Raw genomic sequence first — 95,909 nt, forward strand, 5'->3', positions numbered from 1 at the left:
TCACCCGGCGCGGTGCAGCATTTTTACAAGCCGCAGACTGCATTATTTATGCGGGCAGTCTGGTCAACCCGGCGCTGCTGGGGCTGGCAAAGCCGGACTGTACCATCTACAACAGTGCCGAGATGACGCTGGAGCAGGTACTGGACGTGATGCGCCGGATGGAAGCCGCAGGTAAGACCACCGTGCGTCTGCACACCGGCGACCCCTGCCTGTACGGTGCCATCCGAGAACAGATGGATGCACTGGACGCAGACGGCATTTGTTACGATGACACCCCCGGTGTTTCCAGCTTTTGCGGCGCTGCCGCTGCACTGAACGCCGAGTATACCCTGCCCACAGTCAGCCAGACGGTCATCATCACCCGCATGGAGGGACGCACCCCCGTGCCGGAGCGGGAAAGGCTGGCAAGCCTTGCCGCACACGGTGCGACCATGGTGATTTTTCTGTCCATCGGGCTGATCGATAAGGTGCAGGCGGCGCTTTTGCAGGGTGCGTACAAACCGGAAACGCCCGCCGCCGTGGTGTACAAGGCCAGCTGGCCGGAAGAAAAAATCGTGCGGTGCACGGTTGGTTCTCTGGCAGAGAGCACCCGCGCGGCAGGCATTACCAAGACGGCGCTTATCGTAGTGGGAGATTTTCTCGGCACACAGTACGAGCGCAGCAAGCTGTACGACCCCGCCTTTACCACCGAGTTCCGCAAAGGAGAGCCGGTATGATCTGCGCCTACCTTGCCTTTACGGATACCGGCCTTGCGCTGGCAAAGCGCCTTGCCGCTGCCCTGCCCGGCAGCGTTGCCCGGTGCGGGCAGGATGGCACTTCTCTTGCAGAATGGACAGGCGTGCAGTTTGTGCAGTCGGATGCGCTGATATTTGTAGGCGCTGCGGGCATTGCGGTGCGGGCTATCGCTCCCCACTGCAAGAGCAAGACCACCGACCCTGCTGTGGTGGTGGTGGATGAATGCGGGCGGTTTGCCGTGCCCATTTTGTCCGGGCATCTGGGCGGCGCAAATGATCTGGCGCGGACCATTGCCGCTGTATGCGGTGCTGTGCCGGTGATCACCACTGCTACCGATGCCCACGGCATTTTTGCAGCGGACGAGTGGGCAAAGCACCAAAACTGCATAGTGCTGGAACCGGAGCGTATCAAGCTGGTCAGCGGCAAGTTACTGGCAGGACAGCCGGTCTATTACTGGGCAGATATCCCGGTAACGGGCACTGCGCCCGCCGGGTTATTCCCGGCAGAAGCCCCGGAAAAAGCCGACCTTGCACTCACCCTCTGCCCCACCGGGCAGGCGCTGCATCTTGTGCCGCGCATCGGGGTGCTGGGCATCGGCTGCAAGCGGGGCACAAGCGCTGAAACGCTGGAGGCCGCCTTTGCCGCCTTCTGCGCCCGACACGGCCTTGCTGTGCAGGCAGTTACCGCCGCTGCAAGCATCGACCTGAAGCAGAACGAGCCGGGCTTGCTGGCCTTTTGTCAGGCACACGGCTGGCCGGTGCGGTTTTACACTGCCGCACAGCTGCGCAGCACGCCCGGGCAGTTCACCCCCTCCCCTTTTGTACAGAGCGTGACCGGGGTGGACAATGTCTGTGAGCGGGCAGCGGTGCTGGACGCGGGCGGTAGCCTGTTTTACCCCAAATTTGCCTGCAGCGGCGCAACCTTTGCGCTGGCGTGCAGGCCCTTTGCCCCGGACTGGAGGTGGCAGAATGGTTGACGTGATGGAAATTGATATCGACCGTCCCGAGAAGGTGGTCTATGTCGTGGGGCTTGGCCCCGGAGAGCCTTTTTATATGACCCAGCAGGCTGCGAACACGCTGGAAAGCGTTGACGCCATCTGTGGGTATAAGGTTTATCTTGACCTCATCCGCGATGAATTCCCCTGCGAGGAATACTATTCTACCGGCATGACGCAGGAGCTTGCCCGCTGCCGCTGGGCGCTGGAAAAAGCAAGCACCGGCAAGCGGGTGGCGCTGGTCTGCTCCGGCGATGCCGGGGTGTACGGCATGGCAAGCCCCCTGCTGGAACTTACCCCGGACTACCCGGACGTTGCCGTGGACATCGTGCCCGGACTGACCGCTGCCCTCAGCGGCGGGGCGGTGCTGGGTGCACCGCTGGCGCACGATTTCTGCGTTATTTCCCTTTCCGACCGGCTGACCCCGTGGGAGGTCATTGAGAAGCGGCTGACCTGCGCCGCCATGGGAGATTTCTGCGTTGCGCTGTACAATCCCTCCTCCAAGGGCAGGCCGGACTATCTGGCAAAGGCGGTGCGCATCCTGCTGGAAAACGGCAAAAGCGCCGACACCGTCTGCGGCCTTGTGCGCAACATCGGCCGGGATGGTCAGACCGCCCGTGTTCTGAGCCTTGCCCAGCTGGAAAGTACAGCGGTGGATATGTTCACCACCGTTTACATCGGCAACACCGCCACAAAGCAGCTGGGCGGTAAAATGGTCACCCCACGGGGGTACCGCAGATGAAGGCAGTGGTTTTCAGCGGCACCACCGAGGGGCGGGTGTTCTCCCGGCAGCTGGCGGCACTGGGCGCACAGGTGCTGGTCAGCGTAGCCACCCCGCTGGGTGCGGAGGAGCAGGGCGAAGCGGACGGCATCACTGTGCACTGCGGGCGGCTGACCCCCGAGGAAATGACCGCTCTTTTGCAGGGCGCTGTGCTGTGCGTGGACGCCACCCACCCCTACGCGGTGGACGCCACCAAAAACATCCGGGCTGCGTGCGCAGCTGCCGGGGTGGAGTATCACCGGCTGCTGCGGGAAGAAAGCCCGCTGCCCGCCGGGAGCATGGTGTTTGCCACCGCCGCCCACGCCGCCGCGTTTCTGGCCGGGTGCAGCGGCAATGTGCTGCTGACCACCGGCGCAAAAGAGCTTGCCGCCTTTGCGCCGCTCAGCCCGGAGCGGCTGTTCCCCCGGGTGCTGCCCACGCGGGAGGGCATTGCTGCCTGTGAGGCCGCAGGTGTTCCGCACAGAAACATCATTGCCATGCAGGGGCCTTTCAGCTATGCGCTGAACTGCGCCTTGATGAAGCAATTCTCCATCCGCTATCTTGTCACGAAGGACGGCGGTGCTGTGGGCGGCTTTGCCGAAAAGGCACAGGCCGCACAGGACACCGGCGCACAGCTGATCGTGGTGCGCCGCCCGGCTGAAAACGGACAAACTGCCGCACAAATTCTGGCACGCTGCAAGGAGGTTCTGGTATGATCTCTCTGATCGGAATGGGCTCCGGCTGCCCGGAAAGCCTGACTGGGCAAGGGCTGGCTGCGCTGCAAGGCGCAGGGCTCATCCTTGGGGCAAAGCGCCTGTTGGAGCATTTACCGGCGGGGTGCACTGATCACTGCAAAGCCGTGTATAAACCGGAGGATATCCTTGCGTGTTTGGCTGCGCAGCCGGATACGGACACCGCTATTTTGTATAGCGGCGACACCGGGTTTTACTCCGGTGCGGCAAAGCTGCTGTCCCTGCTGCGGGCCATGGGATACTCTGTCCGGGTGCTGCCCGGGCTTTCCAGCGTGCAGCTTTTAGCCGCCGCTGTGGGACGCCCCTGGCAGGACTGGAAGCTGGTGTCTGCTCATGGCCGCGCCTGCGACCCGGTAGCCGAGGTTTTGGCGCATCCACAGGTGTTTTTCCTCACTGGCGGCGGGGACACCCCTGCCACCCTTTGCGCCAAGCTGACCGCTGCCGGGCTGGGCGCTGCCCACACCCTTGTGGGCGAAAACCTAGGCACTCCGGCGGAAGCCATCCGCTTTGGCCTTGCCCGGGAGCTGGCAGCGCAGAGCTTTGCACCGCTGAGTGTATTGCTTATCGAGCGGGAAGCCCTGCCGCCCCGCCGCACGCCCGGCCTGCCGGACGATGCTTTTATCCGGGGTGCTGTGCCCATGACCAAACAGGAGGTGCGCGCCGCCGCGCTGGCAAAGCTGGCAGTTACCCCCACGGACACCCTATGGGATGTGGGCGCGGGCACTGGCAGCGTAAGCGTGGAGCTGGCGCTTGCCGCCCATGCCGGACGGGTATATGCCGTAGAGTGCGACCCGAAAGCCTGTGCGCTCATTGAGAAAAACCGGGAGAAATTTGCAGCCTATAATCTGACCCTGATCGAGGGCAAAGCCCCTGAAGCTTTGGACGCACTGCCTACACCGGATGCTGTATTCATCGGCGGCACAAAGGGCAATATGGACGCCGTTATAAACGCTGTGCTGCACAAAAATCCAGCCGTGCGGCTGTGCATCGCCGCCATTGCGCTGGAAACACTCAGCGTCGCCGTGGCTGCTCTGACCGCCCACGGCCTTGCCGCCGAGGTGACACAGATTTCTGTCAGCCGCACAAAAACGGCGGGCAGTCTGCATCTGCTGATGGCCAACAACCCGGTATTCCTCATTACGGGGGCACGGACATGATGCAGTTTCTCATCGCCGCGCCGCGCTCCGGCAGTGGCAAGACCACCGTCACCTGTGCAGTGCTGACCGCGCTGCAGCGGCGCGGAGCTGACCCCTGCGCCTTCAAATGCGGTCCGGACTACATCGACCCTATGTTCCACCGCAGCGCGCTGGGGGTGGAAAGCCACAATTTAGACCTCTACCTCTCTGCCCCGGATACGGTGCGCACACTTTATGCCCGGTATGCCGCCGGGCACGGCGCTGCCGTATGCGAGGGTGCCATGGGCTTTTACGATGGGCAGGGGCTGACCACCCGCGCAAGCGCCTGGGAACTGGCCGACACGCTGGCACTGCCGGTGTTGCTGGTGGTGCAGCCAAAGGGGGCAAGCATCACCCTTGCCGCCGAGCTGCGGGGGCTTTTGCAGTTCCGCACACCAAGCCATATCGTGGGCATTCTGCTCAATGATTGCTCTGAAGCCTTGTACAAAACGCTGCGCCCGATGCTGGAAGCCGAGGCCGGTCTGCCGGTGGTGGGGTATCTGCCCCATCTGCCGGGGTGCGCCATTGAGAGCCGTCACCTTGGGCTGAAAACCGCCGGGGAGATCGTTGACTTGCAGCAAAAGCTGTCGCAATTAGCCGATGCCCTTGTACTGGACTGGGCACAGCTGGCGGCGCTGACCGACCGCCCCGCCCCGGCTGCGCCGCTGCTTGCCGCACCGTGCGCACCCGCCGTCCGCATTGCTGTAGCGCGGGACGAAGCCTTCTGCTTTGCCTACGCCGAAGCGCTGGATGCCTTGCGGGATGCGGGTGCGGAACTTGTGTTTTTCAGTCCGCTGCGGGACGCCGCTCTGCCGGAAAACATCGGCGGGCTGTATCTGCCCGGAGGTTACCCAGAGCTGTACGCCCGGCAGCTGAGCGAAAACTGCGCCCTGCGTGCTGCTATCCGGGACGCCGTGCAAGAGGGTCTGCCCACTGCTGCCGAGTGCGGCGGTTTTCTGTACCTAGGGCAGGCGCTGGAGGGTGTGGACGGCAAGGTTTACCCCATGGCTGATGTGCTGCCGGGCAGCGGGCACAACGCCGGGCGGCTGGTACGCTTTGGCTATGCCGCTATGACGGCAAAAGCCGACAGTATGCTTTTCCGCGCCGGAGAAGCGTTTCCCATCCATGAATTCCACCACTGGGATTCCTCTGAGAATGGTACAGACTTTTCTGTGTGCAAAACCGAAAAAAGACAGTGGGAATGCGGCTTTGCAAACGCGCATTTGTATGCCGGTTTCCCGCATCTTTACTGGGCGGGCACTGCCCTGCCCCGCCGCTTTGTACAGGCGGCGCAGCACTTTTTGAAACACAAAGGATGACGAAAATGACCGAAGCTGAACTGATGCAGCTGCTTGCTGCCATCACCCCGCCGGACGAAGCCGCCCGCGCCGCCGCCCACGCCCACTGGGCAAGCCTTGCCAAGCCCTTGGGCGGGCTGGGTGCGCTGGAGACGCTGCTGGAAGATGCCGCCGCGCTGACCGGCAAGGCGCAGTTTGATTTTTCCCGCCGGACGGTGGCGGTGCTCTGCGCAGACAACGGCGTAGTAGCACAGGGCATAAGCCAGACCGACCAGAGCGTGACCCGCACCGTAGCCGAGAGCCTTGCCGCGCGGCGCACCAGCGTCTGCCGGATGGCGCAGGCGGCGCACTGCGATGTGCTACCGGTGGATATGGGCATATCCGGTGCACCGGTGCCCGGCGTGCTGGACCACCGCATTGCTGCCGGAACTGCGGACTTTACCAAAGGCCCTGCCATGACCCGCGCCGAAGCGGTGGAGGCCATTGGCCGGGGCATCGCCCTGACCCGGCAGCTTGCCGCCGAGGGCTACGGGCTGGTGGCTACCGGCGAGATGGGCATTGGCAACACCACCACCTCCAGCGCCGTAGCCGCCGTGCTGCTGGCACAGCCGGTGCAGACCATGACCGGGCGCGGTGCGGGGCTTTCCGATGCAGGGCTTGCCCGCAAGGTGGACGCCATCCGGCGGGGTATTGCCTGCAACAATCCCGACTCTGATGACGCCTTGGACGTACTGAGCAAGCTGGGCGGTTTTGATATCGCCGGGCTGTGCGGGATGTTTCTGGGCGGGGCGCTGGCGGGCGTACCCGTGCTGATGGACGGCTTCATCAGCGGGGTGGCGGCGCTGTGCGCCGTGCGGCTGTGTCCGGCAGCAGCCAAGGCCGTGTTTGCCAGCCACTGCTCCACCGAGCCCGCCGCCCGGCTGGTGCTGGAAGCGCTGGGCAAAACGCCCCTGCTCACCGCCGGGCTGCATCTGGGCGAAGGCACCGGCGCAGTGGCCAGCATCCCGCTGTGGGACATGGCACTGGCAGTGTACGAGGGGTGCTATTCCTTTGCGGAGGGCGGCATTGCGCCGTATACGCCCCAATGCTGACGCTGGTGCTGGGCGGCGCTGCCAGCGGCAAAAGTGAATACGCCGAAGCCCTTGTGCTGCGCTGCGGTTTGCCGCGGTATTATCTGGCCACCATGCAGGTGTGGGATGCCGAGTGTGCTGCCCGGGTGGAAAAGCACCGCAAAATGCGCGCTGCAAAGCAGTTTGAGACCCTCGAGTGCCCGCTGCATTTAGAGACGGTGCATTTGCCCCGCAGGGGTACCGCACTGCTGGAGGACTTGGGCAACCTGACCGCCAACGAGCTGTACGACCCCGCCGGGGCGGGCGATGCCGCCGCCGAGCACATTTTGCAGGGGCTGGAGAGCCTTGCCGCGCAGTGCGAAAACTTGATCGTTGTTTCCAACGAGGTATTCAGCGGCGGCGCGGACTATGCCGGGGATACCGACCGCTATCTGCTGGCGCTGGCACGGGTGAACAACGCCCTTGCCGCCCGGGCAGACGCCGTAGTGCGGGTGGTGTGCGGCGTCCCTGTCTATTATAAAGGAGTGGAAAAATGATCGTTTTGCAGACCATTGCGGTGGCCTTTGCCATGTTTTCGGCGGTGCCAGTGCCGCAGTTTGCGTGGAACGAAAAGAATATGCGGTACGCGCTGTGCGCCTTTCCGCTGGTGGGGCTTTTATGCGGGGTGCTGTGGTGCGTGTGCGGTGTGCTGCCGCTGCCCGCCCCGGCGCGGGCGGCAGGGTTCTGCCTTGTGCCGGTATGGGTGACCGGCGGCATCCATCTGGATGGCTACGCCGACACCTGTGACGCCCTTGCCAGCTACGGCGACCGGGAAAAGAAGCTGGAAATTTTAAAGGACCCGCACTGCGGTGCCTTTGCGGTCATCCGCCTGTGCAGCTATTTTGCGGCTTATCTCTGCCTTGCCGCCTGCGTGCAGTTCACGCCCCGGGTGGGTGCGCTGTGGACGCTGGCGCTGGTGCTGGAACGGGCACTTTCCGGCCTTGCGGTGGCGGCCTTTCCCATGGCAAAAAACACCGGCCTTGCCCACACCTTTGCCTGTGCCGCTGACCGCAAAGTCGTGCGCAATGTGCTGACGGTGCTCGCAGTTCTGCTTTGCGGTGTGTTACTGGCTTTAGGCGGCGGGGCACTGGCAGCAGCTGCAATTTTGCTGTTTTTGTGGTATCACCATGTAGCCGTGCAGCAGTTGGGCGGCATTACCGGCGATCTTGCCGGGTGGTTTTTGCAAAAGACTGAGCTTTGGATGCTGGCGGCGCTGTGCGCCTGCCAATGGGGAGGGCTGTTATGATCCTGATCACCGGGCCGCTTTACAGCGGCAAGCGTACCTTTGCCCGCACCCTGCCCGGCCGCTGCATCGCGGATGCGCAGCAGCTTGCCGCCGGGTGCAAGGACAATGCGGAGCTTGAGAAACTTGCGGACAAATTATCCGCTTATGATATCGTGCTGTCCACCGAGGTGGGCGGCGGTGTGGTGCCCATAGACCCGGCCGAGCGTGCCGCACGGGAAAACGCCGGGCGGCTGGCCTGTCTGCTGGCGGCGCGCGCTAAGTGCGTAGTGCAGATGTTCTGCGGCATCCCCACCGTTTTGAAAGGAGAATTGCCGGAATGCTGATCTATTTATTGCGTCACGGCTTGACCGAATACAACGCCGAAAAGCGCTATCAGGGGCAGCGGGATATCCCGCTTTCTGCCGCCGGGCGCGCTATGCTGTGCCGGGCGGATATTTCCCCCAAGACCGTGTACATTACCCCTCTTTGCCGCACCCGGCAGACCGCCGAGGTACTGTTCCCGGGTGCAAAGCTTGTGGAAACAGACGGGCTGAAAGAGATGTGCTTTGGCAGCTTTGAGGGGAGAAACTATATTGAAATGGAACACGACCCGGACTACCTTGCATGGGTAGCCGCCAACTGCGAAAGCCCCTGCCCGGACGGCGAGACCAAGGCTGCTTTTTGTGAGCGCATTTGCGCGGCTTTTTCCGCACTGGTGGATAAAGCTCTTGCGGACGGCGAGGAGATGCTGGTCATCTTAGCCCACGGCGGCACCCAGATGGCTGCCATGGAACGCTATGCCCTGCCCCACAAGGATTATTATGAATGGTGCGCTCCCAACGCAGGCGGCTTTGTGCTGGATGCCAAGGACTGGACTGCAAAGCGGGTGCTGCATCTGGTAAAGACCGTACAGTACACGAAGGAGGCACGGGAATGATCGGCTACGCGGTACTGGGCGGCTTTGTACTGGACGCCATTTTCGGCGACCCTGCGTGGCTTCCGCATCCGGTGGTGTACATGGGCAAGGCCATCTCTGCGCTGGAAAAAGGGCTGCGTGCCCGCCTGCCCAAAACGCCGAAAGGCGAGCTTTGGGGCGGGCGCATCTTGGCCTTTTGCTTACCGGTGGGCACCTTTGCGCTCACAAGCCTTGTCTGCACGGGCGCTGCCGCCTTGCACCCGCTGCTGGGGCTGGCAGTACAGATGTTCTGGTGCGGGCAGGCACTGGCGGCAAAGGGGCTTGTGCAGGAGAGTACGAACGTCTACCGGGAGCTGACAAAGCCCGACCTGCCTGCCGCCCGCATTGCCGTGAGCCGCATCGTGGGACGGGACACGCAGGCGCTGACCGCCGAGGGCGTGACCAAGGCGGCTGTGGAAACGGTTGCCGAAAACGCCAGCGACGGGGTGATCGCACCGCTGTTGTATATGCTGCTGGGCGGCGCACCGCTGGCGCTTACTTATAAAGCCATCAACACCATGGACAGCATGGTGGGCTACAAAAACGAGCGATATCTGCACTTTGGGCGTGCGGCGGCAAAGCTGGACGACATTGCCAACTACCTGCCCAGCCGCATTGCCGCCCTGCTGTGGGTGGCGGCTGCTGCCCTGACCGGCAACGATGCCCGCAATGCGTGGCGCATCTGGCGGCGGGACCGCCGCAACCACGCCAGCCCCAACAGCGCCCAGACCGAGAGCGCCTGCGCCGGTGCGCTGAACGTGCAGCTTGCCGGGCCCGCCTATTATTTTGGTGAATACTACCCTAAGCCCACCATCGGCGATGCCGTGCGTCCCATTGAGCCGGAGGATATCCGCCGCGCGGACCGCATGATGTACGCCGAAAGCCTGCTGGCGCTGGTGCTTGGGCTATTGATACGAGGTATTTTATGATGCAGCTGGTACATGGCGGCGACTGGGCCGGTTACCGGGCGCAGTACGGACAGGATGCGCTGGACTTTTCGGCAAACGTCAGCCCGTTGGGATTGCCGGAGGGGGTGGCAAAGGCCATTACTGCCGCGCTTGCCACCGCCGACCGCTACCCCGACCCCCTTTGCCGTGCTTTGCGGGCAAAGCTGGCAGTGCACGAGAAGGTGCCCATGGAGCACATCCTCTGCGGCAACGGTGCAGCAGACCTGATCTTCCGGCTGGTGTGGGCGGCAAAGCCCCGCACCGCGCTGCTGCCCGCCCCTACCTTTGCGGAATATGCCGCCGCGCTGGAAACCGCAGGCTGCACCGTCCGGCGGCATTTTCTGCGGGAGAGCGAAGATTTTGCAGTGACGGAAGCATTCATTTCCGCTGTGGACGAGGACACCGACATGGTATTCCTCTGCCAGCCCAATAACCCCACCGGGCAGCTGACGCCGCTAGCACTGGTGGAGGCGCTGCTGCACCGGTGCGAAGCTTGCGGTGCGCTGCTGGTGGTGGACGAGTGCTTTCTGGACTTTCTGCCGGAAAGCGAAGCGCTAAGCGCCAAAAAGCTGCTGGCAAGCCCCTGCCTCGTCATCCTGAAAGCCTTTACAAAGCTGTACGGCATGGCCGGGGTGCGGCTGGGCTACTGCCTGTGCAGCAACATCGCCCTGCTGGAGAAAATGCAGACAGCCGGGCAGCCGTGGGCTGTCTCCAGTCTTGCACAGGCAGCGGGGCTGGCGGCGCTGGACGAGACCGCCTATGTAGCCCGGGTGCAGGCGCTTATTGCGCAGCAGCGTCCCATTTTGCGGGACGGGCTACGTGCACTGGGGCTGCGGGTGCTGGATGGCAGCGCGAATTATCTGCTGTTTCAGGCACCGGAAACGCTGGGCGATGCCTTGCAGCCGCGCGGCATCGTGCTGCGCGGCTGCGGCAATTACCCCGGGCTGGACAGCAGCTGGTACCGCACCGCCGTGCGCACCGCGCCGGAAAACCAGCAGCTCTTAAAAGTCTTACAGGAGGTGCTTGCATGAGCCGGGCAAAATGCATTATGGTACAGGGCACGATGAGCGGTGCGGGCAAAAGCCTGCTGTGCACCGCGCTGTGCCGTATTTTTGCACAGGACGGCTACCGGGTAGCCCCCTTTAAAAGCCAGAACATGGCGCTGAACAGCTTTGTCACCCGGGACGGGCTGGAAATGGGTCGGGCACAGGTGGTGCAGGCACAGGCCGCCGGCATGGAGCCGGATGTGCGCATGAACCCCATTCTGCTCAAACCCAGCAGCGATGTAGGCAGTCAGGTCATCGTGAACGGCGAGGTGCGCGGGCAGATGCCCGCAGCCGCCTACTTCAAGCTGAAAAAGAGCCTGATCCCGGACATTTTAGCCGCATACAATAGTCTGGCCGAAGAGGTGGACATCATCGTTATTGAGGGCGCGGGCAGCCCGGCAGAGATCAACCTGAAAGCGGACGATATCGTCAACATGGGGCTGGCAAAGCTGGTGGATGCACCGGTGCTGCTGGCGGGAGATATCGACCGGGGCGGCGTGTTTGCGCAGCTATACGGCACGGTGGAGCTGTTGGAACCCGCCGAGCGGGCACGCATCAAAGGGCTGGTCATCAACAAGTTCCGGGGCGATGCTGCCATCCTGAAGCCCGGCCTTACCATGCTGGAGGAAAAGACCCATCTGCCGGTGCTGGGCGTTGTGCCCTACCTGCGGGTGGACATTGAGGACGAGGACTCCCTCTCCTCCCGGCTGGAAAGCAACACCGCCGTCAAGCCGCTGGACGCTGCCATTCTGCAGCTGCCGCATATCTCTAATTTTACGGATTTTATGCCGCTGGAGCAGCACTCGCTGCTGAGCGTGCGGTATGTGCAAAGCCCCCGGCAGCTGGGCGCGCCGGACGTGGTCATTCTGCCGGGCACAAAAAACACCATAGATGACCTGCTCTGGCTGCGGCAGTGCGGGCTGGAAGCTGCGGTGCAAAAACTGGCGGCTTCCGGCACGCCGGTGCTGGGCGTGTGCGGCGGTTACCAGATGCTGGGCGATACTCTTGCCGACCCGGAGGGCACTGAGAGCGGACGCAGCCAGACCGTGCGCGGGCTGGGGCTGCTGCCCATCCAGACTGTGTTTACGGACGCAAAGCACCGCACGCAGGACACCGCCACCGTCACCGCGCCACAGCTGGCGGGGGTTGCGCTGACCGGCTACCAGATCCATACCGGGCGCACCACGGTGCGGGGTGTGCCCTTCTGCCGCCTTGCAGACGGCAGCGCCGAGGGCTGCGTAAAGGACAACGTGGCGGGCACTTATCTGCATGGGCTGTTCGATACCGGAGAGCTGACCGAAAAGCTGGTGCAGCTGCTGTGCAGCCGCAAGGGCATCTCCCCTGCCGATGCACCGCTGCTCTCCATGGCAGAGTACCGTCAGCAGCAGTTTGACCTGTTGGCCGACGGCGTGCGCCGGGCGCTGGACATGAACGCCCTGTACGCCGCCATGGGACTGGAAAGGAGGAGCACCGTATGACCCCGCAGCACCATCTGCCCGCCGACATCGAGCGGACGAGCCTTTCTATCATCACCGCGGAGCTGGACGCAATGGGTCTGACCCCGCCGCCGGAGACTGCCGCTGTGGTCAAGCGGGTGATCCATACCACTGCGGATTTTGACTACGCCCGCAATCTGCGCTTTACCCCCGGCGCAGTAGCGGCGGGCGTGGCGGCGCTGCAAGCCGCTGCGCCCATCGTTACCGACACCAACATGGCGCTTTCCGGCATTACAAAGCCGGGCCTTGCGCGGCTGGGCGGCACCGCGCTGTGCTACATGGCTGACCCGGAAGTGGCCGCGCTGGCAAAGGCCAACGGCACTACTCGGGCGGTGGCGTCCATGCAAAGAGCCGCCGCCGAGCATCCCGGTGCCATCCTTGCGGTGGGCAACGCCCCCACAGCGCTGCTGACCATTGCCGACCTGATCGAAACCGCCGGGCTGCGCCCTGCGCTGGTCATCGGGGTGCCGGTGGGCTTTGTGAACGTGGTGGAGAGCAAGGAGCGGCTGTTTGCCGTCTGCACCGCCCACGGCGTGCCCGCTATTGTGGCCATGGGGCGCAAGGGCGGCAGCAATGTTGCTGCTGCCATCTGCAACGCGCTGGTGTATTCCGCCGCCGGGATGCTGGACCCCACCGACCGGGGATGGAAATAATATTTTTATCGTTCGCGTTCAAAGCGCTCTGCGGAGCGCTTTGAACGCTTTTTTCAGCCAATTTTCCCCTAGTGGGGTATATTTTTATTGGCTTGTATGGTATACTCGGCTTAGTTCAACAAATCGAAATTTGTAGAATTAGTAAATCTCGATTTTGGGAAATACAAAAATGTGTCTCATTATGGTTTTAATGCGGTTTGTAAGGAGAAACAATATGATAGGGTTTGTTATATGGTCACTTTTGGGAGTGTTTATAATTGGATTAGGAATAAAAGATATGTTTTCTAAGAATCCCGTTGGATTCTGGGCTAATACCGAAACAATAAAAGTAAAAGATGTGAAAGGTTACAATCGTGCGAGCGGACTATTGTTTATAATCTATGGAATCATTTTTGTTATATTAGGAATTCCGCTGTTAGAAGGTCAAAATACACCATACGTCCTGTTGTCGGTTATTGGTGTGATGGTGGAAACAATTGTAATTATGGCTGCTTATAGTTTAGTTATCGTTAAAAAGTATGAAGAGAAGTAAATAACTTCCAGTTTGTCGCACTCATTATTTTTCTTTCTTGTATAAACGGGATACCGGAGCGTCCGCAGACGCTCCGGTATCCCGTTTTTATCCATAATTCTTCTCTTTTATCTGCGGCTGCGCGCCGGGTGGCGGTGGAGGGCGCAGTAATAGCCGAAGGCGGTGCCGCACAAGCCGCCTACGATGTGCATAAAGTTTGCCACGTTATCGTGCACAAAGATGATATCGTACACCTGCTGGCCGAAGTACAGCGCCGCCACCAGCAGCATGGTGACCGGGATGCCGCCGGAGAAGCCCGCCAGCGAGGAGAGCATGATGAGCATGAACACGATGCCGGACGCACCCAGCAGCCCTGTGTTGGGGAACAGGATGCATTGCAGCACACCGGTGACCAGCGCGGTGAGCAGAATGCCCTTGAGCAGCGGGATGCTGCCGTATTTTTCCTCCATGGGCGGGCCAACCACCAACAGCAGCAGCATATTATTGAGAAAATGCTCCCAGTTGGCATGGCCCAGCACATGACCGAACAGCCGGATGTAGCCCAGCGGGTCCCGCCACGAGGAGCGGTACACGCAGAACAGGTTCATGGTGCTCCAGCCGTTCGTCCAGCCATCTGCCAGCAGCACCAGCATGGACAGCAGAAAAAAGGTAAGGATCACCGGAGAGTTATACTGGAGCTCCAGCTTCAGCTTGATCTTTTTCGTAAACAGTCATTCCCTTCACAGTATTATCGGCTTTACCCTCTGGTTTGCACCCAGTATGCGCCCATGCTCTGGCCGGGCTGGTTCGTCACTTCATCGTTGAGGTACGCCGCAAGGCCGCAGGCTTCCGGTTGCCAGCGGAGCGCGGCTTCCACCGTGGGGTACTCCACCTCGGCGTACCAGAACGCTGTGGGCAAGCCCTCGTCCACATGGTTCACCTCCAGCACCGCGCCGTCCGGCAGACGGTAGCTCCGGCGCACCTTTTTGATCAGGGGTTTGCCAATGATCTTTTCCTCCAGCTGCACAAACAGGTCTTTATCGATGCTGCGCTCGATCTCCTCCCGTGCCAAGCCCCCTGCGGACTTGAAGCAGAGGATATAGTCGGTGCTGCCGCCGGTCAGTGCTTCCTCCCGGATGCGCACCGTGGGCTGCACGCTGATATAGCCCTGCCGCATGGTGAATTCTTCCTCAAGGGGCAGCCCCTCCGGCCAGCCGGTCACCATCCATTTGCGTTCGATCTCCATAGCGTTCTCTTCCTTCCGCAAAATTTTGTATTTATTCTACCATATTTTTATGTTATGATAAAGAGCAGAACGAGCATCATTTTGCGCATTCTTAGTTGAAGGAGCATTTTATGAAAAGCGAACGCACTTATCCTGTATATAAAGTCAACAAGCACGCCGAAGGGCTTTTGGTGGGCGGGCACCCCTGGGTGTACGAGAACGACATTCTGGAAGCCCCCGGCACCGAGCCGGAAAACGGCACGCTGGTGGATGTGGTCAGCCCCAAGGGCGCATACCTCGGCACCGGTTTTCTCTCGCTGCAAAGCAAGATCCGGGTGCGGCTGATCTCCCGCAACGCCAACGATACCTTTGATACCGCCTTCTGGCGGCGCCGGGTGGAGTACGCATGGGCTTACCGCAAGACCGTGCTGGAGCCCGCCGACCTTTCCGCCTGCCGCTTCATTTTTGGCGAGGCAGACCAGTTCCCCGGGCTGACGGTGGACCGGTTCAACAACGTTCTGGTCACCCAGACTTTGAGCGTGGGCATGGAAAAGCTGAAGCCGGTGCTCTTCCCCCTGCTGGCCGAGGTACTGCGGGCAGACGGACAGACCATTGACGGCATCTACGAACGCAACGATGAAGCCCTGCGCGCCAAGGAAGGGCTGGAACAGAACAAGGGCTGGTTTGCCCTGCCCGGCGAGAGCCACCCGGAAACCACCCAGACCGAGATCTGTGAAAACGGCGTGTACTACCATGTAGACTTTGAAAACGGGCAAAAGACCGGCTTTTTCCTTGACCAGAAATACAACCGCCGGGCTGTGGCACGCCTTGCCGCCGGGCACACCGTGCTGGACTGCTTTACCCACACCGGCAGCTTTGCCTTGAACGCTGCCAAGGGCGGGGCTGCCCGGGTGACCGCCGCCGACATCAGCGCCGAAGCCATTGCCATGGCAAAGCGCAACGCCGAGCGCAACAACCTCGACAACATGGATTTCCTCTGCGAGGACACCTTTGCCCTGCTGCCCCGGCTGGAAAAGGAGGGCCACCCCTACGACTTTATCATTCTGGATCCCCCTGCCTTTACCAAGGCGCGCCGCACGGTGGAGAACGCCATGCGCGGCTACAAGGAGATCAACTACCGCGCCATGAAGCTGCTGCCCCGGGGCGGGTATCTGGCCACTGCCAGCTGCTCCCACTTTGCTACCGAGGAGCTGTTCATCAAGATGCTGCGCGCTGCCGCTAAGGACGCCCACCGGCAGCTGCGGCAGATCGAGGTAAAGCAGCAGGCACCGGATCATCCCATTCTGTGGGGCGTGCCGGAAACGAATTACCTCAAGTTTTTCCTGTTTCAGGTCATCTGACGCTTTTATAATAAAGAACAATTACAGCGTTCTGCGCACATTCCGACTGAAAAAGGCTGTCCTGAAAGGGGCTTTTCTCCCGTAAAAGTCATACCAATCGCGGTTGTTCCAAAAATACGGGATCGTGTTTGTACAGAATCGTCAGTTTTGTCAATTGCCTTTTTTGCCCGCAAAGACTATAATCTAGCCATAGACAGCAACGGCGCTGTGGGTCACCTCCTGACTCGCAGCGCCGTTTTTGTTAAGATGTAAGCAAGCTTTGGGTTTCTGCATTGCGGCAGACCCAAGGCGAAAAAAGTAAGATCAAGTAAGGAGTAGGATTTATGGCAGCAAATGTTATGGAGATCTACGGCAGCAAGGTCTTTAATGAGCACGTTATGAAGGAGCGCCTGCCCAGCGCTACTTACAAGAGCTTGAAGAACACCCTGCACAAGGGTGCTCCGCTGGATATTGAGGTGGCAAACGTTGTCGCCAGCGTGATGAAGCGCTGGGCTATGGAGCTGGGTGCTACCCATTACACCCACTGGTTCCAGCCCCTGACCGGCATCACCAGTGAGAAGCACGATGGCTTCGTCAGCCCTGTGGGCGACGGCACCGCCATCATGGAGTTCTCCGGCAAGGAGCTGGTACGCGGCGAGCCCGATGCTTCCTCCTTCCCCTCCGGCGGTCTGCGCGCTACCTGCGAAGCACGCGGCTACACCGCATGGGACCCCACCAGCTACGCCTTTGTGAAGGATGACGTGCTGTGCATCCCCACCGCATTCGTCAGCTACACCGGCGAGGCTCTGGATAAAAAGACTCCCCTGTTGCGTTCCATGAACGCACTGTCCGGTCAGGCCGTCCGCATCCTGAAGCTGTTCGGCAAGGATGTGGACTACGTTTCCACCACCGTTGGCCCTGAGCAGGAGTACTTCCTGGTCAAGAAGGAGGATTACGAAGCACGTCAGGATCTGATCCTCACCGGCCGCACCCTGTTCGGCGCTCCCTCTGCCAAGGGTCAGGAGCTGGAGGAGCACTACTTCGGTGTCATCCGTCCCGAGGTTTCTGAGTTCATGAAGGAGCTGGACGAGGAGCTGTGGAAGCTGGGCGTGCCCGCCAAGACCAAGCACAACGAGGTGGCTCCCTGCCAGCACGAGCTTGCTCCTATCTTCGATACCACCAACGTAGCCATCGACCACAACCTGCTGACCATGGAAATGATGCGCAAGATCGCCCCCAAGTACGGTCTGGTCTGCCTGCAGCACGAGAAGCCCTTTGAAGGCGTGAACGGCAGCGGCAAGCACAACAACTGGTCCATGAGCACCACCCACGAGAACCTGCTGGATCCCGGCGACACCCCCATGGAAAACCTGCAGTTCCTGATCTTCCTGGCCGCTGTCATCAAGGCTGTGGATGAGTACGCCGATCTGCTGCGCACCTCTGTGGCCACCCCGGGCAACGATCACCGTCTGGGCGCAAACGAAGCACCTCCGGCCATCATCTCCATCTTCGTAGGCGAGGAGCTGGAAGCCGTCATCGATGCTATCGCATCCGATTCTCCCTATGCCGGCCCCGTCAAGATGAAGATGGATCTGGGCGTGGATGTTCTGCCCAAGTTCAGCAAGGACACCACCGACCGCAACCGTACCTCCCCCTTCGCCTTCACCGGCAACAAGTTCGAGTTCCGTATGCCCGGCTCTGCCGAGAACCTGAGCGACTGCAACACCATCCTGAACACCGCTGTTGCCAAGGAGCTGAAGGGCTACGCCGACGAGCTGGAGGGCGCTGAGGACTTTACCAGCGCAGCCATCGCTCTGGTCAAGCGCACCATCCGCGACCATCGCCGCGTCATCTTCAACGGCAACGGCTACACCGCCGAGTGGGAAGCCGAGGCAGCCAAGCGCGGCCTGCCCAACAAGAAGAATACCCCCGCTGCTCTGCCCGCACTGGTCGAGCCCAAGAACATCGCCCTGATGGAGGAGTTCGGCGTGCTGACCAAGGTGGAGATGGAAAGCCGCTACGAGGTGGAGATGGAGCACTACTCCAAGATCATCAACATCGAGGCTCTGACCATGCTGGAGATGGCCCGCAAGCAGCTGCTGCCCGCCATCAACGCCTACATGAGCGAGGTTGCCAACACCGCCGCCTCCAAGCTGGCTGTCAGCGAGCACATCAGCGTGCGCAGCGAGACCAAGACTTTGGAAAAGCTTTCTTCTGACGCCGATGCCATGAGCGATGCCATCGACACCCTGCAGGATGCCGTGAATGCCGCAAAGGCACTGCCCACCGAGAGCGAGAAGGCCGTTGCCTTCCACGATAATGTTCTCCCGGTAATGGACGCCCTGCGTGCCGCTGCCGACGATGCCGAGACCATCTGCGGCGAGGATTACTGGCCTCTGCCCAGTTACAGCAAGATGCTTTACTACGTCTGATAGTCTCCTGACAACGTAAAAAATAAGCATCCGCCGGCTGCCGGATCAATTAGCCATTCTCCTTTTCCTATTTCTTACACCAGCCCAAAGACCTGCTCCCTTTTTGAGGGCAGGCCTTTGGGCGTTTTACTTGAAATGAATTTTTTGTAAGGGGGGTTATTTATGAGCTATTCCACCCAACAGGATATTCTGGATTTCGTGGAGGACAACAACGTCAAATTTGTGCGCTTTGCCTTCTGCGATATTTTTGGCACCCAGAAGAACATTGCCGTGCTGGCCAGCAACCTGTCCAAGGCGCTGGAAGAGGGCGTATGCTTTGACGGCAGCTCCATTGCGGGCTTTATGCATGTTGAGGAAAGCGACCTTGTGCTGCGGCCGGATCTTTCCACCGTGACCATCCTGCCGTGGCGTCCCACCGAGGGGCGGGTGATGCAGTTCTTCTGCGATGTGGAAAAGCCGGACGGCGCATCCTTTGGCGGCAACTGCCGGGGCTTTTTGCGGGATGTGAACCGCAAGTTCAAAAAGCTGGGGCTTACCTGCAACGTGGGTACCGAGTGCGAGTTTTATCTGTTTGAAAAGGACGACCGCGGCCGTCCCACCTGCATTCCCATCGACTTTGGCGGATATTTTGACGTTGCGCCGCTGGATGCGGGCGAAAACCTGCGCCGGGATATCTGCCTGACCATGGAGCAGATGGGCATGGCACCCCAGCACAGCCACCACGAGAGCGGCAACGGCCAGAACGAGATCGACTGCCGCTACGCAGGGCCGCTGAAAACCGCCGACAACGTAATGACCTTTAAGCAGATCGTCCGTGCCATTGCCATGCGCAACGGCCTGCACGCCAGCTTTCTGCCCAAGCCCCTGCCCCAGCAGGCCGGCAGCGGGCTGCACATCAACCTCTCGCTTTACATGGACGGCAAAAACCTGTTTGAGGGCGATATTGCCCCGGACAGCGTAGCCGGCAGCTTTATGGCAGGTGTGTTGGCACACAGCCGGGAGCTGACCGTGTTCACCAATCCCCTGCCCAACAGCTACCAGCGCTTTGGCTGTGACGAAGCGCCCCGCTATGTGAGCTGGAGCCGCCAGAACCGCAGCCAGCTGGTGCGCATCCCCATGGTCAAGGGCGACAGCTGCCGCATGGAGCTGCGCAGCCCGGACCCCGCCTGCAACCCGTATCTGGCCATTGGCCTGATCCTTGCCGCCGGACTGGACGGCATTGAAAAGCGCATGGTGCTGCCCCCGCCGGTGAACCGCAACCTGTTCGATGCCGCTGAGGCCGAGGGACTGGGCCTTGAGACCCTGCCCGCCACCCTTGAGGAGGCGGTGCAGGTTGCCGAGGAGAGCGAGTTCTTGCGCAAGGTGCTGCCGGAGGGGCTTTCTAAACGCTATTTCTCGGAGGAGCTCAAGCGCTGCGCCGCATTGCGGAGTGCGCCTGACCAGGCCGAGCACGAGCGCGTCTACTATTTTAACGCCATCTGATCCCTGCCTGCGCAGGAGAAAGGAGTGCGGAAAATGGGACGCGCACTGATCGTAAGCGCCGGTGCCAACTCCAACGAGTATATCGCCGCGCGACTGTCCGAGATGGGTTACAGCCGCCCGGTGATCATTCCCAGCGGAGCCGAGGCGCGGCGCAGAATGTCGGAATCTGATTTTGAGTTGATCGTGGTCAACGCTCCCCTGCCCGATGAGTTCGGGCACGAATTGTGCATCACCGCTGTGGAGCAGACCGATGCCGGTGTGGTCTTTCTGGTAAAGGCTGCACAGTCCGAGCAGCTGCTTGCCCCCTTGAACGAGCAGGGGGTGCTGCTGCTGAGCAAGCCCTTCACCACCCCGTTGTTTTTGCAGGCCATGCACATGGCGGCTGCCGGCAACCACCGTCTGCAGCGTCTGCGGCAGGAGAATGCCCGCCTGCAGGACAAGATCGGGCAGCTGCGGCTGATCAGCCGGGCAAAGTGCTGTCTGGTAGAGCACGCCCACATGACCGAAGCCGAAGCGCACCGCTACCTTGAAAAACAGGCCATGGACACCCGCCGCGACCGCGCCGAGGTGGCGCAGGAGGTGCTGGAGGAGTACGCTGACAGAAGCGAATAATAAGCAGGGCTTCGCCCCGCACCCGCCGGGAAAGGGGTGCGCCGGGAATGAGCCTTTTATAGGAGAGTTTTATTTTACGACAGAGGAAGGTATATTTTTATGGCAAAATTTATTTTTGTGACCGGCGGCGTGGTCTCCGGTCTGGGCAAAGGCATTACTGCTGCATCTCTGGGTCGGCTTTTGAAGTGCCGCGGCCTGAAGGTGGCCAGCCAGAAACTGGATCCCTATGTGAACGTGGACCCGGGCACCATGAGCCCCTTGCAGCACGGCGAGGTGTTCGTGACCGATGACGGCACCGAGACCGATCTGGATCTGGGACACTACGAGCGTTTTATCGACGAAAACCTGAACAAATACTCCAACCTGACCACCGGCAAGGTATACTGGAACGTGCTGAACAAGGAGCGTCAGGGCGCTTATCTGGGGCAGACGGTGCAAATCATCCCCCACATCACCAACGAGATCAAGAGCTACATCTACAATCTGGCCTCCTCCACCGAGGCGGACGTGGTCATTACCGAGATCGGCGGCACCACCGGCGACATCGAGAGTCAGCCCTTCCTTGAGGCCATCCGTCAGGTGGGTCTGGAGCAGGGACGGGAGAACTGCTGCTTCATCCATGTGGTGCTGGTGCCCTACATCTCCGGCTCGGACGAATACAAATCCAAGCCCGCCCAGCACTCGGTCAAGGAGCTGCAGGGCATGGGCGTAAGCCCCGACATCATCATCCTGCGCGCAGACGGCAGCGTGGGCAGCGATATCCGCCGCAAGATCAGCACCTTCTGCAACGTCAAACCGGAGTGCGTCATCGAGAACCTGACCATGCCCAGTCTCTACCAGTGCCCGCTGATGCTGCACACCAACGGTCTGGACGATGTGGTGGTGCAGCAGCTGCATCTGGATGTTCCCCCCGCCGACCTGACCGAGTGGAAGCAGGTAGTCTCCCGCATTGCCACCCGCAGCAAGACCTGCACCATTGCACTGGTGGGCAAGTACGTCAAGCTGCACGATGCATACCTCTCGGTGATGGAAAGCTTGTACCACGCCGGGTTTGAGAACGACAGTCAGGTGGAGATCCGCTGGGTGGAAAGCGAGGATCTGACCGATCAGGCTGCCTGCAAGGAAGCTTTTGCAGACGTGGACGGCATCATCGTGCCCGGCGGCTTTGGCGACCGCGGCATCGAGGGCATGATCCAAGCCGCCCAATACGCCCGCGAGAACCATGTGCCCTGCTTTGGCATCTGCCTTGGTATGCAGATCATGGTCATTGAATTTGCCCGCAATGTGCTGGGCTACAAGGACGCTAATTCCAGCGAGTTCACCCCGGACGGTGCCCACAACGTCATCTCCCTGATGCCGGATCAGCAGGGCAACATTCCCAAGGGCGGCACCATGCGTCTGGGCAAGTATCCCTGCACAGTGGCGCCCGGCACCAAAATGGCCGAGTGCTACGGCGAGAGCGAGATCTGGGAGCGCCACCGCCACCGCTATGAGTTCAACAACGACTTCCGGCAGGAGATGCAGGACGCCGGGCTGGTCATCTCCGGCACAAGCCCGGACGGCCATCTGGTGGAGACGGTGGAGCTGCCCGGTCGCGACTTCCATCTGGGCGCACAGTTCCACCCGGAGTTCAAGAGCCGCCCCAACCGCGCACATCCCCTGTTCAAGGGCTTTATCGCCGCTGCGCTGCGCTACCGCGCTGCCGCCCAGCGGGATATGCTGCATCTGTAATAGCATAATATAACGGCAAGGCCGCAGCACAAAATACCGTGCTGCGGCCTTGCTTTATGTAAGACAATTTTAAATGCCTTCCGCGCCGTCCTGTCTGGCGTGGTTTGCCTGCTTATTCTCGTACATCCGCTGGTCGGCGATGCAGCGCACCTGCTGCACGTCCACGCTTTCGGCGGGGTACAGGGCGTAGCCGCAGCTGGCACCCACGCTCACGGTATTGCCGTCGATCTCGTAGGGCACGGCGATCATCTCACAGATCATGTCCATCTTGCGGGCGCAGGTCTCCTGCGTCATCGGACCGAGCAGCAGCAGGGCGAACTCGTCACCACCCAGACGGAAGGCGTAATCCCGGCTGCGGATGCAGCTCTGCAGCCGCTGGGCAACGCCCTTCAGCAGCTCATCGCCCACATCATGGCCGTAGGTATCGTTGACCGGCTTGAAGCGGTCCAAGTCCATATAGAACAGCGCAAAGGGCTGGCTGTGCTGCTCCAGCACGGTCAGTACCCGGTCAAAATAGCGCTTGTTCAGCAGGCCGGTCAGGCCATCGGTGTTGGCAAGGCTTTGCAGCAGGTGCTGCTCTCCCATATCCTGCACGATCATCATCACGCGGGTCAGGCGGTCGCCCTTCCACGCCATGGGAACCACCGTCATCATGAAAAACGCGCTTTTATCGCGGGCGGCGTATTCCAGCTTGAGGGAGTCGTTGTCCGTTTTGATCAGCCTGCGCAGATTTTCCGGTGCCAGCATCTGGGTGATCTTGGCGTTTTCGCTGTCGGTCAGCACCACATACTTGCGCGATATCTGCTCCAGCAGCTGCTGGTAAGAGCCCTCCGGCGGGTACAATGCTTCTCCGTGCCGCTCGTAGTACTGGTAACGGTCGCGGTCCAGATCACACACTGCAAAACGCTCCACAACGCGCGCCATGCCCGCAAACATCATATCACTCTTTTCCCGGCGGCGCTCCAGCTCCCTGCGGCGGTTGCGCTCCGCGTCACGCTGGATCTTTACCACGCCTGCCATGATCAGAAGCCCCAGCAGCGCAATGACTAAAATGGTAGCGTTTTGCACCCGGCGCATCCCGGCATCCACCACCCCGGTGGGCACGATGCCGATGATGCTCCAATCCAGAATGCTCAGCGGCTGATAGATCAGGTAATATTTCTGCCCGTTCATGGTGAACAGCACACAGCCCTCGCCGCCCTGCGGCAGGGTCTGCACCATGGTGTCATAGTAGGGCTTATCCACACGGGCGTTCTGCTGCAAGTAATCAAACAGGTTGGTCATCTGCTCGGGGATCTCGGTCTTTGTCTCGGTGGAAAGCACCACATCGCCGTTTGAACGCACAATATAGCAATCGCTCTGTCCCTCATAGACCATGCTGCCCAGCAGCTTTTCCAGCACGGCGTTGTCGTAGCTGACCGCCAGCGCCGTATAGGTGGTGTCACCCAGCTGCAAGGGCTGTTCCATAGGCATGGCAAACATGATCTTACGGACGCCCTGACTAGAGGTGTAGCTGGTGATCACCGGCTCGTTTGCAGTATACAGCTCCTCAAAAGCCGCCCTCATATGCTCTGCTGTGCCCTGCCGCCCGGCGGTGGTCCAGAACTCGCACTGCTCGTTGAATAGGTAAAAATCTGTGTACTGCCATGTAGCCTTTTGGGCAATATACTCCTGCCACTGCCCCTCCTGCTCTCCCCGCTCCGCAAGGGCACCCAGATAGCTGTCCCAGTCGGTCAGGATGTTCCAGTTGCGCTGCGCAAACATGGTAAAGGTCTTGGCAGACTGCCCATAGGTGGAAAGCAGGTTTTCCGTGCTTTCCTGATAGATCTGCTCCTGCGTATAATCAGTGTAAACAAGGATGCCGACCAGCAGTGCCAGCAGCATCCCCGCTATGAGCAGGATATTTTTTCGTTTCTTCATCATAAGGCTGTTTCCTCCGACTGCCCCGCAGCCAGACCCCTTCACAATACGTTCTTCCAAAGGCTTTATCCTGAAGCGCCATGCACAAAGTTCCGCAAAAGTGCACAAGCGCCGCGTGTCAGCTCCCATATAAACCGACACTATTCCTAATAATATTATACCATCCCGCAAAAGAGCCTGTCAACACATCCCCGGGGCGATTCGTGTCGTTTCAAGGGCGATTCACGCAGATTTGCCCTGTAAAGCTTGCAGACTTTTTGCAGACTTTCGGATAGCAAGTAAGTGCAAATATCAGTTAGTATTCGATAGTATTTGATAAGCCGCAAATACAAAAAATCCGCATGAACACTGATTTTTCCAGTATTCATGCGGATTTTCACGTTATGCAGAAGAAGGGACTTGAACCCTCACTCACAAGGAACTGGTGCCTAAAACCAGCGTGTCTGCCATTCCACCACTTCTGCTCATAGAAAAAAGGCAAGTCAAAAACCGACTTGCCTTCTGGTGCGAGGGAGGGGACTCGAACCCCCAAGGATAAACCACACGCACCTCAAACGTGCGCGTCTGCCAGTTCCGCCACCCTCGCATACCTGTTGTACAGTTCTCCGGTTTTTGAGGTAGAAAACCGTTGGTGCGGACTGCTTGCATATAGTAACACATTTCCGGCAATTCGTCAAGTGGTTTCTTTGTTTCTCATAAGTTTTTTTAAGTTTCATATCTATAATAGCAGCGCAACGCGCGCGCAAAGGCAGCTTTCCGGGCAATTTCACAGGTCATTTGTGCGCGGAAAGCCTGTTTGCGGCGCTGCGCCCAGAGCAAAGGAGGGGTGTTTGTATATGAAACTTTTTGTGCGGCGCACCGGCGGGCGCATCGGGCTATGGGGCGGGCTGCTGGCAGCAGCACTGGCAGCGTTTGCGGCGGGGTGGCTGGTACCGGTACGCGCACCGGCGGGCTGCAAGCTGAACGAGCTGACCGCCGCGCCGGACTTCAGCCCCTTTTCCCCTGCTGCGCCGGTGGTGGCTGCATCCGATGCCGGTACGCCCGCAGCCCCTTCCCTGCCGGAAAAATGGGTCTGCCTGACCTTTGACGATGGTCCCAGCAAGACCACCCCGGAGGTGCTGGCGGCTCTGGATGCCGCCGGGGTGCACGGCACCTTTTTTGTGGTAGCTACCGGCTACAACGAGAAATATCTGCCTTTGCTCACGCAGGCCGCTGCCGCCGGGCATCAAATCGCGCTGCACTCTGCCTCCCACGAATACAGCGACATCTACCGCAGCAGCGCCGCCTACTGGAAGGATATCACCCTGCTGAAGGAGCGCATTGCCCCCTATGTGGACGCCGAGAACATCCGGTACCTGCGCTTTCCCGGCGGCAGCACCAACACCGTGAGCCGCCGCTACGGCGGCAAGGGGCTGATGCCGCAGTTGAAAACCGAGGTAGAGCAGCGCGGCTGGCAGTGGGTGGACTGGAACGTCTGCGCCGAAGACGCCGTGGGCGGGCACCCCAGTGCAGATACCATCTACCGCAATGTGGTGCGGGAGACCGGCGAGCAGACCCATTGTGTGGTGCTGATGCACGACTCTGCCACCACCCGCACCACCGCCGAGGCACTGCCGGATATCATCCGGTGGTATACAGACAACGGCTACACCTTTTTGACCGTAGCCGAGACGCTGCCGCTGGGGTAACGCGCCTTATAGCCACTTTTCAAAGCAGCGTCCCAGCAGCACTCCGGCAGAGACCAGCACCGCCAGCCAGAGCCAGCCTGCACCGCCGGTGACAAGCCACCCCGCCGCCATAATGGCGGCAAAGGTGCACACCGGCGGCACAGCGATGCGCAGGATGCGCAGCAGTTTCTCCCGCCGGGGCGGCAGTCCTGCGTCCAGCTGCTCGGGGTGCATGGCATCGCAGCAGATCTCGTCCCGGTATTTGCCCGGGTTGCGGTAGGCTTTATATGGAATGCCATCCAGCGAGAACTCCGGGTACATCCCCTCTTTGGTCAGGGTGAACTGTATTTCCTTTTCCTCTGCATAGGTCTGCAACGCCGCCGTAAACTCCTGCGGGGTGTTGATGCTGCCCTGCGGGATAAAGAAAAAGTGCTTTTGATGCTGCACCTGCGTCAGCGTGCAGTAATCCTGCAGCCAGCCGGAGAAGAAGCCCTGCTGCGGGGCGGGGCTTTCCATGCGGGTCAGGCAGGCGTCCACGTCCAGCGTGTCCATCTGCGGAGCCTGCCGGGCAAGGTCGGCGCAGAACTGCATGGCTGCCGCCAGCTGCGCCGCCTGCTGCTCCAGCACGGTCTGCTGGGCTTGCAGCGCCTGTTGCAGGGGCTGTTCCCCGCGCAGTACCGCTTTGATGGTAGGCAGCGGCACATCCAGCATCCGCAGCATACGGATAAGTTTAAGCGTGCGGACATTCCCAGCGGTGTAATCGCGGTAGTCATTGCCCTGCCTGCGTGCCGGTGTGAGAAGCCCTTCTTTTTCATAAAAGCGGATGTTCGGGGCGGACACGCCGCTTTGTTCGGAAGCCTGTTTGATGTTCATTTGCTTCACCTCCGCCCTTACATTACACCTTAAAGCCAGTTGAAGGTCAAGGCTTTTGCGCAAAAAAACCGAGCCGCCGCACAAAAATGTGCAGGCAGCTCGGTTTTTTAATGCAAAATATCCGTCAGCGCGGGGGATCAGTCAGCAGACTGGCAGAACACAGAGAAAGTGCGGTAAGCCATGTACAGGTCGGTCTTATGGATGACCTCGAAGGGAGAGTGCATGGACAGCACGGGCACGCCCAGATCCAGCACCTTGATGCCGCGGTTTGCCACATACTTGGCAATGGTGCCGCCGCCGCCCAGATCCAGACGACCCATCTCGCCGATCTGCCATGCCACGTTGTTGGCATCCAGCATACGGGTGATGTCGCCCACCAGCTCGGCGTTGGCGTCGCTGGCAGAGCTCTTGCCGCGGCTGCCGGTGTACTTGAAGATGGCAATGCCGCGGCCGGCGTAGGTGCCGTTCTGCTTCTCAAAGGCGCTTGCCCAGCTGGGGTCGTAGGCAGCGGTCACGTCCGCAGACAGGCACACGCTGTTGCGGAAGGCCAGGATATCGTCCTGACCGGCAGCGCGGCAGAGCAGCTGCATAAAGTGGAACACATACATACTCTGCATACCGGTCACGCCGTCGGAGCCGATCTCTTCCTTATCGGTCAGCACGCAGATGGTGGTGTGCACAGGGTCCTTGGTCTCGATCTCGGCCAGCAGTGCGGGGTAAGCATCCACACGGTCATCGTGGCCGTAGGCACCGATCATGGAGCGGTCAAAGCCCACATCGCGTGCCTTGGCAGCGGGCACGACCTCGATCTCGGCGCGGGTGAAGTCGCGCTCGGTGATGCCGTACTTCTGGTTCAGCAGGATGAGGGTGTTCAGCTTGACAGCCTCCTTGACGTCCTCTTCCTCCACGGTGTCAGAGCCGATGAGCACGTTCAGCTCCTCGCCCTTGATGCCCTCGCTGAGCTTGCGCTCGTTCTGCTCGGCACCCAGATGGGGCAGCAGGTCGGTGATGCAGAACACGGGATCGTTCTCGTCCTCACCAATGGCAAAGTTGACGCTGGAGCCGTCGGCGCGGGTGAACACGCCGTGGATGGCCAGCGGGATGGTAGCCCACTGGTACTTGCGCACACCGCCGTAGTAGTGGGTGCGGAAGTAGCTCATGTGGTCAGACTCGTACAGGGGGTTGGGACGCAGGTCCAGACGGGGGCAGTCGATGTGGGCGATGACCAGACGGAAACCCTCCTCATAGGGCTTCTGGCCGATGGTAGCCGCCACAACAGCCTTGTTCTCCTGAATGAAGTAGACCTTCTCGCCGGGGGCGTAGGCCTTTTTGGGCTCAAAGGCCTTGTAACCGGCAGCCAGCAGCATCTGCTCGCTGACAACGGCAGCCTCGCGCTCGGTCTTGGCGCTGTCCATAAATTTCTTGTAGCCCTCGGCAAAGGCAGCAGCCTTTTCCTTTACATCTGCCTGCTTGTCGGCAGCGTATTCGGGGGTGTAGAGCAGCTTTTCGGCGTACTCTTTTGCAGTAAGTTTCTCACTCATGATTTTTTGCTCCTTAACTTTTTATCATTGACCTGCGTACAGACGCTGATAGGTCTGGTAGCAGGCGGTGATCTTGTTGACGTAGTGGTGCATCTGGTTATAGGGGAAGCCCTGCAGCGTTTCCCCGTCTGCGGAGTGTTCCTCCATTTGCAGCAGCTGATCCACCGTGCCCCAGCCGCTGTGGTAAGCCGCTGCCGCCGTGGATACATCCCCTTTGTAGCGCACCATACACAGGTGCAGGTAATAGCACCCAAAGCGGATGGCGGTATCGGGGCTGTACAGGTCTGCAAAGGTCAGCGGCTCGTCCGGGGCAATTTTGCTGCGCAGCCAGAGAAAGGTCTCCTCAGTCATCTGCATCAAGCCCCGGGCATCCACGCTGGAGGTAGCCTGCGGGTCAAAGCCGCTTTCGGTGCGGATAAAGGCGTAGACTAAAAGCGGATCCAGCTCGTAGGCGGCTGCCCATTTTTCCACCAGCTGCTCGTACTTGCGGGGGTACAAAAGCCGCTCTGCCCGGTTGCACAGGGGCGGCACGGCACACACCGTAAGCACCACAGCCAAGCACAACGCAGCCAGCCGCAGCACCAGCTGACGGCGGCGCTGCTGTTTGCGGCGGCGCAGCTTTTCCCGCGCGGCGCGGCGCTCCCGGGCGGCGATGGGGTCGTAGGTTTTTTCGTAATTTTGTTCGTTCAAGGTGCTGCCGTCACGCCCCCTTCTGCCTGCAGCTGCTCACACAGGCGGGCGGCTGCGGCTTGCAGCGCCTCCAGCCCGGCGTCGTTGTGCAGGGTGTAGTCCGCCTGTGCGGTCAGGGTCTGTTCCGGGGTCTGGGCGTTCAGGCGGCGGGCAGCCATCTCCGGCGAGATGCCGTCCCGCGCCACGATGCGCGCCACGCTGGTCTCAAAGGGCGCGGTGACCACGCACAGGCGGTCGCACTCGGCCTGCGCCGCCGTGCCCACGATGACCGCACCGTCCAGCACAAAAAGGGGCGCTCCAGCGGCCTGTGCCGCCTGCTTTGCCGCGCGGATGCGTGCCACGATGGCGGGGTGGGTCAGGCTGTCCAGCGCGGCCTTGCCCTCCGGGGTGGCAAAGGCACGGTCAGCCAGCAGGCGGCGATCCAGCGTACCGTCCGGGCGGAGGATTTCCCCGCCGAACCGCGCCGCAAGCTGCGGCAGCAGCGGCGAGCCGGGCAACAAAATTTCCCGGCTGAGCTGGTCGGCGTCGGCCAGCGGCACGCCGTGGGCGGCAAATACCGCCGTGACCGTGGACTTGCCGCAGCCGCTGCGCCCCGTGATGCCTAAAGTTATCATAGGTCGATCACCCGGAAGGCGGCGGCGCGGATCAGGCGGTTGTACACTGCCATGGACAGGCCATCCTTCTGCGGGCAGCGGGCGTAGACCACGCCGTCGCCCTGCTCATCCAACGCCCGCAGGGAGCGGAAGATGTGCTTTGCCTGATCGGCACCGTCCCCCTCGCGGCCGTATTCCACGCAGGGCACATCCAGCTTTGCGCTTTCGCCGGTAAAGCACAGGCAGCTGGGGTTCTCGTTTTTATGGGCGTCCACATAGGCTTTGAACTGCTCAAAGGTGCCGTTGAGCAGGGTCACATCGGCCTTGGGGGCGTAGTGCTTATACTTCATGCCCGGGCTGCGCACCACAGCGCCCTCCGGCAGCTTTTCCAGAATGGCCTTGGACACCTCTACCTCTTCGCCGAGGGCGCGTTCCAAGTCCTCCAGCGTGATGTGGCCGGGGCGGAACAGGGTGGGTTTCTCCCCCACCACCGACACCACAGTGCTCTCCACACCCACATCGCACTCGCCGCCGTCCAAGATCAGCGGCAGGCGGCCGTCCATATCGGTGAACACGTCCTGTGCGTTGGTGGGGCTGGGCTTACCGGAAAGGTTTGCGCTGGGGGCGGCAAAGGCGCAGCCGCTCTGCTGGATGACTGCCCGCGCCACCGGGTGGCTGGGCATACGGATGCCCACGGTATCCAGCCCGGCGCAGCATTCATCTGCCACCTCCGGCCCGCGCGGCATGATGATGGTCAGTGGGCCGGGGCAGAAGGCTGCCATCAGCAGCTGGGCGCGCTCCGGCACCTCGCTGACAAGGCCCGGCAGCATCTCCGGCCCGGTGACGTGGACAATGAGGGGGTTATCCTGCGGGCGTCCCTTGGCTACAAAGATATTGCGCACCGCCGCGCCGTTGCGGGCATCGGCGGCAATGCCGTAGACCGTCTCGGTGGGCAGGGCTACAAGCTGTCCCTGCCGCAGCAGCTGTGCGGCCTCGGCGACTCCTGCTTCATCGGCAGGTAAAACTCTGGTTTTGATTTCCATACGAATCATCGTTCTTTCTATCTGTAAAGTATAGTTGCTTGTCAGGCTTTTCTATCGTTTTACGGTCATTCTGCATCTGCTGAACCGGCGCTTATCCACCCAGCTTTTGCAGCTTTTCGGTCTGCTCGCGGGTGGCAAGGGCGTCGATCACCTCGTCCAGATTACCGTCCATGATCTTTTCCAGATTGTGGACGGTCAGGCCGATGCGGTGGTCGGTGCAGCGATCCTGCGGGAAGTTGTAGGTGCGGATCTTCTCGCTGCGGTCGCCGGTGCCCACCTGCCCCTGACGCTGGGCGTTGATGGCGTCCTGCTGCTCCTTCTGCTTTTGCGCAAGCAACCGGCTGCGCAGGATCTCCAGCGCCTTATCCTTGTTCTGGAACTGGCTGCGCTCGTTCTGGCACTCCACCACCGTACCCGTAGGGATATGGGTCACACGGATGGCGCTGGAGGTCTTGTTGATGTGCTGACCGCCCGCACCGGAGGAGCGGAAGGTGTCAATGCGCAGATCCTTCATGTCCAGCGCAAAGTCTACCTCCTCTGCCTGCGGCATTACCGCCACGGTGGCGGTTGAGGTGTGGATGCGGCCTTGGGTTTCGGTCTCCGGCACACGCTGCACCCGGTGCACCCCGCTCTCGTACTTGAGGCGGTTATACGCACCTGCGCCGTCCACCGAGACGATGGCTTCCTTTACGCCGCCAAGCTCCGTCTCGTTCAGGTTGAGCACTTCCAGCGTCCAGCCGCGGTTCTGGGCGTACATGGTGTACATCCGCAGCAGACTGTGGGCAAACAGGGCGGCTTCCTCGCCGCCGGCACCGCCGCGGATCTCCATGATGACGTTTTTGCCATCGTTCACGTCCTTGGGCAACAGCAAAATTTTGAGATTATTTTCCAGCTTTGCCACATCTTGACTTTTTTCGCTGATTTCCTGCTGTATCATCTGCTTGAAGTCCGGGTCAAGTGTTCCGGACTCCTCCAGCAGAGCTTTGGCCTGCGCCAGATGATCCAGCGCGGTCTGCCAGTCCCGGTAAGCCTCCACCACCGGCTCAGTGTCGTGATACTCCCGCATCAGCTTGCGGAACAGTGCCGGGTCGGCGGCGGTATCGGGCTGGTTCAGCCGCATGGAAAGCTCCTCAAAGCGGCGGCAGACCGCATCCATCCGGGAAGAAATATCTTGCATTCTTGCAGTTCTCCTTACAAATTCGTTCCGGTTCGGGTGCGTTGGCTGCGCTACTGCGCACTGCCGGGCTTTACCACCTTTTTGATGTTCTTTTCAATTTTGGCGCGGGGCAGCATGACCTCGCGTCCGCAGCCGGTGCAGCGGATCTTAAAATCCATGCCCACCCGCAGCACCTCGAAGCTGGATGCTCCGCAGGGGTGCTTTTTGCGGGTGAGGATGGTATCTCCCACAGCGATGTCCATATTTATCCGACCTCTCCCTTCTTTTCTGCCGCGCAGACGCCCGGCAGAGCCAGTGTGTGCCGCCGCCCGCATAGCGGGTGCAGCGCATACAGATATAGTATAATGCAAAGCCGCACAAAATGCAAATATCTGCGCACACTGCTGCATATCGTTGTAGCATCGCACAGAGACCCGAAAACTATATAGAAAGAGGAATGAAACATGATGCAAGCTTATCGTACCGAAAACAGTTACCGTTCTGCCGCCCGCCTGTCCCCTGCCGAACTGCGGGCTGCCATGGCCAGCGGCGAGATTTTGCAGGCCACCGCCCTTGCCTTTGACACCCGGCGGCAGCTGCGGTTTGAGTTAGGCGGCGTAAAGGCGGTGATGCCCTTTGCCCAGTGCGCAGACGGTGCCGAGACCGGCACCGTGCGGGATATTGCGGTGCTGACCCGGGTGGGACGCCCCACCTGCTTTGTCATCGAGGGGCTGGAAACGGACGAGGACGGTGCGCCCTGCTACCGGCTATCCCGCGCCAAGGCGCAGCAGCTGTGCAAGGCAGAGTATCTGGACACCCTCTCGCCCGGGGACATCCTGCCCTGCACAGTGACCCACATCGAGCCGTTCGGCGCGTTTTGTGACGTAGGCTGCGGCATCAGCGCCCTGCTGCCCATCGACTGTATGTCGGTAAGCCGCATCTCCTCCCCTGCCGACCGGGTAAGCGTAGGGCAGCAGATCTTGTGCGCCATCAAAAACCGGGACGCACAGGGGCGCTTTGTGCTGACCATCCGGGAGCTGCTGGGCACATGGGCGGAGAATGCCGCCCGGTTCACCGTAGGCGAAACGGTGGTGGGCATCGTGCGCAGCGTGGAGGAATACGGCACCTTTGTAGAGATCGCGCCGAACCTTGCCGGCCTTGCGGAAAGCTGCACCGGTCTTGCTCCCGGGCAGGCGGTAAGCGTCTACATCAAAAACATTTTGCCGGAGAAGATGAAGATCAAGCTGGTCATCGTGAACCACGCCCTGAGCCAGTCCCACCGGTTTGAGCTGCGGTACTTTGTCACCGAGGGGCATCTGGACCGGTGGGTGTACTCCACACCGGAATGTCCCAAGCGCATTGAGACAGATTTTGCCGTTGCGGCTTGCAATCCGGGCTGAAAGCCTTTATACTAATAGAAAGAGTTTTTGTCTGCCCGCTGCCCGCCCTTTCCGCAGCGGCGCAGGCCTTTGATACCATGTGAAAGCGCAAGGGGGATGTAAGGAACGATGAGCGCCAATGATGCTTTTACCGCCGGTGTCCGTCCCGGCGGCCTGACCAGCAGCACCGAGATCCGGCTGCTATTGTGCTATCTGGTGAAAAACGCCGGTCCCATTACCCGGCAGGAGATTGAGAACGCCCTGATGGAGGAAGCCCTTGTCAACTATTTTGAGATCGGCTCCTGTCTGGACGATATCACAAAGCAGGAGCTGGTCACCCTGACCGGCGACAGCTATGCCATTACTGACAAGGGCCGCAAGGTGGCGCAGGAGCTGGCCTACGATCTGCCCCGCAGCGTGCGGGAGCGGGCGGTGGCTGCCGTGCTGCGCTGCCAGACATGGGCCCGCAAGGAGGCCAAGTACAGTGCACGCATCACCGAAAAGGCGGACGGCCACTGCACCGTGCGCTGCACCGTAAAAGGGCTGGACAGCGAACTGTTCTGCCTGGAACTGGGCGCACCCGACCGGCTGAGCGCCGAACTGGTGAAGAAGCAGTTCATCCTGAAGGGCAACGAGATCTATCAGCTGCTGATCAACAAGCTGACCGAGGAAGAAAAATAAGACAGAACGATCCCCGCCCGCTGTAAGCAAACCTTACGGCGAGCGGGGATTTTTTCAGATACGCCCTAGATCAGGATACAGATCAGTCCAGTGCAGCCCTCGTTGATGACCCGCTCCAGCGTTTCCTGCAGGCGGGTGCGGGCTTCCTGCGGGATGTGCAGCAGCTTGTTCTGCAAACCGTCGTTCACCAGCTCGTGCAGACTTTTGCCGAAAATGTTAGACTCCCACAGCTGCACCGGGTCGTCCGCAAAGTCGGCCAATAGGCTCTGCACCAAGTCCTCACTCTGCTTCTCGGTGCCCACGATGGGGCTCAGTTCCGTATGGATAGTGGCCTTCATCATCTGGATAGAGGGCGCACAGGCCTGCAGCCGCACCCCGCAGCGCCCGTCCTGATGCACGATCTCCGGCGGTTCCAGATGCAGCTCGTCGATGGAGGGCATCACGATGCCGTAGCCCGTAGCTTCCACCTGCTCCAAGGCGCTGCGCACCTTCTCGTAGGCGCGTTTTGCCCGGGCAAGTTCCATGATGCAGGGCATCAGCCCGGCTTCATCCCCGATGTCCAGCCCGGTCTGCTCACTGAGCACCTGATAAAAGATCTCCGGCTTCAGCTCCACGCTCACCCGCACACTGCCGGCGGCAAGGTCTGCCCCTGCCACCGCCGAGCGCTGCACAGCCTCGCATTCCAGCGCAGGAGCGTCCGTTCCGGCGGGCAGATCCTTCATGCGGGACACCCGCTCTGCCAGCTGCATGGCGGCTGCGTATACCTGCGTTTGCAGCCAGTGCCCGGATTCCAGCATGGTCACCCAGCGGGGCAGAGCAAAATCCAGCTCCTGCACAGGGAACTCGTACAGCACCCGCCGCAGGATCTCCCCCAGCATGGCGGCGTCCAAGTCCACACAGCTCACCGGCAGCACGGTGCGGCGGTAGTCCCGCGCCATGCCCTCAGCCAGCTGCCGGGTCTCCGGCGCGTCCGGGTGGGTGCTGTTGAGCAGGATGATATAGGGCTTGCCCAGCGCTTCCAGCTCGGTGATGACCCGCCTTTCAGCCTCTGCGTAGCCCGCCCGGGGGATGTCGCTGACCGAACCGTCGGTGGTGACCACTACCCCGATGGTGGAGTGCTCACAGATCACCTTGCGGGTGCCGGTCTCTGCGGCAAGGTCAAAGGGCACCTCCTGCTCGAACCACGGGCTTTTGACCATGCGGGGCTTTGCGTCCTCCTCGTGCCCCATGGCACCCTCCACCATGTAGCCCACGCAGTCGATCAGCCGCACCCGGCACGCCCCGCCGCCCTCCAGCTGCAGGGGCACGGCGGTCTCCGGGATGAATTTTGGCTCAGTGGTCATGATGGTGCGCCCCGCTGCCGACTGCGGCAGCTCGTCCCGGGCACGTTCCCGGGCGGCGGCAGAGCCGGACATGGCGGGCAGCACCAGCTGCTCCATGAACCGCTTGATAAAGGTGGATTTGCCGCTGCGCACCGGGCCCACCACACCGATGTAGATATCCCCGCCGGTGCGTGCGCCGATCTCGCGACAGATGCTGTTCTGTTCCTGTTTCTCCAAGGTCCTTCTCCCCTTCCTGTTGCGCTGCGCACCGCGCCCGTAGGGGTGGGTGTGCTCGTTGTATCGTATGAAAAGGGAGCGCTTATTATGCCGGGACGATCTTAAATGCCCTCCGCTTTGTTCTGGGCATAGACAGCGGAAAAAATTTTATAATTGCAATTGAGGAAAATCTGCGATTTTCCTCAATTGCCTTTTCACGGGACTCAAAAAAGAGCCGCTATGCAAAACACATAGCAGCTCTCGGAAAAGTTTTATAAAATCACGGGGTCAGGCGGTTGGGACCGCGGAACAGGAACTCGGCATCCTTGATGCTCAGGCCGCACAGCAGCATGGTCAGACGGTCGATGCCCAGACCGAAGCCGCCGTGGGGCGGGCAGCCGTACTGGAAGAACTCCAGATAGAACTTGACATCATCGGCCAGACCCTTTTCCTCAGCCTGCTTCTTCAGCACCTCGTAGCGGTGCTCACGCTGGGCACCGGTGGTGATCTCCACACCGCGCCAGATCAGGTCGTAGCCCTGCGGCACGCCGTTCTCATCGCGCATATGGTAGAAGGCGCGCTTCTCGGCAGAGTAATCGGTGATGAACAGGAACTCGTGACCGTAGTGCTTCTTGACCCAGTCGTAGCTCAGGCGCTCGGCCTCGGTGGTCAGATCGCCCTTCTCGCTCTCGTCCACGGTGTAGCCAAACTCTTCCTCCAGCGCCTTGTACAGGTCTGCCAACTTGACCACCGGGAACGGGGTGGTGGGCACGATGACTTCCTGACCAAACAGCTCCTTGATCTGGTCGCCATAGCTGTCCTTAACAGCCTGCAGACCGGCGGTCAGCAGTTCCTCTTCCATCTTCATCACGTCCTTGAAGGAGGTGATGTAGCTGAACTCCAGATCGAAGCCGGAGAACTCGGTAGCGTGCTTGTTGGTATAGCTCTTCTCGGCGCGGAACACGGGACCGGTCTCGAAGATACGCTCAAAACCGGCAGCCATAGCCATCTGCTTGTAGAACTGAGGGCTCTGTGCCAGATAGGCGTTGCGGTCGAAGTAGTCCACCTTGAACACCTCAGAGCCGCTCTCGCTGGCAGCAGCGATCAGCTTGGGGGTGTGGATCTCGATGAAGTTGCGGTCCAGCAGGAACTTGCGCATGGCGTTGACAAAGCAGCTCTGTGCCTTGAACATCAGCTGGTTCTCGTCGGTGCGCAGGTCGATCCAGCGGTAGTCGATGCGCTGGTCGATGCTGGAGCGCTCCACAGCCTTCTTTTTCTTGGTGGCGGCGATCTCCTTGCGGACGATGGGCAGTGCATCGGCGGTGCTCTCCACCTCAATGCTCTCGGGGATCATCTCCACGCCGCCCATCTTGACGTAGTCGTTCTCCATCACCTTGCCGGTAACGGTGATGACAGAGTCCGGGGTGAGCTGGTCGATGGTATCCACCAGTTCGGGGTGGTCGGCCTTTTCCACCGTGATCTGCAGCTTGCCGGTAATATCCTTCAGCACGATAAATGCCATATACTTGCTGTTGCGCAGGTTCTCGATAAAGCCCTGCACCTTCACCGTGCCGCCGATGGCCTTTTGAGCCTCATTGATATAGGTGCGTTCCATATACAGGAATCCTCCTTTAACGTCTTGTGTACTGTTTTATTATACGCTTTTCAGGGGATAAATCAAGAGATATCCTGATTTCAGTCTGTCCCTGCCGCGCATACCGCAAAAAGGGCCGCTGCACAAAACACTGTGCAGCAGCCTTTCTGCCAAATCTGTAAAAGAGCGGGCGCTTATGCGTCCTGCAGCTCGCCGCGGCTGGCGGCCTTGAGGTAGGCGAAGATGAACTCATCGATATCGCCATCCATCACGGCATCCACGTTGCCGGTCTCGTAGTTGGTGCGGTGATCCTTGACCATGGTGTAGGGCATGAACACATAGCTGCGGATCTGGTGACCCCATGCGATCTCGTTCTGCACGCCCTTGATGTCGTCGATCTTATCCATGTGCTGCTGCTTGGCGATCTGGTAGAGCTTGGCTTTCAGCATTTCCATGGCGTAGTCACGGTTCTGGAACTGGCTGCGCTGGGTCTGGCAGCTGACCACGACGCCGGTGGGCTTGTGGATCAGACGGACAGCGGAAGAGGTCTTATTGATGTGCTGGCCGCCGGCACCGGAGGAGCGGTACACCTGCATCTCGATATCCTCGGGGCGGATGTCCACCTGAATGGTATTGTCCAGCTCCGGCATGACTTCCAGAGAAGCAAAGCTGGTCTGGCGGCGGGCGTTAGCGTCAAAGGGAGAGACCCGCACCAGACGGTGCACGCCGTTCTCGCTCTTGAGCAGGCCGTAGGCGTTGGCGCCCTTGACCATCATAGAAGCGCTCTTCAGGCCGGCTTCGTCGCCGTCCTGATAGTCCAGCACCTCCACGGTCATACCGTGTGCCTGTGCCCACTTATTATACATACGGTACAGCATCTCGGCCCAGTCCTGTGCTTCGGTGCCGCCGGTGCCTGCGTGGAAGGTAAGGATGGCATTGCTGTGGTCGTACTCGCCGTTCAGCATGGTCATCAGCTGCAGCTCCTCCACAGCCTTGCCCACGGTGTTCACAGCCTCCTCGGCTTCGGGGACCATGGCGGGGTCGTACTCCTCGTCCAGCATTTCCAGCATGGTCTCGGCGTCGTCGTACAGACCCTGCAGCTTTTCAAAGCGGTTCAGCTTGCCCTTCAGGTCGCCGACCTCGTCAAACACCTTTTTGCTCAGCTCTGCATCGTCATAAAAGCCGGGGCGGGACATGGTGTGCTCCAGCTCCTGCACGCGCTTGCGGCTTGCTTCAATGGCCAGTGCTTCTTCCAGATCCTTAACGGCCTTGGCGTGCTCGGCCAGCTGCACCTTCAGTTCATCAGTCGTGATCATTCTCTAAGTTCCTCTCGTTCAAGGGTTTCCGTCATAGCAGATAATGTCCCGGCGGCGTGCATTTTCAGCCCCGCCAAAAGACACAGTTTATACACAGATACTTCATTAGTATACCGAGAATCTGTGATAAAGTAAAGAGGAAAAATACTATCTTGCCGGATTTTTAAAGATTTTCACCTTTTCTTTTCATTCCCGGGGGAGTATAATACCAGTATGATCGATTTCACAGGAGGATATCATGCCGAAATATTATGGCTGTCCCTGTGAGGGCTGCGGCAAGCCGCTGACCCTTCAGGACGACATCGTGGTCTGCCCGGACTGCGGTGCACCCTACCACCGCACCTGTTACGAAAAAATGGGTCTGTGCATCCACGCCCCTGCCCATGGCGCAGGCTACGAGTGGAAGTTCCCTTATCAGGATGCCCAGCTGCGTACCTGCCCCGCCTGTGGGGAGCGTACCCTGCGCAGCGAGAGCGTCTGCCGCTGCTGCGGCGCTGCCCTGCCCCCCGAGAGCGCAGAGCAGCCCAACGACCGCGCTGCCGCCAGCGCCGAGCAGAACCGGGATTTTGATTACAGCGGGATGTACCGGGACGAAATGTACCGCAGCTTTACCGAAAAAGTCATCGACCCGGTGCACCGCAACGTGCGCGCGGCCTTTGGCAAGGACGAGCTGATCGATGGTGTCCCTTATCAGGACTGGGTGGATTATATCGGCACGGCTGCACCGGTCTATCTGAATGATTACAGCCAGATGCAGCTGCGCCATTCCAAGATCTCCATGAGCTTTTCGGCGCTGCTGTTCGGCCCGTTCTACTTTTTCTACCGCAAGGCATGGAAGCCCGCTTTCGGCTTTCTGGCCGCAGAGCTGCTGCTGTTCGTCCCTACTTTGATCAGTATGATGCAGACCACCGGTAGCCCGCTGACCGCCGGCATCAGTGCTTCCGCACTGGTGGCGCTGAGCCGCATCATGTCTTTCCTCAGCTTTGCACTGATGCTGGTGCGGGGGCTGTACGGCAAATGGTTCTACCGCCGCAGCGCTGCGGCACGCATCCGCCGCATCCGTGCCGAGTTCCCGGATCCGGAGCAGCGCCGCGCTGTGCTGAACGCACAGGGCGGTGTCAGCATTGCAGCCTGCATTGGCGCGTTCATCCTGCTGATGATCGTAGGCAGCCTTTGCTCCATGCTGCTGGGGCCGAACCTGAATGCATTGGTAGGCACCTTTATCTGACCATGGTTCACGCAGGATGGGGATCCTGCTGAAAAGCGCGGTTCGCCGTGCATAAAATGAGAATATGGGAGAATCATTATGAAAAAAGTCACCAAGGCCGTTATTCCGGCTGCGGGTCTTGGCACCCGTGTGCTGCCCGCTACCAAGGCAATGCCCAAGGGAATGCTGCCCCTCGTGGACAAGCCCGCCATTCAGTATCTGGTGGAGGAGGCCGTCCGCTCCGGCATTACCGATATCCTGATCATTCTGGGCCGCAACCAGAGCATTATTGAGGATCACTTTGACCGCAGCCCCGAGCTGGAGGAAAAGCTGGCTAAGCCCGGCAAGGAAAAAATGCTGGAGGAGTGTCTGGGCATTGCAAATATGGCCAACATTCTGTTCGTGCGCCAGAAGGAGACGCTGGGTCTGGGTCACGCAGTCAACACCGCCAAAGCCTTTACCGGCGATGATCCCTTTGTGGTCATCTACGGCGACGACGTGATCTGGGGCGAGAATCCGGTCTGCGCCCAGCTGATCCGCGCCTACGAGGAGTTCGGCCGCCCGGCTGCCGGCGTATCCGCTGTGCCTTGGGAGGACGTGAGCCGCTATTGCAGCTTAAAGACCACTCCCCTCCACGACAACTACTTCTTTGTGGATGATATGATCGAGAAGCCCAAGAAGGGGCAGGAGTTCAGCAACTATTCCATTCTGGGCCGCGTGCTGCTGACCCCGGAGATCTACGAGATCCTTGCCCACACCAAGCCCGGTGCCGGCGGCGAGATCCAGCTGACCGATGCTATGGCAGAGTATGCCCGCACCCGCGGCGGCATGACCGCTGTGGAGTTTACCGGCAAGCACTACGATATGGGTAACAAGCTCAAGGTCGTGGAGGCTCAGGTGGAGCTGGCACTGCAGCACCCCGAGATTGGCGAGGAGTTCCGCGCCTACCTGAAGGAGTTCTGCAAAACGCTGTAAATATGCTGCGCAAATGATAAAAACGGGGCTGCTGCACGAAACCATGTGCAGCAGCCCCGTTTTTGCATATACTCAGATGAAAAAGGGGTTCAGAAATGCCCGCAGACGTTTCGGAACCCCAAACAAACCTGATTTATTTTGCCTGACTGGGATGCGGCACGGGCGGGCGCTTGGTGAACATGGCCTTGAGTGCCAGCGGAGTTGCCACGCTGGACACCACGATCAGCAGGATCACAGCGGTGAAGTAGACCGGGTCTACCACGCCGATAGCCAGGCCCTTCTGTGCCACGATCAGTGCCACCTCGCCGCGGGTCATCATACCGACGCCGACCTTCAGGGAATCGTCCCAGTTGAAGCGGCAGATCTTTGCAGCCAGACCGCAGCCGATGATCTTGGTGATCAGTGCCACCACCACGAAGCAGACGCAGAACAGTAAAATCTCCGGGGTCAGGCCGCTGATATCGGTCTTAAGGCCGATGGACGCAAAGAAGATCGGCGCAAAGATAACGTAGTTGCTGATATCCACCCGGCGCTCCACATAGGGTGCGTCATCCATGGTGCACAGCACGATGCCTGCAATGTAAGCGCCGGTGATATCGGCGATGCCGAAGTATTCCTCTGCAATGTAGGCCATAGCAAAGCAGAACGCCATACTTACAATAGTGATGCGCTGGGTATGGGGGTTGCGCTGGTCCAGCCACTTCATGGCGTAGTGCACCACAAGGCCAACGCCCAGTGCGGTGGCAAAGAACAGCAGGGTGTTGAACAGCACCTTGCCCAGACCCGTACCGGTGCCGCTGCTGGCGCCCAGAACACAGGTAAGCACCACGATGCCGATGACATCATCAATGACAGCGGCGCTGACGATGGTAGTGCCCAGAAAACTCTTCAGGTGACCAAGCTCCTGCAGAGTAGCCACCGTGATGGACACGCTGGTGGCGGTCATGATGGTGCCGATGAACAGCGCACGGTAGAACTCCGGGCTGCCCACTGCGGCAAAGCCGTAGAACGCACCATATAATAAGGTGCCGCCCACCAAAGGCACAGCCACACCAACGGTGGCGATCAGGGTGGCGATGGGGCCTGCCTTGATCAGCTCTTTCAGGTTCGTGCCAAGGCCGGTGGTGAACATGAGCATCACAACGCCGATCTCTGCAAAGATGGAGATGGAGTCGCTGATCTGCACCAGATTCAGCAAACAGGGGCCGATGAGCAGGCCGGCGATGATCTCACCCACCACCTGCGGAGCCTTGCACTTACGCGCCACCAGTCCGAAGAATTTCGCGCTTAAGATGATGATTGCCAGATCTCGAAACAACGAATACATGGATTATCCTCCTTTTATTTTTCCCACTTCCCTGCCATTACCGGAGCTCCGGCCCTGCCATAATACAGGAAAGCGTATACATTATAGTCCTTTTTACCAAAAAATGCAAAACATTTTTTATCGCACTTTTTGTCAAAAAAGCTTGACAGAATCAAAGAAGCTTGCTATAATAAATTGCTGTCTGAACAGACACGCCGCACAGGCCGCGATGCCGCAGCCTGTGTACCCTTGGCCTTGCAGATCCGCAGGGCCCTCAAGTCCAAAAGGAGGTGCTACAAAAATGGCAAAGTACGAAACCATGCTGATTACCAGCGCCGCTCTCGACGAGGAGGCTTCCGCCGCTCTGGTGGGTAAGTTCAAGTCCCTGATCGAGGCTAACGGTACGATCGATTCTATCGACGAGTGGGGCAAGCGCCGTCTGGCCTACCCCATCAACGACGAGGAAGAGGGCGTCTACACCGTGATCAACTTCACCAGCGAGCCCAGCTTCCCCGCTGAGCTGGACCGTGTGTACAAGATCACTGAAGGCGTTATGCGCAGCCTGATCATTGCTCACGAGGAGTAATTCTTCTGTGACAGAAAGGGAGACCGTACTATGTTGAATGTTGTTGCTATCATGGGCCGCCTTGTGGCAGACCCGGAACTGCGTACCACTACGCAGGGGACCAATGTGTGCAGCTTCCGCATTGCCTGCGACCGCAATTTTGCGCGTCAGGGCGAGCAACGTCAGGCCGATTTCATTGATATCGTTGCATGGCGTCAGCAGGCGGAGTTTGTGAGCAAGTATTTCCAGAAGGGCAGCCTGATCGCCATTGAAGGCAGTCTGCAGACCCGTCAGTATCAGGATAAGAACGGCAACAACCGCACCGCAGTAGAGGTTGTGGCAAACAACATCAACTTTGCAGGCCCCAAAAGCAGCAATGCAGGCAACGGAAACGGCTATCAGAATGCCGCTCCGTCCTACCAGAACGCAGCGCCTGCCCGCCCGGCCGCCGTGGAGGCAGCTCCCAGCTATTCTGCCGGTAATGCAGACGACTTCGCCGTTATTGACGACAGCGATGACCTGCCGTTCTGACACGAAACGGTCCATCCGTTAAAAATCCAATAGGAGGTAATAAGCAATGGCTTTTGAAAGAACCGAAGGCTCTCGCCCCGCACGCCCCATGCGTCGCGGCCGCAAGAAGGTTTGCAGCTTCTGTGTCGATCGCATCGACACCATCGATTACAAGGACGTTCCCCGTCTGCGTAAGTACGTCTCTGAGCGTGCTAAGATCATTCCCCGCCGTGTGACCGGCACCTGCGCTTACCATCAGCGCGCACTGACCATCGCCATCAAGCGTGCTCGTCACGTTGCTCTGATGCCCTACGTCAGCGACTAATCTTTAAAAAACCAACCCGATCAAAATAATCAGCAATCAGCAAAGCGCTCTCACCGATGACAAGGTGAGAGCGCTTTTTTTGCTGCGTTTTGGGCGCAGCATCTCCCCCTGCTCCATCGTCTTGGCTCTATCCATCGGCGCAAAGCGGTGCTCGATCCACCCGTTTTGGACAACAGTTCTCGCACCACAGCTGTTCCGAATACACTGCCAGAGCTTTTTTGGGAACATTTCCGCTGCTTTGTTCTTGTATACAAATTACAAATTCTCTACTAGTGTCGTGCAAAAAGTTACAAAGCGGTACGATAATTTCCGGTCTTTTCTGACTTGTACCGGGAATTATCGGTATTTTCAGTTTTGCTGCTTTGTCCGCAAATCAAACTGCACAAACACAGGGCAGTTCATTGCACACCTTGTACAAAGTTGAATTAACCTTATTGATTTTTTATACAGAATGTGCCATACTAATGTCACTGGAAACGTTCCCGACAACGTTCCCGAAACACTTTCAGAAAGCGAGGCCCGCCGACATGGCAAATCTGACCATCAAGGATATCGCACGGATCAGTGGCTGCTCCGTCAGCACCATCTCCCGTGTGATCAACGACAGGCCGGATGTTCGCCCGGAGACCAAGGAGCACGTTCTGAAAGTGATGCGGGAGGCCGGGTTCGTGCCCAACACCAACGCCCGACAGCTGAAGATCCAGCAGTCCCGCAGTCTGGTGTTTGTAGTTAAAGGCACCCGGAACATCTTCTTTTCCGATTTTCTGGTGCAGCTCCAGCGCGCCGCCACCCTGTACGGGTACAACGGCATTGTCTCTTATCTGGACGAGAACGCCAACGAGATCGACGCCGCCGAAAAGATCCTACGGGAGATCAAACCCAAAGGCATCATCTTTCTGGGCGGCAGCGTGGCCAACTTCCAACGGGGCTTTGACAGCATCAATGTCCCTTCGGTACTCACCACGCTGGTCACAGATGAGCTGAACTTTCCCAACCTTTCCATGGTGGGCGTGGATGACCGGGCAGCGGCCTATACCGCTGTGGACTACCTCATCCGGCAGGGACACCGTAAGATCGCCGTTCTGGGCGGTCCGGTGACCAGCTATCCCAGCGTGATGCGCCGCAAGGGTGCACAGCAGGCCATGGAGGATGCGGGGATCCTGTTCAACGACAAGCTGTACGGCCTGTCCAACTACGATTTCGAGTCCGCCTACCACGCCATGAACAGCCTGCTGGCCCGCCGAGCAGAGTTCACCGCCCTGTTCGCCATGAGCGACGTCATCGCCTTTGGTGCCATCCGGGCGCTGGTGAGCGCCGGGCTCCGGGTACCGGAGGATGTTTCGGTGATCGGCTTTGACGGCATCACGATGTCCCGCTACTGCGTGCCGGTGATGACCACCATTGTTCAGCCCAGCGAGCAGATCGCACTGCAAAGCATCGAGCTGCTGGTGCGGCAGATCGAACATGGCTCCCCTGCCCAGACCGTGACCCTGCAGCCGGAATTGCAGCAGGGCGAAAGCGTAAGGGCCATTTAAATTTTGTATTCCCTCCGTCGAAGGACGGAGAGTATATAGTTGATCTGTAATTTTAATAAGAAGGAGAACTTATTATGAAAAAGATGATCACTCGTCGTAACTTCCTGAAGGCCGCTGGCGTTTCTGCCGCTGCTCTGGGTCTGGCTGCCTGCGGTGGCTCTTCCAGCAGCACCGCTTCCTCTGCTGCCAGTTCTACCGCTGCTTCCAGCGCCGCTGCAAAGGCAGACGGCAAGGTCTACTACCTGAACTTCAAGCCCGAGCAGGATCAGGATTGGCAGGATCTGGCCGCTGAGTACACCAAGGAGACCGGCGTGCCTGTGACCGTTGTCACCGCCGCTTCCGGCCAGTACGAGACCACCCTGATGAGCGAGATGGAGAAGAGCGAGGCTCCCACCCTGTTCCAGGTGAACGGCCCTGTTGGTCTGGCAAACTGGAAGGATTACTGCTACGATCTGTCCGGCAGCCAGCTGTACGGCGAGCTGACCAGCGATTCCTTTGCACTGAAGGATGGCGACGCTGTTACCAGCATTGCATACGTCATTGAGACCTACGGCATCATCTACAACAAGGAACTGCTGACCGCTGCCGGTTACAAGCAGGAGGACATCAAGGGCTTTGCCGACCTGAAGAAGGTCGCTGATGACATTCAGGCCCGTAAGGCTGAGCTGGGCGTGGACGGTGCTTTCACCTCTGCCGGCATGGACGGTTCTTCTGACTGGCGCTTCAAGACCCATCTGGCAAACCTGCCCATCTACTACGAGTACAAGGCAGACGGCATTGGCTCCACCGACGCCATCAAGGGCACCTATCTGGACAACTACAAGCAGATCTGGGATCTGTACATCACCGATTCCACCTGCGATCCCAAGCTGCTGGCTTCCAAGACCGGCAATGATGCTGTTGCTGAGTTTGTGGGCAAGAAGGCCGTGTTCTATCAGAACGGCACTTGGGCTTACAATGATGTGAAGGATCTGGGCGACGACAATCTGGGTATGCTGCCCATTTACATCGGCGTGGACGGCGAGGAAAATCAGGGTCTGTGCACCGGTTCCGAGAACTTCTGGTGTGTCAACAACACCTCTTCCGAGGCTGACATTCAGGCTACTCTGGACTTCCTGTACTGGTGTGTCACCTCTGAGGCCGGCACCAGCGCGATGGCTGACAAGATGGGCTTCGTCATCCCCTTCAAGAAGGCCAAGGACTCCACCAACCCCCTGATTACCATTGCAAACCAGTATGTGGCCGACGGCAAGACCAGTGTTGACTGGTGCTTCTCCACCATGCCTTCCGAGGAGTGGAAGAACGGCGTGGGCAGCGCTCTGACTGCATACGCAGCAGGTACCGGCAAGTGGGACGACGTTGTCACCGCATTTGTGGACGGCTGGGCCAAGGAGTACAAGCTGGCCAACGGCTAAACCTTTGACCTGAGATCTCCCTAAGAACTAAAATGGGAGGCGGGCGAAAAGTTCGCCCGTCTCCTTTCTTTTTTATCAGACAGCTCCCTGAGGAGGTATATCATGCAAAAAGCCATTAGTAAATACTGGCCGATATTTGTGCTTCCTACTCTGGTCGCCTTTATCATCGGCTTCATCTGGCCCTTTATCTGGGGCGTTTACCTGTCCTTCCAGCGGTTCACTACCGTTTCCAAGACCACCTTTGTGGGCATCCAGAACTACCTCTCGGTATTTCAGGATTCCACCTTTCTGCACGCCTTTGGCTTTACGGCGGCGTTTACCGTGGTAAGCACTGTACTTATCAATGTGTGTGCTTTTGCCATTGCACTGGTGCTGACCCGCGGCATCAAGGGCACCAATATCTTCCGTACCGTGTTCTTTATGCCCAACCTGATCGGCGGCATCCTGCTGGGCTACATCTGGCAGATTCTGCTCAACGGTGTGCTGGCGAACCTGCAGAAGCCCCTGCTGGCACTGGATGCCAAGGCCGGTTTTGTCGGTCTGGTCATCCTGATGTGCTGGCAGCAGATCGGCTACATGATGATCATCTATGTGGCCGGCCTGCAAAGCGTGCCCGGCGACCTGATCGAGGCTGCTAAGATCGACGGTGCTAACGACCGCGAGATCCTGTTCAAGATCAAGATTCCCATGGTCATGCCCAGCGTGACCATCTGCACCTTCCTGACCCTGACCAACAGCTTCAAGCTGTTCGACCAGAACGTTGCCTTGACCGCAGGCGAGCCCGCCAACGCAAGTGAAATGCTGGCCCTGAACATCTACAACACCTTCTACGGCCGCTCCGGTGCGCAGTGGAAGGGCATCGGTCAGGCAAAGGCTGTTGTGTTCTTCCTGATCGTTGTGGTCATCTCGCTGATCCAGCTCCACTTTACCCGCTCTAAGGAGGTGCAGCAGTAATGTCGAAACAGAAAAGAACTTGGGATGTCATCCTTGCTGTTGTAATGGTGCTTCTCTGCCTGCTGTGGATCTACCCCATCGTGCTGATCCTGCTGAACAGCTTGAAAACCGAGGGCAGCTTTACCACCTCTACGGTGTTCCGTCTGCCCACCGCCGAAACTTTTGCCGGACTGCGCAACTACGTTTATGGCGTGACCAAGATGGACTTTCTCTCCAGCATGGGTTACAGCCTTCTGATTACTATCACCAGCGTGGTGCTGATCCTGCTGTGCTGCTCCATGACTGGTTGGTACCTGACCCGTGTGAACAACAAGCTGAGCAAGTTTATGAACCTGCTGATCGTGTTCTCCATGGTCGTCCCCTTCCAGATGGTCATGTTCACCCTGTCCAAGACCGCTGACCGGCTGAAGCTGAACACCCCTTGGAACATCTGCATCATCTATCTGGGCTTCGGCGCCGGTCTGGCCGTGTTCATGTTCACCGGCTTTATGAAGAGCGTGCCCATGGAGATCGAGGAAGCCGCCATGATCGACGGCTGCAACCCCATCCAGATCTTCTTCAAGATCGTGTTCCCCATCCTGAAGCCTACCATGATCTCCACCGCTATTCTGGAGACCATGTGGGTGTGGAACGACTACCTGCTGCCCACGCTGGTGCTGGATATCAAGAAGTACCGCACCATTCCCATGGCCATCCAGTACTTCCGCGGCGGCTACGGCCGCGTGGAGCTGGCTCCCATGATGGCCTGCATTATCATTGCGATCATCCCCATCATTATCCTCTACATGACCTGCCAGAAGTACATCATCGAGGGTGTCGTGGCCGGTGCTGTAAAGGGCTAAGGAGGTGCACGATATGCGTGCAAGCGGCATTCTGATGCCGGTGTTCAGTCTGCCGGGGCCTTTTGGCATCGGTACGCTGGGCAGTGAAGCGACCGCATTCGTTGATTTTCTGGCCGAGGCAAAGCAGACCTATTGGCAGATCTTGCCCATCGGCCCTACCGGCTACGGTGACAGCCCCTACCAGAGCTTTTCCGCCTTTGCCGGAAACCCCTACTTTATCGATTTCCGTTTACTGGCGGCAGACGGTTATCTGACCGCCGAAGAGCTCCCCGCCGCGCAGCCGGTGGACACCGTCGACTACGGTGCGCTGTACAACCAGCGCCCGGTGCTGCTGAAAAAGGCTGTTGACCGGCTGTTGGCGGCTCCCTCCCCTGCTTACGAAGCCTTCTGCGCAGCGCAGAGCTTCTGGCTGGAGGACTACGCCCTGTTCATGGCGGTAAAGGCCGAACAGGGGCAGGCTGGCCTTGCCGACTGGCCGGACGCCCTGCGCTGCCGGGAGCCGGAAGCCATTGCCGCCGCAAAAGCACGGCTGGCTGACCAGATCTGCTACCACAAGGCAGTGCAATTCTTCTTCTATACTCAGTGGAACGCACTGAAAGCCTATGCCAACCGCAAGGGTGTCCTGTTGGTGGGTGATATTCCCATCTACGTCAGCCCGGATTCCAGCGACCTGTGGACTCATCCGGAGTTGTTCCAGACCGACGGACAGATGCATCTGACCCATGTAGCCGGCTGTCCGCCGGATGCCTTTGCGGCAGACGGCCAGCTGTGGGGCAACCCGCTGTACGACTGGCCCACCCACAAGGCCTCCGGCTTTGGCTGGTGGAAGCAGCGCATGAAGCACGCCACCTCCATCTATGATGTGGTGCGCATCGACCACTTCCGCGGCTTTGAGAGCTACTATTCCATCCCCGCCGGAAGCACCACGGCTGCGGGCGGTCACTGGGAAAAAGGCCCTGACCGGGACTTTATCCACGCCATGCAGCAGGCGCTGGGCGGCGGCAATATCATCGCCGAGGATCTGGGCTACCTGACCCCGGAGGTGAAGGATATGCTGACCGAGAGCGGTTACCCGGGCATGAAGATCATGCAGTTCGCTTTCGACAGCCGGGAATCGGGCAATTATCTGCCCCACACCTACCCCCGCAACAGTGTGGTGTACACCGGCACCCACGACAACGTGACCACCGAGGGCTGGCGCAGCAACGCCAGTGCCGAGGATGTTGCCTACGCCTGCCGGTACCTGCGCTGCACACCGGAGACCCTGACCGAGGGCATGATCTGCGCCTGCCTTGCCAGCGTTTCGGATACCGCCATCATCCCGCTGGCAGACTGGCTGCATCTGGGCAGCGAGGCCCGCATCAATACCCCCAGCACACAGGGTGCAAACTGGCGCTGGCGGCTGACGCAGCCCCTGCCCGCAGCATTGGCCGGGCACATCGCTGCGTTGACCACGCTGTATGAGCGTGTACCGGAAAAGCGTTAAACGTCCACTCCCCTTTTGCTTTCTATCCTGCAAAGCCACAAGGCATCTGCTTTCCCTGCTGTATCCTGCGCAGCGGGCACGGGCAGATGCCTTTGTTGTTTTTTATTTTTACGGTCCTGCTTTCCTCTACAACATTTTTTCACTGTGATAAAAACGGTTGTTTTTTGTATTTATATCGTATCACAGTCTATTTTGTAAATGCTCATCACAATATATTCACAAATGTATCATGATTTTTAAACCCGCGCTCTCTTGTCATTTTTGTGCAGATATGCTACAATTCAGTTACTAGATGAACTGCCCCTTGGGGAGTTCTGTGTGCGAAAGGAGTTTTCCATCATGGATCATACATATCAGCGCCCTCTGCAGCTGCCTGCCGGCTACGCTGTGCTCTCTGCCGAGGAGATGACCTACACCGAGGGCGGTGCTCTTTCCATCAATATCACCCCGCAGCAGGTCATGGCCTTTGGCATGACCGTTACTGTAAATCTGCTGGGCATGATGGGCCGTTATGCATTCCAAGGCGCTGTCTCCGGTATGCAGAATGCCTTGAACGATGGTTTGGACGTTGGTGATGCCGTGGGGCACTACTGGGGTCAGCTGAACACCTGGAGCAAGGTAGCTTCTATCGGTCTGGCCGGTCTGGGCGGCTACTACGCCTATATTCAGGCCCGCAGCATCTATCTCTCCGTCAAGAATCTGGTGACCGCCATCAAGGAGTCTGTTGACGAGTATAAGGCCAACAAGAACGCTGCACAGGAGACCGAGCAGCAGAACTGCCTGCCTACGCTGGTAGCCCTGTGCTAAGTTTTTATCGTACCTGAAAGGAGTGTTCCTCTTTATGAAAAAGCTTCAGCTGCCTGCTTCCTATGCAGCGCTTTCTCCAGAAGAGCAGCGCACTGCCTTTGGCGGAAGCGAATTCGGCGATGCTGTCGGCAGCTTTTTTGATAACCTGCACTTCGGTGATTTCTTCTGGGAGGGCGGGCTGCTCTCGTTCTCCTTCACCTTTGTGCCCATGCTGTTTTTCCGCATGATCAAGGTAGGCGTACAGACCGGCATCAAGCTGTACCAGCAGTTCGCCCGTTTGCTTGGTGTGACCAGCGAAGCCGCCACCACTACCGTCCAGTATCTGGACAGTATCCAACAGCAGAGAAAGGATCGTCCCGTTACAAACTCTCTCCCCCAGCCCTTTTCTCTGCAGCAGTAAGCCATAAAAAAGCCGTGCATCCCGGAGCTTTCCGGCCATGCACGGCTTATTTTTATGTTCAGATCACCCGGACTGCACCCTGTTCCCGCAGGCGCAGCACATAGCAGCTGCCCTGCCCGAACACCTGCTCGATGGCTGTATGGTACCGCTTGAGCAGCCGCCCGGGCACATAAGCCTGAATGGTACCTGCAAAGCCGCCGCCCTGCATCCGCCATGCGCCCTCACTGCCCTGCAGGATGCTCTGGCTCAGAGCCAGAGCCACTGACAGCCCCTGATGCCGCACATCCGCTGTGCAGTACACGTTCTGGCACAGCGCAAAGGAAGCTTGTCCGCTCTGTTTGACCAGCTCTGCAAACACCGGGAATCGCCTTGCATAAAGCGCCTCCCGCTGCGCCAGTGTACGGGCGTTCTCTTCAAAATAATGGATCGCCCGCAGCACCGCACGGTCTCCGCAACGGCTGCGCAGGGCAGGCAGTGCCGCCCAGAACGCACTCTCTTCCACCTGACCCAGCAGCGGCTTGCCAAAGCAGGCAGCCACCTGCTCCATCTCCTGCCGGATGGCTGCAAACTCGCCGGTCAGCTCGCTGTGGCTGCCCCGGGTATCGGTGACGCAGAGGAACATCCCCTCCGGCAGCAGACCGTCCGCATGGAGCTTTTCGATCTTTGGGGCACGCGGATCGGCAAAATCTGCAAAAATAATACCGCCCACCGCACTGGTCAGCTGATCCAGCAGTCCGCTGGGCTTGCCGAAATAGGTGTTTTCGGCATACTGGCAGATGCCGGCCAGCTCTGCCGGGGTCAGCCCGGTGCTGTATTCCTCGTTCCAGATGGAGGCCATGCCCATCTCAAATGCCGCCGAGCTGGACAGCCCGGAGCCGCGCAGCACATCGCTGGCGGTATAGGCGTCAAAGCCGCCGATCTGCCTGCCCACCGCGCGGAAGCCCTCGGCAATGCCGCGGATCAGGCTGGCCGAGTGGGTGCTCTCCCCTGCCTGCGGCTCTGCGGTGGCAAGATCAATGACATCCAGCTTGTTGAAGCCCCGGGACTTGACCCGCACATAGCCATCCGTGCTGCGGGCTGCCACCGCCACCAGATCCAGCGTGACCGCAGCCGCAAGACCGCAGCCGCCCTGATGATCCGTGTGGTTGCCGCCCAGCTCTGCCCGCCCGGGTGCAGAGTACACCTGCACCTGCCGCCCGGGGCCGAAATATAACTCGAACTGCTCCAGCGCAGCCGCATAGCGCCCGCGCTGCCGCTGCAGCACCGCCGGGTCTGCCCCGTAAAGTGCAGCAAGTGCGGCGTCCCAGCTGCCCTGCAGGATCTGTTTTCTGAGTTGTGCACTGGTGGCCATGACAGCTCCTCCCCTCAAGAATGAACGATTCTGCTTTTTTGCCTATTGTAATGCATTTCGGGCGATTTTTCAATTTATTTGCCTTAAAAATCCAAATTTCGGCGTCAGGCGCAAAGAATAAGATGTACTTTTGTTGAATTTGCAGGGTGTTCTATGGTATACTGGGTGCAGAATGTGACAGGACGGAGGTAAAGCTGCCATGCCAGACGTTTATAAGCAATCCTTTAAGCAGAATTACACCAACAACATTGAATTGTCCATCTTCAACTGCGGCCTGGAGCGGTGCGCTCCGGGGCAGACATGGGGTCCCGGCATCCGTGACCACTACCTGATCCATCTGGTGGTATCCGGCAAGGGCATCTTTGAGGTGGGCGGCCGCACTTGGGAGGTGAGCGAGGGCGATCTGTTCTTCGCCCGTCCCAGCCAGCTGATCCGCTATACCGCCGACGAGCAGCAGCCGTGGGAGTACAGCTGGGTAGGCTTCAACGGTGCCTGTGCCCACAAGCTTGCCGCGCAGCTGCCCTTTACGGACGATGCCCCTGTGCACCACACCAGCGACCCGGACGGGATGCGGGCAGCCCTGAACAACATCTACTCCTCCCGCGGGCTGCAGCCGCAGGACGAAGCCGCCATGGTGGGGTATCTGTACCTGTTCATCGCTGCTCTGATGCGGGAGACCAGCGCAGGCAAGCCCCACACGGCCTCCTCCTCCAGCCAGTATGTGCTGAATGCCATCAAGTACATCCAGTTCAACTACTCCCACGACATCTCCATTGACGACGTAGCCAAGAGCGTGGGTGTTTCTCGCAGTCACCTGTACCGGGTGTTCATGCTGAACGTGGGCAAAAGCCCCATTGACTACCTGACCGAGTACCGCATCAACGAAGCCTGCAAGCTGCTGCGCGCCGGCAGTCTTTCCATTGCAGAGGTGGCGGTGTCGGTAGGCTTCTTTGACCAGTTCTACTTCTCGCGGGTGTTCAAGCGCGCCAAAGGCGTGCCGCCCAGCAAGTATTTTGCCGCCCAGCAGGACGCCGACCCGGCAGACCCTGCCCAACTGTAACCTGAGCCCATCACACAAGGAGAAACCATGCCTTTACAGAAAAACCAGATCCTGACCCTGCGCATCGAGCGCCTTTCCAGCGACGGCAGCGGCGTTGCCCACAGTGCCGATGGCGAGGCCGTATTCGTGCCCGGCACTGCCCCGGGGGACGAAGCCCGGGTGCGCATCGTGAAGGACTGCGGCCGGTATGCCTTTGGCATTCTGGACGAGCTGCTCACTCCCTCGCCGGATCGTATTCCGGTGGACTGCCCGGTAGCAGGCCCCTGCGGCGGGTGCAGCCTGCGGCATCTGGACTACGCCGCAGAGCTGCGCGCCAAACAGGAAAGCGTGCTGGACGCCTTCCGCCGCATCGGCGGGCTGGAGGTTCCGGTGCTGGATATCCTACCCTCCCCGGAGGTGGACCGCTACCGCAACAAGGTGCAGTTCCCTGTGGGCGTGGACAAAAACGGCGTACCCTGCATCGGCTTCTACGCCGGGCGCACCCACCGCATCGTCCCCTGCCCGGACTGCAAGTTGCAGCCCGGCGTGCTGAACGAAATCGGCAATGCGCTGTGCGCCTTTTTTGCACAGCAGGGCATCCGCCCTTACGACGAGCAGAGCGGCAAGGGGCTGGTGCGGCACATCTTCCTGCGGCGCGGTGCGCACAGCGGGCAGATCATGGTGTGTCTGGTATGCACCCGGGCAAAGCTGCCCCATGCAGAGCAGCTTTGTGCCGCACTGCGGGAGCAGTTTCCTGCCATCAGCACCATCCTGCTCAACGTCAACGCCAAAAACACCAATGTCATTCTGGGCAGTGAGAACCATATCCTGTATGGCCCGGGCTACATCGAGGACACTCTTTGCGGCGTACCGGTGCGGTTGGGGCCGCTGTCCTTCTATCAGGTCAACACGCTGGCTGCCGAGCGGCTGTACGGCGTTGCCGCGCAGTACGCGCAGCTGACCCCGGACGACGCGCTGCTGGATCTCTATTGCGGCATGGGCACCATCGGCCTTTCCATGGCAGATCAATGCCGGGAGCTGATCGGCGTGGAGATCGTGCCGGAGGCTATCGAGAGCGCCAAGGCCAACGCCGCCCGCATGGGCGAGGCCGTAGCTGCCAAGAGCCGCTTCTTCTGCGCCGATGCCGGACAGGCTGCCACCCAGCTGGCCGCCGAGGGCCTGCACCCGGATATCGTAATGCTGGATCCGCCCCGCAAGGGCTGCGATGAAGCCACACTCTCTGCCGTGGTGCGCATGGCCCCCCGCCGGGTGGTGTATGTCAGCTGCAACCCCGCCACCGCCGCCCGAGACGCCGCATGGCTGGAGCAGAAGGGATACCATGCAGAGAAGGTACAGCCGGTGGATCTGTTTCCGAGGACGAAGCACGTTGAAGCGGTTCTCCTTTTGACCAAACTCAATGTCGAGCGGCATATCGGAGTGGACGTCAGCATGGACGAGTTGGATGTGACTGCTGCGGAGAACAAGGCAACTTACAACGAGATTCGGGATTATGTGTGGGAACACCATCAGTTGAAGGTATCCAATCTCTATATTGCACAGGTGAAGCAGAAACACGGCATTATTGAGCGAGAGAATTACCATAAAGCGAAAAATGAAAATGCGAAGCAGCCCCAGTGTCCGAAGGAAAAAGAGGATGCGATCGTGGAGGCATTGAAGCATTTTAAGATGATCTAATGAGTAAATCCCCAGTCTAAACCGACTAAAATCGGTACAGACTGGGGATTTTTCAATCATCCGTCGGATTCATGATTGTATTCAGATTTTCTATCACGAATTCCTGTGCATTCTCATCATAAACCACGCATGGATATTCTCCACGTACTCCTGTACGTATTTCAGTAGTGATTCCCATCGCAATACCGCTGGCAGTTGGAACCTTGCGACATTTCCCTGCTGATATTTCTTCCTCCTCCATAAGTCCAACTTTTACTAACCACGCTGTGATTGTTCTATAGGAGACTTTCCGCATTTTCTTTTCGTCCAGAATCTCATTTACTTTATAGCTGATTCCGCTAGCGGGAATCGGCGTTTTGGACGGTATATATTGCAGCTTTTCCTCTTCCGTAATGTAAAACTGTTTCTTATCCTTCCCGGACACCTTTTTAGGTTCATGACCATCAAGCTGTTTTCTCAGGACATCGGATACAAAGAACAGGCATCGAGAAATCTTTACGTTATTCACGATGTCCTGTTCTGGAATCGGCGTTCCGTCCAGTGGATTCACCCCATTGGCAAGGCTGTCAATATAGTGTTTTGCGCGGTGGAGCTTTTCCTGTTCAGTCATCTAGCACACTCTCCTGCACACTTTACATAATATAGGGTTCTATTATCTTATCAGACATTCAAAATCTTCTGAACTGCATACGGCTTTGCATACTTTATGTAAGCGTCACTCACATAAATCGTTCCATCCTCACGTGGTTCCTTCCACATAGCCGGATATACAACAAGTTTTACTTCTCGTCCTCGGTGCTTCGCTACAATTTCATTATTCGTAACAAGGAGCGTGCATCCTGATACTCGCAAAATCGATTCCAGCGGGAGCAGCAGTGCTTTCTGTCCCTCTACTGTTAATGAATCAGCCAGCTCTCCATTTACTCCCCAATCGAGGAGTTCTAATGCAGCAAAACGATCAAGTAGACCATGTACATACTGATTTCGATAATGCTTTAAGCACTTGTGACAAGCGTTACCGCAGTCGCAAGAAGCCAAAAGCTCACGGATTCGATTCAATAACGTTTCAATATTGTCCGCTACGCTGACTGCATATCCTGCACCGCTGGATAAACTGTCGTATAGATAAACATCCACAAACGCCCCGGCATTATTGGTCCGGATTCGGTATCCTGTAACAAGTTCTGTGAACTCAATGTCCAACTCTTTGCTCGCCGCCAAACGAAATGCTTCTGCCAGCGATTGAGCTGCCCTCGTCAGCCAAGGATTATCCGTTCGATGAATATCCATCTTCTGTTCATCCAGCTTGATTTCCAATACCAGCATATCCGTGATGAAATCATATCCAATATTGACATTTCTTGCATTTCTATGGCTACACGGTTTCCGGGCATATTTCGATTTATAGGGTCGTAAAACTCCATCCAATGTCTTTTCATTGTCACCCGGCATTGCTGCACCGCAATCCGGGCATACCATAAATCCCTTGTTTCCAAGTCCCTGATTCACCATAATAATTCGCTGGTTTGTGCGAGAAGCCATCCGGATATTCTTGCAGCCGGAAATCGGTTGAATGTCCTCCGCATCCGGAAGTGTCGAATATAGCGGCGGTTGAACCGATGAATATTCCTCTTCCAGCTGTGCATCCGGTACTGCCTCTGCATTTTTAGGTGCAAACCCCCACGGTCGGAGCATTTGCCTTCCTTCCTCCAATGCACGATTTCCGCAGAACGGACAAGCATCTGGCCGCTCATCTGCAAGACCAAACCATCCGCAATCCGGGCAAGTCAGAATATTCTTCAGATAGTTTGCATCATCCATATAAGCCCTTGCGGGTGTCGTTGCTTGACCGTATACCCGATCACTTCCGGGACTATACAATCCTCCTATCTGATAGGTTTGTTTATCCACGACGATTGAGCGTCCCGGTGCATATTCACTAATTGCAACATCCAATCCGCGATCCACTTCATAACGAAGGATTCCATTCATATCGGAAATATATGTACTGACCACATTTTTAGGGAAAGAGTAGGTTGGTATGATTCCTTCTTCATAAAGTGCATCCAGTAATGTTTTCTGTTTGTTCGCCGAAGCGTTCGGTATTGCTTCAAACTGCTCCGGATGCGCGTTTCGCTTTTCTTTCAGGTTCTTTAGGCTTTCAGCAAATTCATTTCTGAAAGCATCCATATCCAGTACAGCGTTTGCTGGCACGAGTGCAGATTTTCGTGGTATCTTAAAGTCCTGTAAAAAATCCATAAACTCATCCAGCACTTCATCCAGAAACAGCACTGCAGGCAGTTCGTCCAAGCTTGAGTGCTTTGAGGCAAGGAACTCCTGTAATGCAATCATATTCAAATGCCGTTGCAATAACTTTTCGCTCCGAATGTCAATCCATGGTCGTCTTGGATCGCCACGAAACATCGGAACCGGATTATTGAAATATAGCGTATCGTGCGGTCCATCTTCACAGAAGGTTACAATAGTAGAAAGGCTTGCGCCTCGCCGACCTGCACGGCCTGCGCGCTGCTGATAATTTTCTCGCATAGGTGGAACATTTCTCAGCCCAACTGCTACCAGAGAGCCGATATCAATACCGACCTCCATCGTGGTTGTACTGCTAAGAATGTCAATCGGCGTTTCCCCTTCCTGAATCAAATCCTGAAATCTCAATTCATAGTGTTCTGTTTGGCTCCACAAATCCATCCTTTGATCCTTATGGGAAAGTTGTGCAGTATGCTCTTCCGTATCGATCACATGGATTTTATTGCCTTTCAACGCATCTACAACAGGTTTTCTCCAAAAATCCAGTGATTGATATTCTTTCTCGTTCAATACATGAGTTCCTGTAAAACCACAACTCGGACACTTTCCTCGCAGGAGATACGGTGTGATTTCAGAGCATTGTTCACACCGATACCATTTATGTTTTGCATCAAATCGGGGCTTCACCCGTTGAAGATCAACATACAGCCTTCCATTATCCGGTTGTGCCGAATCTAGGAAGTTATTCTTCAAAACTCTCCGCAAGACATTCAAGTCATTGGAATCATCCGTCCACCCCATGATTCCCTGAACGGTCTTTGTGAAATTCCACTCCTTTGCCAATCCGTAGAAATCATAACTGCGACGTACTTCCAAACGCACCTCATCCGGAATCGTATGTCCCAATGCAGTCGCATCGTCACACACTGAAATCATCCACGCATTAAAGAGTTCAAGAAACTCCTCATCTTCTACGGAGATACCATTTTCTTCAAGTTCATCAATGCTATCAAATAGTGCCTGCTCTGTTGGCTCAATCCAGCTCGTGGCAGAATCGTAAAGCGTATTATAACCGCCAGAAAACAGCCGAAGCAAATCTTTTTGCATCTGTGTCGGCGCATTTGCAATAGAAAACCGAGGTGTATACTCACGATTTCGGCGAGTGCTGCGCTCATAATTGCTCAATGCAATGTTGCAGTCTGCGCCAAATTTTTCACGTTCCGGTTCATGAAAAATCTGTACATGATGCTGTCCTGCTGCAAGGCAAAAATAATCATAAAGATCGTTCATGGAACGCTCTGTTATGGATTGTTCCATATTGTAAATGGCCAATGCAAAAAGCTGTCGTGCCGCCATGATGTCCGAGGAATCCGACATATCACGCGCCAGCTTTGCCGCACGCTGCCGACTATCCGAGAACAAGAGAACCTTTCGTCCTTCATTTGGCAGACGTTCCGGATCATTATCTTTTCCACTTACGGCAGGTTGCTGCTCAAATTGTGTTTTTATCAAGTTGTAAAAAGACTGATTGCCACGTGTACTAAAAGACGTAAGTTGCGAAGACGACAGCAAGTGTCTGCAATGCGGACATGTTGGAAATGTCAAGATTCGCGGGCGATTTTTCTGTTCAAAGTTGCAGTAATACAGTTTCCGAAATCCTGTTCTTCCTGCATCTGAATCGTCACGGAAATTGATAAATCCATTCTTGATATCCAGATAACAGGGCCGGATCGCATTCTTTCCCTGCTTTTCAGGAAGTTCATAATCCTCAGGCGGCAAATAAAGATGAACTTCCTTCATCTGCGAATCCAACACCTGACCGGGATAATGCCACAAATATGTTCTCTGGTGTGTTCCGATTGCATCATCCAGAACATAGCCTTTATAGAACAATGCTCCGCAACGCCGGTCATTATATAGTTCATATACAACACTGTGGCAATGTGGGCACGTTAAATGTCCATCTGCCCAAAATATCTCTCCCAACGTAAGTGTTCCATCCGTATGGGAATGTGGGCAGCCTTCATTTGCACAAGCGTAAACGCCTTTCATTCCCTTAAACAGCATGTGCATCCGTGCCGGGAACAAAATTGCACCTTTCTGATTTTTCGCAAGCGGAGCAATTGCCAGAAGAACACTGACATAATTTAGAGCTTGTTCGTCTTCAATGTCCGGAAATGCTTCCTCAGCAAGTTCCGCAAGCGATACAGCATTTCCTCGGCACTTTGAGATAAGCACATGAAATGGCTTATAAAAAATCAAATTATCGTACATCCACTGGCATGCTACCGCCAGATTTTGAAATGGCGCACTCGTCCCCTCAACTCCATTCCAAAAACGGTTCAATTCCTGAAGACAGGCTTCCTCATTTCCTTCAAATGCAGACGTATTTGCACACTGAAATTTATCCAGTGGAATCATTCTGGCGATTGTTGTATCAATCTGCTCTCTTTCGCCGGTCAGATAGCAAAACGGAATCGAACCATCTGCTGCCGTCAATTCATGTGCAAACTCATATACAGAGTCCTTATCTGTTTGATCTCGATCTGGCATACTGGCAGTCGTTAAGATGAATTGAACTCGCTCTCTCGTGATTCCAAGTTTGTGGAACAACCGCCGAATCAAAAGCGCAACTTCTCCACCTGACGAGCCACGGTACATATGCGCTTCATCAATCACGAAGAGTAATTTGTTATTTTTATCTGCGTCAAGCCATTCTTTTGTTTTCTGCCAAATTCCAGTCTCTCTTGGACGAAGAAGCATATACTCCAGCATGGAATAGTTTGTAATGAGAATATCCGGGCAACATTGCTGCATTTCAAATCGAGTGATCAACTCTGCATCTTCTGGATCTGGGATATGTCGTCCATTATGTAATCCCTCCAAAAAAGTGCGCATATTGGCTTTTGCCGGAATTTTTCCTTCATGCTGTAATGCTTCAAAGAAGACTTTTTCCGATTCTTTTTGAGGGAACGACATTCGAGCCAATGTCTTTTCAAGCTTTCTGTCTTCACTGGTCACTGGATCATTGCCCGGATAAGGAGTGCGTCCCGTATACATTCCAAATTGAGGGCGGCGCATACTTTCCCCGCAAACAGAACGGAAAATATTTACAAATTTTCCGTCCGGATCGCCAATCAGCTGCCGCAATCTACTCAACTGATCTGAAACGAGCGCATTCATGGGATACATAATAATCGCACGAACTCCTCGCATTGACCATGTATCCGGGCTATTTTTTGCTTCTGCTGCCAGTTTTGCCATCAGCGGCCACATAAAACATTCTGTCTTACCAGAGCCAGTACCCGTGGAAACGAACAAATCCCGCCCTTGCACAGCTCCTTCAAGTGCTTGAATTTGATGAACGAATGGATTCGGATATACACCAATTCCCGCATCTGAGAGTTTTGAAAAGTAAGATTTCATCCAATCCGGGATTTGTGCATTTGCAATGCCATTTTTTACACTTTTATAAGCCGGTGATGACTCAATAAAAGGTTTTTGATACAGAAGTCCCTCGTCATCCAAATGCTGTTCCACAGCTGATAGCAGAAGTGGTGACTTTCCAAAATACTGTGCCTTGATATAGTCTTCGAGATCATGGCGAAGCTTCTGATGAATCGAATTTGCTCCGTTTGACATTTTATCATTCCTTTACAAATTGGTATCCAATCGGTTCTAACGCTGTCTTTACTGCGTAGAACACATCTTTCGCAAAAATCCGATTAAAATCGTGCGGCAATTCAATGCAGGAGGTCGGCCAACTGTATAACTTTATAAAATCCAATTCTTCTGCGGGCATCAGATATCGAAGTGCAAGTGTAACAATAGGACCATCTTCATGATAAATTGCTACCGGCAAGGAATCTTTTGCTGCCAAAAGAGCATTCGACACCCTACGGTAGCGATGTCCATCCGTCATCCACGTCGGGAGTTGGCTAACAAAAGATTTCCCCTCTTTTTCTTTATAAAGATAGTAAAATCGATTTTCATTTATGCCCATACGGATGAGAGATACTTCGTGATCTTCTTCCTTTTGTCGTTGCCAGTATCCATATTTGAATGGCGGTTCCAACCGCAAAAATTCGACAGATTCATTTTGATGAAACAAGCTCCACTTTGCAGTTCTCATCAAGTGTTCCCATGTTTCAATCAATGTTTTTTCTGGAAGTTGAAACATTCTTTGCGGAGAGTTCATGGATTGCTTTTCCTGTGAAAGCAGATATGTTCCCTGCCCACTAACAAATCGTTTTTCTCCGGGAGCCATTCCTCTTGTAAACAAAATTTGCTCTGCACTCGCACAAGAATATTGGTTCGGAGCCAGTCGGTATGACGTATGATAGAGCGTCCCACCATTAAGTTGAATCGTATAAATTTCCTCCAGCAGATTTTCGTAATTATAGCCAAAAGATTTGTGGAGATCATTGAATATGTCACAATAGCTTTCAATGAGTTTTTTCATTCGGGATTTAAAATGGACAACTGAAACAGGTTGTTCATTTTCTTCTACATCCCACAGAGATGCGTATGCCATCTGCCCAAGCATACTATAAATCACACGCATTCGCCATTGCTCAACAGGTTCTGTTGTTCCACGTTCAATCCTATATGCTTTTGCAATAATCGGAATCAAATTGTTTTGCAGTGTCATTCTTCACCACCGAGATATTCATGTATCATCGTACAAATATTCTTTGAAGGCTTACTTTCATCTTTCTCAAGCTGTTCCATCAAAAGGTTTGCTTTTCCCGCAATAATTGCAAAAGGTAAAAGTCCAAACAAATATCTGTATCCAACCGTGTCAGATGTTTCACCTTTCAGTATGGATTCTATATTTGCAAAAACGCTCCAAAGATTTTTCTTTGCCAAAGTACTATATCCGAGACTTGTCAAGAAATTCTTGTGAATTGGCCGTACTTTCGGCATAGGAAGTCTATCAAAATCCGGACTGAGCTCGCTGCCAACAAATACCGACGATGGTTTTTTATCTACCAAGAACTCCGTCATCAGCGGCAACACATAATTCGATATTCCCATCGGCTCCACCTGCAAATCTTCTGCATACGGTGACAGCAAAAAGAAGAATTTACCAGAATCAAAAACAGCCGTCGGAAGTTGTTGTGTCCACCCAGCACAGAATGGATTCATAATTGCGACCACATTATCCTCAGATTCCTTGCATTCCTTACAAACCTTTTCCGTATAATCTCCCACACACGATAATATTGCAACGGTTCTACTAAACAGCGTCGTCGAGAAAGCTTGTGCAATCGCCAAACCATTCGGACCTGCAAGCAACACCGGCGTTCGATATCTGTATGCCGAATAGAGATAAGCTGCGAGCCCTCTGGTATAGCTTTCCTGAACACCTGCTTCCTTCAAATTATCTGCCAGATACTCTATGACATCGTCTGAATTTTTTAGGACAGCAACTCTATCGTCCATTGATTTACCAGAAGTAAACGATGAAAATACTGTCACTGAAACCGTCTGTTTTTCACCTATGCGATTGATCTGCGGCAGAAATGCTTGTGCCGCAATAAAATCAGCCGCATCTTTTTGTGCTTTTGCAATTTTTTCTGCTACTTTTTGTTCTACTTCGGCAGTCAGCTGCTCACGTTCTTCCAGCTGTTCATTTGATTCTTTCAGTTTTTGCTCAACTGCTTCATATTTTTCTGTCAGTTGTTCCACCCGTATTCTTTCGTCCTTTGCCGCATTTTTCCGTTGCATCAATTCATTTTCTACTTTTTGAATTTTTTCAGAATTTTCTTTTTCCCATTCGGTTGTCAATAGTTCTTTACAACGTTTCTCCAATTCGGAATTTTGCTGAATAATGCGGCTCAGCATTTCATCTTCAATATCTGTAGCAGAAAGATAAGAGTCCGCATTCTGTACAAACTTTCGAATCCGTTCATTCGCTTCATCCTCTGTACAATTACACTGCATCGCAAGCTCTTGCACGAAATCCTTGTTCGGCAACTCTTGCAAATACGCTGTGATTTGCTGATGCGCTGCATTTGTAATCCCCCGCTGTTTGGATGTCGCCCATGTCAGCCGTTTGCGCAGCAATGCCTTCAAAACATCCATAGAATCTTTGACATTTACTACTTTCGTCGGCATTCCAAAATTCAAGGCCGTACAAACTTGGCAATCTCCAGCCTGATACAGCATTGAAGCAAACACCTCAAAAACAGGAAGCCTGAAAACATCCTGCTTTAATGAAATACGATCAATTTTAATATCAAGATCTTTGGGATGGCAGTAGATGCCTTCATACTTTTTACCATTCCAATAAGCAAAGAGAACACCATCACAGTAAATTTTTTCAGACACTCCCACAGTCAACTTCTTTATGATTTTCTCAACGGAATCACATTCCTTAAAAATTATAATTTGCGTTGGCTGAGACGAACTATAGCTGGTTTCAATAAAGTCCCTACTTGGATCTTTTTTATTGGGAATCACATGCCAATCCCAAACACCAACATATCCTTCCTGAAAAGTTCCTGATCTCTGATCGCTGAACAAGTCTCTTTGTGTCGGAAATTCTTCCAGATAATCTCCTGTGATTTCATCATGATGGATATCCGACAGTCTCTTTAGACGCACATATCCGTCTGCCCAGAAAACCTTACAAAGGGACTTGAAAGGATACTTTGCATCCGTTGTATCTATTCTGTTACTAATTGAGTATTTCTCCAATGCACGATATCTGGTAAGTTCTTTTTCCTTCAAATCCAACTTATTTTTCAGCTCGTCCTTTTCATCGCGTAACCGAGTAGCATCTTCTGCCGTTGCTTGCAAACTTGCTTGGGTTTCCTTCAGTAAATCTTGAACCTGTTGAATCTTGTTACGCGCATACTCCTTTTGCGCTTCAAGTTCTTCCTTTAACAGCTTTGTTGTCCGATCCGTTGGAGCGTCCTCTACTGAATCGGGTTTGTGGGCTCTCTTTGCAATATGTATCGCAATTTTTAATGCGCCAATTTCCTCTGAAGAACGGACAGGTTGTTCTAAGCGAAAATATAAATCCAAATTATCATAAAACGGGCTGTTTGCAAGCGCAATGATGTGTGCATCGTCAGACGGTATTCCTTTCGCTATCAAATTTGCCTGCTCGCCAATAATTTTGTCCATCAAGGACTGTATTTTTTCATTCAAAAACTTTGAAATAAATCTTGTGGTTACATTTTGCACCGTAAGCGTGACTGCTTCCTCATCCGAAATTGTCTTGGGTCGAAACCCTGGCTTAATACGGCTAAAACCGTTTGAATTTGTCTGAAAGTTTTGCTTCAAGTCCCTCAAACCAATCAGTTTACAAATTGATTCAACATCAGTTTTCGATAATCTATTAAGATAATCCATATTATTCTCCTCACCGCTTGCTCTTTAACATCACAATAAAATTTTTATAATATGCGAGGGCATCTTCTTCCATATATCCGCTTCGTATTTTTTCAGAAACCCATTTTCGAGTTTTAGGATAATTCTTTAGTAAACCGACCGTTGCCCCTAACGTATGCGAAACCGGTATCTTTCTCCCATGCGCATGAACTAGATTCTGAAAGTTCACTGTATCGTCCGAACTCAGGACTTCGGAATTTTCTTTCTTATACTCTGCACTCCAAACAATGTCCAATCCCTGTAAAATCAGAACACGGACGCCATATTGAATTGCATCAAGTTCAATGGAAATTTCTGCTTTCAATGAAATTTGTTCAATTACAAATCCATTCTTTTCAAGTCGGATCGTTCCATCAAATGGAGCAGTCACTCGTATAATATGATTTTGCGGAATATTATTTTGCAATCCACTTGGTACAGGATTTCCATCGATATCAGAAATTGTCACCTTCGGCTGTTCTGCCCGTTCATTCAGTGGTTTCTTCCAAAGATATGTGTACTCCAGTACCTTCGCTCTGCCCGTAGAAATCAGCTGCTGTCGCTCATTAACTTCAATCGAGCAAACTTTACCTCCGTCAGACGGATAGTATAGCATTGTTGCTGCAGGATAAGTCTTTGTCGTCGTTTCACCTTGTCCCTGAACGAGAAACCATGTCGTTTCCCCAGAGTTTTGAATGACATACGGTGATTGCACATATACCGGCCAAATTGGTTGAATCGAAATCGGCTGACTTGTAAGACGGCAATGATAGTTCAAAAAGAATTTAGCTGCAGACTCCGTAAGGTCCGTTGCAGTAACTTGCAATAAGTACCATGTTGACCAAGAAATATTTCTTTTCAAAAGTTGTCTAATTGAAACGCCATTATAAATATTATATAGTCGGCCTCTTGAAAGCAAATAATACTCTTTTCCTACTATAACGTCAGCGTCATCAGGAAGCATTTTTCCACTTTCCGCATCAAAAATCGCGCCACTCTCTCGTACACCATTTGTGATGCGCGGCCAATATGTTCTTTCAATTTCATCAGATGATATGACAGTATACTTCTCACTGGGACAATCTCCAATTGGAACATATGTAAGAACGTCCTTATTTAAGCGTTCATACGAATATACAAATGGAGTCATCGATTTGTTAGATGGAACAATTGTAAGCTCCTTGCGCATCTGCTTTTTCAAAAGTTCTCTTGGAACCGCAACCAGTCCCAACTCAAATGAAAAGCCCGTGCTTGTAATATTGACAATTCGGATGGGAAGTTCATGTTCACCAGCCACATAGGTATAGTTTCCTCCCGGACCAAATGTGCGCTCCGGACAATCTTTGCTTTCTTCATATGCACTATGACGAAAATGCGGTGTCTGGATATCACCATCAACAAATCGTACATATTGTCCGCACAATTCACACATAAAAAGGCCACTGCGTGCAGATACCGATCCTCCCGGATGGCTACGGGCGACTTCTTCAGGTGTGATATGAGTCCAGCCCTTAGAAGACCACACACATACATGTGTTAGTGATGCCATAATAGTTCTCCTCATACACTTTATCGAATCCAATTATAATAGACTAATATTACCACTAATAGTCCAACAATGAAATAGAAATTCCAAACAGCCGCATTCTATCCAAATCGTTCGGTTAAAATTTGTCTGTTTTGACAGTCTTTCGGTACTTCAGCCTGCATTCACAGGATGCAGTTCGCGGGTTTGGGTATTCCCAACAAGTATTTTGCAACGCAAAATAAGCAGATGTATATACGTCTGCACTGCTTGCGGATACTATGAAGCCTCTCAACGTGCCTTCCAAATTTGAAAATCATTTTGCAATCAGGACCGTCAGCTTTCAAGTTCAACTTGAAGCTGGCGGTTATTTTTCTGCACAAAAATTTTCGCATTTGCAACCGCTGCAAACCTGCTAACTTGTGTCAATAGCGGAATCGAAAAAAGAATGGTTGCCGGGTGCAGTGAGCATCCGGCAACTTTAATAAGCCGACGGCGCAGCCTGTCAGCTGAAATTCTCCATAGTAGCAATCTGTCAAATGTCATTCATAAACAACCGCTGCTACTTGAGAGCGAAGGTACTCGTTCACGCGAGCATAGTAGATGCGCAAGAACTTTGCGCTTCCTGCAACAGTATAGACATAGTAATGTTTTCCCTCTGAGCATTTTTCCCATAAAGCAGAAAACGGCATTCTCTGGGTTTGAGAGCGTCAGGATAATATTAGAGACAAGGAATATTGTCCGTCTCAAATGCGGTGATCCTCGTTTGGAAACATGGCGTGATTTGGATTCAAAAGCACCGGACTGGAATGGTGGTGCGTCAATTCCGGCAAAAGCAACGAGGGCTTTCTTGTTCTTGAATCGCCGGACATCGCCAATCTCGGCCATAAGAGCCGGCCCAGTAACAGGCCCAGCACCTTCCATTTGCATCACGATTTCATATTCTGGAAGCAGTGCAGCCAGTCGCTGCATTTCAAGCTGCGTGTTGTGTCTGGCTTCACAGACGGCATTCAAACTTTTGCAGGTTTGTCCGATCAGAGTCTTTGTGCTTTCGCACTTGGGAAGGGTAGCCACGCATTCCTGCGCCATAATATAGATCTTATGAGCGGTAGCGGTACGAAACTTATAATTCTTGCGCTTACACCAGCCTCGATAGGACTCCGTAAAAACTTCCATGAAATACTGACATACGCAGTCCCTGTGCCAATAGCGCAGAAAGAAATCCACCCACTTTTCGTGGCCATCTGTATTTTTCGTGTTCGGATCGAAGGCAAGATTCACCCCTGCAAAGGTCTGATCTGCCAAAGCAATCAGCCCGTTGCAAAGAACTGTTGCGGTTGCAGTGATTCTTTCATTTGCTCTCGACTGCATTTTAAGTAGCAATCTGGTTTCCTCTTCATCGTTGAGCAGTGGCAGTGTATCCCAGAAAGTCAGCGCGTAATTTGCGATTTTCAGAGCATCGGCACGATCTGTTTTGAGCTTTCGGATAGAATTGTCGCTGAAATCATGGATCAGCATCGCATTTACAGCAGAGACAAAGAAGCCCGCCTTTTTGAGGGTCAAGGCAATCGGCCTCCAGTACATACTGGTATGTTCCATTACGACCCGAATATCTCCTCCTAACTTTTTGAGAGTTGAGACCAGTTTTTTCAAGTCGCTGTTTGTATGGCGTACATCGAAAGGGTGCATCACGATCTCGCCACCCGGTCTACGTACTGCAACTGTGCTTTTGCTTTTAGACACATCGACTCCGACAGCGGTGATAACAGCAGACTTCATTTTCTGACCTCCTTTTTCATGCCGGTTCCGCCTATGCCCATTACCGATTCAGCTTGCTTTGTGACACGAATGTACAGCAACATTTTTATCTGCTGATAACTCAACCTGCGTCAATCGAACGCTGCAATGAGATGGCGGAGAACAGTTTGCGCGTACAAGCGTTTCAGCTCAAGCAGGGCACCGTTCTCTCAGCACATCTACATTGTAGCTTAGGTTTGGGCATCTGTATAGCTCACTGGCTGTGAACTCTCAGAACCAACACAATTGTAGCAAGCAGGGCAAGCCGGTACCACCTCGCAATTTTTGAATCCGATTTTTTCAAATTCAAATTCAAAAACGCTTGTTGTGCTTCGCCCAAACCCGATATTCAGTACAAGAATGCGCCAGTTCTGCACCTTAACGGGCGCTGAATAAGTGAATTTTCTTAGAAAAAGCGTTTTGTAAAAATCAGCGTTGATTCATTCGATATTGCATCAAACCGGAACTATTACTTCCGGTTTTGAAGGCAAAAAGCGGAAGTATCACTTCCTAAAAATTCGAGTGTTATTATGGTATGCTCTATTCAGAGCCGTTCACCGAACCGGACCTACTATGTCCGGTTTACTCCCTCAAAACCGGACCTGTCAGGTCCTAAAAAATCTTTTGAAAGTGTGATAAGTTACCAGCAAGACACCAATTGAACCTTGAAAACCGAATGACCGTCTGCATGGGATACCCGGCCATGACCCCCAAGTGGGAAAGCCGGAAAACGCCGCCAAAAGGGGGCAGGAAATCCATTCAGAGAGAACGGTACCCAAAATTTGAAATCACGTTAATACGCAAAACCAGAACCAATAGTTCCGATTTTGCCTTGAAATTCACTTCATATTTTTTAAAAACCGGAACTACCAGTTCCTAAAAATAAAATTTACGATGTGATATAATTTTTTCAATGGTTTGCAGCAGAAAACCGGAAGCATCACTTCCGTTTTTTTACAACCCAAAACCGGAGGTACGACCTCCTAAAAAATCTTCTATGAATGTGTTAGTCTAATTTCAGAGCCTTCATCGAACCTTGAAAACCGAATGACCGTCTGCATGGGATACCCGGCGAAGACCCCGCAAGGGAGAGCCGGAAAACGCCGCCGGAAGGGGGCAGGAAATCCATGCAGAGAGAACGGCGTAAGAACAATGACATTCTATTTCATTTCAGAAAGGATGGTTTGCCTATGACAAAACTGAGCCAGCTTAAAATCGACCCGGAGTTCCAGAATCAAATCAACCCTCCGTCGTTTGAGGAAACCCACCAACTGGAAATGAACATCCTCAAGGAGGAACGTGTACTGAATCCGATCATCACATGGAACGGCTATATTGTGGATGGACATACACGCTATCAAATTCTTCGGAAATATCCATTTATTCCATTTGAAGTCATCGAAAAAGAATTTTCCAGCCGTTATGAAGCACTCGTATGGATCTGTAAAAATCAGCTTGGGCGGCGAAACCTGACCCCAGAACAGAAAAAGTTCCTGATCGGAAAGCAGGCAGAAGCGGAAAAGCAAATCAAATCGTTTCACGGCAATCAGTATACTTTGGCATCTGAAAGTGGTCTGGCTCAAAATGAACCAGACCGCACAAAGCACGGTTCACGATCGAAGGTCGCTGCGGAACATGGAACATCCGAAAGTTATGTTTACCGTGCAGAGCAATTTGCAAGAGGTGTGGAAGCAGCGGAGGAAGCAGTACCCGGAGCGCAGGAAGAAATCCTGAGCGGAAAGATCCGGGCAACCGACCGTGAAATTTCCTCGATTGCAAAGGTTCCAAAGGAAAAGCGTCCCGAAGTTGTGGCAGAGTTGCGTAAGCCCAAAGCCAAACGGGATTCCAGTATCACGGATTCGTATTCTTCGCCTTCAAAGGGCAATGAGTTTATAACGACCTTCAAGCAAGACATTCAGGGGCATAAGAAAGGACTCAACAAGGAAGAAAAACAGAATCTCAAGGATGCCGTCAAGAGCATCTATTCACCTCGCCGTTTGGCAGATGGCGAAGCCATGATGTGCGAGATTCAGGGAGCACAGGAGGATTTTGTCCGGCGGTGGGAAATGTGCTTTCGTGAATACCCGGATATTCTTACCGAACCGAAGAACAATGAGAAACTGCTGATTTTTATCGACCGTGCCAGTCGGTATCTTCAGACGGTAAAAGATCGTCTGAACAATGATAGAAACCAAAACTCTCAAACGGTCTAGCACTAATTCGGATATAAAAATGGAGGTGAATGCCATTTCGGATTACTTGAAACCCAATATGCCACTGCCACAATATCTGCCCTATGCCCGCTTTCTGCTGGATACAGACCTGAGCCACACAGCAAAATTGCTCTACACCCTGCTGCTGGACCGGGCAACACTTTCCCAAAAGAACAACTGGATGGATGAGCGCGGCTTCGTCTATGTGATTTTCCCTCTTTCATCATTGAGCGATGCTCTACGATGCAGCACCATGAGCATTAAACGTGCGTTGCGTTCACTGGAAGATGCCGATTTGATTGAGCGCAGAAGAGGTCGCATTACTGTGCCCAACAGCATCTTTGTAAAAGTTCCGACAGTGCAAAAATGTTCCCCTGCATGGAACGATTTTGTTCCATCCGATGGAACAGAAATGATATCTTCCATGGAACAAAAGTGTTCCACTAACCAACGTTATAAGAACAACCTGAAAGATAGCCACCTGATAAAAACAACAGCCGCCCCTTTAACCTTTGGAGAATATCACAATGTCTTTCTGACGGAAAAAGAGTACAAGCAACTCAAAGCCGATTTCTTCGGGCTGGATAGCCTGATCGAACAGCTTTCAGCTTATATCCAGTCCACCGGCAAAAAATATGCCGACCATGCCGCTACCCTGCGCATCTGGGCAAAACGGCAAAAGTCGGAACAAAAGCAAGCACCGGGCATCCCGGACTACACATTCAGGGAAGGAGAAAGCCTATAAAAACGATCGAAAAAATTTTGGAACAGCTCCCATCCAGTATTCCCGAAAACACCGATGATTATTATGGCAAGGACGGCCTGCTTCATTGTGGAAAGTGTCACACCCCAAAAGAAGCGTTCTTTGCAAAGGGCATTGCCCTGATGGGCAAAAACAAGCACCCAATCGAATGCATCTGCCAGCGCACGGAAAGAGAAAAACAAGAAACCCTTATCAGCCAGCAAAAGCACAACGACCTTGTGCGGCGGCTGAAAGCAGAGGGATTTTCTGACCCGTCAATGCTGGACTGGACCTTTGAAAACGACAATGGCCGCAGCCCACAGATGCACCACGCACACCGCTATGTAGAGCAATGGCAGACCATGCGCGCAGAGAACCTTGGGCTTCTTCTCTGGGGTGGTGTAGGCACCGGCAAGAGTTTCCTTGCCGGGTGCATTGCAAACGCTCTGATGGAGCAGGAAGTGCCTGTGCGTATGACAAACTTTGCCCGAATCCTGAACGAGTTGAACAGCAGCTTTTCCGGGCGGAACGATGTTGTGGACAATCTCTGTCGCTACCCCCTGCTCATCATTGACGATTTCGGCATGGAACGTGGCACCGAATACGCACTGGAACAGATCTACAACATCGTGGACAGCCGATACCGCAGCCGGAAGCCGCTGATCGTCACCACCAACCTGACGCTGGACGAGATACAATACCCACAGAATACCGCCCATGCCCGCATCTATGACCGCCTGCTGGAAATGTGCGTTCCGATTTCCTGCATTGGGGTCAGCTTACGGAAGGAGAACGCACAGGAAAAGCTGGAACGACTGAAACTTTTGATCGGATAAAACGAAAATGTCGGAAAACAAAAATTGCCGGGTGCAAAAGTCATCCAGCTACAAGGAAATGGAGCTGCCTATTGAATAATTGCCACCGTACAGAAACCGGCCCTTCCTCTTCGGACTGCTCTACGCCCACGCTCGATGAATGGAGCGCATTCGCAGCCTTTCTAGCTGATGTGATTGAGAAGTACGCATCTGTCTTGGAAATAGACAAAGCAGAATCCTTATCAAACAACGAAAATCAACAAGATGCTGTTGATACTGCTCTTGCAGCATGATATAATTTTCTTGTAATATTTGTCCCAACACAGTGGCAAGGTCTCCCCTTCCACTGTATTACATACACGGAACGGGGTTCTTAAAATGAATCGACCAGGCAACTCTCCTAAAAATTCCATCCTCATTTACACCACGGAAGACGGCCTGACCAAAATCGATACTACCTTTGATGGTGACACCGTCTGGCTTTCCATTGACCAGATGGCTGAGTTGTTCCAACGTGACCGCAGCGTTATCGGAAAACACATTCGAAACATTTTCAAAGAAGGTGAACTCCAAAAGGAATCAGTGTGGGCAAAATTTGCCTACACTGCCGCTGATGGAAAAACATACGACGTGGATTACTATAATCTTGATGTTATCATTTCCGTTGGTTACCGCGTCAAATCCAAACGAGGCACACAATTCCGTATCTGGGCAACTGGCATTTTGAAAGAATATATGCGCAAGGGATTTGCGCTGGATGATGAACGCCTGAAAAATTTGGGCGGCGGTGGATATTTCAAAGAGCTGTTGGAACGCATCCGCGACATCCGTGCTTCTGAAAAGGTGTTCTACCGTCAGGTTCTGGAAATCTATGCAACCAGCATTGACTACGACCCAAAAGCAGAAATCTCCGTCCAGTTCTTCAAAAAAGTTCAGAATAAAATTCATTATGCCATCCACGGTCAGACTGCCGCCGAGGTCATTTACAACCGTGCAGATGCCGAAAAGGAATTTATGGGTCTGACCACTTTTGTAGGAAATCAACCCACCTTACGAGAAGCTACTATTGCCAAAAATTATCTGAACGAGAAAGAGCTTCGTGCTATGGGGCAGTTGGTTTCCGGTTATCTGGATTTCGCAGAACGTCAGGCAGAACGCGAACAGCCCATGACCATGCAGGATTGGGCAAACCACCTTGACCGCATTTTAACCATGAGCGGTGAGCGCCTTCTTGTTGGAAATGGCAGTGTGACCCACAAGCAGGCAGTGGACAAGGCACGAGAAGGCCGCTGGAACGGCGGCTTTGCGCCTTATGGCTATCGTTTGGTTGACGGTGTGCTGCAAATCAACGAAGATGAAGCCCCTGCCATACGCACGATTTTTGAGCAATATGTAAATACGGACACAGGCGCAAATGGTCTTTCCAAATATCTGGAGACCCACGGTTTTCAGAAACTCGCCCGTCAGAACGGTACCTCTCCCCTTTTCAGCGCAACATTGATTCGGGCCATTCTGAAAAATCCCGTCTACTGCGGAAAGATTGCCTTTGGTCGCCGCAAACTTGAAAAGATTCAGGTTTGACACACTCGCCCAATAGTGGATCGTTCCGCAACGGGTACGATACGTTTTTTCTTCCATCGGGTTTTCCTCCACAAATTCCAAGTTGTTTTGTTCAGTATGCCACGCTTTTTTCCTACAGAAAAGATACCGAAAAACAAAAATGTCCCCGGATGGCTTGTTACAACTCTCCGGGGACAGATCCTGTACACCGGTATCTTTCATCTTGTTCCCAGCATTTCCATCCATTATAATAGAGCCGGTGTCATTTTGAAGCACGGGAAAAGCAGTAGGACGTATGAAACCTCGGCGGCGCTGCACAGACCCAAGCTACATTTGAAAAGCTGAGAAATCATACTGGCAGAACAGCAAAACACCCGCCCATGTATCGTGTGCAAAGCACAGTATATGGGCGGGTGTTGTTGTTTGATTGTGGTTTGTTTGCACTGTCAAAACAGGTCGAAACAAAGTTTTTGCGGTGTTCCGCCCAGCAGATACCGGATATAGAGACGGCCGTTTTCCATTTCCACCTGCACTTGCGTGGCACGCTCAAAGAGGGTGCGCAGGCGGCGGTACTCTGCCCGCTGCGCTTGTGTGTAGCGGGACGGCATATCCGAGGTAAGGAACACATTGCCCAGCAAGGCATTGAGCGTGGCAAGGGTGTGCTTTTGTTCTGCCGTCAGCTTGCAGTTTTCCTCCCGGAGAAAGAACACATCCGGGTCGCTGCCGTAGGCGCGGCCATTGAGTTGCCTCCGGAATATAGTGTTGTTGATGGCCTGTTTTGTGGACACCCGCTCCCGGTGGAACAGGCGCATATACCACACATCGTCCCAGTCCAGCCCTACGTCACAGCTGACACGGCAGTAATCCACCAGCCCGAAGGCAGGCATCACCGGTACGCCGCAGCCGAGGATGGTCTTTTGCCCGCACCAGCTGCGCAGCAGCTCCATAGCACGGTACATTCTGCCCGCCCGGCTCTCGCGGGCGTTGCCAAAGGGGGCAGCGCCGTACAGAAAATCCAGCTTGACAAGGTCGAAGCCCCAGTCGTTCAGTACCCGGTCGAACACCCAGCGCAGATAGTCCAGCACTGCCGGGTTGTCGATATCCAGTGCATAAAAGCTGCTCCAGTTGCTGCCGCAGCACCATGGCGCACCGTTCACCTTCAGCAGCCAGTCCGGGTGCTGCCGGAAAAGGGCAGAGTCCTTTTCGCACACAAAGGGTGCAAGCCATAGCCCAGCCTGAAATCCGGCGGCGTGAATTTCCTGTACCATGCCTTTCAGCCCGTGGGGGAATTTCTGCGTATCCGTTTCCAGCCAATCCCCCACCTTCGGCTCCCAGCCATCGTCGATTTGGAACAGGTCTCCCGGGCAAAGCAGGCTGCGGCAGCCGGTCATGTCCTCCCGGATGGTGTCCTCGGTGATGTTTTGATAGCGGTTGTACCAACTGGAATAGCCTGCCAGCTTTTTCTCCGTCCGAGGGCGTATGCCCATCGCCTGAAACCAGCCGTCGAACACCTCGACCTCGCTGCCCTCGGCAAAAAACAGGTCGAAGAGTGGGAAACTGCCGCCGGGATGCTCCACCCCGGCGCAGTCCCGCTCCAATGTCAGCAGGGCTTTGCCGCTGTCGTAGCGGAGGATGGTGTAGCCCGGGGTCTCGTCCAGCGATGCCACCAACCGGAACTGCTTGCCCTTGCGGAAATAGCAGTAGGAAAAGCCGTGGCTCTGCCCCTTTTGATGCCCGTAAGGCGCAAAATGATAATCGCCGTAGCGGTCAAAGGCGTATTTCTTGCTCAGAAAGCCGGGGATATGGTCGGTGCCGCGCAGCTTGCCGTTCCGGTCAAGCTCCGGGCTGTAGGTCCATGTCTGGTAGCCGTTCATGAACAGACGTTCGTCTGCTTCCATCGTCCACGGCAGCTCGGCATGTACGGTCTTCAGCGTCCCAGCGGGCAGGTCGGCAGAAAGATGCAGCACACCGCCATTCTCCGTGACCGCGCAGCTGCCCTTTCGTGTGCCGCCGGAGGTTTCCGCGTACCAGTGCAGCGTTTCAGTCATGGTGCGTTTCCTCCCCATGGAGCTGTGCGCTGATCTCGGCAGCGCGGGCATCGGTCAGAACGAACTTGTTGCGGAACAGCACCAGCACACCTGCCAGCACCAGCATGGGCAGAACCGTCATCATCAGGCGCAGACCCAGCAGCGTTCCGGCGCTTTGCACCGCTACGGGGCCAGTCTCTTCCGTGTTGCCCACAAGACCGATCAGGTCCAGCCCGATACCGGTCAGGAATACCGCCACGCCGGAGGCTGCCTTGACCACAAAGGTCTGCATGGAAAAGATAACGCTCTCCTCCCGGCGTCCGGTCTTGAGCTGGCCGTAATCCACGCTGTTGGAAAGGAGCAGGGTGGTCAGCACGCTCAGCATACCGTTACAGGCAAACACCACAACGCCCGGAATGCACAACAGCGCCAGACTGTGGGACAGGCCGGTCAGGCAGAACACCAGCAGCGTGCCGTAGCCGCACAGCGCCAGCACAAGGCTCAGCTGGAATACCTGTGTGCTGCTGAACTTTTTATGCAGCAGTGGGTAAAGCACCATCATGCCCAAAATTTGTGCCGCACCGCCCACGGTGGAAAACAGGGTGTAGGTGGCTTTCCAGCCTGCACCGCCAAGGTCGTACTTGAAGAAATAGATGATGAAGTTGGAGGTAAGGTACAGCGCCGAGTTGATCAGCACGATGCTGCCCACCACTACCATAGCCTGATCGTTGCGGAACAGGGCGGAGAACATCTCCTTTACGGTGGCAGTCTTCATCTCACTGGGGGGTGGTTTCTTTCATGGAAATGCAGCACACCAGCTCTGTCACTGCAAAAATTACCGCTACGATCAATGCCACCCAGCGGAAGCCTGCACGCTCGCTGTCGCCGCCAAGGATGCCCACCAGCAGCATGGTGAACATGGCGATGAGGGCAGAGCCAACGCCTGCACAGGTACGCCCCACCATGGAAAGGTTCTCCCGGTCTTTTGGGGTGCGGGTCACGGCGGGGATCATGGACCAGTAAGGAATATCCATCATGGTGTAGGTGACGCCCCACAGGATGTACACCACGCTGAAATAGACCATCAGCGCTGCTTCGTCCAGCACCGGGGCGGCAAACAGGGCGTAGAGCACCAGCGCATTGAGCAGCGTGCCGGAAAAGATCCACGGACGGAAACGCCCCCAGCGGGTACGGGTCTTTGCCACCAGAATGCCCATAAAGGGGTCATTGAAGGCATCAAAGAACCGGGCTGCCATGAGAACAACGCCCACAAAGCTGGCCGAAAGCCCCAGCACATCCTGATAATAATACATGACGTAGGAAGCCGACAGGGCATATACCATATCCTTGCCCACGGCACCAATACCGAACGCGGTTTTCTGTTTCAGGGTCAGTTCCATACAGCATCCTCCTTTTCGATGGTGAACCGCAGCACAACGGGCTGGGTCTGCGGTGCAGAAACGGTCAGCACGGATTCTCCGGCAGTACCCACGGTGCGCAGATAAGTACCGGTCATGCCGCCCTCTGCCACGGCGGTCTGCGGGCCGACAAGGGCGGCGCTGCCCTCCACCACAAACTGCACCGGGAACTGTGCATAGGGGGCGGGAATGCCGTTCTCGTCCAGAATCCGTACCCGCACAGCGGCCATATCGTAGGTGTCCTGCTCCCGCAGGGTCGTCCGGCTGGCCTTGACCTCCAAGTGCAGCTTTGCACTGGGGCAAAGGGTCACGCTGCGCACCACGTTGCCGTCCTGCACGGCATCGAACCGCCAGCGGGTGGCTTCGCCGCCCCAGTTGCCCACATATTTGCCGTAAAGCGCCACGCCGTCTGCAAAGGTCATTTTGTAGTGCAGCATACACCAGCCGAATTTGACTTTGTAAGCCAGCGGCAGTCCCGCTAAGCCATATTTTCCGGCGGCCAGCAGGCAGTCCCGCACAGCGGCTGCCTTGGAGGGGGAAAAGTGCTCCTGCGTTTCCAGCAGCTCACCGATGGTATCGTCCATCACAAAGGGCGGATGCGGCAGTGCTGTCCACTCGCTTTGGCGCAGGGCGGTAACGAACACATCGTTTTTGTACAACTTGACCTGCTGGGCATTGCTGAAAACGTATGCCGTGCCCAGCTGCCCGGCGGGGTTATCGCCGATGTCCATGGAGGAGCTGACCGCCAGCACCGGGTCAGCGTTACCCTGACTGGCATAGACCGCCGCCGCCAATTTGGGGTTGCGGAAGCTGTCCAGCACGCCGTGGTAGCAGATGCGGTCCCCGGAGCCAAAGTCCTTGTGGGTCTGGTAATCGAACATGCACCAGCCAAAACACCCGGCGTGTTCCCCGCTGCCGTAAGCGGCGTTCTGTACCCGGGCGTGCCGCAGAGCGTGCTCCTGCCGGTGCGGGCCATCGTCAAAGGCTTTGGTGGGGTACATATGACCATTGCATTCCGATATGAGCAGCGCCTTGCCCATATCCGGGGTCACGTCCTTTTTGGGCTTAGCGCCGGGCGTTACGCCGTTGTGGGAAAAATCGTTGTAGGCGTAGACGTCCTCCAGCAGATGGCTCTTTTCCAGATACCGCACGCCGGAGGTGGCACGGCTGGGGTCCAGCTGGTGGGCAATTTTGTTGGTGCGGGTGTAAAAGGCATCGTCGTCCACGCTCTCGTTGATGCGCACACCCCACAGGATGATGCTGGGGTGATTGCGGTTTTGCAGGAGCATCTCCCGCAGCATTTCACAGGCGGCGTCCTTCCAGTTGTCGTCCCCGATGTGCTGCCAGCCCGGCAGTTCGGTGAACACCAGCAGACCCCGCCGGTCGCACTCATCCAGAAAATATTGGCTTTGGGGGTAGTGGCTGGTGCGCACGGCGGTGCAGTGCAGCTCCTCTTGCAAAATGCGGGCATCCTCCCGCTGCAGGCTTTCCGGTGCGGCGTAGCCGATGTAAGGGTAGCTCTGGTGCCGGTTCAAGCCGCGCAGAAAGGTCTTTTTTCCGTTGAGGTAGAAGCCGTCCGCCCGGAACTCTGCCGTGCGGAAACCAAACGTCACCTGTTTGCGGTCGATGGGCTGTCCGGCTGCATTCAAAAGCTCTGCAATGGCATGATGCAAAACCGGGTGCTCTGTATCCCACGGCTGTGCGTCCGGCACAGAAAGCTGCATCTTCCCGGTTTCTGCCGCCTGTGCGGTCTGCTCTGCCAGCAGGGTACCGTCTGCGGTCTCCAGCCGGATGCGGACCGCCACGGCTGCGGGCGCAAGCTCTGCCGTCCACTGCACCACGGCGTCATGCAGGGTGGGCGTGTAGACGAACAGGTCGGTCAGGCGGCTTTCTGCCGCAGCCTCCAGCCAGACCTCTCGGTACAGCCCGCCGTAGGTCAGGTAATCAATGACAAAGCCAAAGGGCGGGATAGCCGGGTCTTCCCTGGTGTCCAGCTGCACGGTGAGCAGGTTTTCGCCTTCCCGGTCAACAAGATCGGTGATCTCCACCGCAAAGCCGGTATAGCCGCCCCGGTGCTGCCCGGCAACCTTGCCGTTGACCCGCACCACTGCCTGATGGGCGGCTCCGTCAAAGCGGACAAACAGCCGGGGCGCAGCCTGCACTGGCGGCACTTGGAACCGTTTGCGGTAGCCGCAGACCATCTCGTAATCGGCCGGGGAGACATAATGCAGCGGCACCTCCCGGCAGGTATGGGGCAGGCGGACGACTTCCTGTTTTGGCACCGGCAGCCCCTTGCCAAAGGCTTCTGTCCAGTGTCGTGTAAACTCCCATCCATCGCAAAAACTGTGTTTCATCGCGGCAGCACTCCTTCCAGTAAAATCGAGATCATTTCTTCCAGCACAGCCACATACTGCACCCCGCTTTCTGCCAGACTGCGGTCTGCCAGAAAACTCTCGATGGATGCGGTGATCATCTGCCGCAGCACCGGCAGGGATACCGGACGCATGACCCCTTCAGCCACAGCCTGCTCCAGCAGCACCATGGTGGGCTCCCACCCGTTTTCCTGCTGACTGCGCACCCGCGCCGCCACCACCGGGTATTTCTCGTCCAGTTCCTTCATCTGTCGCAGATCCAAAGCGGCGTATTCTGCCGGCATAGCAATGATAACTGCCCGCAGCTTTTCCTGCAAAGTACCGCTGCCCGCCAGAATCTCCTGCTTGCAGCGGTGGATGTCTGCAAAGGCGTGGTCTACCATGTCCAGCAAAAGCGTCTCCTTGGAAGGATAAACGGTGTAGATGGTCTTTTTGCTGATATGCAGCGGCTCTGCCACCTGCTGCATGGTGAAATGCAGCCCCTGTTGACGGAACAGTTGCATGGCCTGCGTGCGCACCAGCGCATCGAGCTTTTCCTGCATAAGCGTCCTCCTTGTGGAAACCGTATTTGCTTTTCCGGTTTCCATTCTAGTGCGGAAACCGAATCAAATCAAGCGGTTTCTGTATTTTCTGCGTTATGCCGAAGAACCGCCAAAAAATCGCAGCAAAATGACAATAAAAATATCCTCTAAGAACTTTTTGCCCTTTGAGGATCAGTATATAAAACGTGAATTCTCAACCTATAAAACTACATGACAAGCTTCTTCATAAAATTACAAGAGCAACATGACGCTATCGCAGATTGGAGCGAAGCTACTGTCAAAAAAACTGAAATCGGTTCTAAATCGAATTTTAAGAGAAAATGATTATAAGGACAGTATGATGGACATCCTGCAAAAGTTCATGAGCCTGCAGGACGGCAAGACCCTCATTTTTCCCCGGTATCACCAGCTGGATGTGGTGCACAAGCTGGTGGCGGATGTGTGGCAGAAGGGTGCTTGGCAGCACTATCTCATCCAGCACAGTGCCGGGTCGGGCAAGTCCAACTCCATCGCACTGGACGTCGATGCCCCGTCCACGCGGAACGTTTCCGTTCGAAAGTGCCGCCCGCCAGAGCCTTGCCCAGTTTGCAAAGGACACCGGCGGCAGAGTGGACAGTGCACGCGTCAGTGTGCCAAAGTTTGGCAGGAGCGAGACCAGCAGGGCAAGCGCGAAGTCTCAGGCGCATCACACCGAGTGGCTCAAGACCATCAATGCACAAAGCACCAGCCTGAATACTGTTGCAAAATACTATGATGCAAAGTATAATAATACTGAAGAATATCAGTTGCTGATGCATTACAATCACAGCGTTGAAACCGGCTGGCTTTCACCACTGGCAGGCTTTGACTTGTATAAGAGCACACACGAGCGCATCCAGACGGAACTTGTGGGCAAAACTGTTGCAGATGGTACCGTCATCACTGGACATACTGCTCATTTTATGGAGCGTATGTTCGGCACACTGGTCGACCCAAAGAAATTAAAAAAAGACTTAAAAATCGTTCGCCGAAGTGGTGCGGATTTTGATGATATCAAAGACACGTTGATGTATCCTGTCATGCCGCCCCGAACGAAAAAAGATATCTTGGGTCGGAACAGTACGGTATTCTTCGGAATAAATGCACAAGTCTCTGTAAATGAAAAAGGTGAGCTGATTCAGTGCGAGCCTAAGAAACGAGGTGATCGAATTGGTAAAAATGAGTGACTACTCCCGAAAATTCTTTGAAAGAGAATTGCCGGAAGTTTCGTTGAATGTTGACGATGTCAACAAGCTGCTTGAGCCGCTTTACGATTTGATCATGTACAAAGGCTTTGATGAAAACTGGGATTATAATTCCTTCGGTGAAGATGCCCAGAATGTTTACGATGACCTTTACAATAATAACTAAACCACGATGCACACGCACCGTGGTTTTTGTTTGCCCATTTTTAGCACGATGCAGTTTGCACCGTGCTTTTATTGCGCCACTTCTTGCGCCACTCATTAAGGCAATTTCCAGATAAACAGGGGTAATTAAGGCACAACCTCCCACTTTCCCATCCCCTGCCGCACAAATAAAAGCCCCCGAAAATCGGCTTCACAAGCCAACTTTCGGGGGCTTCCCTTTGGAGCTACTGACCTGATTCGAACAGGCGACCTGCTCATTACGAGTGAGCTGCTCTACCAGCTGAGCCACAGTAGCACATTGCACATCTGTTGCAACAGGCAATATTTTACCATATTTCTGCGGCACTGTCAAGGCCGGATTTCCTGTAAGCGGGGCAGCTTTTGCAGGGCGTTTCACAAAAAGTTATTGCATTTTAGCCCGGCTGCTTTATAATAGAATTGATTGCGCAAAAGGCTGCGCCTTTTGCCGGAAAGGACGAGCTGCACCATGATCTTTGTTCCCCTGCTGCACTACTTTTTGTGCAAGAATGATTACAGCGGCAACGAAGCCGGACTGCGCTACCGGCTTACGCCGGGCAAACGCACCGTGCCGGATCCGGACAGCGGCGCGGATGCCACCAAGGAGGAAAAGATCCTCACTGTGGACTACTGGCCCGCGCCTTGGACGATCGACAAGACCGACCCCGCCCTACGCCGCCGGGAGGTATTTCCGCTTACGGACGAAGGGCGTGCCGCCGCCGCGCAGTATCTGAAGGACGCCTACGACGCTGAACCGGAGCGCTGGAACAACTGCCCGGACATGATGGACTGCGACCCTTGGGAGCCGCCCGCCGAGCCGGATACTGCCAACGAATGAACCGAACGAGGAAACCATGATCTACCGTTTGAAAGAACTGAAGGGCGATACCATCGCCGTGCCGCAGCTGGTGTTCTCCAAGCTGGGCATTGCCGAAGAATACAATGTGCGGGTGGCGCTGTATGTGCTGGCCACCGGCGTGACCGACCCGGACAAGCTCTGCGCCGACCTCAAGCTGCGCAGCCGCATCAGTGCAGAAAGTGCGCTGGCTTTCTGGGCAGGTGCAGGGCTTTTGGAGCGCTACGAGGAAAACGCCGCGCCGGGCGCAGAGCCCAGTGCTCCCGCCCCTATGCGCTGGGCGGAGATCGCCGCCGCCAGCCGCACCGACCCCATGATCTCCAGCCTGATCGACTGCGGGCAGACCAGCTTTGCCCGTCCGCTGACCCACACCGAAATGGAAAAGCTGGTGAACCTGTATGTGCAGGAGGGCTTTGCGCCTGAAGCTGTGATGCTCTGCGTGGCCTATGTAGCCAGCCGGGGCAAACGTACCATGGCCGCCGTGACCCACGAACTGAAGGTCTGGCGCGCCGAGGGCGTGGAGACCGGCGAGCAGGCCGATGCCCACTTAAAGCTGCTGGCGCTGCGCCAGAGCCGCGAGGAGTACGTCAGCAGCCTGCTGCAGATCACCCCCGAGGAGCTGACACTGGGCGGGCGCAAAGCCATTGCACGCTGGTACGAGGTGTACGGCTACGATGACGCCATGGTGCAGGAAGCCGCCGTACAGGCCGGCCCCAAGCGGGATCTGTGGTACTGGAACAGCATCCTTAAAACATGGAACGCCAAGGGGCTGCGCAGCATCCATGATGTGCGCGGCCCGGTGGCCGCAGCCGGAGCAAGCCGGAATATCCGGGTAGACCGCGACACACCCAGCGGAAACGATATCCTGAAAAACGCCACCCGCCGCCGTTCCCTGATCAAGAAACCGGAGTAAGGAGCCTTTATGCGTACCAAAAACGAATTGTATCAGCAGGCATTGCGCACCGTGGCCATGCGGCGGCAGACCGCCCGCGCCTTGGCACAGGATGCACAAGCCGAAGCCGAAGCCGCCATTCCCGGGCTGCGCCACGCCGAGGAGGAAGTGCGGGTACGGGGCATCCGCTGCGCCATTGCCGGAGCTTCCGGCAAGGACCGTACCGAGACTGCTGCTGCCCTTGCGGCGGCAAAGCAGAAGCTGACCGCCCTGCTGGCCGGGAGCGGACGACCTGCGGATGCGCTGGAGCCAAAGTTCACCTGCAAGCGGTGCGAGGACACCGGCGCGGTGAACGGCCGCACCTGCGACTGTGTGCGCCGGGTGATGCAGCAGCTGCGCCGGAAGGAGATCGAGGAACTGTCCAGCCTGTCTGTCTCCAGCTTTGACACCATGCAGCTGGACTACTACCCCAACACGGTGGACAAGGCGCTGGGCGAGAGCGTGCGCAGCTACATGGCCGAGGTTCTGGCTGACCTGCGGGATTACGCCGCGGACTTCTCCCCCGCTACCCGCGAAAGCCTGCTGCTGGTGGGTAACGCAGGGCTGGGCAAGACCCATGCCGCCCTTGCCATTGCCGGGGAGGTGCTGCGGCAGAACTACGATGTGATCTATGTCTCCTGCCCGGACTTTTTCGGCAAGCTGGAAGCGCTGCATTTCGGCACAGACCCCAGCGGTGAGGAAGAGACTTTGTTCCAGACTGCCTGCAACGCTGACCTGCTGATTTTGGACGATCTGGGCACCGAGTTCAGTTCCAGCTTCTTCCTGACGAATCTGTACAGTCTGCTGAATAACCGCTTGGGCGCAAAGCTGCCCACCATCGTCACAACCAATATCACGGACGGCACACTGCTGGAAAAGCTGTATACGGAAAAGATCTCCAGCCGCCTTGCAGCCTTTGTACAGATCCAGTTTTTGGGCAGTGATATCCGGGTGCAAAAAGCCGCAGAATAAGTCGTTTCATTTCTGCCGGAGTTGCACATTTTTTGAGAGAAGCAATTGCAAAATAAGTGCGGATCACCGCGCAAAGAAAAAGCCATCTGCCACAGCATGACCGGGGTTTGAAACCCTTTGAATCAGCTGTGGCAGATGGCTTTATTGTTTGACAAATCAGAACGTCAATGCAGGGCTTACCTCGTTGCGGCGCTGTGCCTGCACGATGCAGTCTTTTTCCGGCACGACACCGGCTGCACCCAAGGTGGTGAACACGGTCTGCAGGGCAAGGCTGGGCGTATTATTCTCCTGCGAGAGATGGCACAGAGCGAACTTTTTGCAGCCGCTCTGGATCAGCTCCAAAAGCTTTGCGGAGCACTCGTCGTTGGAAAGGTGTCCCCGCACGCTCTCGATGCGGGCGCGCAGATAGTAGGGGTAGGGCCCGCTGCGCAGCATATGCAGGTCGTAGTTGCTTTCCAGCGCCACAAGGTCGCAGCCGGAAAGCGCTTCGTGCACCGGCGGGGTCAGGGTGCCAAGGTCGGTGGCGATGGTCATGGTCTTATCGTCCGGGGTGTGGATGCGGTAGCCCACGCAGGGCACGTCGTGGCTGGTGGGGAAAGACTGCACCCCGAAGCAGCCGATGTCCTCTTCCCTGCCCTCCAGCGCGTTCAGCGCACAGTTGGCGGGCACGATATCGTTGGCATCCAGAAAATCCAGCGTAGCCGCTGCGCCGTACACCGGCAGCGGGTTCTTTTTCAGGAAGGTGGAAAGCCCCTTGACGTGGTCGCTGTGCTTGTGGGTGACAAGGATGCCTGCGCAATCGCTGATGGCAAGCCCCAGCGATTTGAGCGCTGCTGTGGTAGTGCGCACCCCCTTGCCCATATCCACGATAAGGTACTGTGCGCCGCAGCGCACCACGCTGCTGTTGCCGGAGGAGCCGGAATACAATGAAATGAACTCTGCCATGAAAACCTCTTATGTTACCACCCAAAAACAGCCCGCCGCACAGAACTTACGGCAGGCTGTTTGTTTTTGTATGTGTTACAGAGCCTGTTCCAGTGCAGCGGGCATCCGCTCCACCTTGCTGATATCAGCGCCCAGACCGCGCAGCTTTTCCACGATATTCTCGTAGCCGCGCTCGATATGACCGATCTCCTCGATCTCGCTGGTGCCGTCGGCCATCAGAGCAGCCACCACCATAGCAGCACCGGCACGCAGGTCGGAGGCGCGCAGCGGTGCGGGGCTGAGCTTTTCCACGCCCTCAAATACGGCCACCTGACCGTCCGCCTGCACGCTGGCACCCATCTTGCGCAGCTCGTCCACATAGCGGAAGCGGTTGTCCCACACGCTCTCGGTGATGGTGCTGGTGCCCTTGGCCACGCTCAGCAGCACACCCATCAGGGGCTGCATATCGGTGGGGAAGCCAGGGTGCGGCATGGTGTTGATCTTCAGCGGCAGAATATCGCCGGTGCGGGATACCCGCACTGCATCGTCAAATTCTTCCACAGTAATCCCAGCGCGGCGCAGCTTGGCTGTGATGGGTTCCAAGTGCTTTGGGGTGACGTTCTTAATGAGCACATCGCCGCCGGTGGCAGCAGCAGCTACCATATAGCTGCCGGCTTCGATCTGATCCGGGATGATGCTGTAGGTGCAGCCGTGCATCTTTTCCACGCCGCGCACCTTGATGACGTCCGTACCGGCACCGCGCACGTCTGCGCCGCACATATTCAAAAAGTTTGCCAGATCCACCACATGGGGCTCCTTGGCGCAGTTTTCCAGAATGGTCTGACCCTTGGCCATGACCGCAGAGAGCATACCGTTCATGGTAGCGCCCACGCTGACCTTATCAAAGAAGATATGGGCACCGGTCAGCTCCTGCTTGGTGCGCACGGTGATCATGCCGTAATCCACGCTGTCCTCTGCGCCCAGTGCGCTGAACACCTTCAGGTGCTGGTCGATGGGGCGGGGGCCCAGATTGCAGCCGCCGGGCATGGCAACCTGTGCCTTGCCGAAGCGGGAAAGCAGTGCGCCAAGGAAGTAGTAGCTGGCGCGCATCTGACGGGACAGGTCGTCCGGCACATTGGTGGTGACCAGATGCCGCGTATCGATCTCGTAGGTGTTGCGGTTGAGCATCTTCACCTGTGCACCCAAGGTGCTCAGGATCTTGAGGCTGACCGACACATCGCTGATGTCAGGCAGATTTTCGATCACGCAGACATCCGCTGCCAGAATGGTAGCAGGCAGAATACCCACAGCCGCATTTTTTGCGCCGGAAATGGTCACTTCTCCGTGCAGGGGCTTACCGCCGGTAATAACAAATTTCTCCACTTTTATGATCTCCTTGTCAAAGGCCTGTGCCACAGGCCTGTTAAGGCTACTGAAAGCATTCCATCTTGTTACTTATACCGCCGGGGTGTACAGATTCACCAACACCGGGGCAGATTTATAACTATCCTATTATACACTACTTCCACAAAAAAGCAAAGCCCGATTTGTATCTGTTTCATTATTTTCTGTTTTGCCCAGATTACACGCGGATATTCCAAAAATTTATTGAATTTTTCATCAATTTTGACGAATGCCGACCCAAATTTTACCCTTTGGCGATATCACCAAACGTGATCCTCGCACCGTGCCTCCGGGATCCAGCCCAGCTGATAGGCCGTTACCAACTGCTTCAGGTCATGCACGCGCTCCCGCAGCACCTCGCCCTCGTCCGTATCTTCCACGAGGATGCGATGATTTTCGGTTTCCAGAATGTTCTTCTGGGACAGGATGTCCAAATTCTCCCGCACCGCCTTTTCGGCGCTTTCAAAGGGCTGATGGGTGCGCAGGGACATGGTGCGGCTGGAATACACCAGCGTGTACCCGGCAATACCGGTCTTTTCGTGGTAGGCGCGGCAGAACCCGCCGTCAATGACCACCAGCCGTCCCCCGCCCTTGATGGGGCTCTCGCCGTTTTTCTCCTGCACCGGCACATGGCCGTTGACGATATGGCTCGTGCCCGGCAGGCCGAACTCTGCCAGAATGCGGCGGCAGGCGGCTTCATCGTTGTACCAGCTATAATAGGGATCCTTGACCTCCGTATGGGTGGCGGGGTCGGCGATATACAGCCGCTCAAAGGTGGTCATGGCGCTGCGTCCAAACAGCGGCGAAAGCTTGCCGCACCACAGATACCACAGAAAATCCTGTCCGCTCTGGCGGGCGGCGCTGCCCTCTGCCCCATAGTAGCCCCGGCGGGCGCGGGCGTCGCAGTAATCCATCAGGGCACGGCCGGAGTAGCGGCGCCCCTCGAAGTGCTCCACCGCAAAACCGCCCTTCGTGTTCATGGGCACAGCGCCGTGGTAGAGCAGATTGCCGTTTTCAATGTGGTACACGCTGCCCTTGGCATACAAAAATTCAATATGCTGTTGTAATTTCTCGCTCTGCCGGAAGGACTGCACCAGTTTTTGCAGTACCAGCTGCTCGTCCGGGTTCAGCTTTGCGGGGTCTGCCGGGTCTACCGTGGGGAAGGCGGTGTCCCGCAGGGGGTAGCTCTTCTCCCCTACCTGCACGGTGTGGGCGTCCCAGTCGATGCGGCGCAGATAATCCCTCCCCTGCATCTGGAAATCCGGGTTGCGGTCGATAACCTGACATTCCAGCTTGAACATGAGGATGGAGATGGCCTTGTGCATCACGGCACAGCGGTGGAGCATTCCTTCCGTATAGGGGCCGCGGGCGGCGTCCGTGTGGGGCATCCAGATGGAAAGATCATCCTCGCCGTAGAACTGCTCCGCCATACGCTGCAAGTGCCGCAGATTGATGCCGTAGCAGTCCTCCAGCATCCCGTGGTTGTGGTAGGCCAGCGTGGTTTTAAGTACGGTGCAGATGCAGATGGGACTGCCGGCGGCAGCACCCATCCATACCACGTCATGGTTGCCCCACTGGATATCCACGTTATGGTGGCGTATCAACAGATCCAGAATGATGTCCGGGCGCGGGCCGCGGTCAAACAGGTCGCCCACGATATGCAGCTTATCCACCGCCAGATGCTTGATCAGCTCACACAGCCGCACGATAAAGCGGTCGGCGCGGCCGTTCTCAATGATGCTGCCCACGATCTGGCCGTAGTACAAGTCTTTATCGTGATCCTCAAAGTGGGCGTGGAGCAGCTCGTCCAGAATATAGCCGCAGCTGGACGGCAGACAGCCGCGTACATGGTCGCGGGTGTGCTTGGAGGACACCAGACGGCAGATATCGATCAGCTGGAGAAGGGTCTGGGTATACCACTGCTCCAGTGCATCCTCAGTGGTGCAGCGCGCCTTGAGCTGGGGCAGCTTTTCGGTGGGATAGTAGATCAGGGTGGCAAGCTCGGCACGGGCTGCTTCCGGCATAGTACCGCCCAGCACGGCATCCACCTTTTCCCGGATGACGCCGGAGGCAGAGTTCAGGATATGCACGAAGGCTTCGTTCTCGCCGTGCAGGTCGCTCATGAAATGCTCCGTACCCTTGGGCAGCTTGAGCAGCGCCTGATTGCTGATGATCTCGCTGGCGGCCGCCGCCTGCGAGGGGTAATCTCTGGCCAGCAGAGCCAGATACTTCAGATTATCGCGGATCTCATCGGTTTCGATGCGCATGGTCTCCTCCATCACAACGCATTCCTTGCCCTGCAAAGATGTTGCGTTTTTTGTATTATCGTTTCTCTGTATTTCAGTATAGCACGAATGGCACCAAAAGTGGTATACTGAATACGAAAATTTTAAGCAAAGGACTTTGGATATTATGCCGAAAACCATTTCCGTTCCCACCTGCTGCACCCTCTGCCCCCGCCGCTGCGGTGCAAACCGTGCCGCCGGGCGCACCGGCTTCTGCGGGGCAGGCGCTACGTTAAAAGCTGCCCGTGCCGCCCTGCACCACTGGGAGGAGCCCTGCATCAGCGGCACAAGGGGCAGCGGCACGGTGTTCTTTTCCGGCTGCACCCTCAAGTGCTGCTTCTGCCAGAACTACCCCATCAGCGCCGAGGGGCTGGGCAAAGAGATCACCGTGGAGCACCTGGCTGAAATCTTCTTGAATTTGCAGGCGCAGGGTGCACACAACATCAATCTGGTCACCCCGGGTCAGTGGCAGCCGTGGATCATTGCCGCGCTGGACATTGCCCGCGCCAAGGGGCTGCGGCTGCCCATCGTGTGCAACACCGGCGGCTACGAGACCGTGGAAAGCGTGCAGGCGTGGCGCGGGTACATCGACATCTGGCTGGCTGATTTAAAATATGTGTCCTCTGCCCTTTCCGCAGAGCTTTCCGCCGCGCCAGACTATTTTGCCGAGGCAAAACCCGCCATCGAAGCCATGATGGCACAGGCCGGGCATCCGTTGTTTGATGCGGACGGCATCCTGCAAAAGGGGGTCATCCTGCGGCACCTCGCGCTGCCGGGTCATGTGGAGGACAGCTTTGCCGTGCTGGACCAGATGGCTGCATGGAACGACGCCGACCCCGGGTGCTTTCTGCCCAGCGTCATGAGCCAGTACACCCCTTTCTACAAGGCCGCAGAGCATGGCATCGGGCGGCGCATCACTACCTATGAATACCGCCGGGTGGTGAACTACGCCATGGACAAGGGGCTTGTGCAGGGCTATATGCAGCAGAAGAGCAGCGCCAAGGAGGAATACACCCCAAGCTTTGACCTGACTGGGGTATGATCCTGCTGCAGGGCAGTTTTTTCGGCAACTTTACCAAATTTTATGGTTTATTTTCTCTTGTCTGCGCGTGCAAACGCTTGCATTCTGTCCGGGAACGCACTATAATGGATACAACGATGTGTTAATAGTTGCGGATTCCCGCAATGTCATCAGGAGGAGCTTTATGGAACATTTCAATCCGATCCTTGGCAGCGAACCCAATGGCCAGAAGTTCATCACCTGTGGTGAGATCATGCTGCGCCTGACCCCGCCGAACTACGAAAAGATCCGCATGGCATCGGCTTTTGAGGCCAGTTATGGCGGCAGCGAGGCCAACATTGCGCTGGCGCTGGCAAACCTTGGCGTGGACAGCACCTTTTTCAGCGTAGTACCCAACAACAGTCTGGGCAAGAGCGCTGTGCGCTGGCTGCGCTCCAATGACGTGCACTGCACCCCCATGATCCTGACCGAGCCGGACGAGACCCCTTCTAACCGTCTGGGTACTTATTATCTGGAGACCGGCTACGGTATTCGCGCTTCCAAGGTCATCTATGACCGCAAGCACAGCGCCATTACCGAGTACGATTTCTCTCAGGTGGATCTGGACGCTCTACTGGACGGCTACGACTGGCTGCACCTCAGCGGCATTACCCCGGCACTGGCACCCAACTGCCGCAGCCTGATCCTTGATATGCTGAAGGTTGCCAAGAAGAAGAGCCTGACCGTGAGCTTTGACGGCAACTTCCGCTCCACCCTGTGGACTTGGGAGGAAGCACGGGACTTCTGCACCGAGTGCCTGCCCTATGTGGACGTGCTGATGGGCATTGAGCCCTACCACCTGTGGAAGGACGAAAACGACCACAGCAAGGGCGACTGGAAGGACGGCGTGCCCCTGCAGCCCAGCTACGAGCAGCAGGACGAGATCTTCCAGCGGTTCATCGAGCGCTACCCCAACCTGAAGTGCATCGCCCGCCATGTGCGCTACGCCCACAGCGGCAGCGAGAACAGCCTGAAGGCCTTTATGTGGTACGAGGGGCACACCTTCGAGAGCAAGCTGTACACCTTTAACATTCTGGACCGCGTGGGCGGCGGCGACGCCTTTGCCAGCGGCCTGATCTACGCCATGCTGCACAACTACAAGGCCATGGATATGATCAACTTTGCAGTGGCAAGCAGCGCCATCAAGCACACCATCCACGGTGATGCCAACATCACCGATGATGTGAGCACCATCCGCAACCTGATGAACATGAACTACGATATCAAGCGGTAAGCCGCATACAGCAACAGGCTCCCTGCCATTGGCGGGGAGCCTGTTTTCTTTGTGCCCGCAAGCAGGATACAAAAAAAGGGCGTTCCACCCGTAAGCGGATGGAATGCCCTTTTGTTCTTGCTTAGTTGGACAGGATCATGCGGTCGTTGGCAAACTCGCCGCCGCTGGCGATCTGGAACTTTGCCAGCAGGTCGGAGACGTGCAGCTTCTGCTTTTCCTCCCCTGCCACGTCGTAGATGATATGACCCTCGTGCATCATGATCAGGCGGTTGCCGTACTTGATAGCATCCTTCATGTTGTGGGTGATCATCATGGTGGTCAGGTGGTTTTCCTCCACGATGCGTGCCGAAAGGGTAAGCACCTTCAGCGCCGTTTTGGGGTCCAGTGCGGCAGTGTGCTCGTCCAGCAGCAGGAGCTTGGGTTTGTTCATGGTAGCCATCAGCAGGGTCAGCGCCTGCCGCTGACCGCCGGAAAGCAGCCCCACGCGGGCGGTCAGGCGATCCTCAAGGCCCAGATCAAGGGTCTTGAGCAGCTCGCGGTACTGCTCCCGCTCAGCCTTGGTGATGCCGATGCGCAAGGTGCGGCGCTTGCCGCGCCGGGCTGCCAGCGCCAGATTTTCCTCGATCTGCATAGTGGCAGCAGTGCCGGTCATGGGGTCCTGGAACACGCGGCCAATGTAGGCGGCGCGCTGATGTTCACCCAGGCGGGTGACGTCCACACCGTCGATCAAAATTTTGCCCTCGTCCACCGGCCATACACCGGCAACGGCATTCAGCATAGTGGATTTACCCGCACCGTTGCCGCCGATCACGGTAACAAAATCACCCTCGTTCAGCTTCAGGTTCAGACCGTTCAGGGCGGTTTTCTGGTTCACCGTGCCTGCATTGAAGGTTTTGGAAACATTTTGGATCTCAAGCATTTTTTGCGTCCTCCTTTGCCTTTTTGACCGGCTTCGAGAAGTATTTGCCCTTCCAGTACGGCACAGCAAGGAACACTGCCACCACAGAGGCGCTGAGCAGCTTGAGCAGGTTTGCATCAAAGCCCAGCGTCAGCACCAGCTGAATGACGATATAGTAGATGATGGCACCGATGGAAACCGAGGCCAGCTTGAGGGCAAAGTTATGAAAGATGCGGCCAAACACGGCCTCGCCAATGATGACGGCAGCCAGACCGATGACGATAGCACCGCGTCCCATGCCGACATCTGCAAAGCCCTGATACTGGCTGAGCAGCGCACCGGACAGCGCCACCAGCGCATTGGAGACAGCCAGTCCCAGCACGATGTTGAAGTTGGTGTTGATGCCCTGTGCGCGGGACATGGCAGGGTTAGAACCGGTAGCGCGGATGCCGCAGCCCAGCTCCGTACCGAAGAACCAGTACAGCACCCCGATGACCACCGCCGTAGCAAGGATGACCATGATGATGGGGTTATGCAGGGCAAATTCCTTGACCCAGCGCAGGGAGATGAGCAGGCCGTATTTATCCACATTGATGGACTGGTTGGCCTTGCCCATGATCTTCAAGTTGATGGAATACAACGCCAGCTGGGTCAGGATACCTGCCAGAATGGCGGGAATGCCCATAAAGGTGTGCAGCAGGCCGGTGACAAGGCCAGTAGCAAGGCCGGCCAGCACAGCCACCAGCAATGCTGCCCAGACGTTCATGCCGGAAAGCAGGCACATGACGCACACCGCGCCGCCGGTGCCAAAGCTGCCGTCCACGGTCAGGTCGGCTACATCCAGAATACGGTAGGTCAGGTACACGCCAATGGCCATGATACCCCAGATAAGCCCCTGCGCACAGGCACCCGGTAAAGCGCCCGGCAGGTTTGCAAGTCTTGCAATGATCTCCAAAACAATTTCCTCCTAAACGTTACACTTTTTTATCTCCCGCTTTGATACGGGAAAGCGGAGAAGAGCAAGAATCCACTCTTCTCCGCTATTTTTATATTGTTCCGGTTTTGCTGTTATCAGGCTTCGATCTCAACATAGCCTTCCGGTGCGGTCAGGCCAAGGTCATCGCAGACAGCCTTATTGTACTTTTTGGTCACATCGGTGTACTCGATGGGCATGGTAGAGATATCGCTCTCGCCGTTCAGGATCTTGACTGCCATCTCACCGGTGGTGTAGCCCAGATCGTAGTAGCTGATGGACAGAGTAGCCACGCCGCAGCCGGAGCAGATGCCCTCCTCACCGGCGAACACAGGCTTCTTAGCCGGGCGGCAGATGCCGTCCACGATGCCGGTATTGGCGGCAACGGTGTTATCGGTGGGCACATACAGTGCGTCGTTCTCGTCCGCAGCCTTCTGGCAGACGGAGGACAGATCGTTGGAATCCGAGAAAGCGTACTGGGTAGCAGTTACGCCCTTAGCCTCCAGATACTTCTGCACTTCATCCACCTGATACTGGCTGTTGGCCTCGGCAGAGCAGTACAGCAGGCCGACCTTCTTGACCTCGGGCATCCACTCCACGATCATGTCTGCCTGCTGATCCAGCGGTGCCAGATCGGAGGTACCGGAGACGTTGCCGCCCACGGTGCCAGAGAAATTATCCAGACCCAGTGCCACGCCGTACTCGGTAACGGAGGTGCCCAGAATGGGGATGGTGTTGGTAGCAGCCTGTGCAGCCTGCAGAGCAGGGGTAGCATTTGCCATGATCAGGGCCACACCGGAGGAAACAAAGCCGTTGGTAATGGTGGCGCAGGTAGCGGAATCGCCCTGTGCATTCTGGAAGTCGAAGGTGACGTTCTCGCCAAAGGAAGCGGTCAGCGCATCCTCAAAGCCCTGCGTAGCGGCATCCAGTGCAGCGTGCTGCACCAGCTGGCAGATGCCAACGGTGAACTTCTCGCCGCTGGAAGCGGCAGCGACCGATGCAGAAGCAACCGTGGAGGATGCTGCCGCAGAAGATGCGGAGGAAGAACCGCCGCAGGCAGAAAGAGCAGCTGCTGCGCCGCAGGCAGCGGCAGCAGTCAGAAAGGAACGACGAGTGATTTTACGCATATTGATGATCTCCTCTATCTTCAGCCCTTGCAGCCAACAGGACGCCGCACTCCGGGCCGATATTGTAAGCGGATCAAATAAGGTTCGCTTTACACTCGTGAAGTATATCACAGAATCACTGGCAAAACAATCCACTTTTCCCTGAAAACGGCCTTTATTATCGATTCAAGTAAAGATATCTATCAATTATTTTGAACTATCGTTTCGTTTTTTCTGATACTCCGTCAGTTTACGCAGCTCCGTGTCCAGTGTTTGCAGGTTTGCTTCCAGCTGCGGCAGATAGTCCTGCGCATAATCGTAACCAAAATACAGTGCCTGCCAGAGCTTTGCCTGCATCCGGCGCACCAGCACCGGACTGAGTACCTCTTCTAACCGCTCCACGGTATCTTCCAGCGCCATGCAGGTCTGCGCCCAGCGCACATCAATGGCTTCCCGGGCAGGCACATCGTAGCGGGCAAGATAATCCTGCACCCTTGCTTCGATCACCTGCCCGCCGCAGCCGGTGGGCTGTAAAAAATAGTGTACCTCCCCTGCCCGGCTGATCTCCTGCGCCAGCGGATACAGCGCACATACCAGCGGCTCTGCCTCATGGATGGCGCAGTGGTTTTCGGTCAGAAAGGGGCAGTTGTTGCGGTTTTCCTTCACCGGAGCAAGCCGCAGCACCGGTAAATGGCTCACTCTGCCTATGCTGCTGCGGCAGTAGCCCCGTGCCACGATCTGCGGCGGCAGACGCAGCCGAGCAGCAATACGCCACAAATCATAGCCGGACAGCACGATATCCTCCCGCCCGCGGCAGCAGTTGCCGCAGCCCGCACAGGCAAAGCGGAACTGTGCATCCCGTTCCAGCAGCGGCATGGCATCGGTACGGGTAAAATTTATCTGTCCGCACAGGTCAATGGCTTCGTCTCGCATAGTCAAACATCCTTTTCCGTGATAGAATGCCCCTATTGTACCGCCGAAATATCCAGTTTGCAAGGCAGTCTCTATACTGTGCAGTTATTTTTTATCTGCAAGCTTTTGGTACACCTGCACTGCATCGCGGATGTTATATTGTTCCGTTCCATGGTCTCCGGGTGCGGCAAGTGTAACAAGGATGTACTCTTTTCCGTTCACGGTGGCAAGGCTGGCCAGACACAGCCCTGCGGCGGCGGTATACCCTGTTTTGCCGCCCTCGATTTGTGCCCCCTCGGGAAGCTCTGTTCCGTCCAGCTTGCCCAGCAGTGTGCTGGTCAGCGAAACGCCCTCCGGATGCTGCGCAGTCGCTGTGGTGGTGTAGTGCTCCGCAGTAAAAATGGTGCGAAAGGTCGCATTGTGCAGTGCTGCCTGCAACAGCTTTGCCATATCTGCCGCGCTGGAATAGTGCTCGGTGTCGGTCAGGCCGGTAGCGTTTGTAAAATGGGTGTTCTTCATACCAAGCTCTGCAGCCTTTTGGTTCATCAGTGCGGCAAAGTTATCCTCACTGCCGCTCACCAGCCGCGCCAGCGTCTCACAGCATTCTGCACCGGAAGGCAGCATCGCACCATAGAGCAAGTCCCGCACCGTGACCGTCTCCCCGGGCGCAAAGCCTGCCATAGATGCTTTTTCGGTCTGTAAGGCTGGAAAAATATCCTCCGGCAGTGTTACCTGTTTATCCAGATCGGGCTCCCCCTCAATGGCCAGCAGTACGGTCATCATTTTTGTCAGGGATGCCGGTGCAGTACGCTCATCAGCACGTTTCTGCGCCAGTACCTGCCCGCTTTGGGCATCCAGTAAGATCGCGTGTCGGCTGGCTGTATCCAGCAGAACATTCTGCCGCAGAAACAGTACCAGCAGCACAAGCAGCGCCGCCAGAATACATAGCCGCCGACAGCTGCGGTGGAATCGTTTCATGTTTAGTCGCATCCTTTTTGCAAAATTGTAAAGCGCTTTCATCTCTTAACACGAGACAAAAGCGCTTTTCCCTGCAACTTTGCGGCTATGTATTTTTATGTTAACGCAACAAAAAAGCCCTGAGACTTTCATCTCGGAGCTTTCTGTTAAGTCGGCGACTACCTATTTTCACAAGCCGTTTCCAGCTAACTATCTTCGGCACAAGTAAGCTTAACTTCTGTGTTCGGAATGGGAACAGGTGGAACCTTACCGTCATCGACACCGACCGATTTGACTGAATCAGTATAACACATTTCTGTGCTTCTGTCCAGTATTTCCTGAAGGACGTGCCTTCAAAACTGAATAATCACTGCTAACATTTTTTCGTTGACTTAAAAGTCTCAAGCGAATTGTGGTCAAGCCCTCGACCTATTAGTACACGCTTGCTGAATGG

At 56.1% G+C, this 95,909-nt stretch carries 82 protein-coding genes, 3 tRNA genes, 1 rRNA gene and 2 pseudogenes (1 of these 88 cut by a window edge); 50 read left to right on the top strand and 38 right to left on the bottom strand.

Annotated elements, in window-relative coordinates; translation table 11 throughout:
* From cobM to WMO20_RS01395, 16 genes are all read left to right on the top strand, one after another.
* Nucleotides 1-716, top strand: partial view of a precorrin-4 C(11)-methyltransferase gene (gene cobM / locus WMO20_RS01320; RefSeq protein WP_316544206.1) — the 3' portion only. It extends 43 nt beyond the left edge of the window; the window shows 716 of its 759 coding nt (coding positions 44-759); its start codon lies beyond the left edge, outside the window; the stop codon is at nucleotides 714-716.
* The gene (locus tag WMO20_RS01325; RefSeq protein WP_349185589.1) at nucleotides 713-1,711 is read left to right on the top strand and encodes a cobalt-precorrin 5A hydrolase; all 999 of its coding nucleotides are present in this window, start codon (nucleotides 713-715) and stop codon (nucleotides 1,709-1,711) included. The genes cobM and WMO20_RS01325 overlap by 4 nt, the downstream gene beginning before the upstream one ends.
* Nucleotides 1,704-2,471 (top strand): precorrin-3B C(17)-methyltransferase, encoded by a 768-nt coding sequence (gene cobJ, locus WMO20_RS01330; RefSeq protein ID WP_349185590.1) that lies wholly within the window; start codon nucleotides 1,704-1,706, stop codon nucleotides 2,469-2,471. Before WMO20_RS01325 ends, cobJ begins: the two co-directional genes overlap by 8 nt.
* On the top strand, nucleotides 2,468-3,205 hold the full coding sequence (gene cobK, locus WMO20_RS01335) for a precorrin-6A reductase (protein ID WP_349185591.1): 738 nt from the start codon (nucleotides 2,468-2,470) through the stop codon (nucleotides 3,203-3,205). Before cobJ ends, cobK begins: the two co-directional genes overlap by 4 nt.
* Nucleotides 3,202-4,398: a precorrin-6y C5,15-methyltransferase (decarboxylating) subunit CbiE gene (cbiE, locus tag WMO20_RS01340; RefSeq protein WP_349185592.1), complete on the top strand. Its 1,197-nt coding sequence runs from the start codon at nucleotides 3,202-3,204 to the stop codon at nucleotides 4,396-4,398. Before cobK ends, cbiE begins: the two co-directional genes overlap by 4 nt.
* Nucleotides 4,395-5,735: a cobyrinic acid a,c-diamide synthase CobB gene (locus WMO20_RS01345; RefSeq protein WP_349185593.1), complete on the top strand. Its 1,341-nt coding sequence runs from the start codon at nucleotides 4,395-4,397 to the stop codon at nucleotides 5,733-5,735. The genes cbiE and WMO20_RS01345 overlap by 4 nt, the downstream gene beginning before the upstream one ends.
* Before the next feature lie 5 nt (nucleotides 5,736-5,740).
* Nucleotides 5,741-6,805 (top strand): nicotinate-nucleotide--dimethylbenzimidazole phosphoribosyltransferase, encoded by a 1,065-nt coding sequence (cobT, locus tag WMO20_RS01350; protein WP_349185594.1) that lies wholly within the window; start codon nucleotides 5,741-5,743, stop codon nucleotides 6,803-6,805.
* Nucleotides 6,799-7,320 (top strand): bifunctional adenosylcobinamide kinase/adenosylcobinamide-phosphate guanylyltransferase, encoded by a 522-nt coding sequence (locus WMO20_RS01355; RefSeq protein ID WP_349185595.1) that lies wholly within the window; start codon nucleotides 6,799-6,801, stop codon nucleotides 7,318-7,320. The genes cobT and WMO20_RS01355 overlap by 7 nt, the downstream gene beginning before the upstream one ends.
* On the top strand, nucleotides 7,317-8,069 hold the full coding sequence (locus tag WMO20_RS01360) for an adenosylcobinamide-GDP ribazoletransferase (RefSeq protein WP_349185596.1): 753 nt from the start codon (nucleotides 7,317-7,319) through the stop codon (nucleotides 8,067-8,069). The genes WMO20_RS01355 and WMO20_RS01360 overlap by 4 nt, the downstream gene beginning before the upstream one ends.
* Nucleotides 8,066-8,392 carry a bifunctional adenosylcobinamide kinase/adenosylcobinamide-phosphate guanylyltransferase gene (locus WMO20_RS01365; protein ID WP_316540600.1) on the top strand — a complete coding sequence of 109 codons (327 nt, stop codon included), beginning with the start codon at nucleotides 8,066-8,068 and terminating at the stop codon, nucleotides 8,390-8,392. Before WMO20_RS01360 ends, WMO20_RS01365 begins: the two co-directional genes overlap by 4 nt.
* A complete protein-coding gene (locus WMO20_RS01370) occupies nucleotides 8,386-8,985 on the top strand; it encodes a histidine phosphatase family protein (RefSeq protein WP_349185597.1) in 600 nt (199 codons plus the stop codon). Before WMO20_RS01365 ends, WMO20_RS01370 begins: the two co-directional genes overlap by 7 nt.
* Nucleotides 8,982-9,932, top strand: coding sequence for an adenosylcobinamide-phosphate synthase CbiB (gene cbiB / locus WMO20_RS01375; RefSeq protein ID WP_349185598.1), 951 nt, complete (start codon nucleotides 8,982-8,984; stop codon nucleotides 9,930-9,932). The genes WMO20_RS01370 and cbiB overlap by 4 nt, the downstream gene beginning before the upstream one ends.
* The gene (locus tag WMO20_RS01380) at nucleotides 9,932-10,981 is read left to right on the top strand and encodes a pyridoxal phosphate-dependent aminotransferase (protein WP_349185646.1); all 1,050 of its coding nucleotides are present in this window, start codon (nucleotides 9,932-9,934) and stop codon (nucleotides 10,979-10,981) included. The genes cbiB and WMO20_RS01380 overlap by 1 nt, the downstream gene beginning before the upstream one ends.
* Nucleotides 10,978-12,474, top strand: a complete 1,497-nt coding sequence (locus tag WMO20_RS01385; protein ID WP_349185599.1) for a cobyric acid synthase — start codon at nucleotides 10,978-10,980, stop codon at nucleotides 12,472-12,474. Before WMO20_RS01380 ends, WMO20_RS01385 begins: the two co-directional genes overlap by 4 nt.
* Nucleotides 12,471-13,145, top strand: a complete 675-nt coding sequence (locus WMO20_RS01390; RefSeq protein WP_349185600.1) for a precorrin-8X methylmutase — start codon at nucleotides 12,471-12,473, stop codon at nucleotides 13,143-13,145. Before WMO20_RS01385 ends, WMO20_RS01390 begins: the two co-directional genes overlap by 4 nt.
* 214 nt (nucleotides 13,146-13,359) lie before the next feature.
* Entirely contained in the window at nucleotides 13,360-13,677 is a 318-nt protein-coding gene (locus WMO20_RS01395) for a hypothetical protein (RefSeq protein ID WP_097779079.1), read from the top strand.
* Nucleotides 13,678-13,784: 107 nt separating this feature from the next.
* Here the strand turns inward: WMO20_RS01395 and WMO20_RS01400 are convergent, their stop codons facing one another.
* Nucleotides 13,785-14,336, bottom strand: a complete 552-nt coding sequence (locus tag WMO20_RS01400; RefSeq protein ID WP_349185601.1) for a rhomboid family intramembrane serine protease — start codon at nucleotides 14,334-14,336, stop codon at nucleotides 13,785-13,787.
* A 77-nt stretch (nucleotides 14,337-14,413) separates the two neighbouring features.
* Nucleotides 14,414-14,902, bottom strand: coding sequence for a CYTH domain-containing protein (locus WMO20_RS01405; RefSeq protein WP_316540595.1), 489 nt, complete (start codon nucleotides 14,900-14,902; stop codon nucleotides 14,414-14,416).
* A gap of 110 nt (nucleotides 14,903-15,012) precedes the next feature.
* Between WMO20_RS01405 and WMO20_RS01410 the strand changes: the two genes are divergently transcribed.
* The 5 genes from WMO20_RS01410 to pyrG all read left to right on the top strand — a co-directional run bounded on the left by WMO20_RS01410 (nucleotide 15,013) and on the right by pyrG (nucleotide 22,478).
* Nucleotides 15,013-16,242, top strand: a complete 1,230-nt coding sequence (locus WMO20_RS01410) for a class I SAM-dependent rRNA methyltransferase (RefSeq protein WP_349185602.1) — start codon at nucleotides 15,013-15,015, stop codon at nucleotides 16,240-16,242.
* Between the two features lie 323 nt (nucleotides 16,243-16,565).
* Entirely contained in the window at nucleotides 16,566-18,653 is a 2,088-nt protein-coding gene (locus WMO20_RS01415) for a glutamine synthetase III family protein (RefSeq protein ID WP_349185603.1), read from the top strand.
* A gap of 162 nt (nucleotides 18,654-18,815) precedes the next feature.
* On the top strand, nucleotides 18,816-20,135 hold the full coding sequence (locus tag WMO20_RS01420; RefSeq protein WP_349185604.1) for a glutamine synthetase family protein: 1,320 nt from the start codon (nucleotides 18,816-18,818) through the stop codon (nucleotides 20,133-20,135).
* A gap of 33 nt (nucleotides 20,136-20,168) precedes the next feature.
* The gene (locus tag WMO20_RS01425; RefSeq protein ID WP_349185605.1) at nucleotides 20,169-20,747 is read left to right on the top strand and encodes an ANTAR domain-containing response regulator; all 579 of its coding nucleotides are present in this window, start codon (nucleotides 20,169-20,171) and stop codon (nucleotides 20,745-20,747) included.
* A gap of 99 nt (nucleotides 20,748-20,846) precedes the next feature.
* Complete coding sequence (gene pyrG, locus WMO20_RS01430) at nucleotides 20,847-22,478, top strand: CTP synthase (protein ID WP_308564828.1); 1,632 nt, start codon at nucleotides 20,847-20,849, stop codon at nucleotides 22,476-22,478.
* A 69-nt stretch (nucleotides 22,479-22,547) separates the two neighbouring features.
* Here pyrG and WMO20_RS01435 read toward each other — a convergent pair whose 3' ends face one another.
* The 3 genes from WMO20_RS01435 to WMO20_RS01445 all read right to left on the bottom strand — a co-directional run bounded on the left by WMO20_RS01435 (nucleotide 22,548) and on the right by WMO20_RS01445 (nucleotide 24,984).
* Nucleotides 22,548-24,401, bottom strand: a complete 1,854-nt coding sequence (locus WMO20_RS01435; protein WP_349185606.1) for a sensor domain-containing diguanylate cyclase — start codon at nucleotides 24,399-24,401, stop codon at nucleotides 22,548-22,550.
* A gap of 381 nt (nucleotides 24,402-24,782) precedes the next feature.
* Nucleotides 24,783-24,862: transfer RNA gene (locus WMO20_RS01440), tRNA-Leu, on the bottom strand.
* A gap of 38 nt (nucleotides 24,863-24,900) precedes the next feature.
* Nucleotides 24,901-24,984 (bottom strand) — tRNA-Leu (locus tag WMO20_RS01445).
* Nucleotides 24,985-25,234: 250 nt separating this feature from the next.
* On the opposite strand from WMO20_RS01445, the gene WMO20_RS01450 reads away from it, so the two are divergent.
* A complete protein-coding gene (locus tag WMO20_RS01450) occupies nucleotides 25,235-26,086 on the top strand; it encodes a polysaccharide deacetylase family protein (protein WP_349185607.1) in 852 nt (283 codons plus the stop codon).
* A 6-nt stretch (nucleotides 26,087-26,092) separates the two neighbouring features.
* Here WMO20_RS01450 and WMO20_RS01455 read toward each other — a convergent pair whose 3' ends face one another.
* The 7 genes from WMO20_RS01455 to WMO20_RS01485 form a co-directional block, all read right to left on the bottom strand.
* Complete coding sequence (locus WMO20_RS01455; protein WP_349185608.1) at nucleotides 26,093-26,938, bottom strand: MerR family transcriptional regulator; 846 nt, start codon at nucleotides 26,936-26,938, stop codon at nucleotides 26,093-26,095.
* 137 nt (nucleotides 26,939-27,075) lie between these two features.
* Entirely contained in the window at nucleotides 27,076-28,479 is a 1,404-nt protein-coding gene (locus tag WMO20_RS01460; protein ID WP_349185609.1) for an aminopeptidase, read from the bottom strand.
* Between the two features lie 24 nt (nucleotides 28,480-28,503).
* Complete coding sequence (locus WMO20_RS01465; RefSeq protein ID WP_349185610.1) at nucleotides 28,504-29,169, bottom strand: lytic transglycosylase domain-containing protein; 666 nt, start codon at nucleotides 29,167-29,169, stop codon at nucleotides 28,504-28,506.
* The gene (gene coaE / locus WMO20_RS01470) at nucleotides 29,166-29,783 is read right to left on the bottom strand and encodes a dephospho-CoA kinase (protein WP_349185611.1); all 618 of its coding nucleotides are present in this window, start codon (nucleotides 29,781-29,783) and stop codon (nucleotides 29,166-29,168) included. Before coaE ends, WMO20_RS01465 begins: the two co-directional genes overlap by 4 nt.
* Nucleotides 29,780-30,805 (bottom strand): L-threonylcarbamoyladenylate synthase, encoded by a 1,026-nt coding sequence (locus WMO20_RS01475; protein ID WP_316540584.1) that lies wholly within the window; start codon nucleotides 30,803-30,805, stop codon nucleotides 29,780-29,782. Before WMO20_RS01475 ends, coaE begins: the two co-directional genes overlap by 4 nt.
* Nucleotides 30,806-30,896: 91 nt before the next feature.
* Nucleotides 30,897-31,982, bottom strand: a complete 1,086-nt coding sequence (gene prfA, locus WMO20_RS01480; RefSeq protein WP_308564842.1) for a peptide chain release factor 1 — start codon at nucleotides 31,980-31,982, stop codon at nucleotides 30,897-30,899.
* Between the two features lie 50 nt (nucleotides 31,983-32,032).
* Nucleotides 32,033-32,224 (bottom strand): DUF951 domain-containing protein, encoded by a 192-nt coding sequence (locus WMO20_RS01485; protein ID WP_005926458.1) that lies wholly within the window; start codon nucleotides 32,222-32,224, stop codon nucleotides 32,033-32,035.
* A gap of 201 nt (nucleotides 32,225-32,425) precedes the next feature.
* Between WMO20_RS01485 and WMO20_RS01490 the strand changes: the two genes are divergently transcribed.
* Together WMO20_RS01490 and WMO20_RS01495 are read left to right on the top strand one after the other, a co-directional pair.
* The gene (locus WMO20_RS01490) at nucleotides 32,426-33,361 is read left to right on the top strand and encodes a S1 RNA-binding domain-containing protein (RefSeq protein ID WP_112090082.1); all 936 of its coding nucleotides are present in this window, start codon (nucleotides 32,426-32,428) and stop codon (nucleotides 33,359-33,361) included.
* 108 nt (nucleotides 33,362-33,469) lie between these two features.
* A complete protein-coding gene (locus tag WMO20_RS01495) occupies nucleotides 33,470-34,021 on the top strand; it encodes a DUF4364 family protein (RefSeq protein ID WP_249241951.1) in 552 nt (183 codons plus the stop codon).
* Between the two features lie 65 nt (nucleotides 34,022-34,086).
* Here the strand turns inward: WMO20_RS01495 and spoIVA are convergent, their stop codons facing one another.
* The 3 genes from spoIVA to prfB form a co-directional block, all read right to left on the bottom strand.
* Nucleotides 34,087-35,580 (bottom strand): stage IV sporulation protein A, encoded by a 1,494-nt coding sequence (spoIVA, locus tag WMO20_RS01500; protein ID WP_112090084.1) that lies wholly within the window; start codon nucleotides 35,578-35,580, stop codon nucleotides 34,087-34,089.
* Nucleotides 35,581-35,839: 259 nt separating this feature from the next.
* The gene (aspS, locus tag WMO20_RS01505; protein WP_349185612.1) at nucleotides 35,840-37,174 is read right to left on the bottom strand and encodes an aspartate--tRNA(Asn) ligase; all 1,335 of its coding nucleotides are present in this window, start codon (nucleotides 37,172-37,174) and stop codon (nucleotides 35,840-35,842) included.
* A 173-nt stretch (nucleotides 37,175-37,347) separates the two neighbouring features.
* Entirely contained in the window at nucleotides 37,348-38,469 is a 1,122-nt protein-coding gene (prfB, locus tag WMO20_RS01510) for a peptide chain release factor 2 (RefSeq protein ID WP_349185613.1), read from the bottom strand.
* A gap of 238 nt (nucleotides 38,470-38,707) precedes the next feature.
* On the opposite strand from prfB, the gene WMO20_RS01515 reads away from it, so the two are divergent.
* Nucleotides 38,708-39,697, top strand: a complete 990-nt coding sequence (locus WMO20_RS01515) for an RING finger protein (RefSeq protein WP_349185614.1) — start codon at nucleotides 38,708-38,710, stop codon at nucleotides 39,695-39,697.
* Nucleotides 39,698-39,775: 78 nt separating this feature from the next.
* Nucleotides 39,776-40,651 carry a UTP--glucose-1-phosphate uridylyltransferase gene (locus WMO20_RS01520; RefSeq protein WP_349185615.1) on the top strand — a complete coding sequence of 292 codons (876 nt, stop codon included), beginning with the start codon at nucleotides 39,776-39,778 and terminating at the stop codon, nucleotides 40,649-40,651.
* A 133-nt stretch (nucleotides 40,652-40,784) separates the two neighbouring features.
* Here the strand turns inward: WMO20_RS01520 and WMO20_RS01525 are convergent, their stop codons facing one another.
* On the bottom strand, nucleotides 40,785-41,978 hold the full coding sequence (locus tag WMO20_RS01525; RefSeq protein WP_113992043.1) for a cation:proton antiporter: 1,194 nt from the start codon (nucleotides 41,976-41,978) through the stop codon (nucleotides 40,785-40,787).
* A gap of 280 nt (nucleotides 41,979-42,258) precedes the next feature.
* Between WMO20_RS01525 and rpsF the strand changes: the two genes are divergently transcribed.
* The 10 genes from rpsF to WMO20_RS01575 all read left to right on the top strand — a co-directional run bounded on the left by rpsF (nucleotide 42,259) and on the right by WMO20_RS01575 (nucleotide 50,796).
* Nucleotides 42,259-42,543 carry a 30S ribosomal protein S6 gene (gene rpsF / locus WMO20_RS01530; protein ID WP_005923879.1) on the top strand — a complete coding sequence of 95 codons (285 nt, stop codon included), beginning with the start codon at nucleotides 42,259-42,261 and terminating at the stop codon, nucleotides 42,541-42,543.
* Nucleotides 42,544-42,573: 30 nt separating this feature from the next.
* Nucleotides 42,574-43,053 (top strand): single-stranded DNA-binding protein, encoded by a 480-nt coding sequence (locus WMO20_RS01535; protein ID WP_349185616.1) that lies wholly within the window; start codon nucleotides 42,574-42,576, stop codon nucleotides 43,051-43,053.
* 46 nt (nucleotides 43,054-43,099) lie between these two features.
* Complete coding sequence (gene rpsR / locus WMO20_RS01540) at nucleotides 43,100-43,357, top strand: 30S ribosomal protein S18 (protein WP_015538096.1); 258 nt, start codon at nucleotides 43,100-43,102, stop codon at nucleotides 43,355-43,357.
* A 527-nt stretch (nucleotides 43,358-43,884) separates the two neighbouring features.
* Nucleotides 43,885-44,892, top strand: a complete 1,008-nt coding sequence (locus WMO20_RS01545; RefSeq protein ID WP_349185617.1) for a LacI family DNA-binding transcriptional regulator — start codon at nucleotides 43,885-43,887, stop codon at nucleotides 44,890-44,892.
* A 74-nt stretch (nucleotides 44,893-44,966) separates the two neighbouring features.
* Nucleotides 44,967-46,307 carry an ABC transporter substrate-binding protein gene (locus tag WMO20_RS01550; RefSeq protein WP_349185618.1) on the top strand — a complete coding sequence of 447 codons (1,341 nt, stop codon included), beginning with the start codon at nucleotides 44,967-44,969 and terminating at the stop codon, nucleotides 46,305-46,307.
* A gap of 102 nt (nucleotides 46,308-46,409) precedes the next feature.
* Nucleotides 46,410-47,261: a carbohydrate ABC transporter permease gene (locus WMO20_RS01555; protein WP_055185145.1), complete on the top strand. Its 852-nt coding sequence runs from the start codon at nucleotides 46,410-46,412 to the stop codon at nucleotides 47,259-47,261.
* The gene (locus tag WMO20_RS01560) at nucleotides 47,261-48,103 is read left to right on the top strand and encodes a carbohydrate ABC transporter permease (protein ID WP_349185619.1); all 843 of its coding nucleotides are present in this window, start codon (nucleotides 47,261-47,263) and stop codon (nucleotides 48,101-48,103) included. The genes WMO20_RS01555 and WMO20_RS01560 overlap by 1 nt, the downstream gene beginning before the upstream one ends.
* A gap of 13 nt (nucleotides 48,104-48,116) precedes the next feature.
* On the top strand, nucleotides 48,117-49,589 hold the full coding sequence (malQ, locus tag WMO20_RS01565; RefSeq protein WP_349185620.1) for a 4-alpha-glucanotransferase: 1,473 nt from the start codon (nucleotides 48,117-48,119) through the stop codon (nucleotides 49,587-49,589).
* Nucleotides 49,590-49,928: 339 nt separating this feature from the next.
* Nucleotides 49,929-50,396, top strand: a complete 468-nt coding sequence (locus WMO20_RS01570; protein WP_308564862.1) for a hypothetical protein — start codon at nucleotides 49,929-49,931, stop codon at nucleotides 50,394-50,396.
* Between the two features lie 34 nt (nucleotides 50,397-50,430).
* On the top strand, nucleotides 50,431-50,796 hold the full coding sequence (locus WMO20_RS01575) for a hypothetical protein (RefSeq protein ID WP_112090095.1): 366 nt from the start codon (nucleotides 50,431-50,433) through the stop codon (nucleotides 50,794-50,796).
* 58 nt (nucleotides 50,797-50,854) lie between these two features.
* Here WMO20_RS01575 and WMO20_RS01580 read toward each other — a convergent pair whose 3' ends face one another.
* Entirely contained in the window at nucleotides 50,855-52,147 is a 1,293-nt protein-coding gene (locus WMO20_RS01580) for a galactokinase (protein WP_316544239.1), read from the bottom strand.
* A 199-nt stretch (nucleotides 52,148-52,346) separates the two neighbouring features.
* Here WMO20_RS01580 and WMO20_RS01585 point away from each other — a divergent pair, with 199 nt between their 5' ends.
* Together WMO20_RS01585 and rlmD are read left to right on the top strand one after the other, a co-directional pair.
* Nucleotides 52,347-53,207 carry an AraC family transcriptional regulator gene (locus WMO20_RS01585; RefSeq protein WP_112090097.1) on the top strand — a complete coding sequence of 287 codons (861 nt, stop codon included), beginning with the start codon at nucleotides 52,347-52,349 and terminating at the stop codon, nucleotides 53,205-53,207.
* A 27-nt stretch (nucleotides 53,208-53,234) separates the two neighbouring features.
* Nucleotides 53,235-54,881, top strand: coding sequence for a 23S rRNA (uracil(1939)-C(5))-methyltransferase RlmD (rlmD, locus tag WMO20_RS01590; protein WP_349185621.1), 1,647 nt, complete (start codon nucleotides 53,235-53,237; stop codon nucleotides 54,879-54,881).
* A gap of 52 nt (nucleotides 54,882-54,933) precedes the next feature.
* Here the strand turns inward: rlmD and WMO20_RS01595 are convergent, their stop codons facing one another.
* From WMO20_RS01595 to WMO20_RS01620, 6 genes and pseudogenes are all read right to left on the bottom strand, one after another.
* Nucleotides 54,934-55,491, bottom strand: coding sequence for a hypothetical protein (locus WMO20_RS01595; RefSeq protein ID WP_349185622.1), 558 nt, complete (start codon nucleotides 55,489-55,491; stop codon nucleotides 54,934-54,936).
* A 50-nt stretch (nucleotides 55,492-55,541) separates the two neighbouring features.
* Complete coding sequence (locus WMO20_RS01600; protein ID WP_349185623.1) at nucleotides 55,542-60,788, bottom strand: DEAD/DEAH box helicase; 5,247 nt, start codon at nucleotides 60,786-60,788, stop codon at nucleotides 55,542-55,544.
* Nucleotides 60,789-60,792: 4 nt separating this feature from the next.
* Nucleotides 60,793-61,797 (bottom strand): hypothetical protein, encoded by a 1,005-nt coding sequence (locus tag WMO20_RS01605; protein WP_349185624.1) that lies wholly within the window; start codon nucleotides 61,795-61,797, stop codon nucleotides 60,793-60,795.
* A complete protein-coding gene (locus WMO20_RS01610; RefSeq protein WP_349185625.1) occupies nucleotides 61,794-64,508 on the bottom strand; it encodes a hypothetical protein in 2,715 nt (904 codons plus the stop codon). Before WMO20_RS01610 ends, WMO20_RS01605 begins: the two co-directional genes overlap by 4 nt.
* A gap of 10 nt (nucleotides 64,509-64,518) precedes the next feature.
* Complete coding sequence (locus WMO20_RS01615) at nucleotides 64,519-66,075, bottom strand: hypothetical protein (RefSeq protein WP_349185626.1); 1,557 nt, start codon at nucleotides 66,073-66,075, stop codon at nucleotides 64,519-64,521.
* Nucleotides 66,076-66,593: 518 nt separating this feature from the next.
* Nucleotides 66,594-67,815: pseudogene (locus WMO20_RS01620) on the bottom strand (IS110 family RNA-guided transposase).
* Nucleotides 67,816-69,038: 1,223 nt separating this feature from the next.
* Here WMO20_RS01620 and WMO20_RS01625 point away from each other — a divergent pair.
* The 4 genes from WMO20_RS01625 (at nucleotide 69,039) to WMO20_RS01640 (ending at nucleotide 73,199) form a co-directional block, all read left to right on the top strand.
* Nucleotides 69,039-70,061 carry a ParB N-terminal domain-containing protein gene (locus tag WMO20_RS01625; RefSeq protein ID WP_349185627.1) on the top strand — a complete coding sequence of 341 codons (1,023 nt, stop codon included), beginning with the start codon at nucleotides 69,039-69,041 and terminating at the stop codon, nucleotides 70,059-70,061.
* 19 nt (nucleotides 70,062-70,080) lie between these two features.
* Nucleotides 70,081-70,806, top strand: coding sequence for a replication initiator protein A (locus WMO20_RS01630; protein ID WP_349185628.1), 726 nt, complete (start codon nucleotides 70,081-70,083; stop codon nucleotides 70,804-70,806).
* On the top strand, nucleotides 70,803-71,639 hold the full coding sequence (locus WMO20_RS01635; protein WP_349185647.1) for an ATP-binding protein: 837 nt from the start codon (nucleotides 70,803-70,805) through the stop codon (nucleotides 71,637-71,639). The genes WMO20_RS01630 and WMO20_RS01635 overlap by 4 nt, the downstream gene beginning before the upstream one ends.
* Nucleotides 71,640-71,996: 357 nt before the next feature.
* Nucleotides 71,997-73,199, top strand: coding sequence for a virulence RhuM family protein (locus tag WMO20_RS01640; protein WP_435387750.1), 1,203 nt, complete (start codon nucleotides 71,997-71,999; stop codon nucleotides 73,197-73,199).
* Between the two features lie 425 nt (nucleotides 73,200-73,624).
* Here the strand turns inward: WMO20_RS01640 and WMO20_RS01650 are convergent, their stop codons facing one another.
* Genes WMO20_RS01650 through WMO20_RS01670 form a run of 5 tightly spaced genes read right to left on the bottom strand, consistent with a single transcriptional unit; the run spans nucleotide 73,625 to nucleotide 79,537 of the window.
* Nucleotides 73,625-75,226 carry a glycoside hydrolase family 36 protein gene (locus tag WMO20_RS01650; RefSeq protein WP_349185629.1) on the bottom strand — a complete coding sequence of 534 codons (1,602 nt, stop codon included), beginning with the start codon at nucleotides 75,224-75,226 and terminating at the stop codon, nucleotides 73,625-73,627.
* A complete protein-coding gene (locus tag WMO20_RS01655) occupies nucleotides 75,219-75,980 on the bottom strand; it encodes an MFS transporter (protein ID WP_349185630.1) in 762 nt (253 codons plus the stop codon). Before WMO20_RS01655 ends, WMO20_RS01650 begins: the two co-directional genes overlap by 8 nt.
* A gap of 1 nt (nucleotide 75,981) precedes the next feature.
* Nucleotides 75,982-76,605: an MFS transporter gene (locus tag WMO20_RS01660; RefSeq protein ID WP_349185631.1), complete on the bottom strand. Its 624-nt coding sequence runs from the start codon at nucleotides 76,603-76,605 to the stop codon at nucleotides 75,982-75,984.
* Nucleotides 76,596-78,977, bottom strand: a complete 2,382-nt coding sequence (locus tag WMO20_RS01665; protein WP_349185632.1) for a glycoside hydrolase family 2 protein — start codon at nucleotides 78,975-78,977, stop codon at nucleotides 76,596-76,598. Before WMO20_RS01665 ends, WMO20_RS01660 begins: the two co-directional genes overlap by 10 nt.
* Entirely contained in the window at nucleotides 78,974-79,537 is a 564-nt protein-coding gene (locus WMO20_RS01670) for a TetR/AcrR family transcriptional regulator (RefSeq protein WP_349185633.1), read from the bottom strand. The genes WMO20_RS01665 and WMO20_RS01670 overlap by 4 nt, the downstream gene beginning before the upstream one ends.
* Before the next feature lie 328 nt (nucleotides 79,538-79,865).
* Here WMO20_RS01670 and WMO20_RS01675 point away from each other — a divergent pair.
* The 3 genes and pseudogenes from WMO20_RS01675 to WMO20_RS01685 all read left to right on the top strand — a co-directional run.
* Nucleotides 79,866-80,051, top strand: a pseudogene (locus WMO20_RS01675) (hypothetical protein); the annotation flags it as partial.
* Between the two features lie 94 nt (nucleotides 80,052-80,145).
* On the top strand, nucleotides 80,146-80,742 hold the full coding sequence (locus WMO20_RS01680) for a hypothetical protein (protein ID WP_349185648.1): 597 nt from the start codon (nucleotides 80,146-80,148) through the stop codon (nucleotides 80,740-80,742).
* On the top strand, nucleotides 80,735-80,926 hold the full coding sequence (locus WMO20_RS01685; RefSeq protein ID WP_349185634.1) for a hypothetical protein: 192 nt from the start codon (nucleotides 80,735-80,737) through the stop codon (nucleotides 80,924-80,926). Before WMO20_RS01680 ends, WMO20_RS01685 begins: the two co-directional genes overlap by 8 nt.
* Nucleotides 80,927-81,144: 218 nt before the next feature.
* Here the strand turns inward: WMO20_RS01685 and WMO20_RS01690 are convergent.
* Nucleotides 81,145-81,220: transfer RNA gene (locus WMO20_RS01690), tRNA-Thr, on the bottom strand.
* Between the two features lie 192 nt (nucleotides 81,221-81,412).
* Between WMO20_RS01690 and WMO20_RS01695 the strand changes: the two genes are divergently transcribed.
* From WMO20_RS01695 to WMO20_RS01705, 3 genes are read left to right on the top strand one after another with little or no spacing between them, the layout of a single operon-like run.
* Nucleotides 81,413-81,781 carry a hypothetical protein gene (locus tag WMO20_RS01695; protein ID WP_112090152.1) on the top strand — a complete coding sequence of 123 codons (369 nt, stop codon included), beginning with the start codon at nucleotides 81,413-81,415 and terminating at the stop codon, nucleotides 81,779-81,781.
* Between the two features lie 16 nt (nucleotides 81,782-81,797).
* Nucleotides 81,798-82,712 (top strand): DnaD domain-containing protein, encoded by a 915-nt coding sequence (locus tag WMO20_RS01700; RefSeq protein ID WP_349185635.1) that lies wholly within the window; start codon nucleotides 81,798-81,800, stop codon nucleotides 82,710-82,712.
* 9 nt (nucleotides 82,713-82,721) lie between these two features.
* Nucleotides 82,722-83,702, top strand: a complete 981-nt coding sequence (locus WMO20_RS01705) for an ATP-binding protein (RefSeq protein WP_349185636.1) — start codon at nucleotides 82,722-82,724, stop codon at nucleotides 83,700-83,702.
* Between the two features lie 156 nt (nucleotides 83,703-83,858).
* On the opposite strand, the gene WMO20_RS01710 is transcribed toward WMO20_RS01705, so the two are convergent.
* The 3 genes from WMO20_RS01710 to WMO20_RS01720 form a co-directional block, all read right to left on the bottom strand.
* On the bottom strand, nucleotides 83,859-84,647 hold the full coding sequence (locus WMO20_RS01710; RefSeq protein ID WP_349185637.1) for an MBL fold metallo-hydrolase: 789 nt from the start codon (nucleotides 84,645-84,647) through the stop codon (nucleotides 83,859-83,861).
* A gap of 75 nt (nucleotides 84,648-84,722) precedes the next feature.
* Nucleotides 84,723-86,009, bottom strand: a complete 1,287-nt coding sequence (murA, locus tag WMO20_RS01715; protein ID WP_349185638.1) for a UDP-N-acetylglucosamine 1-carboxyvinyltransferase — start codon at nucleotides 86,007-86,009, stop codon at nucleotides 84,723-84,725.
* Nucleotides 86,010-86,290: 281 nt separating this feature from the next.
* The gene (locus tag WMO20_RS01720; protein ID WP_349185639.1) at nucleotides 86,291-88,309 is read right to left on the bottom strand and encodes a fructose-1,6-bisphosphatase; all 2,019 of its coding nucleotides are present in this window, start codon (nucleotides 88,307-88,309) and stop codon (nucleotides 86,291-86,293) included.
* A gap of 133 nt (nucleotides 88,310-88,442) precedes the next feature.
* On the opposite strand from WMO20_RS01720, the gene WMO20_RS01725 reads away from it, so the two are divergent.
* Together WMO20_RS01725 and WMO20_RS01730 are read left to right on the top strand one after the other, a co-directional pair.
* Nucleotides 88,443-89,357, top strand: a complete 915-nt coding sequence (locus tag WMO20_RS01725; protein WP_349185640.1) for a radical SAM protein — start codon at nucleotides 88,443-88,445, stop codon at nucleotides 89,355-89,357.
* A gap of 163 nt (nucleotides 89,358-89,520) precedes the next feature.
* Entirely contained in the window at nucleotides 89,521-90,609 is a 1,089-nt protein-coding gene (locus WMO20_RS01730; protein ID WP_349185641.1) for a sugar kinase, read from the top strand.
* Nucleotides 90,610-90,730: 121 nt separating this feature from the next.
* Here the strand turns inward: WMO20_RS01730 and WMO20_RS01735 are convergent, their stop codons facing one another.
* The 6 genes from WMO20_RS01735 to rrf all read right to left on the bottom strand — a co-directional run bounded on the left by WMO20_RS01735 (nucleotide 90,731) and on the right by rrf (nucleotide 95,742).
* Nucleotides 90,731-91,528, bottom strand: coding sequence for an ABC transporter ATP-binding protein (locus WMO20_RS01735; RefSeq protein ID WP_112090158.1), 798 nt, complete (start codon nucleotides 91,526-91,528; stop codon nucleotides 90,731-90,733).
* Complete coding sequence (locus WMO20_RS01740) at nucleotides 91,521-92,462, bottom strand: ABC transporter permease (RefSeq protein ID WP_005925544.1); 942 nt, start codon at nucleotides 92,460-92,462, stop codon at nucleotides 91,521-91,523. Before WMO20_RS01740 ends, WMO20_RS01735 begins: the two co-directional genes overlap by 8 nt.
* Nucleotides 92,463-92,578: 116 nt before the next feature.
* Entirely contained in the window at nucleotides 92,579-93,607 is a 1,029-nt protein-coding gene (locus tag WMO20_RS01745) for an ABC transporter substrate-binding protein (protein WP_349185642.1), read from the bottom strand.
* A 186-nt stretch (nucleotides 93,608-93,793) separates the two neighbouring features.
* Complete coding sequence (locus WMO20_RS01750; protein WP_349185643.1) at nucleotides 93,794-94,519, bottom strand: YkgJ family cysteine cluster protein; 726 nt, start codon at nucleotides 94,517-94,519, stop codon at nucleotides 93,794-93,796.
* 84 nt (nucleotides 94,520-94,603) lie between these two features.
* Complete coding sequence (locus WMO20_RS01755; protein ID WP_349185644.1) at nucleotides 94,604-95,476, bottom strand: D-alanyl-D-alanine carboxypeptidase family protein; 873 nt, start codon at nucleotides 95,474-95,476, stop codon at nucleotides 94,604-94,606.
* Nucleotides 95,477-95,625: 149 nt separating this feature from the next.
* A 5S ribosomal RNA gene (rrf, locus tag WMO20_RS01760) occupies nucleotides 95,626-95,742 on the bottom strand.
* Nucleotides 95,743-95,909: the final 167 nt, after the last annotated feature.

Origin of the sequence: Faecalibacterium intestinale, assembly GCF_040096575.1 — a bacterium.
Lineage (GTDB): Bacteria > Bacillota > Clostridia > Oscillospirales > Ruminococcaceae > Faecalibacterium > Faecalibacterium intestinale.

Excerpts from the sequence above, each read along its gene's own strand:
- WMO20_RS01325 (WP_349185589.1), top strand. The coding sequence starts at position 713 with ATGATCTGCGCCTACCTTGCCTTTACGGATACCGGCCTTGCGCTGGCA.
- cobJ (WP_349185590.1), top strand. The coding sequence starts at position 1,704 with ATGGTTGACGTGATGGAAATTGATATCGACCGTCCCGAGAAGGTGGTC.
- cobK (WP_349185591.1), top strand. The coding sequence starts at position 2,468 with ATGAAGGCAGTGGTTTTCAGCGGCACCACCGAGGGGCGGGTGTTCTCC.
- cbiE (WP_349185592.1), top strand. The coding sequence starts at position 3,202 with ATGATCTCTCTGATCGGAATGGGCTCCGGCTGCCCGGAAAGCCTGACT.
- WMO20_RS01345 (WP_349185593.1), top strand. The coding sequence starts at position 4,395 with ATGATGCAGTTTCTCATCGCCGCGCCGCGCTCCGGCAGTGGCAAGACC.
- cobT (WP_349185594.1), top strand. The coding sequence starts at position 5,741 with ATGACCGAAGCTGAACTGATGCAGCTGCTTGCTGCCATCACCCCGCCG.
- WMO20_RS01355 (WP_349185595.1), top strand. The coding sequence starts at position 6,799 with ATGCTGACGCTGGTGCTGGGCGGCGCTGCCAGCGGCAAAAGTGAATAC.
- WMO20_RS01360 (WP_349185596.1), top strand. The coding sequence starts at position 7,317 with ATGATCGTTTTGCAGACCATTGCGGTGGCCTTTGCCATGTTTTCGGCG.
- WMO20_RS01365 (WP_316540600.1), top strand. The coding sequence starts at position 8,066 with ATGATCCTGATCACCGGGCCGCTTTACAGCGGCAAGCGTACCTTTGCC.
- WMO20_RS01370 (WP_349185597.1), top strand. The coding sequence starts at position 8,386 with ATGCTGATCTATTTATTGCGTCACGGCTTGACCGAATACAACGCCGAA.
- cbiB (WP_349185598.1), top strand. The coding sequence starts at position 8,982 with ATGATCGGCTACGCGGTACTGGGCGGCTTTGTACTGGACGCCATTTTC.
- WMO20_RS01380 (WP_349185646.1), top strand. The coding sequence starts at position 9,932 with ATGCAGCTGGTACATGGCGGCGACTGGGCCGGTTACCGGGCGCAGTAC.
- WMO20_RS01385 (WP_349185599.1), top strand. The coding sequence starts at position 10,978 with ATGAGCCGGGCAAAATGCATTATGGTACAGGGCACGATGAGCGGTGCG.
- WMO20_RS01390 (WP_349185600.1), top strand. The coding sequence starts at position 12,471 with ATGACCCCGCAGCACCATCTGCCCGCCGACATCGAGCGGACGAGCCTT.
- WMO20_RS01395 (WP_097779079.1), top strand. The coding sequence starts at position 13,360 with ATGATAGGGTTTGTTATATGGTCACTTTTGGGAGTGTTTATAATTGGA.
- WMO20_RS01405 (WP_316540595.1), bottom strand. The coding sequence starts at position 14,902 with ATGGAGATCGAACGCAAATGGATGGTGACCGGCTGGCCGGAGGGGCTG.
- WMO20_RS01410 (WP_349185602.1), top strand. The coding sequence starts at position 15,013 with ATGAAAAGCGAACGCACTTATCCTGTATATAAAGTCAACAAGCACGCC.
- WMO20_RS01415 (WP_349185603.1), top strand. The coding sequence starts at position 16,566 with ATGGCAGCAAATGTTATGGAGATCTACGGCAGCAAGGTCTTTAATGAG.
- WMO20_RS01420 (WP_349185604.1), top strand. The coding sequence starts at position 18,816 with ATGAGCTATTCCACCCAACAGGATATTCTGGATTTCGTGGAGGACAAC.
- WMO20_RS01425 (WP_349185605.1), top strand. The coding sequence starts at position 20,169 with ATGGGACGCGCACTGATCGTAAGCGCCGGTGCCAACTCCAACGAGTAT.
- pyrG (WP_308564828.1), top strand. The coding sequence starts at position 20,847 with ATGGCAAAATTTATTTTTGTGACCGGCGGCGTGGTCTCCGGTCTGGGC.
- WMO20_RS01435 (WP_349185606.1), bottom strand. The coding sequence starts at position 24,401 with ATGATGAAGAAACGAAAAAATATCCTGCTCATAGCGGGGATGCTGCTG.
- WMO20_RS01450 (WP_349185607.1), top strand. The coding sequence starts at position 25,235 with ATGAAACTTTTTGTGCGGCGCACCGGCGGGCGCATCGGGCTATGGGGC.
- WMO20_RS01455 (WP_349185608.1), bottom strand. The coding sequence starts at position 26,938 with ATGAACATCAAACAGGCTTCCGAACAAAGCGGCGTGTCCGCCCCGAAC.
- WMO20_RS01460 (WP_349185609.1), bottom strand. The coding sequence starts at position 28,479 with ATGAGTGAGAAACTTACTGCAAAAGAGTACGCCGAAAAGCTGCTCTAC.
- coaE (WP_349185611.1), bottom strand. The coding sequence starts at position 29,783 with ATGATAACTTTAGGCATCACGGGGCGCAGCGGCTGCGGCAAGTCCACG.
- WMO20_RS01475 (WP_316540584.1), bottom strand. The coding sequence starts at position 30,805 with ATGGAAATCAAAACCAGAGTTTTACCTGCCGATGAAGCAGGAGTCGCC.
- prfA (WP_308564842.1), bottom strand. The coding sequence starts at position 31,982 with ATGCAAGATATTTCTTCCCGGATGGATGCGGTCTGCCGCCGCTTTGAG.
- WMO20_RS01485 (WP_005926458.1), bottom strand. The coding sequence starts at position 32,224 with ATGGACATCGCTGTGGGAGATACCATCCTCACCCGCAAAAAGCACCCC.
- WMO20_RS01490 (WP_112090082.1), top strand. The coding sequence starts at position 32,426 with ATGATGCAAGCTTATCGTACCGAAAACAGTTACCGTTCTGCCGCCCGC.
- WMO20_RS01495 (WP_249241951.1), top strand. The coding sequence starts at position 33,470 with ATGAGCGCCAATGATGCTTTTACCGCCGGTGTCCGTCCCGGCGGCCTG.
- aspS (WP_349185612.1), bottom strand. The coding sequence starts at position 37,174 with ATGGAACGCACCTATATCAATGAGGCTCAAAAGGCCATCGGCGGCACG.
- prfB (WP_349185613.1), bottom strand. The coding sequence starts at position 38,469 with ATGATCACGACTGATGAACTGAAGGTGCAGCTGGCCGAGCACGCCAAG.
- WMO20_RS01515 (WP_349185614.1), top strand. The coding sequence starts at position 38,708 with ATGCCGAAATATTATGGCTGTCCCTGTGAGGGCTGCGGCAAGCCGCTG.
- WMO20_RS01520 (WP_349185615.1), top strand. The coding sequence starts at position 39,776 with ATGAAAAAAGTCACCAAGGCCGTTATTCCGGCTGCGGGTCTTGGCACC.
- WMO20_RS01525 (WP_113992043.1), bottom strand. The coding sequence starts at position 41,978 with ATGTATTCGTTGTTTCGAGATCTGGCAATCATCATCTTAAGCGCGAAA.
- rpsF (WP_005923879.1), top strand. The coding sequence starts at position 42,259 with ATGGCAAAGTACGAAACCATGCTGATTACCAGCGCCGCTCTCGACGAG.
- WMO20_RS01535 (WP_349185616.1), top strand. The coding sequence starts at position 42,574 with ATGTTGAATGTTGTTGCTATCATGGGCCGCCTTGTGGCAGACCCGGAA.
- rpsR (WP_015538096.1), top strand. The coding sequence starts at position 43,100 with ATGGCTTTTGAAAGAACCGAAGGCTCTCGCCCCGCACGCCCCATGCGT.
- WMO20_RS01545 (WP_349185617.1), top strand. The coding sequence starts at position 43,885 with ATGGCAAATCTGACCATCAAGGATATCGCACGGATCAGTGGCTGCTCC.
- WMO20_RS01550 (WP_349185618.1), top strand. The coding sequence starts at position 44,967 with ATGAAAAAGATGATCACTCGTCGTAACTTCCTGAAGGCCGCTGGCGTT.
- WMO20_RS01555 (WP_055185145.1), top strand. The coding sequence starts at position 46,410 with ATGCAAAAAGCCATTAGTAAATACTGGCCGATATTTGTGCTTCCTACT.
- WMO20_RS01560 (WP_349185619.1), top strand. The coding sequence starts at position 47,261 with ATGTCGAAACAGAAAAGAACTTGGGATGTCATCCTTGCTGTTGTAATG.
- malQ (WP_349185620.1), top strand. The coding sequence starts at position 48,117 with ATGCGTGCAAGCGGCATTCTGATGCCGGTGTTCAGTCTGCCGGGGCCT.
- WMO20_RS01570 (WP_308564862.1), top strand. The coding sequence starts at position 49,929 with ATGGATCATACATATCAGCGCCCTCTGCAGCTGCCTGCCGGCTACGCT.
- WMO20_RS01575 (WP_112090095.1), top strand. The coding sequence starts at position 50,431 with ATGAAAAAGCTTCAGCTGCCTGCTTCCTATGCAGCGCTTTCTCCAGAA.
- WMO20_RS01580 (WP_316544239.1), bottom strand. The coding sequence starts at position 52,147 with ATGGCCACCAGTGCACAACTCAGAAAACAGATCCTGCAGGGCAGCTGG.
- WMO20_RS01585 (WP_112090097.1), top strand. The coding sequence starts at position 52,347 with ATGCCAGACGTTTATAAGCAATCCTTTAAGCAGAATTACACCAACAAC.
- rlmD (WP_349185621.1), top strand. The coding sequence starts at position 53,235 with ATGCCTTTACAGAAAAACCAGATCCTGACCCTGCGCATCGAGCGCCTT.
- WMO20_RS01595 (WP_349185622.1), bottom strand. The coding sequence starts at position 55,491 with ATGACTGAACAGGAAAAGCTCCACCGCGCAAAACACTATATTGACAGC.
- WMO20_RS01600 (WP_349185623.1), bottom strand. The coding sequence starts at position 60,788 with ATGTCAAACGGAGCAAATTCGATTCATCAGAAGCTTCGCCATGATCTC.
- WMO20_RS01605 (WP_349185624.1), bottom strand. The coding sequence starts at position 61,797 with ATGACACTGCAAAACAATTTGATTCCGATTATTGCAAAAGCATATAGG.
- WMO20_RS01610 (WP_349185625.1), bottom strand. The coding sequence starts at position 64,508 with ATGGATTATCTTAATAGATTATCGAAAACTGATGTTGAATCAATTTGT.
- WMO20_RS01615 (WP_349185626.1), bottom strand. The coding sequence starts at position 66,075 with ATGGCATCACTAACACATGTATGTGTGTGGTCTTCTAAGGGCTGGACT.
- WMO20_RS01625 (WP_349185627.1), top strand. The coding sequence starts at position 69,039 with ATGACAAAACTGAGCCAGCTTAAAATCGACCCGGAGTTCCAGAATCAA.
- WMO20_RS01630 (WP_349185628.1), top strand. The coding sequence starts at position 70,081 with ATGGAGGTGAATGCCATTTCGGATTACTTGAAACCCAATATGCCACTG.
- WMO20_RS01640 (WP_435387750.1), top strand. The coding sequence starts at position 71,997 with ATGAATCGACCAGGCAACTCTCCTAAAAATTCCATCCTCATTTACACC.
- WMO20_RS01650 (WP_349185629.1), bottom strand. The coding sequence starts at position 75,226 with ATGACTGAAACGCTGCACTGGTACGCGGAAACCTCCGGCGGCACACGA.
- WMO20_RS01655 (WP_349185630.1), bottom strand. The coding sequence starts at position 75,980 with ATGAAGACTGCCACCGTAAAGGAGATGTTCTCCGCCCTGTTCCGCAAC.
- WMO20_RS01660 (WP_349185631.1), bottom strand. The coding sequence starts at position 76,605 with ATGGAACTGACCCTGAAACAGAAAACCGCGTTCGGTATTGGTGCCGTG.
- WMO20_RS01665 (WP_349185632.1), bottom strand. The coding sequence starts at position 78,977 with ATGAAACACAGTTTTTGCGATGGATGGGAGTTTACACGACACTGGACA.
- WMO20_RS01670 (WP_349185633.1), bottom strand. The coding sequence starts at position 79,537 with ATGCAGGAAAAGCTCGATGCGCTGGTGCGCACGCAGGCCATGCAACTG.
- WMO20_RS01685 (WP_349185634.1), top strand. The coding sequence starts at position 80,735 with ATGAGTGACTACTCCCGAAAATTCTTTGAAAGAGAATTGCCGGAAGTT.
- WMO20_RS01695 (WP_112090152.1), top strand. The coding sequence starts at position 81,413 with ATGATCTTTGTTCCCCTGCTGCACTACTTTTTGTGCAAGAATGATTAC.
- WMO20_RS01700 (WP_349185635.1), top strand. The coding sequence starts at position 81,798 with ATGATCTACCGTTTGAAAGAACTGAAGGGCGATACCATCGCCGTGCCG.
- WMO20_RS01705 (WP_349185636.1), top strand. The coding sequence starts at position 82,722 with ATGCGTACCAAAAACGAATTGTATCAGCAGGCATTGCGCACCGTGGCC.
- WMO20_RS01710 (WP_349185637.1), bottom strand. The coding sequence starts at position 84,647 with ATGGCAGAGTTCATTTCATTGTATTCCGGCTCCTCCGGCAACAGCAGC.
- WMO20_RS01720 (WP_349185639.1), bottom strand. The coding sequence starts at position 88,309 with ATGGAGGAGACCATGCGCATCGAAACCGATGAGATCCGCGATAATCTG.
- WMO20_RS01725 (WP_349185640.1), top strand. The coding sequence starts at position 88,443 with ATGCCGAAAACCATTTCCGTTCCCACCTGCTGCACCCTCTGCCCCCGC.
- WMO20_RS01730 (WP_349185641.1), top strand. The coding sequence starts at position 89,521 with ATGGAACATTTCAATCCGATCCTTGGCAGCGAACCCAATGGCCAGAAG.
- WMO20_RS01735 (WP_112090158.1), bottom strand. The coding sequence starts at position 91,528 with ATGCTTGAGATCCAAAATGTTTCCAAAACCTTCAATGCAGGCACGGTG.
- WMO20_RS01745 (WP_349185642.1), bottom strand. The coding sequence starts at position 93,607 with ATGCGTAAAATCACTCGTCGTTCCTTTCTGACTGCTGCCGCTGCCTGC.
- WMO20_RS01750 (WP_349185643.1), bottom strand. The coding sequence starts at position 94,519 with ATGCGAGACGAAGCCATTGACCTGTGCGGACAGATAAATTTTACCCGT.
- WMO20_RS01755 (WP_349185644.1), bottom strand. The coding sequence starts at position 95,476 with ATGAAACGATTCCACCGCAGCTGTCGGCGGCTATGTATTCTGGCGGCG.